The organism is Paracnuella aquatica, assembly GCF_003332885.2.
Lineage (GTDB): Bacteria > Bacteroidota > Bacteroidia > Chitinophagales > Chitinophagaceae > Flavisolibacter > Flavisolibacter aquaticus.
Genome location: NZ_QOWJ01000015.1, coordinates 1 through 115,343 on the forward strand (window position 1 = coordinate 1; position 115,343 = coordinate 115,343).

Genomic DNA, 115,343 nt, shown 5'->3' on the forward strand with positions numbered 1-115,343 from the left:
GTGGAGGGCTTTTGAGGTCTTGTTTCCATGATCATTGTTTTTGAGGTGAGTGAATGGAAACCCTCTCTTAATTTACTACTATTCTAGTCCACTTTTCGCTGAAGATTTACAGAGTTGACGGTTCCGGCTAGACAACTATCTAAAGCAGTTTCCTTGCCCTCCCTATAATTATTTGGACCTTAAAAATAGTGCGATATGAACGAGAAAAACTTCAACTATCTAAAGGATAGTCTTAAGTACCTGGGCTTTGGTGAAGCTATAGGTGGCCAACTGGCTGAAAAGATGAAGGAAGGGGCAAAAGAATTCATGTTGGACCACTCCGCTGCATTTAGCGACAAGCAGCTGGATGCTTCCCTATTTTTTCGTCGCAGTGAGAGCAGCGACCTGTATTTCCTGAACAAGTGGATTGGTACAGTCGGTCAGTATGAAGCGGCACGAAGCCAAAGCTTTTACATTAATAAAGGACATGGCGTTACGCTAAAAGAAGGCTTTAACTTGCTGGAGGGACGAGCAGTACACAAAGAGCTTACGGACAAGGAAGGGCAAAGTTATAAAGCCTGGCTGCAGCTGGATGGTAAAGAAAAAGATGCAGTAGGCAACTATAAGGTAAACCAGTACCATGAAAAGTATGGCTTCGATTTAGAGCAAAAGCTCGGCGCCCTACCTATCAAGGGAATCGACGATCCCGAGCAAAAGGCAGCATTGATCCGTTCGCTGCAAAAGGGCAACCTGCAATCGGTAACGTTAGAAAAGAATGGTCAGTCGGATGCCCTCCTGATCTCTGCCAATCCAAAATACAAGTCCATCGCAGTCATGGATCAAAGCGGAAAGTTTATTCCACAGCAAAGTCTTGAGAAAAGGTATGGGTTAGTGCAAAAAGAACCGGAAGTTAAGTTGATGGGCAAAGTCGCACCCACGGGGGAAAAAAGCCAGAGCAAAAGTTCTGAACGCTTAGCAAAGAATAACAAAGATCAAAGTAGACCAAAAGAAAACAGTCAGGCCTTACCAAAAATGCGTGTTGGAAGGGGCAGTAAGGGCATGAAACCTTGAAATAAAACTATTATGGAGCAGCAGATACAATCAATAATGCAGGCTTTAGTGGCGGTAGGTTTTCCCGGCAGTTTGGAATGGGCCGCACAAGTTCATCTTTGTTTTGAACCACAGCGGTTTTCGCTATCGCACAACGAAGTCCGCGGAGCCGATCAGTTGCGTTACCAAATCTGGATTTCAAGGGATGACACTTCAGGCCAGTATACTCCGTTATTTTATGATGCGTGGCTAACCAGGCCAATTGAAGTTAACACAAATGAGGCGTGTGCAGACTTGATCATTGCGCTTAATCAAAGTATGCAGGTAGTCAACTGGGAAGCGCTGTTGTGTAAGGGTGAAGAGGCAACGGTTGCGGACCTTTCAGAACTGACGATGGTGCAGGAGGTAATTGCACGCTTAAATGATTTGAAGGAAAGTGAAAGCGGCGCTCACTATGCAGATCTGCTAAAAGTGCGCTACTGGAGCCGGACACCTTTTGAGGTTTATGCTGCGATCAGTGTCCAGCATCGTTCATTTTATGAGGTGTCTCAGCGGTTCCACTTTTTTGATGATGGCGGCGGGATTACGCTGAACGAAGCATATCGCTTTTTACTGCATCGTTGGCGGGAAAAGCAGATACAAACATGTTGCCGGGTCGATAAAGGGTCGGTAAGCTTTAGGAAGAATGGCCGAACAAAAAAATGACCTGACATTGATAATGGTAATGGCTGCAAAAGATATGTTGTGCGACTTTTTTGATGCTGTCAAAGATGATCCGCGTATTGGAACGGGGCATGTAAGTCTATACGCCGCTTTGCTTGTACACTGCATAAAAAATAGCGGTCAAAACCCGGTTGCAGTGTCTCGGCAAAAAATAATGCGATCAGCCAAATTGTATTCCCGTCATACATACAATCAGCTCATTAATGACCTTAGGGCTTTTGGCTATATCAGGTATGTTCCTGCCCAAAATCTTCATGTGCACAGCCTGGTATGTTTTAAGATTTGTACAATAGGGTCTTGTGACAATACTATTGGGAGTAAGGAAGCTGGTGATCCTCAGTGGCTCTGCTGAACAAATTGTGCACGGTCAAATTTAATCTTTATGGAAAGGAATGACACACAGATCCTGTTTCCTTATGACCCCCAAAAGTTCTGGATGGAAATGAGGAAACTGATTCAGGAAGAACTGGAGGGTAAAATAGCTGCTTCAGAAAAAAATGAAGCTGACGAAAGCATTTTGCAAAGAGTGGAGGTGGCGAAGATGCTACGTATTTCTTTGGTGACCCTGAATGATTGGGTAAAAAGAGGACTGCCGTCTCATAAGCAACGTGGAAAAGTGTACTTTCTTTACTCTGAAGTAATGGAGTATTTAAAAAACAGGAAAAGACCGTTGTCTTAAATCGGCATTACTGAACTAATAAAAAGGCCTGCAGCACTGCAGGCCTTTTTTATGGGGGTTCGTAACTGCTGGTAGATCGTTCGAAACGCAGTGGTTCTATTGAAATCAGTAAGGGTGTTACGGCGCTAAGATTGTTAGCAAAGTTCATCGATATAATGGGACACCATTTAGATATTTGATGAATCGTCAATGAAGTACCTTTATAATATTAATCGCTCTTTCTCACTCAAAACAAACAGGCATTTTGAATGATTGTTTGCAAATTGTTTGCAAATAAAAAACGCCCACCAAAGTGGGCGTTTGAAACAGATTGAAAATCAATCACTTACCTGTGGACGTTGTAGGGATCGAACCTACGACCCGCAGATTATGAGTCTGCTGCTCTAACCGACTGAGCTAAACGTCCGGTGCCGGTCACCGTTAGGTGCGGTGGCGGCGGTTTGCAAAAGTAGGCAAATCGGGTGTACAACCAACCAAGCCCACCAAAGAACTTTTTTAAACCGTGCAACGAAACGGCAGCAACTTTTGCCTTTAACTTTGTGTTGTTATTTGTATGCCAACCATTTAGCAGAGCTTTTAAAAAATGGGGCATGCACAATTAAACTACAATTGCTATATGTACTTGCACTCCAAACCAACTGGCCGGCGCCAGCCCCTGCGGGCTGCCCGTGCCGGAACTTTATTTCTTTTTTCCCTATTTGCATTTTTGTTCATGTGGCTGCCCGCAGCGGCGCAAAACCGACAGCTGACCGGGCAGGTTATTTCCGGCACCGGCCAGGCCCTTTCCGGCGCCTCCGTTCGGCTGAAAAACAATCCTTCCATCGGTACCTCCACCGATTCGGCGGGTAACTTTTCGCTGTCCATTCCGCAGTCGGCTACGCTGGTGGTGAGCTATGTAGGCTATGGCAGCCAGGAGCTGGCCGTACGCCCCGATCAAACCACGGTGGTGATTACGCTGCAGCCCGAAGGCGCACAACTCAACGAAGTGGTGGTAATTGGTTATGGCACCGCCAACCGGCGCGACCTTACCGGCTCCATCACCAAGATCTCGGGTCGCGAAGTGGCCGACCGGCCCAATGCCAACCCCCTTGCTTCATTGCAGGGCAAAGTGGCCGGCCTTTCGGTGGTTAACTCCGGCACGCCGGGCCAGCAGCCCGATATCCGCATCCGCGGTACATCGAGCATTGGCGCCGTGCGGCCGCTGTATGTAGTGGATGGTATTTTCCAGGACAACATTGATTATATCAACCCCAACGACATCGAGTCCATCGAGGTGTTGAAAGATCCTTCGTCGCTGGCCATCTTTGGTGTACGCGGTGCTACCGGTGTAATTGCCGTTACCACCAAGCGGGCACGTGCCGGCCAGGTGGTGGTTAATTTTAATACCAGTTATGGGTTTAAAAAATTAGTAGATAAAATCAAGCTGGCCGATGCTTCGCAGTTTGCAACGCTGTTCAACGAAGAGCGGGCCAACAACGGCGAAACCGACCCTTATGATTTTGGCCCACTTAATGCCAACACTGATTGGATAGATGCTGTAACCCGCACCGGTAAATTCAGCAACAACAACCTGAGTGTGTCGGGTGCATCAGAACGCAACCGGTTTAACTTCAGCCTTGGCTACCTGTATGACGAAGGCATTATCCGCCGCGAAAAACTGGACCGCATTAACCTGTCGTTCAGCGATGAATTTAAGGTAAGCAATGCCATCCGCATTGGGGTAAACTATAACGTAAGCCGCCAGAACAACCCATACAACGCAACCTGGGTGCTGGATGCGGCCCGCAAGGTAATGCCGCAGATCAATGCAGGCACGCAGCGGTTTTTTGTACGCAACCCATACGGCGCCGACAGTATGTTTATGGACCTGTACTCCACGCTGGATGTAGGCCTGCAAAACTCCGGCGTCATCAACCCGTTGCTGCAACTGGAGAATGAGTGGGATAAAACCAAAAGCATTGAGTACCGCCACGTAGGTAGCGTGTTTGCCGAACTGACCTTTTTGAAAAATTTCAACTTCCGCTCTACGCTGTATGGCGATATGAGCCAGCTGAACCGCCGCCAGTACACGCCGCTGTATTATGGCTACAACCCCCGCACCAACCTGCCCGAGTTGTACAGCCAAAATACCCGCGTATCGGAGAACGATGAGAACTGGCGCAAATGGCAGCAGGACCATGTACTGACGTACCGCAAGAATTTTGGCGGTCATAACCTCACGGCTACCGGTGGTTTCACTACCTATTATTTTGGGTATGCCGGCCGCTTTGGTAATGTAAGCGGCACCCGCCTGCGCCCCATCCCCAACGATCCCCGTTTCTGGTACATGAGCACCGGCTTCCAGGATCCGGCCAACACGTCGGTTACTTCGGGTCAAAGCGAGTACACCACCGTTTCATACCTGGCGCGGGTGCTGTACAATTATAAGAACACATACTTCCTCAACGCTTCGTTCCGCGACGATGCTTCTTCCCGCATTCCGCCCCGCAACCGCAACCAGCAGTTCTGGTCGGTGGGTGCAGCATGGGATATTTCGAAAGAAGCATTCATGGAAGGTGTTGAATTCATCAATTACCTGAAGCTGAAAGGCTCCATTGGTGTATTGGGTAACCAAACGGCTTCCAACATCGAAGGCACTTCGCTGGACTATCCGTTTTATCCCAACCTGCTGGGCGGTACCCAGGCGGTGTTTGGCTCCAACGTGTTCCAAGCGGCACGCCAGCAATACCAGGCTAACCCCGACCTGAAATGGGAAACCGTTCATGCACAGGAAATCGGTATCGAGGCCAATGCGCTGGGCAACCGCCTGCACATTGAGGCCAACTATTTTAACCGCACTACCAAAGACCTGATGACCTATGTGGACCGTAGGGCGCTGGCGGGCCAGGAAGATAAATTGATCAACGGCGGTAACCTGCGCAACTGGGGTACCGAGTTGATGGCGAGCTGGGTGCAAAACTTTAGTCGCGACCTTACGCTGAACGTTAGCGGTAACATCACCTTCCTCAACAACAGGGTAGAAGAGCTGAGCGCCGAACTGCCCACCGGTGTGTTAATCCGCGGTTTCCAAAACAACGGATCGGCCGAAGCCCGCACCTTGCCGGGTTACCCCATTGGTTCATTCTTTGGCTATGTGGTAGAAGGCATTTATCAAAGCTATGCCGACATCCTGCGGTCGCCCAACGCTGCCGCGGTAGGTGCTTACCGCCCCGGCGATTTTAAATTTAAAGACGTAAATGGCGATGGCGTTGTTACCCCCGACGACCGCACCGTGATTGGTAACCCCACCCCCGACTTTTCGTATGGCGGCACTGTTAGCCTGGCCTTCAAAGGCCTGAGCCTGGCGGTAGATGTACAGGGTGTTTATGGCAATGAGATCTTCCGCACCTGGGGTTCGCTGGAGTCGCCTTTTCAGCGGGTAAACTATGCAGCTGATAAAATTGAACGCTGGAATGGTCCGGGCACATCCAACTGGGTGCCGCTGGTAAGTCAGGCCGATCGCATCAACTACAATGGCTCCACGTTCAACATCGAAGACGGTTCTTATTTCCGCATCCGCAACCTGCAGCTGGGCTACAATTTTGCCCGTGCACTTACCGACCGGCTCAATATGAACAACCTGCGGGTATATGTAAACGTGCAGAACCTGAAGACCTGGAAAAACAACCAGGGTTATACGCCGGAGTATGGCGGCAATGCTACTGCTTTTGGATTTGACAATGCAGGCGGTGCCATCCCCATGGTTACCACCTTTGGCCTGAACGTAACATTCTAAATTGAACAATTGAAGCGCATGAAAAAGCAAAAGATATTTTACTGGACGATGTTACTGCTGTTGCCGGCCTCGGTGCTGGTTGCAGGCTGCAGCAAGTTCCTGGATCGAAAACCACTCACGGCAACACTGGAGGATCTGAACCAGGGCCAGCTGGAAGGACAGGTGCTGGGCCTTTATTCAAACCTCCGCACCCTGCCCGGGTTTTCCACCCTGCCCTGGGTCGATTTTCACTCCATTCGGGATGACGATGCGCAAAAAGGCAGCGACATCAACGACGGTGCAGAGATCGTGGCGGAGTTCGATAATTTTCAATACTCAAAAGACGACTGGGCACCCAACACATATTGGAACGATCACTACACCATGATCAACCTGGCAAACGAAGCCGTGTACACCGCCGACTCGCTGGATGTGCAGGATGCAGCCTCGGTACGCAACCTGGGTGAAGCCTGTTTCTTTAGGGCATATGCTTATTTTGAACTGGTAAAAACCTATGGCGATGTGCCCCTGTTCAAACAGCCCATCCGCAATCCCAACGACGGCATCCGCGATAAATCGCCGGCCGCACAGGTGTATGCTTTCATTGATTCTAACCTGCAGGTAGCCGCTCAATTATTGCCGGTTACATCTGCTGCTTACGGCGAAGGATATACCGGCCGCCTTACCCGCGGTGCGGCCAACACGCTTTGGGCACAGACGCAATTGTTCCGGGGCAACTGGGCACAGGTAGTGGCCCTCACCACCGATGTGATCAATTCGGGGCAGTACAGCCTGGAGGCTGAGTTCTCCGATATTTGGCGCGACCGCGGCGAAAACGGCAAGGAGTCGATCTGGGAAATGCAGGCTTACTCGGGGCCCGGTGCCGCCACCAATAGCGCGGTAAACTATGGCTCCGATTGGGGCACCATGCAGCAGGTGCGGCGCAATGGCGCACCGGTGGAATGGAACCTGGGCTGGGGCTGGAATACGCCTACCGATAAACTGGAACGCGACTGGCCCGCCGATGACCCGCGCAAACGCAAAACCATTTTATACTCGGGCCAGAACGATGGTGGAGCAGAGTTTGGCGGCTATGGCGCCACGCTGCCGCCTTATACCAACCCAAGTGGCAACGGCGGTTTGGCACAACGCTACTGGAACAAAAAAGTGTACACCGGCAACGACCCCGCCATCCGTCAGGCAACCGGCTTTATCAACAACAATGGCGCTTCGCCGTGGATCAACCACCGCATCCTGCGTTATGCCGATGTGATCCTGATGCTGGCCGAAGCTGCCAACGAACTGGGCCAGGGCGATGTGGCCGCTGCCAACCTGGAGCTGATCCGCAACCGGGCCAGTGGCAACCGGGGCCAAACCCGCACCGTTGTGCCATACATTCCATTCCAAAACCAGGCACAAATGCGGGCAGCCATCAAGGCCGAACGGCGGTGGGAGTTTGCCATGGAAGGCTACCGTTTTTACGACCTGGTGCGCTGGGGCGATGCACAGCAGGAACTGGGGCCGCTGGGCTACACCAACCGGGCTCGTTTTTATCCCATTCCGCAAAAAGCCATCGACCTTACCGGTGGGGTGTTGACACAGAATCCGGAGTGGTAGTGGATGCGTATTTAATAACAAAGAAAAAACTACTTATATGACATTTGTAAACAAGGCAGGCCGCTATACTTTGGCCCTGTTGGCTGCAGGAATTGCAGTGGCCGGTTGCCAGAAAATGGACCGCCCCGGATTGCCCGATTTTCCGCAGGACGCCAACCCGCCCGGCGGACCACTCAATTTTTATGCGGCATTTGATGGCACTACTTCCGACTCGCGGATGAATGCGGTTGATAGTGTGCGGGTAAATTTCCCGGCCGATAACCCGCTTGCTGCTATCGATGGCGTAAGTGGCAAAGCGGTGCAGGGCGAAAACAAAAAGTTTATCAAGTACGCCAAGCCAAACGACTGGGCGGCCAAAGCCAAAAGTTTCTCGGTTGCTTTTTGGTATAAAAAAGACGGGCAGACAAAAAACAATACGCTGGGCAACGGCCCCGAGTACATCATGAGCTTTCCTTCGAGCAACGGCCATTGGTCGGGTGCCAGCATGTTCATTATGATGGAAGGAAACAATGCACAGGGCGAGGTAAAAGTGATGACGGTAGACAAAACCAATGCCGACAACTGGTTTACCTGGGAGCGGAGCAACAACCTCACCATTCCCAACCTGTTCGACAACCAGTGGCACCACATGGCGTTGGTGTATGATGCCACTACCAGCGGTATGACGCTGTACCTTGATGGCGTGGCTAACCCCAATGTTCGCACCTGGGCCAACCACGGCGACATCAACATCGATGACAGCAAAATATCGGAGATGCGCATTGGTGCCGGCCCCGGCAAAGGCCTGGATACCGACGACTGGCTGTCGTCTACATTCAAAGGCGCCATCGACCAGTACCGGATGTATAGTTCGGCGCTGACGGCGGCTGAGGTAAACGCACTGTTTACCCAAAAGAAATAAGCCGACTGGCCATAGATAAAAAGGGTTGCGAACACATTTCGCAACCCTTTTTTAATGAAAAATAATGACCGCTAAATGCAAGCCCACCGCCATCAAGTAGCATTATTAATCTTTAGTGTCGTCATGCCGAACTCGTTTCGGCATCTCCTTATGTTTTTATGAACCCTGCAAAAAGAAAGGGAGATGCCGAAACGAGTTCGGCATGACATACGCTGCGTGATAAAAAATTACTTAGATAGTTGAGCGCAACTTATTTTGAATTCCACTTACGCCAACCAACAACAAATCATTCTTTTTCTTCGTGCCCCTTTGTCCCATTCGTGTCTTCGTGGTTTAAAAAATCACCGCTCCAAACTACCCAATCCCCGAAGTCCATTACCGGCATTTACACTAATGTAATGCGACCGGATCATAGCCGCAGTTGGCGATGCCTTGCCGGGTAAAAAAACAGCGATGGCGCGGGATGGTTGCTCGGGCATATGGCAATCGATACAGTTGGTGGCGAGCTTTGCCGCAGGCAATGTTTTGTTGGTGCAAAAATGATCGCCGTCTTGCTGATGGCAAGCCATGCAACGTTGTGAAAAAAGCACTTTATTACCCCGCTCATTTGCATGTGTGTTGTGGCAACTGTTGCAGGTAAGCGTGGTACTCGCCGTAAAACATTTACTGACCCGCAGCAGGCCATATTGGTTGCCGTGTACATCGATGTTGGCAGGATTAGGTGCGGTACTATCCGGCACAAAAAAATCAGACAGGTTACTACCTGCAGTAAACGAAAAAGAAGGTGCCGTTTTTTGCAGCGCACCACCATGACACAAGGCACACAAATCGAGTTGTTGCTGCCGCGAAAGCCGGGCCGGGTTAACAATATATTTTGCGGTGGCAGCATCAGGGTTTGCCTGCTGAAAGGCCACATGCTGCGCAGCAGGTCCGTGGCATTTTTCGCAGTCCACGCCAAAAATAATTTTGCCCCTATCAAAACTTTCCACCGCACCGCTGGATGAATTGAATGTTTGCGCAAATGTGGTATGGCACTCCATGCACCGCGAGGTAATGACCCGGTTGAACACCACTTTGGGCGGAAAGCCCGGGCTGTTGGACCATGCATTGGCTGCAGCAAAAAAAGTAATGGGCAGTTGAAACAGGTTGTGTCCACGCCAGTGCAAAAAGCTCTGCCCCATAGTGCCCGACCCAATGACCAGGTCTATGCGGCGGGCCAGCTTTTCTTCACCATATTGATAGGCCGCCTGGTACATACCGCTGTCGCGCCGCTCCATCACCACGCTCAAGTGATCGTTGAAATGAAAGGTATTACGGCCCTTGTTAAAGGAACCCAGAACAGTACTGTCGCTGGCCGGTGCCGATGTACGGAAATGCGCCGTTTGCACATGGCTTTTATACACGTCTGCATGGCAGGAAGCGCAGGCCTGCGAGCCGGCAAATTGCGCGAACGAAACCGCGGGTTGTGTTACCGATTTTTCTTTGTCTGCCGCGTTGCTTTTTTCACCATCCATGCACTGCGACAGTAGCAGCACAACCACTACCAAAAGCAGCGGCAGAAGCAGGGACCGGCGGGCAAATAAAAGCTTTGTGTGCATGCAAAATGGATGGAAGTTGCAAACTACGTTTTTAATGCATTGCATCGCCCAAACAGCCGATGATGCGGGGCCGGGGCTACCATGGGAACGGTGTATCTTTGGTGCCCGATAAGCTTACCCGCTATGATTGTGAAAAAGTTAGGCGCCTTCAATTTGTTGGTTGTGTTATTATTGCTTGCCCTGTGCTCCTGTGAAAAAAAGGAAACCCTGTTTACCTCGCTTTCGCCAAAAGAAACCGGGATCACATTTGAAAACAAACTCCCGGAAAAGCGCCTGTTTGGCATCCTTTATTTTCTATACTACTACAATGGCGGCGGCGTGGCTACCGGCGACGTAAACGGCGATGGTCTGCCCGATATTTATTTTACCGCCAACAGCAAGGGTGCCAATAAACTGTATTTAAACAAGGGCAATTTCCAGTTTGAAGACATCACTGCAAAAGCAGGCGTGGCGGGCACTTCCGACTGGTGCAGCGGCGTAACCATGGCCGACGTAAACGGCGATGGCCTGCTCGATATTTATGTTTCTTCGGTTAGTGGTATGCGTGGGCTGAAGGGCCGCAACGAACTTTTTATCAATAGGGGCAACAACACCTTTTCCGAAAGCGCAGCGCAATATGGATTGGACTTTTCGGGCTTTACATCACAGGCTGCTTTTTTCGATTACGACCGTGATGGCGACCTGGATTGTTACCTCGTAAACCAGTCGCATCACCCGCATGCCAACATTGTAGATACGGCCAACCGCCGCCGCTACGATTCGCTGAGCGGCGACCGCCTGTACCGCAACGAACTGAGTGCGGGCAAAGCGGCTTTCACCGATGTGTCGGCGGCAGCTGGCATTTATCAAAGCAACCTCGGTTACGGCCTGGGGCTGGCCATTGCCGATCTGAACAATGATGGCTGGGATGATATTTATGTGGGCAACGATTTTCATGAAAATGATTATTACTACGTCAACAACGGCGATGGCACATTTAAAGAAAGTGGTGCAAAACATTTCCGTCATTACAGCCGCTTCAGCATGGGCAACGATGCGGCCGATTACAACAACGACGGCCAGCTCGATCTTATTACCGTGGATATGCTGCCCAACGATGAAAAGGTTTTGAAAACATATGGCAGCGATGAAAACCCCGACATCTATAATGTAAAGCTGCTCATGAACGGCTACCAGTACCAGTTTTCACGCAATTGCTTGCAACGCAACAATGGCAACGGCGAAAGCTTTTCCGATGTGGCTTTGCTGGCAGGCGTATCGGCTACTGATTGGAGTTGGGCGCCATTATTTGCTGATTTTGACAATGATGGCAACAAAGATCTGTTTATCAGCAGCGGTATTGTAAAGCGGCCGGTTGACCTGGATTATGTACGTTATGTATCGGACCTGCAGGTAAGAAAAGGCATGAACCAAACCGACAAGTACGACGATGATGCGCTGAATAAAATGCCCGATGGCAGTGCACACCCGTTCCTGTTCCGCGGCAGCGCCAGCAACGAGTTTGAACCCGTTAGCGAAGCCTGGGGTACATCGGGCATGAAAGGATATTACACCGGTGCAGCCTATGCCGATCTTGATGGCGATGGTGCGCTGGATATGGTGATCAACGCCATTGATGCACCGGCCGTGGTGTTGAAAAATGAGGCACCGAAAAAGAACAGGATCGCGATTTCATTTAAAGGCGCTGATGGCAACACCATGGGCGTTGGCGCCAAAGCCTATGTATTTGCTGGTGGCAAAATGCAGTACCAGCAATTGATGCTGACGCGGGGATTTCAATCGTCGGTGGCGCCGGTGCTGCACTTTGGCCTGGGCGATGCTGCAACAGCGGATAGCGTACTAATAGTATGGCCAAACCAGCAATACCAGATGTTGAAAAATGTGCCGGCAAACAAGCCATTGATTGTTGCGCAGGATGCTGCTTCCGGCCAGTTTGTGCATGCTAATTTTTTCAAAACACCCGAACCATTACTACAACCAATTGCTGATTCGCTGGCCCGCTGGCGGCACATGGAAAACCCGTTCATTGATGTCAACATTCAATACCTCATTCCACATGCACAAAGCAGCCGCGGTCCCAAACTGGCAGTAGCCGATGTGAACGGCGATGGGCTCGATGATTTTTATGCCTGCGGCGCCAAAGACCAGCCCGGTGCGCTGATGCTGGGCCAGCCCAATGGTGGTTTTTTACCCGGCAACAATGCACCGTTTGAATACGACAAACACAGCGAAGATGTAGATGCATTGTTTACCGATGTAAACGGTGATGCTTTTCCTGATTTGATTGTAGTGAGTGGTGGCAACGAATTTCTGGAAGGCGATGCGCGGCTTTGGGACCGGCTTTATGTCAATGATGGAAAGGGCAACTTTACCAAAACAAAAGGACTTCCGTTTATCCCCAACAACAAATCTTGCGTGGCCGCAGCCGATGTGGATGGCGATGGCGATACAGACCTGTTCATTGGCTTGTTGACCAACAGCCGGTCCTATGGTGTGCCCATGTCCTCTGCGTTGTTGATCAACGATGGCAAAGGGTCTTTCGTACAGGATGATACCCGCATTTCGTTGACCAATATTGGCACAGTTACAGCAGCGCAGTTTGCCGATTGGGATGGCAACGGAACACCCGATTTGCTGGTGGCCGGCGAATGGATGCCGTTGACTGTTTTTGCCAACAACGGCGGCACATTTACCAAAAAAGAATTGCCCGCTTCAACAGGCTGGTGGCAAACGCTGTTGGTGCAGGACGTAAACGGCGATGGCAACCTGGATGTGCTGGCCGGCAACTGGGGCCGCAACAATAAATTCTGGAGTGAAAAGGACGGCAAGTTGAGCCTCTATGTCTCCGACTTTGATCGCAATGGTAGTACGGATCAATTGCTGGCTTATTCCATTGGGGGAAAAGAGTATCCTTTTTTGGCGAAAGACGAAACCGAAAGGGCTTTGCCGGTGCTGAAAAAGCACTACCTGAAATACGCCGAATATGCCGGTGAAGAAATGAAAGATGTGTTTTATGGTTTTGTGGACGACATGCAACCCTTGCATGCCGAGCAACTGGCATCGGTGGTGCTGTATGGCGATGGCAAGGGTGGCTTTGACATGCAGCCCTTACCTAATGAATTGCAGCTGGCGCCGATCTTTTCTTTTGCAAAAGGCGGCGCAGCCAACACGTTTGTAGCCGGCGGCAACTTTTTTGATGTCATTCCTTACGAAGGCCGGTACGATGCGCAGCCGATGGCGATGGTGAGGTTTGAAGGAAAGACGGCTCGCTATGTTCATCAGCCGCTGTTGTCGGCACTTACGGGGCAGGTACGGGATCTGCGCTGGCTGCGCCGACAAAACGACTCAGTGCTGGTGGCTGCCCGCAACCATATGCCATTGGTATTTTATAAAACGCCATAGGGTGACCAATATGGGTGTTAAAAATTTTGTAGTAGACCGGCTAACTAAAGCGCCATTAAAATTTATGGCACTCCTGGCAGTCCTGTTAGGAACGACCATAGCTGTTTTTACGGTAGGTTATCTGCTGATACCGGGTTTGTTTTTTGTTGTGCTCGGCCTTTTTATTTATTTCATTGATTTTTTAACGCGAAAGATGTTTGCGAAAAGGAGTTTGTATCTCGCAGCACAGTATATCTTATCTATTTTATTTACGCTGTTTTTCATCATTGTCTGTTTGCAATGGCAGGAGCATAATGAGATTGTCTTTCCAAGCGAATTTCAAGGACAGGCCGGGATCATTTTTGGTGTAGCAGGATATCCCAAACTGCCGGAAACAAAGTTTTGGAAGAAAAAAATTGTAGTGCCTGCGAATGGCATAATCATTACGTCGACAAAAGCAGAAGAGCTATCAAAAAAAGTGCGTTTTTATTTAGGGTCAAAATCTGCAAGCTTCGACGCGGTAGACTGGGATTCAAATTTCGATGTCGATTGTTTATCATCAGATAATAAAATCAAAGGCTGGCTCTTTGAAGTGGGCCGTAATGATGATGATGCTCCCAAAAAGGTAATGACCGATCTGTGCAACCAGATTGCTTTAGGAAAAACAAGTAGCTTTTACAAAAGCACAAATCCTGTAGTATGGTCTGATAATACCGGGAAATATTTATGGCTTCAAAATAAAGGCCTCACTTCTTTGCCCGGTGGATTGGACAAGCTTGGTATTTATAAAGCAATATTGACCGGTAATAATTTTAAGGAAGTACCACAAGAATTATATAAAGTCACCTCACTTCAGGATTTGACCTTTGCAGTAAATCCCATCAGCATTTTTCCATGCGATTTAAACAGGTTCCCAAACCTGAAAAGCGTGTCGTTCGCAGCAACCAGTATCAGGGAAATCAACTGCGACTTGTCACAACTCGAAAGCTTGACGGAAATCGATTTGGCGCGAAATGAATTGAGCAAGGTACCTGAGCAGATCAAAACAATCCCAAATTTGAAAGAGCTTTTCTTGAATGATAACCGGATTCGCGGTTTGTCGTTTGTGGACAGCCGGCTTGGTAAACTAGAGGTGCTTTATCTGTATACAAATAAGGTGAAAAGTATTACAAAAGAAACAGTGCATTTAAAGCATCTAAAAGAGTTGTCGATATTTGACAATGAAATCGAAAGCATTCCCGATAATATTTCCGACTTAATAAGCCTTGAGCGCCTTGAAATATGGAACAATCCAATCAGGTATATTTCTCCCAACATCAGCAGGCTAAAAAAGCTGAAATCAATCAGAGTAGATGATAATTATTTAGCGCAGGCAGATAAGGATAGCCTTAAAAAATGGTTGCCAAACTGTGAGGTTCATTACCAAAACAGGCAAGCAATGCCAACGCAGTGAGCAATATTTTTCAGTTCATAAATATATGCCCATACGATGGCTGAATTTTATGAATAATTGTGCGGGAGTCATATGATTGGTTTGCTTGCTTTTCCGCATAAAAAAAGTACATGGTTTTTGCTGCAGCATCTGCAATGATCAACTAAGCCTATTTATTAATGCCTTCAAACCCAACCATGCGAACACTTCTATTTTACTTACTGCCTATTTGCCTGGTGCTTTTTATTGCCTGCAGCAAAAGCGATGGCGGCAATACTGAACCGCCGCCTGTTGCCAAGCCATTTGTGCTGCGCGGCATTTGGGTCGAAGGTGTTATTCAGGCGCCGGGTAGCACTGTTATTTTAAGCAGTTCGCAACCCGAAATACAACTGCGTTTTTCCACGGCTGTTATGCGCAGCAGCACGGGCGGCCTGCAGTGGACCAACGCTGCGGGCACTGCCGTGCCATACACCATTCAATACGGCGCCGGCGATAGTGTGCTAACTTTAAAGCCCAATGCCGCATTGCCGCCTTTTGCGCAATTTCGGTTAACCATTACCGAAAGTCTTCGTTCATCGACGGGGCTGCAGCCAACTGCTCCGGCATTTATCATACTGCGCACCGGTTTGGACAGCCGCGACAAGTTTACCCGCATCCCCACCGACGAACTGATGACGCTGGTGCAGCGCCAAACCTTTAAGTATTTCTGGGATTTTGCCCACCCGGCTTCGGGCATGGCGCGGGAACGCAATACATCGGGCAACGTGGTTACTTCAGGCGGCTCGGGCATGGGCGCCATGGCCATTGTTGTCGGTGTGCACCGCGGCTTTATTACCCGCGCCGAAGGGCTGGAACGAGTGCAAAAAATGGTGACTTTTTTAGGAACAAAAGCCGACCGCTTCAAAGGCGCTTTCCCCCATTGGCTCAATGGCGCTTCGGGCAAAGTGCAGCCGTTTAGCGCCAACGACAACGGCGCCGACCTGGTGGAAACCGCGCTGCTGATGCAGGGACTCATCACCGCCCGCCAGTATTTTAATGGTACCAACGCGGCAGAAACAGCCTTGCGTGCCGACATCAATAAAATTTGGGAAGCGGTGGAATGGGACTGGTTTCGCAAGGGCGGTGAAAACAAATTGTACTGGCACTGGAGCCCAGATAAAGAATGGACCATGAACCTGCCCATCAGCGGCTGGAACGAGGCTTTGATTACTTATGTGCTGGCAGCAGCGTCGCCAACGCACAGCATTCCGAAAGCGGTGTACGACGAAGGTTGGGCCCGCAACGGCGCCATGCGCAACGGCAATACTTATTACAACGAAGTGCTGCCGCTGGGTCCGCCGCAGGGTGGCCCGCTGTTCCTGAGCCATTATTCTTTTTTGGGATTAAAACCTTTTGGCCTTAAAGACCAGTATGCCGATTATGAGCAGCAGGTAAAAGCGCATACGCTGATCAACTACCGCTATTGCGTGGCCAATCCAAAAGGCTTTTTGGGCTACAGCGATTCGTGCTGGGGCCTCACTGCCTCCGACGATAATAAAGTGGGCTACCTGGCGCATGAGCCGCAAAACGACAATGGCGTCATCTCGCCAACCGCTGCACTTTCTTCTATGCCTTACACGCCGGAGCAAAGCAAGGCGGCGCTGGAGTTTTTTTACTATAAACTGGGCGATAAACTTTGGAAAGAATATGGTTTTGTAGATGCCTTTAACCTTACCGATGGCTGGTTTGCCGATTCTTTCCTGGCAATTGACCAGGGACCGATCATAATCATGTTGGAGAATTACCGGAGTGGTTTACTTTGGAACTTGTTTATGGGTGCACCTGAGGTTAAGGCTGGTTTAAATAGGCTGCAGTTTCAATATTGAAACCGGTCGGCAGTACAGGTGCTCACATTACAGTTCATTGTCATGCCGACGCATGTCGGCATCTCCTTGCCATAACAGCATTTATTATAGGAGAATCCGAATGGAGTTCGGAATGACAGTGTTTGTATAAATATGGATGCCAACCTGCGGCTGTATCACACGCAGGTGCACCTACCATATTTCCATGATGTAAAAATTCAATCTATCGTTTATGAATATGCGTAAACTTCTGTTCCCCCTCATTTTCGCTGCGGCACTGCCTGCCGCTGCGCAGCAAGGTGGCGACGCCAAAATGAACGCTTTTGTGTCGGGCCTTATGGGCAAGATGACCCTTGATGAAAAGATCGGGCAATTAAACCTCGTTACGCCGGGCGGCGCCGTTACCGGCTCGGTGGTGAGTTCGGATGTGGATGGTAAAATTAGACGCGGTGCGGTGGGTGGCTTGTTTGGTATTTACGGTCCCGAGAAAACAAAGCAGGCACAAAAGATTGCCGTTGAAAATACTAGGCTTAAGATACCGCTCATCTTCGGGCTCGATGTGATCCACGGGCACCGCACCATTTTTCCCATTCCGTTGGGACTTTCCTGCAGTTGGGATACGGCACTTATCCGCCGCAGCGCCCAAATTGCTGCAGTGGAAGCCACGGCCGATGGCCTGCAATGGGCCTTTTCGCCCATGGTGGATATTGCCCGAGATCCGCGCTGGGGCCGCATTGCAGAAGGCAGCGGCGAAGACCATGTGCTGGGTTCGGCTATCAGCCGCGCCATGGTGTTGGGCTACCAGGGCAGCTCCCTTGCCGATCCAAAAACGGTAATGGCCTGCGTGAAACATTTTGCGCTGTATGGCGCTGCCGAAGCGGGCCGCGACTACAACACGGTGGACATGAGCCGCCGCGTAATGTACCAGTATTTTATGCCGCCTTACAAAGCGGCCATCGATGCCGGCGTGGGTTCGGTCATGAGTTCGTTCAACGTGGTGGATGGCATACCGGCAACGGGCAACCGCTGGCTGCTCACCGACCTGCTGCGCCAGCAGTGGGGTTTTAAAGGCATGGTGGTTTCCGATTATACTTCGGTAAATGAAATGATCGACCACGGCATGGGCGATCTGCAAACCGTTTCGGCTATGTCACTGCGGGCCGGCCTGGATATGGACATGGTGGGCGAAGGTTTTTTAACCACGCTTAAAAAATCGCTACAGGAGGGTAAGGTTACACAAGCACAGATCGATGCTGCCTGCCGCCGCATTCTGGAAGCCAAATACAAGCTGGGCCTGTTTGATGATCCTTATCGCTACATGGATGAAAGCCGCCCGGCAAAAGAAATTTTATCCGATGCGCACCGCACAGCAGCCCGCGAGGCCGCAGCCAAATCTTTTGTGTTGTTGAAAAACAGCAACGGCGTTTTGCCCTTGAAAAAATCGGGCTCCATTGCATTGGTAGGCCCACTGGCCGATAGCCGCAGAAATATGCTGGGTACCTGGGCGGTGTCGGGCGATTTTGAAAAAGCCGTAACCGTGGTTGAAGGAATGCGCAATGTAGGGGGCAGTGGCGTTACCATCAATTATGCCCGTGGCGCGAATGTTACCGATGATACTGCTTTGGCCAAGCGCCTCAATGCATTCAGCGAACAAGTGACGATTGATCCACGCGGAGCGCAGGCCTTGATCGATGAAGCAGTAGCTGCTGCGCAAAAGTCGGATGTAATTGTAGCAGTAGTGGGCGAATCGGCAGAGGCAACCGGAGAATCATCGAGCCGTGCCGATATTGCGCTGCCGCAAAACCAGTTGCGCCTGCTGCAGGCCTTGAAGGCAACCGGCAAACCGCTGGTGGTGGTGCTGTTCAACGGCCGCCCCATGACGCTGAACTGGGAAGCCGAAAACGTAGATGCCATGCTGGATGTGTGGTTTGGCGGCACCGAAGGCGGCAACGCCATTGCTGATGTGTTGTTTGGCGCATACAACCCTTCCGGCAAACTCACCACTACGTTTCCGCGCAGCGTGGGGCAGATCCCCATTTACTACAACCACCTGAGCACCGGCCGGCCATATAATGGCGGAGCGCCCAAGTTCCGGTCCAATTACCTCGATGTGTCCAACGATCCCTTGTTCCCGTTTGGCTTTGGCCTCAGCTACACCACTTTCAGCTATGGCGAGGTGCAGTTGGCTAAAAAAACGGTGCCCCCCGGCGAAAGCGTGCAGGCATCTGTAATGGTAACCAATACCGGCAATTGGGATGGCGAGGAAACCGTGCAGCTATACCTGCAGGATATTTACGCCACCATTGCGCAGCCCGTAAAACAACTAAAGCATTTTCAAAAGGTGCAGCTTAAAAAGGGCGAAAGCAAAACCGTAACCTTCACCATCGGCTACAACGACCTGAAGTTTTACACCAACGAACTCAAACAAATAGCTGAGCCCGGCGATTTCAATGTGTTCATTGGCGGCAACTCCAGGGATGTAAAAGCGGCGAAGTTTACGCTACTGGCTAGGTAGATGATGGATGATTGATGGTGGATGATAGTGGGTAGTTGGTAATTGATAGATGGAGCGCAAGAAAGAAATGAAATTTTGAATCGATACTTCATTGCCGAACAATGATTTGCTGCACTTCATCACAGTAGCATCACAGTTTCATCAAGGCACTATCCCGAAATGGGGCTGTCATTTGATTTCGGGCCTGCTTTTTTGTTACTTTTTTGCAGGAGCAAAAAAGTAAAAGCATCTACAGGGTTTATGGAAAAGCAGATGGTTCTTAAAAAAACAATAGAAGGGGCGCAAACACTTGCGCCCCTTTTCATTAATCTGCATGTCGTATTTTGCTCCTTCACAAAGCATTGCCATGAAAAAATATGTATCACTGCTCCTCCTCATAGCAGCTGCCATAAACCTTGCTGCACAAGACCTTTCTTTATTTGAAAAACGCTGCCTGGTGCAAGGCACCGACACGTTGCCGTACCGCCTGCTCTTGCCCAAAAATTTTGATGCAACGAAAGAATATCCATTGCTGCTAGTGCTACACGGCGCCGGCGAACGGGGGAACGACAACGAAGCCCATCTGGTGCATGGCGCTAAATTATTTGTGCAGGATTCGGTTCGCGACCGCTACCCGGCCATCGTGGTGTTTCCGCAGTGTCCTAAAATGGGCTACTGGGCGCCGGTACAGTTTGGGCAGGATGCTGCCGGCAAACGCACCTTTAGTTACCCGCCCGATGCGCCAGCCACCCGGCCCATGCAATTGGTGATGCAGTTGCTCGATTCGTTAGACCAACAGTTTAAACTGGATGACGACCGTATGTATGTAGGCGGCCTTTCTATGGGCGGCATGGGCACCTTCGACCTGGTGGCCCGCAAGCCCAAAACCTTTGCCGCGGCTTTTCCCATTTGCGGCGGCGGTGCGCCGGAACATGCCAAGGCATTGCGTCGCACCAAATGGTGGGTGTTTCATGGCGATGCAGATGATGTAGTACCCTGGCAACTTTCCGAAACCATGGTAGCTGCCATCAAAAAGCAGCGGCGTGCCTCGGTGAAGTTTACCGTGTATCCCGGCGTAAACCACAATAGCTGGGACAAGGCGTTTGCAGAGCCGCAACTGCTGCCCTGGCTTTTTGCGCAGGAAAATTAGCGGCGCCGTATGCTTGCAATTCTGTCCAACAGGCCATAGGCCCGCTGGTCATTCTGTTCGGGGTAAATGAGCGGGCCCGCCTATTTTTGTGGTGCAATCAAACCTGCTTATGATGTACCTCAAAAAACTAGCGGCCCTGTTGCTGGCCTTTTCCACTACCCAGGCTTTTGCGCAGGAAGGCGGCGCACAAGTTGAAAACGTTACCCGTTTTACATTTATTTCGCCCGGCTTTGGCCACGAGCAGCGGGTGGGCAAAAACACAACGCTGGTAGCCCACGCTTATTTAAGCCCGTACGCTTCTATTTTTTATTCCAATGCTTTTGGCGAAGAATCTTTCAATGCGGAGTTTAGGCTGGAAACGGCCGTCTCCTTGCAGTACCGATATTATTACAACTTTGCACGCCGCCAGGAAAAAGGGCAGCGCACTGCCAAAAACAGCATGAACTATATTGCTCCGAAGTACACCGCACTGTTTACCAACAGGCGCATGTCGAGTGCTTATTTACCGGAGGAAAATTCGCGGGCCGTAAATACCCTTGGCGTGGTGTGGGGCCTGCAGCGCAACCTGCCGGGCAGGCTCAGTCTCGATTTCAATGCAGGCCTGGGCTACCAGTTTGCCAAAGGACATACCTACAATGATATGGGCATGAAGGTGGAAAAAAGCTACGGCGATGTAGCCATCATGAGCGGTATTACGCTAGGCATTTGGCTGGGCAAAAAAGAGGCGGAGCAGTAAACGCCTATTTTACTTCTTCAAATTCGATGTAGTCTTCATCATCGCCACGGGCGGTGGAATGAACCGAAGCTTTTTGCTGGTTGTATTGACGGCCGGGATCGGCAGCACCCTGGTGTGCGGCCATTTGCTCCTGCATGTGGCGGAAGCTTTTTTTTACCTGCCGGGTGGTGCGTACAATGGGAACAATCAATCCAAACACCAACCGGTACAGCATGTACGCCAGAAAAATGTAAAGAAGTAGTGAAAGTATCATTGCCGCAAAGGTAAACAACAGGCGCCAAGCAGATATAATTTGGAAAGTATTTAAGGTTTACCTTAACTTTGCCGCAGGAAAAGAAACAAAGAAGGGAACGAAGACCGTTCCCTTCTTCATTTTTACTATGCAAACAGAATCAGCAATAGAGGCAATTGTTCAAAAGCTGGAACCGTTGCTGGCAGCGCATCCCACGCATTTTTTAGTAGATATCCGCATCAAGCCCACCAACAACATCAAAGTGTTTGTTGATGCCGACGAAGGCATGCCCCTGTCTAACCTGGTGCAGTACAACCGTGCCCTGTACAAAGTGTTGGAAGAAAGCGGCATGTATCCCGATGGCAATTTTTCGCTGGAGGTATCATCGCCGGGGCTGGATGAACCGCTGAAGCTGCAGCGTCAGTATAAAAAGAATGTGGGCCGCTATCTTGAGGTACAACTGCTCGATGGCAGCGTGAAAGAAGGAAAACTGTTGGAAACAACTGAAGATGGCATACTGCTGGAGATAGAAACCGGCAAGGGCCGCAAAAAAGAAGTGACCCAGGTAACCATTTTATTTACCGATATAAAAATCACAAAAGTTCAAGTAAAATTCTAAGGAGCCGTTAGCTGTTAGCTTTTAGCCATTAGGGAAAAGCCAACAGCCGGCAGCTAACCGCTAAAATTCTCATCATATGGCAAGTATCAACATGATCGAGGCGTTCCAGGATTTTAAGGATGCCGAAAACATAGACCGCCCCACGCTGATGCGTGTAGTGGAAGACGTGTTTAAAACCCTGCTGCGCAAAAAATACGGCGACGACGCAAATTTCGACGTTATCGTAAACGCCGAAAAGGGTGACCTGGAGATCGTTCGCCGCCGTATGATTGTACCCGATGGCGAGGTGCTGGATGCCAATGCCGAAGTGGGCTACAGCGACGCCGTTAAAATTGAACCTGACTTTGAAGTGGGCGAAGAGCTGTACGAGGGCATCGACCTGTACGACTTTGGCCGCCGCGCTATCCTGGCTGCCCGCCAAACGCTGGCCAGCCGCATTTCGGACCTGAAGAAAAACGTACTGGCTAAAAAATACAACGACCGCATTGGCGAGATCACTTCGGCCGAAGTATACCAGGTTTGGAAAAAGGAAATTTTGTTGCTCGATGAAGAAGGCAACGAACTGATCCTGCCCAAGAGCGAACAAATTCCGCAGGACTACTTTAAAAAAGGCGAATCGATCCGTGCCGTGGTGAAAAAAGTAGACCTGAAAAATAATAACCCCGTGATTATTCTTTCCCGCACTGCGCCTGAGTTTCTGGCAAAATTGTTGGAAATAGAAGTTCCGGAAATTTTCGACGGACTCATTACCATCAAAAAGATCGTTCGCGATCCGGGCGAAAGGGCAAAAGTGGCCGTAGAAAGCTACGACGACCGCATCGATCCGGTAGGTGCCTGCGTGGGTATGAAAGGCAGCCGTATTCACGGCATTGTTCGGGAGTTGAAAAACGAGAACATCGACGTGATCAACTACACCAGCAACACGCAACTGCTGATCCAGCGTTCGCTTACACCGGCCAAGATCACCAGCATGGAACTGGACAACGAAGGCAAGCATGCTTCGGTTTACCTGAAACCCGACCAGGTGTCGCTGGCCATTGGACGCCGCGGGGTAAACATCAAGCTGGCCTGCGAGCTCACCGGTTACGACATCGACGTGTACCGCGACAATGAAGGTGAAGTGGAAGACTTCGACATCGATCTGCAGGAGTTCAGCGATGAGCTGGAAGGCTGGGTGATTGATGAACTAAAGCGTGTGGGTTGCGATACTGCCCGCAGCGTGCTGGACCTGAGTGTGGAAGAACTGGAGCGCCGCACCGACCTCGAAAAAGAAACCATCGAGGAAGTGCGCCGGGTGCTAGAATCGGAATTTGAGAAGGAGTAGCAAGAAAGTTAACCGGATGTTTGCAACCGCAGCAGCGAAACAAAACGTTCAGTTGACTATACATCTATACATTTGCACAACGTTAACATTATAACCCCGCCTTCCAGTAGGGAAGGAAAGGGGGAGGCAATTATGGCAGAAACAACAACACCAAGGTTAATGGCCGCGGCCAAAGAGTTCAACATCGGTAAAGACACCCTTGTGGACTTTTTGGTAGACAAAGGATTTAACAAAGACGATCTGAAGCCGACTTCAAAGCTTACGGAAGATATGTACCGTGCTTTGCAGAATGCGTTTCAGGGCGACAAGGTTGCTAAATTAAAAAGCGAACAGATTGACCTGCCTAAAGGCGCTACAGGCGAAGCAAAGCGCAAAAAAGAAGAAGAGGAACTGCATTTCCGCAAGGAAAAAGAAGCGCCTAAAGTAGTAGCTAAAAAAGAAGAAGCGCCTGCAGCACCTGCACCGGCCCCTGCCGCCGAACCCCCGGCGCCGGCGCCTCAGCCTGCACCTGCGCCCCAGCCCGAGCCGGAGCGTATTGAAGTGCCCGAAGTGGCCCCCGAGCCGCCGGCACCGCAGCCCGAGCCTCCGGTGGAAGAACCCCCGGTTCAGCCCGTGGCCGAACCCGAAGTAGCCAAAACGCCCACATTCGGGCCTAAGATTCTCGATAAGATTGACCTGTCGGCAATTGATTCCTCTACCCGTCCGAAAAAGACGATTGAGAAAAAACAAGCCGCCCCGGCTCCTGTCGAAGCACCACAGGTACAGGCACCTGCACCAGAAGTGGAGGCCGAGCCTGTAGTGGCCGCAGCACCCCAACAACCCGAGCCGCAGCCCGAGGTGCCCGCAGCGCCAGCCGAAACGCCGGTTGTGGAAACCATTGAGGCACCGGTAGTGGAAGCACAAGCCGAAACACCTACCCCTGTTGACGAAAACGAAGCACCCCCGGTGATTGAAAACATACAGGCCGAAAGGCTGACCGGACCCAAAATTTTGGGTAAGATCCAACTGCCGGTGGAAAACGATACCCGTCCTCGCCCAGCTGATGAAAAGCGCAAACGCAAACGCATTCCTATCGAAAAGCGGGATACAACTGCCCCCCAGCGCGGCGGTGCCCAGCAAGGTGGCGCACAGCAGGGACAAGGCGGTGGCTCACGCCCAACGCCACAACCCGGACAGGGCGGCGGCGGACGCTTTACGCCCAATCTGGCTAAAAACCGCCAGCAAGGCGGTGGTGGCCGTTTTCAGCCCCGCGAGGACAAGCAGATCGACGAAAAAGAAATTCAACGGAAAATACAGGAAACGCAGGCCAAGCTTTCGGGCGGGTCGGGTCGTGGTGGCCGCAACGTAAAAGCCAAACTGCGCCGCGAACGCCGCCAGGAAATGGCCGATGCCCAACACGAAGGCGACAACAAACTGCAGGTTACCGAATTTATCTCGGTAAGCGAGCTGGCCAACCTGATGGATGTTTCCTTTGCCGAAGTAATCTCGAAGTGTATGGGACTGGGCATCATGGTGTCCATCAACCAGCGCCTCGACGCCGAAGTAATCGAACTCGTTTCTTCCGAATTTGGCTACGATGTTGAATTCATCGACATGGAAAAGCAATTGGAAATGGACGAGGAAGAAGAAGCCGACAGTGAAGAAGATAAGCAGCCCCGTTCGCCCATTGTTACCATCATGGGTCACGTCGATCACGGTAAAACATCGCTCCTTGACTATATCCGCAGCGCCACGGTAGTAGCTGGTGAGGCGGGTGGCATTACCCAGCACATTGGTGCCTACCAGGTAAACCTGCCCAACGGTAAGGACATTACTTTCCTAGATACTCCTGGTCACGAAGCCTTTACGGCCATGCGTGCCCGTGGTGCCAAGCTTACCGATATTGCGGTAATTGTAGTAGCGGCCGACGATGCGGTGATGCCTCAGACACGGGAAGCCATCAGCCACGCACAGGCGGCAGGCGTACCGATGATTTTTGCTGTAAACAAAATAGATAAGGACGGCGCCAACCCGCAAAAAATCTACGAACAACTGGCCGGTATGAACCTGCTGGTGGAAGAGTGGGGTGGTAAATTCCAAAGCCAGGAGTTGTCGGCCAAAAAGGGCCTGAACATCGACCTGCTGCTGGAAAAGATCCTGCTGGAAGCCGAACTACTGGACCTGAAAGCAAACGCCGACCGCGAAGCAAGCGGTGTAATTGTAGAAGCAACGCTGGACAAAGGCCGTGGTTATGTTGCCACCATCCTGGTGCAGAACGGAACGCTCAAAAACGGCGACATCGTGGTGTCGGGTCAGCATTTTGGCCGCGTAAAAGCAATGTTCAACGAACGCAACAAGCGTGTGGACAAAGCCGGTCCGTCTACGCCGGTACTGATCCTGGGCCTGAACGGTGCGCCGCAGGCTGGTGAAAAGTTCCGCGTGTACCAGGACGAAAGTGAAGCAAAAGAAGTGGCCAACAAACGTGCCCAGATCCTGCGCGAACAGGGCATGCGTGCCAAGAAGCATATTACGCTGGATGAGATCGGACGTCGTTTGGCACTGGGCAACTTTAAAGAACTGAAAGTGATCATCAAAGGTGACGTGGACGGTTCGGTAGAAGCCCTGTCGGATTCGCTGCAAAAGCTTTCTACAGAAGAAATTGTTGTAAGCGTGATCCACAAAGGCGTGGGCCAGATCAACGAAAGCGACGTGGTGCTTGCTGAAGCATCCGACGCGGTGATCATCGGCTTTAACGTACGCCCTTCGATGCAGGCCAACCGCCTGGCCGAAGGTGCCGGTATCCAGATCAAAACCTACTCCATCATCTACCAGGTGATCGACGAGATCAAGAGCGCCATGGAAGGTATGTTGGAGCCGAAGGTTCAGGAAAAGATCGTGGCCAACGTGGAGGTACGCGAAGTGTACCGCTTCGACAAGGTTACGGTTGCCGGTTGCTACGTGCTGGATGGCAAAATTGCCCGCAACAACAAGATCCGCGTGATCCGCGACGGTATTGTGGAGTTCCCGAAAGGCGAAAACTCGCAGGCCGAACTGGGTTCGCTGAAACGCTACAAGGACGACGTAAAAGATGTTCCTTCGGGCATGGAATGCGGTTTGACCGTGAAAAACTTTGCCGATCTGAAAGTGGGCGACATTGTAGAAGCCTACGAGATCGAAGAAGTAAAACGAACGCTGTAACCAATGGCATTTTGACAAAAATGCCGCACCGAAATACAAAGCCTGCAACAGTACTGTTGCAGGCTTTTTTGTTGAGTAACAATTGAAAGGATGATTGTCGTTGTAACTTGATTTGAATGTTAAGCAAAGGGTTGATGAAAAGGATACGGTCGTATTTTTAAAACAATTCAATTACATGCGTTTAAGGTTTATTTATCTCATAATGGCGATAACGTTTATATCAAGTTGCCAAGTGAATACAAAAAGATTTACATCGAATGATGGATGGTATAGTTTGGCCCTTCCTGTCGGTTGGAGCGAGTACGATGATGGAAACGATGGTACCTACGCATTTTATAACGCAACAACGTGGACAGGCAACTTGCGGATCACAACACTGCATTGGGAAAACAAGGCAAACGAGGACGCAACTAGCGAATTTATCTCGCAAGAAATGCAGGAAAATAAGGGTGCATCTAAGATAAAAGTGGGTGCATTTGATGGCACATTTTATAAAACAGAAGTAGAGGAAGATGGTGTAATGATGCCAATATATTATTGGATTTTTGGCAAAAACAACAACATGTTTATCTGCTCATTTACCACCAACAAGAAACATGAGCAGGATAAAAATACCTTGGCTGAAGTGGAAGGAATTATTCAAAGCATCACCATAAACTGATGGTGCAGCACTATAACAAACCTCTTTTGCGGTTTTAAACAGTTTCCGCTGCCAGCTTTTTACCCAAATACTAATGCACTGGTCCGTCATTAAAAACCACACCTATAAAAGCAAAGCACCCCACTATAATTTTCCATTTTGCTTTTGTACATTAACCCTGCACTATTAACAAGCTACCCAAATTACTGGTGTAGCCAACCCAAGCTTTTGTAACAACCGGCTACACAACAGCCATCCGGTTTTTCTTCTTCCTATTTAATGCTTTTGTAATATGCTACAACATCGTTGTTTCCTTACTGCTGTATTGTTCCTCATTTTATCTGTAGGTGCATCGGCACAAAACACAACCGATACCCGCCTGCTGTGGCAACCGGCCATCAGTAAAGACCAGATCGCTTTTATTTATGCCGAAGACCTATGGGTGGCTAATAGAGATGGCTCTTATCCCCGGAGGCTAACGGTGAGCGAAGGCTCCGAATCAAACCCCGTGTTTTCACCCGATGGCAGCACCATTGCTTTTACGGCCCACTACGATGGCAACATGGATGTTTTTGTGGTGCCGGCAGCCGGCGGCGTGCCCCAGCGCCTCACCTGGCATCCTGGTGCCGACCTGGTCCGCGACTTTTCACCCGATGGAAAAAAGGTGCTGTTTGCATCGCAGCGCAATAGTTTTACCAGCCGGTTTTACCAGTTGTTTACCGTAGATATCGCTTCGGGTGCCGAGCGGCAACTGCCGATACCCAATGCGTTCTGGGCTTCGTACAGCCCTGATGGGGCCAGTATTGCCTACACCACCATTCCCGATGCATTCAACCAATGGAAAGGTTACCGCGGCGGCACTATGAGCCGCATTTGGCTATACGATACAAAAACATATGGCGTCACCGAAATTCCCAAACCCAAAGGTGGCAGCAACGATTCCAAACCAGTATGGAAGGGGGCTAAGGTATATTTCCGCAGCGACCGCAATGGCGAGTTCAATGTGTACAGCTATGATGTGGCGGGCAAAACAGTAACGCAACTGACAAAAGGCACCGACTTCCCTGTTTCCAGCCTCGAAGGAACGAAGGATGCCATCATTTTTGCGCAGGGCGGATACCTGCATGTTTTGAATACCGCAACAAACAATACTGCTAAAATTAAAGTGGGTATTGCCGCCGACCTGCTCGATCACCGGCCCCGCTATGTTCGCGGCGACCAGTACATCCGTGGTGGCGACATCTCGCCGTCGGGTGCCCGGGTGGTGATGGATTATCGTGGCGATATCATTACACTGCCGGCGCAAAAAGGCGATGTGTTCAACCTGACCAACACACCGGGGGTGCATGAAAAAGAACCGGCCTGGTCGCCCAACGGAAAATCAATTGCTTACTTTAGCGATGCCTCGGGCGAATATGCATTGCACATAAAAAATGGTGACGGCACTGGTGAACCAAAAGTTATTCAATTGGCTGGCTCGGGATTTTATGCCCGTATTCACTGGTCGCCCGATAGCAAAAAACTAACGTTTGTGGATAATGCCCGCGGCTTGTATGTGGCCGATGTGGCAAGCGGAAAAACCACGAAGATCGCAGAAGATATAAACTATGTACCCGGTCCGTACCGCGATTTGTTTGGCAGTTGGTCGTCGGATGGCAACCTCATTGCCTACACTACCATTTCCGAAACCAATTTTCAGCGGGCATGGATCTATTCTATCCCGGAAGCCAAATCCTATGCGCTTACCGATGCCCTTTCGGATGTAACCGAGCCTACTTTTGATCCTTCGGGTAAATACATTTACCTCTTGGCCAGTACCGATGCGGGCCCCGTGGTTAACTGGTTTGACCAGTCGAGCCAGGACATGGAAGCTACCAATTCCATTTACCTGGTAACCTTGCAAAAATCAGTGCCTTCGCCTTTTGCCAAAGAAAACGAGGTGGAACTCACCAGCGATAGTGCCGGCAGCAAAGCACCATACAAGGCCGACTCCAGCCGCACCCGGGTAAGAATCGATTGGGAGGGCATTCAGTCGCGTATTGTGCCGCTGCCACTTGCACGGGGCCGTTACCGGTCGCTTTCGGTGGTAAAAGAAGGTGAGCTGTTTTACTTGAGTGCGACGCCCCACGATGCAACGCCAACCATGCTCCACATGTACAGTTTGAAAAAGCGGAAAGAAGAACCCATCATGCCGGCCGACGGCTACAGCATTGCGGCCAAAGGCGAAAAAACAGTGTTTATTACAAAAGGAAAATGGGGCATTGCAGCGACCGGCCAAAAGCCCACGCCGGAGTCGATGATCAATACGGCTGCCATACAGGTAAAGATGGTCCCCAAGGAAGAGTGGCGCAACATCTTCAACGAAGCCTGGCGGGTCAACCGCGATTATTTTTACGACCCCAATATGCATGGTGTAAACTGGGCGGCCATGAAAAAGAAATACGAAGCCCTTTTGCCCGATGTGGCCAGCACCGACGACCTGTACCGAGTGATGCAATGGATGTTCAGCGAACTGGGGGTAGGGCACCACCGCTTTGCGTCCCTCGGCGACAGGCGTTCCAGCCCGCAGGTAGTGCCCGGTGGGTTGCTGGGCGCCGATTATGAAACGGTCAACAACCGATACCGCATCAAAAAGATTTATGGCGGGCTCAACTGGACGCCCGACCTACGATCGCCGCTTACCGAACCCGGTGTGGATGTGCGGGTAGGCGATTTTATTTTAAAAGTAAATGGCGCCGATGTTACGGCCGATAAAAATTTCTACAGCTATTTTGAAAACACGGCCGAAAAAATCGTGACCATGACCGTAGCTACTGATGCCAGCGGCGCCAACACACGCACCGTAAAAGTGGTGCCGGTGGCCAGCGAAGTGGCCCTGCGCAACCGCGACTGGGTGGAAGGAAACATGCGCAAGGTATCGGAGGCTACCAATGGGCAGGTAGCTTATGTGTATGTGCCCAATACCACCACGCAGGGGCATGAGTATTTTAAACGGTACTTTTTCCCGCAGGCCAACAGGGCTGCTATCATTGTTGACGAACGGTTTAACGGCGGCGGGCAGTTAGCCGATTATTATATCGACCTGCTCAAGCGGCCGGTGCAGTCGTACTGGCGCTACCGGCATGGTAAAGATCAAAAGGCGCCCAATGCATCCATACAAGGGCCCAAGGTGATGCTGATTGATGAATCGGCCGGCTCGGGCGGCGACTACCTGCCGTTCCTCTTTCGGCAGGCCAAACTGGGCACGCTGGTAGGCAAAACCACCTGGGGCGGATTGGTGGGTATTTTGGGTTTCCCCGAGTTTATTGATGGTGGCGAGGTAACGGCACCCAACCTGGCATTTTTTGATGAAAATGGCTTTGGCATCGAAAACGTAGGCACCCCTCCCGACATCGAAGTAGAGCAGTGGCCTGCCGATGTGATTGCGGGCCGTGATCCTCAACTGGAAAAGGCCATACAGGTTGTAATGGACGAACTCAAAAAGAATCCACCGAAAAAAGCACCGGCACCAAAAGCGCCTGTGAAGGCAAGGTTGTAACAACTGCAGCAAAGCTGCTTTTTATGTGATACACTATCTCTTGCAGGCAAATCGTTTTGTCGCCGGTGCTACTGTCAGTTTTTCGCAAAACGATTTGCTGCTTTTGCTCCCTATTGCGGCTGCTTGGTTGTATGTTTTGATGGGTTCCAAGACTAAGCAAATGCGGCAGCCTAATCAACGAACCAACGCATGCTAACATCCCTTTTATTTAATAAAAAACAATCAGCAGGTTAGCTGTAAACAGTGCGCTTAATTGAATGCTGGAATATACATTTGCCCATGGCCAAAAAAGAAAGTAAAAGCAGTTTACCCGCTGCGCAGGAACAAGCATTGCTGCAAATATTGCAAAAACGTTTTGAACAAAACATGCATCGCCATGCAGGCCTCAAATGGGCGGATGTACTGCAACGCCTTCAAGGAGCTGCCGCAAAACTTTGGTCGCTCAACGAGATGGAAGAAACCGGCGGTGAGCCCGACGTAATTGGCCAGGATGCAGCAACCGGCGCCTATATTTTTTGCGACTGCGCCGCCGAAAGTCCCAAAGGTCGCCGCAGCCTGTGCTACGACCATGAAGCCTGGGAGGCCAGGAAAGAAGCCCGCCCTGCAGGCAATGTGGTGGACACGGCCGCAGCCATGGGCATTGAACTGCTAAATGAAGCGGCCTACCGGGCGCTGCAGCAATTTGGTCCCTTCGATACCAAAACTTCCAGCTGGATTAGCACACCCGATGTTATCCGCGATCTAGGCGGCGCCCTGTTTTGCGATTACCGCTACGGCACCGTATTTACCTACCACAATGGCGCTTCGTCTTATTATGCGGCCAGGGCTTTTCGCGGCAAATTGTTGGTGTAATAACAGTACTAAGCAAACACCTTACTGCTGCGCTATTCGTATATGCAGCCGGTGTGCAATGGCGCTGTGCGTATCATGATTTTTTAAACTGGTCTGAACTTTTAACACCGGCATCACGCCGCCTTTAAGAGGCGTTAAAACCACCATTCAGGTATGATGTCTTCCACCAATGTTCGGTAAATTAGCACCTCCTTAAACAGAGGTTCAACCATGAGAAAACTTACAACAACCCTTGCCGCCGGCATTGCCGTGGCCGGCCTGGTGGCTTTTACCCCACCCGGCGATAAGAAACCCAAGTACATCGACAAAGCCAATATGGACCTGTCGGTAAAACCGGGTGAAAATTTTTACCTATATGCCAATGGCTCGTGGCTAAAAAGCAACCCGGTGCCCGGTTCCAAAACCCGCTGGGGCTCGTTTGATGTGCTGCGTGAAGAAAGCTCCAAGCGCCTGCAGGCGCTGCTTACCGAGGCTTCCAAAAAAGGGGCTACCGATCCGAAGATGCAGCAGATCGGCGATTTTTACCTCAGTGGTATGGACACCGCCGCCATCGATGCCAAGGGTTTTACCCCCATTGCCGCCGACCTCCAGCGCATTGATGCCATCAAAGACGTAGCAGGTTTGCTCAACGAAATTGCCTTTGCCCGCACACAAGGCAGCAGCAGTGCGCTGTTCGGCTTTTTTGTAACGCAGGACCGTAAGGCCGTTATCCAATACATTCCGCAATTGTCGCAAGGCGGTACCACGCTGCCCGACCGCGATTATTACCTGAAGGGGGACAGCCGTAGCACCGCCATCCGCAATGCGTATGCACAGCATTTGAACAAAATGTTTGCCCTCATTGGCGAAGATGCTGCCACTGCGCAGGCCCATGCCGAAGCAGTATTGCGTATTGAAACGGCCCTGGCAAAAGCCCAGATGAGCCGCACCGAAATGCGCGACCCCTACAAAACCTACAACAAGTTTGCGGTAAAAGACTTCAGCGCAACAACGCCTTCCATCGATTGGAGCACCATGCTGAATAACCTCAAACTTACCGGCGCCGATAGCGTGATCGTGAACAACCCAGCGTTTTTTAAAACCGTGGATGTACTGCTTACCGCAGTGCCGCTTGCCGATTGGAAAACTTACCTGAAATGGCGCCTGCTCGATAACAGCGCGGCGTACCTGAGCAAACCTTTTGTGCAGCAGAACTTTGCCATGACGCAGGTGCTGACCGGCCAGAAAGAACTGACGCCCCGCTGGCAGTTCACCTCGTCGCTGATCGATAACCAACTGGGCGACCTGCTGGGTCAATTGTATGTAAGCAAATACTTTAAACCCGAGGCAAAAGCCCGCATGCAGGAGCTGGTGAAAAACCTGGAAACCACTTTTGCCGGCCGCATTCAGCGCCTCGACTGGATGAGCGACGAGACCAAGGTAAAAGCGCTGGAAAAGCTCAATGCATTTACCAAAAAGATCGGCTACCCAGATGTGTGGAAAGACTATTCGTCCATTAAAATTGACCGCGCCGATTTTGTGGGCAACATGCGCCGGGCAAGCCAGTGGGCCTACAACGATATGGTGACCCGTTACGGCAAACCCGTGGACAAAACCCGCTGGGGCATGACGCCGCCCACCATCAACGCCTACTACAGCCCATCGAACAACGAGATCGCGTTTCCTGCGGGTATTTTGCAGTTTCCGTTCTTTGATTTTGGCGCCGACGATGCCATCAACTATGGCGGTATTGGTGCAGTGATTGGTCATGAAATTACGCATGGCTTTGATGATAACGGCGCCCAGTACGCCGCCGACGGCAACCTGAAAAACTGGTGGACCAAAGATGACGAAGCGAAGTTTAAAGGCCTGGCCAACCGCGTGGTGGAACAGTACAATGCGCTGACCGTGCTCGATACCATTCATGTAAACGGACGCCTCACCCTCGGCGAAAACATTGCCGACCTCGGCGGCCTCAACATGGCCTACGAAGCGTTTACCAAAACCAAGCAATTCAAAGAAGGCAAAATGATCGACGGCTTTACGCCGGCACAACGCTTTTTCCTCAACTGGGCGCAGGTTTGGCGCAACAACGCCCTGCCCGAAACACAGGCGCAACTGATCCTCACCGATTCGCATGCACCCGGCATGCACCGTGCCAACGGCCCTGTTGTAAACATCGACGCCTGGTACGAAGCATTTGGCATTCAGCCCGGCGACAAGATGTACGTAGCGCCGGAAAAGCGGATTAGGATCTGGTAGTAGAACTAGGATTTTTTGGATTGTAAAAGATTAGTTTGGAAAAGGGAGTGGCAGGTGATTCTGCCACTCCCTTTTTTTATTTGTTTATTGGTGTAACCGGCTGCTGTAATGCTATTGAACTGCTGTGCAGCCTGTCCTGAACTTGTTTCAGGATCGCACACTTGTACGTTCTGTATTTCTATTGAGCTTTACCCATGCACCTGTAGTAAAACATTTCCTTTCATTAGCTGTCATGCCGAACTTGTTTCGGCATCCCCTGCACCTCGCAGGGTTTATAAAAACGAAAAGGAGATGCCGAAACAAGTTCGGCATGACAGACACTAACGATAAAAAGCAACCTACACCCCTGTAGTTATTGTGCGCTTTCCTTTCAATATTCTTACCCACCCATCACGCTTTTTGCTTTGTCATCCTGAGCACAGCGAAGGATCTAAGCCTGCACCATTACAATCATAGCAATACAAATGATGCTGCCTCTTTTGCAACAAAGCGTTCAGCTACCACACTCAGATGCTTCGCTGCGCTCAGCATGACAAGCAAAGACCCAGCACAAAAAGCAAGAACTTACCATCAAAGAAAAACCTTCTTAAAATCCAAAGCAGATCACCAACAAAAAAAGCCACAAGGAACCCAAATTCCTTGTGGCTATAATCATATCAAACCTCCTCAAAAATCCTCTCCAATCCCAGTTCTTAACTCCGTTCCTGGAACCTCAGCCACCGCTCCGGGTATTCATTGGCCGCGGCCACCTGGTAATCGCGGAAAGAGCAGGCGATGAACTTGCCATCGGGCAGTTGCATCCACCAGCGGCCGGTGCGTTTGCTTTGCAAAAACAAGGTGTCGTTATCGGAAAAGGTAACGTGATATTCATTGAACGACTCACGTTCATCAATATGCGCTTCGCGGAGGCCGCGGCTGCGGCCGTCGATGAGGTACCAGATCATTTGCGCCAGTTGTTTGGCGGTAAGGCTTTCCTTATCGTGCTCGGGGCGGTAGCCATAGAGGCCAATGCTGCGCATATGGGTGCTCATGCCGGCGTACTGCATCAGTATACAGGCGTCCTCGCCGGTAAGGCCGTTGGGCGTAACGGTGTTGGCAGGTGCATAAGCATGTGCAATGGCGCTGATGTCGAAGGTAAACAGGTGGGCATTGCGCACCACCGGTTCCATTTCTTCTATCTGTTCCCGCACCTTGCCCACGCGGAAACAATCGAAGCGCAACTTGTCCATTGTTTCCAGCAGGCGGGGGTGTACAAAATAACTTTGAAACCCGATGTGGCTGTAATGGTTCATGTAGTTTGGGTCGGCGGTGAGCAGGTCCATAAGAAACGACTCCGACTTGAGCGGCGACCCGATATGAATATCCACCACGGCATCCACACCAACGGCATCGATCAGTTCCTTGTTATCGGCAAAGGCGTTGTATTGTGCCAGCGTCAGGTCGTGGGAGCCGCCCAGGATCACCACCAGCTTGCCCATCTCGGTCAGTTCGTGCTGCACCATTTTCAGGGCGGCATAGGTATCGGTTTTCGATTTGCCGGTACGAACGTTGCCCAGGTCGGCCAGTACAATATCGTGGTGCCAGTAATAAAGGTTATATAGTGCGCTGCGGATAGCATCGGCGGCGCTGCTTTCGTGCAGCAGGCCGGCGCCGCGCTGCTCGGTGCAGCCGATGATCACAATATCGGCCGCTTCAATATCAGGGATGCCTTCCTCCTCGTGGGCCAGTATGGCGTGGCCGATCTGGCCTTCGCGGTAGCCCATATCTTCCGAAATGCGGTGCTTGTCGATGGGTAATAGCAGGGTGTTGAGCGTGTCGTACATAGGGCGGCAAAAATAACCGCGGATTACCGGATTGAGGGGATTGGGGGGATTTTTTTGTAGTCGTCGCGGATTTAAAGGGTGGTTGGAAAGAAGCCTTTTGCTCCACTAGCGTTTGTCATGCAGAGCGCAGCGAAGCAGCTATTTGTTATTTGAAGTAGTTTGGTGCGCTGGTTGTTGGTGGCCCAGTGCACAAAAATTACGCATCACACCAACAACGGCTTGTATATGATAAATGTTCAGACAAAAAAATAAGCAATCAAATCATATCAATAATTTTCAAATCACTCTCTTCTTCCTCCTCTAGATATCTAGTTAATTCCTCAAGAACGCGGGGGAATAGAGGTACAATATCCTTTCTTAACTCAGCAAATTGCTTTTTCTCTAATTTATTTTCTTCTTGTGTGAATTTAATCTCCTTCTGATTTCTAGCATGAGCAGCCATTACAATTTTGTGACGCTCATCGTAAAAAAGAGAAATTTTTTCAAAAATTAATTCTAGGTTTCTCGATTGCGAGGAGAAAATGACACTAAAAAAGTATACACTGTAAATGTGTTCATAATGTGACTTCTTCCATCTTCCCTGTAATTCTGAATAAGTTTGTTTAATAAAGGGGATCGAAATATACCTTATTACATTGATTGGGTCTTGTTCTAATAATAGAGTATAAAAATTTTCTTTAGGTGGCAAAAAGCGATTTCCACTTTCCCATATCTCATTGCATATTTTTTGGTAAATTTCTCTTTTGTGACCTTCCTCAAGGCTTACTACATACAAAGAAGCAAAATATTCTTGTAGTGATCTATGAGGAAAAACATAATCCAATCCCTCTTTATTTAAAATGCAAATTGCGACCTGTAAATCATTTACTAATTTTTGACTATCAAACTGGAGCGTTTTCTTTTTTTCCTTTATCTGAGATAACATGTCATAGAGAAAACCCTCATTAAAAACGAAAATCTCTTTGAAATACGTAATGAAAGAAAAAAGCTTTAAAATATGTTCAAACTGCTCTTTGTTAAGTCCACACGTTTTTTCGCGAGACCAAGATAACTTTGAGATGCTATCATGCAAGTAAAATAAAGAATCGAAAACTTGTTTGTAGAAAGTGCTTTTCTTAATTGGAATGTCTGAATAAGTTTGAAAGGTCAAAATGAACATCGAAAGTAACAATGGGTTGGTTAGATACGACATGTAAGACTTGTTGCTTTCTGATGCTATAGCTTCAATGATTTTTGTTGCAATCTCCTTTTCTTGAGGTGGAATTTGCTTCCTTACAAACTGCTCTATCTCACCACCGGTTAGTTCGCACACTTGTAAATTCTTAAATTTAGATAGGAGTTCGATGTTGGTATAAGGCCTCGAAGTTATAATGAAGCAGTTTTTATTATAAACTTTTGTGAAGTCATTTATATCTTTTGTTATTCGATCTTTCACACTTGAATTTAACTCATCATAACCGTCAAAAAAGAAAAGAAAATTTCCACTAAGTAATAATCGGTGAATTATTTTTTGATCAAATGCGAGTTGTTCAAGCTTAAAAATCTCATCTTCAATAAACTTGTGTAAGCTACCATTATAGTTATTTAGGTATCTGAGTTCGATTTTAATGGGAATTTTATATGCAGACTCGATTGCTTGTACAACCAAATGTTTAACAATTGTGCTTTTGCCACTTCCTGCTGTGCCTATAATTGTGATAAACCTTCCGTTAGCAAATAAATCTTGACAAGTCGCAGTAGAGATTTTTTCAGCCGAATTAGGATGGTGATTTTTTCGCAGAAACAAAGGTTGATAAAAGTCATTTAATTTTACTGGCTCTATCCTATGTATAATAGTTTTTGTGTAATAGTTTCTTTCAAATTCTTCCACCTGATATTCAAGAAGCCGATTTGATACCGTTTGCTTTACATGTTGTTCAAGAGTGTTCCAAATCTTGGCTAAGGGTAAGTTTATTAATTCAACAATACCATCCATTTAATTATTGCTTTAAAACTTTACTAATGTAAGCTTCTAATGATCTTATGAAAACTTTTTTTACAAAAAGATTTATAGCAAATTGCAATCAACTAGATGAAATCCACTTACTACCGTTGTTGGTGTTTGCCTGGCATCTATGTAGTGGCGGCACCTACAACCGTGTAGGCAATAATTTTTGGTGAGCCAGCGCACAAAAGCTGCGCATCACACCAACAACGGCTAATACCAGCCCAATAGACTTCCCAACCGTACAAGTGTGCGACGCAACAACAGCCCAATAGCAATCCCACAGCCGGCTACATAAAAATTCTTCACCACCCGTTTGCAAGTTCGGACGCTTTGTCCGATATCGGACAGTTTTTGAAAATGAAAATGCTGCAAGTGGTTCAATTTCATGCATTTAAGTTTGGCACCCGCCTTGGAATGAATGAGTCCGAAATCAACCAACATGGACAAGGTCATTACCAAAGAAGTAACTGCACAAAAGAGAAAAAAAACACTGCTTTACGTCCTGCTTTCCCTGGCCATACTGGTGGCTGCGGTTTTTTCCCTGCGTTTTGCCTTTCATTCGAGCTTAAAAAAATCGGAGATCACCACCGCGGTGGTAGAAGTGGGCGATATTGAAAATACCATCTCCGCCTCTGGTGAAATGCGTCCCGAATTTGAGCAGGTGCTGTCCAGCGCCATCAACGCCTCCATCCAGGAAGTGCTCATCGATGCAGGCAGCAACGTGGCCGCCGGGCAGCCGGTGCTGATGCTCGATAAATCGGCTGCGCAAACCGAATACGAAAAATTGAAATACACACTGGAGTCGAAGCGCAACGCCATTCAAAAGCTGCGGCTGGAACTGGAGAAAAGCTTTTACGACATCCGCTCCAACAACGACATCAAACAACTGCGCATCAACAGCCTGCAGGCCGCACTGGAAGATGCCAAACGACTGTACAAGGCAGGCGGCGGCACCCGCGAGGACATTGAGCAGGCCGAGCTCAATTTGAAAGTAGCACTGCTGGAAAAAAAGCAGCTCGAGAACGAAGTAAAATCCAAGCAAAGGACCATGCAGGTAGAGATCCGCGAATCGGAGCTGGCCGCAGCGGTGCAACAGCAGGATATGATGGAGCTGCAACGCAAACTGCAACTGGCGCAGGTTACGGCCAGCCGCCCAGGTGTGATTACCTGGGTAAATAAAAACATCGGCGCCAGCGTGGTGGAAGGCGAGCCCCTGGTACGCATTGCCAACCTCGAAAGCTTTAAGGTAACCGGTTCGATTTCGGACAACTATATGGGCCAGCTTACCAACGGCATGGAAGCCATCGTGGTGATCAACGACACGCAGTTCCGCGGTACGGTGGTCAACATCAATCCTTCGGTGCAGAACGGCATTCTTTCTTTTGATGTGCAGCTTGCGGAAAAAAAACACAGCCTGTACCGTCCCAACATGAAAGTGGATGTGTACCTGGTTACGGACAAACACAGCAACGTGCTGAAAGTGGCCAACGGGCCTGCATTTAAAGGCAGCAATGTGCAGGACCTGTTTGTGGTGCAAAAAGACAAAGCGGTACGCCGCACCGTGCATATTGGCCTCATCAACTTTGATCATGTAGAATTGAAAGACAATGTGCAAAAGGGCGACGTGATCATTACCTCCGATATGAGCGACTATAAGAATGCTAAAGAAATAGCCCTCAAAAACTAGTTTTTTATGAAACAACCAATACTAACCATGCTGCTCCTCGGTGCTATGTGCTGCCACGCCCAGCAGGCCGATACCATCAGGGTATCGCTTACGGAAGTGGTGGCCATGGCAAAGGAGCGATCCATTGCATCGCGGCAGGCGCAAACGGTAAAGGAAACGCGTTACTGGCAGTACCGCACCTTTCGCTCCAACTATGCGCCGCAGCTATCCCTGCAGGGCAATGCACCGGGCTACAACAAGCAATTCATACCAGTGGTGCAGCCCAATGGCACCATCGATTTCCAGCCGGTGCACAACAATAATTCGTCGCTCAATTTATCGTTCAGCCAAAGCCTGGCGGCTACCGGCGGTACCGTGTTTGGCACCACGCAAATTCAGCGCTTTGATGATTTTGATCGCAAGAATACTTTGTACAACGGTGTGCCGTACGGGCTGGGTTATAGCCAGCCGCTTTTTAAGTTCAATGCACTGAAATGGGACCAGCGCATTGAGCCGTTGAAGTACAACGAAAGCAAGCAGCAGTTCATTGAGTCGATGGAAGAAATTGCACTGTCGGCAAGCACCTTGTTTTTCGATCAACTGCTGGCGCAGGTAAACCTGCAGATTGCCGAAACCAATTTTACCAACACCAAAAACATCATGCGCATTGCAGCCGAGAAATATGAGATGGGTAAAATTTCGCGCAACGAAATTTTGCAGCTGCAACTGGAAGAACTGAAAGCACAAAAAGCCGTAGGCACGGCACGCCGCGATATTGAAATTGCGAACCTGAATCTAAAAGCATTTGCCGGCATGCAGGGCGATGCAAAGATTGAACTGTTGGTGCCCGAAGCTATTTCGATGATCCGCATTGCGCATGAAAAAGTGTTGTCGGAAGCTTATGCCAACCGCTCCGATGCCATTGCATTTATGCGCCGCGAACTGGAAGCCAGCCGCGATGTGGCGAAGGCAAAAGGCGACAACGGCATCAACGCTACGCTGACTGCACGATTGGGTTATTCAAAAAGCGCTACCTCGTTTACCAAAATGTACCAGTCGCCCAAAGACCAGCAACTGCTGCAACTGGAGTTTGACATTCCAATCCTGGATTGGGGCCGCTCTAAATCACGCACCAAAACAGCGGAAGCAAACCGTAAGTTTACCGAGTATGCCGTGGAGCAGGACAAGCAAAATTTTGCACAGGAAATTGTTACGGAAGTGACCTTGTTTGACATGATGAAAGACCAGGTGGCGCTGGCCCGCCGTGCCGACAGCATTGCCTCGGAAAAGTATACCATTGCCAAAGACCGGTATGTGCTGGGCAATTTAAGCATCACGGATTTGAGTATCGCGTTCCAGGAAAAGGACCAGGCCAAGCGTGATTATGTTTTTGCGCTGCGCGATTACTGGAAAGCCTTTTACCGCCTGCGTTACCTGTCGCTGTACGATTTTGAAAACGAGCAAAAGATCGCGTATAAGTAAAACCACGAAGACACCAAGAAACTAAGAAACACTAAGAAAAACCTTCGTGTTCCTTCGTGGCCTTTGTGTCTCCGTGGTTCAAATAAAATATTCACCAAACTAAAACCAACCAAATGATCCAGTTAAAACAAATTGAAAAAACATACCGCACTGATACCATTGAAACCCTTGCGCTGAACGGCATTAATTTGAATATTGCCAAAGGCGAATTTCTTTCCATCATGGGCCCGTCGGGCTGCGGTAAAAGTACGCTGCTCAACATCATGGGTTTGCTCGATGCACCCAGCAGCGGCGAAGTGCTGATTGATGGACAGCAAACCACGCATCTATCCGACAAAGCACTGGCCCGCTTCCGCAACCAAAAGATCGGGTTCATTTTTCAAAGCTTTCACCTCATTAACGACCTGAAGGTTTTGGACAATGTGGAACTCCCCCTTTTGTACCGCAACATATCTGCAAAAGAACGTACCGAGCTGGCTAAAGAAGCGCTGGTAAAAGTGGGCCTGAGCAACCGCATGAAACATTTTCCCGCACAACTTTCGGGTGGGCAAAAACAACGTGTGGCCATTGCCCGTGCCATTGTGGGTAAACCGGAATTGATCCTTGCTGATGAACCTACCGGCAACCTGGATAGTGCCATGGGCAACGAGATCATGGAGTTGTTGCTGCACCTCAACGAAGTGGACGGCGCCACCATTGTAATGGTTACCCACGATGAAACGATGGCCAAAAAAACGCATCGCCTGGTGCGCCTGTTTGATGGCTCGCAGGTAAACGATCACGCTTTAAAACCAATGTATGCTTAAGAACTATTTTAAAATAGCGATTGCGGTATTGAAGCGCCGCAAGTTCTTTACGTTCATCTCCCTGTTTGGTATTGCGTTTACGCTTACCATTCTGATTGTGGCTACCGCATTTGTTGACAATGCCGTTAGCGCCAATTATCCCGAGGCCAATCGCGACCGCTCGCTGTACATCAACATGCTGGAACAGAGAAATCCGGAGAAAGGTTATTCGATGAACGGGCCCATGAGTTATCATTATGCCAGCACTTATATCAGTACACTTAAAACGCCGGAGAAAGTGGCGTTGGGCACCATGTTTACACCCACCAATACTTATGTGGCCAACAAAAAACTGGTGATTGACCTGAAGCTGACCAACGCCGAGTTTTGGGATGTTATGCAGTTCCATTTTTTGGAAGGAAAACCTTACGGCCAGCAACAAATTGCCAACAGCGAACTGGTGGCCGTTATATCGGAAGAAACCAAGCAGGAATACTTTGGTGATGTTGCATCGGTGGTGGGTAAAACCATCGAAACCGACAACGTAAAATACAAAGTGATGGGTGTGGTAAAAAGCGTGCCGGTAACCATGCTCGTTTCTTACGCCGATATGTATGTGCCATACACGGCTTCAAAAACCAACCTCAAAACGAAATCGTACAATGGTATGTTCATGGCGGTGTTGATGGGCCGTACCAAAGCCGACCTGCCGAAGATGAAAGCCGAATATGCCAGCGTGGTAGCCAAAGTACCGCCCGGCGATGCGGAGATGAAGCAGGTGATCAGCCATGCCGACAAATACCTGGAAAGCTTTGTACGTTCCTCGCCGCTGCGTGGAAAGGACGGCCCGAATATGAGCATGCTGTACCTGGTGCTGGTGGTGTTTGTGTTGTTGTTCATGTTGCTGCCTACGCTCAACCTGGTCAACATCAACATCAGCCGCATCATGGAACGGTCGTCTGAAATTGGCGTCCGCAAAGCGTTTGGCGCATCATCGGGTACATTGATCGGGCAGTTTGTAGTGGAAAATTTAATCCTCACGGCCATCGGTACCGTCATTGGTGTAGCACTTTCATTTTTCGTGTTGCAGTACATCAACAGCTCGGGTATGATCGCCAATATCCACCTCACCATCAACTTCACGGTGTTGCTCTATAGCGTTATTGCCTGTATTGTCTTTGGCTTGTTGTCCGGCGTCTATCCTGCCTGGCGCATGTCAAGGCTGCAGGTGGTAGCAGCACTAAAGGCGTGACGGACGTGAAACGTGAATGGTGAATAGTGAATGGTGAATTTGATGTTCGATGATGTGAAGATGGCTGATTTGAATACATGAAAACCTACACATTACATATCAGCGATCACCACATCAGCCATCAGCCATCCGCCATCTTTCACGTTTCACTTTTCACGTCTGACGATTCACAATTCACCATTCACGACTCACCATTCACCATCTCCCTCATTCCTCAAAACTCTTTATATGTTCAAGCATTTATTCAAATTGATCTGGAACAAAAAGAAGCAGAACTTCCTGCTCATTACGGAAATGTTTGTTTCCTTCCTGGTGCTGTTTGCCGTTTTTTCGATGGTGGTTTATTTTTACCAGAACTACAAAAAGCCGGCAGGCTTCGATTACAACGATGTGTGGGTAGCCACTTTTTCCATGCCCGAGCACCTGCAAAGCAATGACTCCGTAAACCTCTTTGCCGAGGCCATGCGCAACAGCCTCAAATCAATGCCCGAGATAAAAGAACTGAGCTTCACCAGCATGAACGTGCCCTTTTCCATGAGCACCAATGGCACCAGTGTAAGTTCGCAACAAAAGCCACGGGTGCACACCAATATTTTTGAAGTGGAGCCCACGTACAAAGATGTTTTAAGCATACATATGGTTGAAGGCCGCTGGTTTCAAAAAGGCGATCATGTAGCTAAGTTGCGACCCGTAGTGCTCAATCAAAAATTAAAGGAAGAATTGTTTGGCAGCGAACCGGCTTTAGGCAAAACACTGGGTGAAGAAAATTACAAAACCGGCCAGTTTGAGGACCGCTTTAAAGTAATAGGCGTGGTGCAAAACCTGAAAGAAACCGGCGACTACCAGGCCATTGAAAGCGGCGTGTACCGCGGTATGGATAGCGGTGGCCTGCGCTGGAACAATACCATTTTGCTAAAAGTGCAACCCGGCGCCGATGCGGCATTTGAAAGCAGGCTGTTTAAAACCCTTTCCAACATGACCGGCACCAGCATCGAGATTGAACACCTCGAAAAAAAGCGCATTACCAAAAACAAACTGGCGCTGGTGCCCATGATCATTATGCTGATTGTGGGTGGGTTTCTCATCATCAACGTGGCCATGGGATTGTTTGGGGTGCTTTGGTACAACATCAATAAACGCCGCGGCGAAATAGGCCTACGCAGGGCCATCGGTGCATCGGGCAGTGCGGTATCGAAACAGCTCATTGGCGAGGCCATGGTGCTGTCCACAATGGCCTTGATTGTGGGTAGTTTTTTTGCGGTGCAATTCCCGCTGCTGCATGTGTTTGACTTGCCTGCTTCGGTGTATGTGGCGGCTATACTGTTGGCGATTGTATTTATTTATTTGCTGGTGTTTGTGTGTGCCCTGTATCCGGGCAAACAGGCTGCGGCTATTTACCCGGCGGTGGCGCTGCACGAAGAGTAAACCAGTGATTTGTATGATTGGGAAGGATTTGTATGATTATTAAAAGCTTCGTCATTGCGAGGCGCCGTAGTTGCATTGTAGTAAAATGAAACTGTTGCGCCGAAGCAACCTCCTGCAATACACTAAACCGGTTTGCAGGAGATTGCTTCGGCGCACAGCATTTATTACTTTACAGCAACACTGCAGCGCCTCGCAATGACAAGTGTATCACAGAGTTCGTAAGGCCGCACAACCATCATACCCATCAGAGACGAACTTATTACCACACATCCCCTCAATCATTTCTATTCATACAAATCACCGGTTCCATCTCCGGTTTCTTTAATTTTATCCCTGCATGATCCTGATTATTGATGATGATATTGCGGTGCGTACTTCCTTGCAATTGTTGCTGCACAGCGAGGGCTATGCCACGGCGGAAGCTGCAAACGAAGGGGAGGCGTTGCAACAGCTCCAGCAGCATGATGTGGCCCTGGCTATTCTCGACCTGAATTTTTCCATGGAAACATCGGGCAAGGAAGGCATGCAGTTGCTGCAGCAAATTAAAAGTGGGCACCCTGCGCTGCCCGTTATCCTCATCACCGGCTGGGGCACCATCGACCTGGCCGTGCAGGGCATGAAACTGGGTGCCAACGATTTTATCAACAAGCCCTGGGAAAACAGCCACCTGCTGCAGTCGGTACAAACCCTGCTCGATCTTAAAGAAAAGAAAACAGAACAACTGGGCCGCCGCCAGCTCGATAGCCAATACAATTTTCAACACATCATTGGCGAAGATCCAAAGATGCTGGCATTGCTCGAAACCATCGGTCGTGTAGCCGATACCGATGCGTCGGTATTGATCATGGGCGAAAGCGGAACGGGCAAGGAACTGATTGCCGAAGCCATCCACCAAAACAGCAAACGCAGGGGCAAACCTTTTGTAAAAGTAAACCTGGGCGGCATCTCCACATCGCTTTTTGAAAGCGAAATGTTTGGTCATGTACGTGGTTCGTTTACTGATGCCCGTTATGACCGTACCGGCCGTTTTGAAATGGCCAATAAGGGCACCATTTTTTTGGATGAAATAGGCGACCTCGATGCGAGCAGCCAGGTAAAACTGTTGCGTGTGCTGCAGGACCGCACCTACGAAGTGCTGGGCAGCAGCCGCACTAAAACCCTTGATGTACGTGTAGTGTGCGCCACCAACCGCAACCTCGAAGAAATGGTGGCCCGCGGCACATTTCGCGAAGACCTCCTGTACCGCATCAACCTCATTACCATCAAGCTGCCACCGCTGCGCGAACGGCCAAAGGACATTCCGCTGCTCGTTAATTTTTTCCTGGCCAACCTGCGTGATATTTACAACCGGCCCGACCTGGCCATTACCCGCGAAGCGGCCAAATGGTTGCAGCAACTGCCGCTGCCCGGCAACATCCGCCAGCTAAAAAACCTGGTGGAGCGAACCGTGCTGGTAAGCCGCGGGCCGCTGCTCGATGTGGCCGATTTTCAAAACCAGTACGACCCATCTCCGGCAAAAAAGGAAACGGTGCAATTGCCCGGTGTAGGGCTGTTAACGCTGGAAGAAGTGGAGGTGGAAATGATCAAGCGGGCCATGGCATTTCATAAAAACAAAATAGCAAAAGCTGCAGTGGCACTGGGCCTTACCCGCAGCGCATTGTACCGGCGCCTCGAAAAATACAACCTGCCTTACGATGAAACTGCGGACTAAGTACCTGCTGTTTATTTTCTTTTTGCACGCAGTAACGCTGGTGCTCAGCTTTGTTATTTTCCGGGAAAATAAGCTGCTGTTTCTTTTTTCCGAAGTACTGATCCTCGTCTCCATCTGGCTTGCCTGGGGCCTGTATAAAGAGTTGATTCAACCACTCAAAACTTTAATGACCGGCGTGGAAGCCATCAGGGACCGCGATTTTAATGTAAAGTTCAGGCCAACAGGCAAATGGGAAATGGACCAACTGATTGATGTGTATAACAACATGATCGACCAGTTGCGTGTGGAGCGTACCAGGCAGGAGCAGCAACATTTTTTCCTGGAAAAACTAATTGCCACCGCACCAACAGGCATCATCATTTTAGATTACGACAACCATATTGAAGGCTTCAATCCAAAGGTAGCAGCCATTTTGCAAATGGATGAAAAAACACTGAAAGGAAAGCCCGTTGCCGATTTTCAGCACCCGCTGCTGCAGCAGGTGGCCACGCTTACCACTGGCGAATCAAGAACCATCAGCGTGGCCGGTACCAATACTTATAAACTGCAGTTGGCGCATTTTGTGGATCGCGGTTTTCCGCGTCATTTTATTACCATCGAAGAACTGACTGCGGAGATTTTAGCGGCAGAAAAAAAGGTGTATGGCAAAGTGATCCGCATGATGGCGCATGAAGTAAACAACACGGTAGGCCCGGTCAATTCCATTGTGCAATCCACGTTAAAGGCGGCCACATTTGCACCGGAACAAACAGTAATGATGCAGCATGCGTTGCAGGTAGCCATCAACCGCAACAACAACCTCAATGGCTTTATGCGCAACTTTGCCGACCTGGTAAAACTGCCCCATCCCAACCGTAAAAAGGTGGATCTGCACCAACTGGTGCGCAATGTTTGCGACCTGTTTGCCGTGCGGGCAGCAGAATGCAACATTCAATTTAATTATGAGCTGGATGAAACACCACTATTGATCCATGCCGATGACCAGCAGTTGGAACAGGCCCTGATCAATATTGTAAAAAACGCAATGGAATCCATTGGCAGCAATGGCACCATTACTGTGCAAACCATCACCGCACAATGCATCCTGCGCATCATCGATTCGGGCAAGGGCATTTCGGAAGTGGATGCCGACCATCTTTTTTCGCCGTTCTTCAGCACCAAACGCGATGGCCAGGGCATTGGCCTGATGCTGATCAAAGAAATTTTGCGCAACCACGATTTTCCTTTTTCACTGCGTACGATTGAGCCTGGTAAAACGGTGTTTACCATAAGGTGCAGCAGCTAGTAAAATCTTTATCAGTGCAGTTTATGAACTGCTTTTTAGAAAATGAAACCCGGTGGATTTGATCAGCGCGGCTTGTTCTTCACGCAGGGCCTTGCTGTGTTTGGCCTGCGGCAGCGAGCAATATGCCCTGATGGCCTGCAGCCGGTAAAAACGGTAGAAGAGATAATGCAAGCTATCCCAATCAAAGTGCTCAAACCAATGTGCAAATACGGTTGGCTGGCTTTTGTGCAGTGCTATTTGCCAGATAGCTTCCCAGGCTTCGCCATAGCCCTGTTCAATAAAAATAGTGTTGCCATTCAGCCGTCTAAAAGGCGTCACCACTTTTTCTGATTCTTCATAAAGGCCGGCCAAGTTCAGGTAATCGGCAATCATAAACTGAAAATAAGGAAACGCCCAAAAAGCCACCTGCAGCGGCTTTGGATGTTTTGCTGCCAACTGGTGCACCTGCTCCAGCTCGGTTTCTACCGGCTCTTTGGCCATACATTTTTTATACAAAATGCGGCTGCCCAGGTTTCGGGCCTGCACAAAATCATGCACCGATGCATTGGGTTTGATGCGCAGCAACTGTTCATAAACGGCTGTTGCTTCCCCTTTTTTGTTTTGCAAAAAATGGGATAGAAAAAGCAGCGCATGACCGAAGATCTGCGCTTCGGTGGTTTTTTTATGGTGCAGGTACAAGCGCAGCCCGCGGAGGTAATAATCAAGGCCGAGCCCGTCGATGTACGGAAAACGTTCGTAAAAAAATACCTGCGCTGTTTTGTTTTGGGCCAATGGTTCGGCCAGGCGGTTGAACAGCGTGGCGTTGCCCAAAATGCGTTTGGCAACGCTGCGGCAGGCGTTGTGGTAATTGATGTCGCCTTCGCTTTTTACCTCGATGCGGAAAAAGTCGAGAAAGAACATCGATTCATCCGAAATGTTGCTGGCCGTGGTTTCCACTTCGGTCTGCTGCAGGTGATCCCACGAAGCATAACCGCAGTATTGCGCCAGCAGGTTTTTGGTTTGTAATGATGGAATGCCGCCGCCATTGAGAAAGCCAAAAATGCGGCGCAGCGTATTGGCCGATATGCCGGCGCCAATGGTTTGCTGCATGTGCTGTTGCAGCTTTTCGCAGTCGGCCGATATTTTGATGGTTCTGCCCCAGGTATGTTCTACCTTACTCTTTAAATGCGCCAGTTCGTCGGGAGTAATCGAGGGATGTGTTTTCCGCACTAGCGGAAATTACAAACTTGGAAGAACTTGGAAGATTTTTTCTGCAGCAAATGGGGCAAATTGCAATGCAATCGAAACTAACTGCTATTTCTGATTGCAAGACAATACTATTTCAACTTTTCATAGGCGCAAAAAAATAGACCGGCATTCCTGCCGATCCATTCATTAATTTTCAATCTTAACACACGTTCAAAAGCTGTTTCTAAATGAAGCAGCTTTTGTTTTTTGGGCCATTACAGCCCCACGCCTGTTACACAATGTTCCATGTTTCCCTACCGCGCAGCAACGCATCCAGGTCGGCCACTTTGCGGTCTTTGGCAATGGTAATCTGCTCGTTCAGCACTTCTTCGTAGCAGGGGCGGTCGGCGGCATAAAACACGCCAAAGGGGCGGGGCAGGTGGCCTTCTTTACGCGGGTCATCAAAAATGCGGGTCAGCATTTGTGCTTTGATCAGGTCCTGCTCGTCGTGTATCCACAGGTCGTCGGCCGAAAAGCCTTCGTTGAGCTGCACTACCTCGGGACGGAAGCCGTTGAGGCGAATGCCTTTGTCCTTATTGGCGCCAAAGATCAAGGGTTGGCCATGTTCCAGGAACAGTGTTTCCTCTGCCTTTGAACCTTTCTCGGTAAATATTTCAAATGCACCATCGTTGAAGATGTTGCAGTTCTGGTAGATTTCTAAAAACGAAGCGCCCTTGTGCCCGTGCGACCGCAGCAACATGGCCTGCAGGTGCTTTGGATCGCGGTCCATGCTGCGGGCAATAAAGGTGGCATCGGCACCCAAGGCCAGCGCCAGCGGGTTGAACGGGTGGTCGATGGACCCCATCGGGGTGGACTTGGTTACCTTCTGCTCCTCCGATGTAGGCGAATATTGTCCCTTGGTGAGGCCGTAGATCTGGTTGTTGAACAAGAGTATGTTCACATCAAAATTGCGGCGCAGCAGGTGAATAGTATGGTTGCCGCCAATGCTCAGGCTGTCGCCATCGCCGGTAACGATCCACACACTCAGTTCGGGGCGGGTAGCTTTCAATCCGCTGGCAATGGCCGTGGCCCGGCCGTGGATCGAGTGCATGCCGTAAGTGTTCATGTAATACGGAAAGCGGCTGCTGCAGCCAATGCCCGAAATAATGGCAATATTTTCCCGCGCAATGCCCAGCGTAGGCATCACCTTTTGTACCTGCGCTAGGATGGAGTAGTCGCCGCAACCGGGGCACCAGCGTACTTCCTGGTCGGTTGCAAAATCTTTCGCCGTAAGGGCAGGAGTAGGGGTATTTAAAGTGGGTGTTTCCATTGTTTAAAGAATAACGAACAAGGAACAAGGAATGACGAATTTCGAATAGGGTTCACTGTTCCTGGATTTCTTACGATTTATGATTACTTTTTGAGCTGTTTCTATGCTTTTTACAAAAATGGATATGAGTTGATGGTTTTCATTGATGCACTTGTTTAACCTATCCTCATCAAACCAACTTTTCCTTTTAATTAGCTTCAGGCAGTTGATTGTTTCCCGCAACTCCTTGGCCGACACTTTCATCTTATGAACAAAATCGTTTCTTGATTCGGCACTTTGGGCCTCGCCATATTGCAGGCAGGGCGCTGTGCCGCTTCTGATCAACTGGCCCGACAAATGATTTCCTGCGATTGTTTTCGGAAGTCCTTCAGCAACGTCGATTATTGCTGCAGCAAAGTTGATCAGGCGATCATCCAAGTCAAATTTCCGGTCTGTCATGCCCCTTAGTTTTGGTTTTCCAAAAGCATTTCAAAGGTCCGGATTATTCATTCCAAAGGGCCTGACCTGCCTCAACTTCGTTATTCGGCGTTCCTTGTTTCTTGTTCTGCGGTTCTCAACTTATCCTTGTGCCACCAGCTCTTCCCAATATTCCGCCGCCCTTCTGGTATGCGGAATAACGATCGTTCCGCCCACAATGTTGGCCACGGCAAAAATTTCGTACACCTGCTCGGTGGTTACGCCCTGCTCAAAGGCTTTGCCCAAGTGGTATTTAATACAGTCGTCGCAGCGCAGCACCATAGAGGCTACCAGGCCCAGCATTTCTTTGGTCTTCGTGTCCAGTGCACCGGCTTCGTAGGTGTTTGTGTCCAGGTTCCAGAGGCGCTTCATCACCAAGTTGTTCTTGCTCAGGATCACCTCGTTCATCTTTGCCCGGTACTCATTAAATTCCTGTATCTGATTGGCCATTATCGGTTCTTTTTTGCGGTGCAAAAATAGCGAATGACGGGCACTCCGTTTTGTTAAGAAGGAAAGCAAATTTTTTGTAATAAATTCAAAGCTCAAACACCGTTTATGAAGAAATCTTTTCTGCTCGTCACCACCTTTGCCGTGCTGATCGCTTCTTCTCTGGCATTTACCAATGCCGAAGAAGTGCGGTACAAAAACCTGAAGGTCCTGCCCAAAAAAATCAACAAAGAAGAAATGGATGTGGTGATGAAACATTTTACCGCATCGCTGGGGGTAAAATGCAACCACTGCCATGTGTACAACCAGGAAGCCAAAGCCATGGACTTTGCCTCCGATGCCAATGAGCACAAGCTCACGGCCCGCGAAATGATGAAAATGACCCAGAAGCTCAACAAGAAATACTTTGAGTGGAAAGGCGACTGGACGGCGGTGAAAGACAAGCTGGAAGTAACCTGCTACACCTGCCATGGTGGTAAAAAAGAGCCTTCTTCCTGGCCTCCTGCACCGCAGCGCCCCGGCGGCCCTGCTGCACCGGCCACCACACCGCCCGCCACCCAGCAATGATAAAAGTTGAAGGTTTAAAGTTTAAGGTTCGCTGTTTGCTGGTATAGCAACGCAAACTTTTGGCCCATGCCCAACTTTAAACCTTCAACTTTAAACCCCTTAACCTTTATATGACGCCACAATTTGATTTTGGAATGATCGGCCTTGGCGTAATGGGAAGCAACCTGTTGCTGAACCTGGCCGACAATGGCTTTGCTACCACCGGCTACGACCTCAACCCCGAACGCATGCAGGCGCTGGAAACAGCGGCACGGCACGGCACTACGGTAAAAGGTGCAGCCAGTATGGAGGAAATGGTGCTGTCGCTAAAAAAGCCGCGCAAGCTGATGATGCTGGTGCCCGCCGGCAACCCGGTGGACAGTGCCATCAACTCGCTGCTGCCGCACCTCGAAAGCGGCGACATCCTGATCGATGGCGGCAATTCGTTTTACCGCGATACCCTGCGCCGTGTGGCCCAACTGCACGATCAGGGTATACATTTTTTTGGCATGGGCATTTCGGGCGGCGAGCTGGGTGCCCGCCTCGGGCCGAGCATGATGCCAGGCGGCGACCGCGAAGCCTACCAATTCCTCAAGCCCCTGCTGGAAGCCGTAGCCGCCGAAGCCGACGGCAAACCTTGTGTTGCTTTTATGGGCAAGGGCGCAGCGGGCCATTATGTAAAAATGGTGCACAACGGCATTGAGTACGCCATGATGCAAATGATCAGCGAGGTGTACGATATACTGCACCGCGGTGCTGGCTATACGGCAGAGCAACTGCAGGCCCTTTTTCAAAAATGGAACGACGGCCCGCTGCAATCTTTTTTAATAGAAATAACCGCCGATGTGTTCCGGTTTCGCGATACCGAAACCAAAGCATGGCTGGTAGACATGATATTGGATGAAGCCGGCTCCAAGGGCACTGGCCGCTGGACCACCCAGGAAGCCCTTAACCTTCCGGTAGCCATTCCGGCCATTGATGCTGCCGTGGCGGCCCGCACCCTTTCGGGGGTTAGGGGCCAGCGCCAGGAGGCAGCAAAATTGTTTGGGCAAAAAACGGCTGCTGTAAACAAAGCTGCCGCGTTGGAAGCCGAGCTGGAGAGTGCCCTGTTTACCGGGTTTATTTGCGCTTATGCCCAAGGCCTCAGCATGCTGGCCGCTGCATCGCATGAGGAGGACATGGACATTCCGCTGCCTTCCGTGGTACAGGTGTGGAAAGGCGGCTGCATTATTCGCTCCGCACTACTCAAGCAACTGGAGCAGGCATTTGCACAAAACGAAACCCTGCCCAATATTTTACTGGACAAAACGGTAGCAGGCCTGGTGCAGGAACACGAAAGCGGCCTGCGAAAAGTGCTTACCCAGGCCATTGCCGCTGCGGTACCGGTGCCGGCACTTTCTGCATCGCTGGCTTACCTCGATAGCTACCGCAGTGAGCGGCTGCCCACCAACCTGGTGCAGGCGCAACGCGATTATTTTGGTGCCCATACCTATAAGCGCACCGATCGCGAAGGCGTATTTCATACCGAGTGGCACGAAGGCCCCGATGAACAGCCTGAACCCTGATGCGACTCGTTTGTTGACGTTCGTGGCCGCATTTTTTGCCCAACCCATAACCCCTTACCATGCAACCTACAATAGTGTTTATTTTCGGCGGTGCCGGCGACCTGGCACAGCGCAAGCTGCTGCCTGCCTTGTTTAATTTATACCTCGACGGCAACCTGCCGGAGCAGTTTTTTATTGCAGGCATCGGCCGCTCGGCGCTGGCTAATGGGGCATATAAAAAGTTGATCAAAGAAGGCATCGACGAGCATGCCCGCCGCAAGGAGCAATTAAAAGAACACTGGGATGCATTTTCCAAAAACATAGAGTACCTGCAAGTCGATGCATCGAAAGATGCGGAGTATAAAGTGCTGGGTAAAAAAATAACAGCGCTGCAAAAAGAGTGGGGTGCCGAGGCCACGATCATGTATTACCTGTCGGTGGCGCCCCAGTTGGCACCGGCCATTGCAGCCTCGCTGCACGGCCACAAGCTGGCCAACAACCCGGCTTTGCACCGGCTGGTGTTTGAAAAACCTTTTGGCCACGACCTGCAAAGTGCCCGCGAGCTGAACGGGCAACTGACCAAGCTGTACGCCGAGGAACAGATTTTCCGCATCGACCATTTTTTGGGAAAAGAAACGGTGCAAAACATTCTTGCGTTTCGTTTTGCCAACACCATGTTTGAGCCCATTTGGAACCACCGGTATATTGATCATGTGCAGATCACCGCTACCGAAACGGTAGGCGTGCTGGACCGCGGCGCTTATTTTGAAGGCGCCGGCGCCCTGCGCGATATGGTGCAGAATCACATGCTGCAACTGCTGTGCATGGTGGCTATGGAGCCGCCCGTATCATTTAATGCCAACGAGGTGCGCAATAAAAAACACGATGTGCTCAAAGCTATTCGCTGTTTGCGCCGCGAGGAAGTGCATACCCATGCGGTGCGTGGCCAGTATGCATCGGGGTGGGTGGAAGGAAAAAAACGCGTGGCGTACCGTGAGGAGGCATCGGTGGCGCCGCAAAGTGGGGTGGAAACATATGCCGCCATCAAATTATTCATCGACAACTGGCGCTGGAACGGCGTACCATTTTATGTGCGCACAGGCAAAAGCCTGGCGGAAAAAACCACGCATATTTCAGTGCAGTTCAAGTCGGCGCCCAGCTATTCTTTTCCAGCCGAATCGGTGGATACCTGGCGGCCCAACCGCCTGCTCATCAACATCAGTCCAAAGCTGGACATACGCCTGCGTTTCCAGGCCAAGCAGCCCGGTCAGCAAATGACGCTGCAGCCCGTGGAAATGGTATTTAATTATTTCAACGAAACCTCCGAAACACAGCCCGAAGCTTACGAAACGCTGCTGCAGGATGTGATTGAAGGCGATGCCACGCTGTTTATGCGGGCCGACCAGGTGGAGCGTGCCTGGGCCATACTGGCGCCCATTATGGAAGTGTGGGGCACCAAGCAGCCGGTTGATTTTCCCAACTATGCATCGGGCTCATGGGGACCTGAAGATGCCGAAGCACTGATTGCACGGGACGGCAATCATTGGACTACGCTGCCGTTGAATGGGGGATAGTGAAGGGGTAATAAGATCAAGCAATGTAAGATTCGAACAAGTGGATCGATCACTTGTGCCATAAATCGTTTGTGCCATAAGTCCTATTCATTTTTTTCCTTTGAACCTGCTGGATTTCCGGAAGACGATTTCCTTAATGCGAGACATTGGTAGGACCCGTGTAGAATTTGTTTCTTCCGAATAGATGAAAAGATAATTTTTTGTGTTGCCTATGAAATAGGTAGAGCTATCAGAAACAAATTTTTCATCATTGTCTAAGTTGATTTGAGTGCCATAGTAATATTTAGACCGCTTTACTGTTCTAACTTCTATTAAAGTCAAATAGACGATCAGTAAACCTATCAAAAAGAAGGTAAAAAGATTATCTCCTATTTTCCAATCAAAGTCTGAAATCCGCCCATTACTTGCATACCAATTAAATTCATACATCATAATTAAGAGCGTAATTGGCGCCACCGTAATTAATATGGAACCTAAGATCAATTCGATTCCTATAGGTCCGATTAAGGCATTAATTGTTATAAGAACTAATAAAGTGGCTACGCCTGCTGTTAGTAACGGCCACAGTCTTTTACAATATTTTTTTAGTCTAGTTCCGAAAGAATCATTAGGAGAAATAATCGATCGGTTTTCAGCGGTTGAACCGTTTCTAAATCGGATCAAAAAAAAGCCGAGAGTGCCTGCGCCAACGAGTAAGATAATTGAGTTAAAGAACGAAGTAATTATTTCTCCTAACTCTAAAAAGTTTAGGATGTTGATATCGAAGAAGAAGTAATAAAGTACAAGTCTTATACCACCAAGAAGAATAAGTAACGGTCCGATCACAGTAATGATGGTAGAAAACAGCCACTGCTTTTTGTTATCCATTTAAGTTAGATTGGTTCGCTTTGGGTATATGGCTAAGGTAGCAACCTGTGTTCAATATTCCATTCTTTACAGAAGACATTCACTGAGTGATATTCTTCCATACCTAAGCATTTGGATGTCATCAATACCTGTTTCCATCTTTCTATGATTTTTTTTAAAAAAATGTTATCGCCCACAATCCAAACCGTTTACCCTTTACGTAACTCTATGCAAATGCTTACGATCGGGGCAGCTTTAACTATTACCAAACCTTAATCCCATAACATATGGACATCATCAGCGGACAGAAGCCCGGGGCTTCTGAACAACACCCTATTGCCCGTAATGTATCGCGCCGCAACTTTTTGCGCTTTGCAGGCATCACCGGCGCATCGGCAGCAATCATCATTACCGGCTGTGGCAAAGACGAAACCGACGAAATGGACGGCGGCGTAAACCTGGGCAGCGGCGATATTGGCGTGCTCAACTATGCATACGCGTTAGAACAGCTGGAAGCGGCGTTTTATACCCGCGTGGCTGAAATGCCGTACAATAATATTTCGCCACTGGAGCGCCAGTATTTTGAAGAGATCCGAGACCATGAAATTGCACACCGCGAGTTGTTTAAAAAGGCCCTCGCCAACAATGCCATCCGCAACCTGGAAGTGGATTTTAGTGCCGTAAACTTCAGTAACCGCGAGTCGGTGCTAGCTACTGCAAAGGCATTTGAAGACCTCGGTGTATCGGCATATAACGGTGCCGGCAAACTGCTTACCAATCCCGATTACTTGTTGCTGGCAGGAAAGATCGTTTCGGTGGAAGCACGCCACGCAGCTCTTGTTCGCGACCTCATCGCCAATGGCTCATTTGCCGACAATACGATTGTGGATGCCAATGGTCTTGACCGAAGCCTTAACCCAATGGAAGTGTTGGCAGCCGCTGCGCCTTTTGTAAAAACGCGGATCAATGCATCGAATCTGCCCACAAATTAAAGGGGGTGAATGAGCAATGGTAATATGCTATTGCAGTTTCAAACAATCGTCAATCCATAATCGTAAATCGTCAATCAAATGAATCTCTATAATGTAGTCGACCAGATTGAAAAGCTGGATCCTGATATGAGCGGTCGTCTTGATGGCCGCCGCGCAGCACTGAAGCAGTTTACTTCTTTTGCCGGAAAAGTGGCGCTTGCTGCTGTACCGCTTTCCCTCGGTGGCATGTTAAAAAAAGCCTATGGCCAAAGTGTAACCACCGTACTTGATGTATTGAATTATGCACTAACACTGGAGTACCTGGAAGCCGAGTTTTACACACAGGCTGTAGCGTCAGCCGGACTGATTCCTGCAGGTGCACCAACCGGCGCCATCACCACCATCCGCGATCATGAGAATGCGCATGTGGCGTTCTTGCGTACAGCCATCCAGGGTGCAGGCGGCACACCGGTAAACAAACCCAATTTTGATTTTACCGCAGGCGGCGCATTTGCCAATGTTTTTTCCAACTACGATACTTTTTTGGCGGTGGCGCAGGCGTTTGAAGATACCGGCGTGCGGGCCTACAAAGGGCAGGCTGCCAAGCTTATTTCAAACAATGATGTGCTCACTGCGGCCCTCAATATTCATTCGGTGGAAGCACGCCATGCATCGCACATACGCCAAATGCGCAGGGCCCGCGGTGCTGCCGTTAAGCCATGGATCACTGGTAAAGATTTGGGCGGTTTGCCTGCTGCAACAGCTGCTATTTATGCAGGCGAAGAAAATGCAACGCAGGCCGGCGTTGAGATCACCAACATTAACGGTATGTCCATCAGTATGGACGATGCAACCGAAGCTTTTGATGAGCCGTTGACCGAGCAACAGGTACTTGCTATTGTACGACCATTTATTCGTTGATCCGTACCCGTTAGTTTAGGCGTTAGGGGTGAAAAGGGCTGTACTTGTGGTGCAGCCTTTTGCCCCTTTTTTTATTGGGCACTCAGCCGGCCAAAAAAGCGGCGGCTTAATTGGAAGCAGGATAAAATATTTTGTGGAAACAGCACCAGGTGCAATAAGAGCAGCCACCAGGTGCCGGGTTGCTGCAGCGCCACCACCAGCAGCACCGCCACTGGCCAAAACAGTTGGTAAAATGTATTGAGGAAAATATAGTTGCGGCCGGGCACCGGCAAAATAGCAATCACCTTGATGTTGAAAAATGTGCGGGCAATGGCCACGCCAATGATGTACAACCCAAATACCAGCCACAACAGCGGCATGTTTAAATAAGCCAGCAACACGCACAACGCAAGCACTTCCACGGCCAATATACCTTTTGCAATGATCCAGAAATTATAGATCTCTCGTTTCACTGCATAAGTGCTGGTGCCTGACTCGGTATCGTTCATGCGGTCGGAAAACTGGTGCCACATAATGCCGCGCAGCCCATAGGCAAAAGCCCATACGGCGGCACTGATCATCCAAACGGCATCGGCATTTTTGCCTGCAAAATGAAAGATGGCGGCAGCAATGGTGAGTGTAGGGAAAAGATGGGCGCCACTGGCATCGGCCACCACGCCCCACACGCCTTTATTTTTTAACCGCATGGGCGGCATGGAATAAGCAGTGAACGATACGCCGGCCAAAAAGTAAAACAGCGTGGGCAACGAATCTTTATAAAAAAAGAAAAGAAACAAAAAACCGGGAATGGCGCTGGCGGCCAGCAGCAGCCTGCGTTGGACAGGAGTGAGTTTGCTTTGCCGGTTGTATTTGCCTGCAGCCAGGTCTTCTTCTATATCGGTAAAATCGTTGAGTACACTTACGTAAGCGGCGCCAAACATAGCCGAAACCACCACCATCAGCAAGCCGGGTAACAGTGCCAGCACATCGGCGCCACAGTACAAGGCAGTGGCGTAGCCCATTGCGGCCAGGGGCGCCATTTTATATTGCCACCACTCACTCAGCCGGATCAGTTTCGTCAGTTTCATTGCTGCAGGATACTCATTTTGGTTGCGCCGCAACGCTGTTTATTCAGCCATTTCATGCCACTTGCGCATCACGGTTTGCATCATCAGTTTCGAAAAAATGCGGGCATAATTCAGCGGGTGAAAAAACACCGCCTGCTGCATCATGCGTACGCCTTCTATTACTTTGCCATTGGTGCGCATGTTGTTTTTGGCGCTGCGCACCAGATACTCGAGGTAGCGTTTTTTTAAAAACTTTTGTTCGGGCACCGTCAGCAGGTGCATGTGGCGTTCGAGGATCACTTTAGCATCAGCTACATACAGCAGGCTATATACTTCCTCGCGGCTGCGGCCGTCGAAAATATTGTCGCCCACCACGGTTTTTCGCCACAGTGGTTCTTTTATAAATCCGGCAGTGCAGGCTTTGTTCAGTAGCATATCGAGCAGCATGCACCAGTCGTCGGCAATATTCATCTGGTTGCTCCACCCCGATACCATTGAGGAAGCCCGCACCAAAAGCGATGAAGATGGTGAAAGGCAGGCGCGGATATACATGTAGCGCAGCTCCGATGAATTGAACAAAACGGTGTTGCCCGGCTGCTGTTCAAAATAATGTTCGAGGTAAGGGTTGAAGCGGCAAAAATCGATCTGTCCGCCGTCCTTTGTTTCCTGTATCCAGTTGGCAAAAACAAAATCGAGGTTGTTGTCTTCTAGCAGGGTTACGGTTTGCTCCAAAAACTGCGGCTCCCAGTAATCGTCCGAATCCAGCGAAGCAATTAGGGTGCCTTTGGCCAACTGCAATCCGCGGCTGCGGGCAGCGCCCTGGCCGGCATGTTCCTGTATCACATATTGCACCGATGGAAATGTTTCCATCAGTTGCGCCGTGTTATCTTGTGAGCCATCATCCACCACAATGATCTCTACGTTGGGGTACGTTTGCGCCAGTGCGCTCCGGATGGCCGTCGCCAACACCGAAGCCCGGTTGTAGGTAGGTATTATAACCGATACCAGCGGATTAGTTTTCATAAATTAGCTCAGTTATTTCATTTGCAAAAACTTCTTCAGGGCTGCCAGTAATCTGGTCTTGTATCATGGCTACCGCGGTGGTGCCCATTTCGGCCCAGCGATGGCGCTGCTGCCAGGCCCGCTCCATTGCGGCTTCAAAATCTTCCACATTTGCTTCGGCTAAAAAGCCATTCACGCCTTCCGTTATATACTCCGGGGTGCCACCTGCTTTTGACGCAATCACCGGCCGGCCGGCAGCCAAGGCTTCAAGCACCACCAGCGGCATGCCCTCGCAACGCGACGGCAGCACCAGCGCATGGTGTTGTTGCCAAACGGCTTCCATGCCTTCTACCTGTCCTTCAAACACCACGTTGGTCAGTTGCAGCAGTGCGGCCAGTTCTTTAATGCCTGCCTCGTCGTGGCCGGTGCCAATAAAGCTCACCACCACCGGGCGGGACCGCCATTTGGGCTGCGCCAAAATGCGCAACAAAATGTCCTGCCCTTTATCAATAATAAACAGCCGCCCGATACAAGCCAGGCGAATGGTTTCTGATGCAATAGGAAAAGGAAGTGCTTTCGGAACCAACCGCACCGGGTTGTGTATTACACAGGCATTGGAAAACCGGAACCCAAACTGCTCCTCGGTGAGTTGCAGGTTGTGCTGCGATACGAAATAGCATTTTTTAGCCCGTTGAAAAGCCTGCCGCATGGACTGCCGCAGGTGGGCCGGGGGCCAGAAAAATTCCACTGCCTTCTGGCAAACAACAACGTAGGGTATATTGTGTGCGCTGCAAACGGCCGCATAGTCCAATCCATCAAAATTTATACCCTGTGCAATGATAACCAATTGAGGCCGAAAAAGCTGGAGGTGTTTGCCAAAGTTGATGTGCTCCCAGTAACCTGGCGGCCGCCGGAACAATCTTTCGCGCAGCTTTTTTTGCAGGCGCCGGCTCAGCGGTGCATTGGCCGGAGTATCGCCCAGGGGCTGCAACTGCACACCCGCCTGCGCCAGCGCTGCAATGCGCGGGTGATGCGGGTTGATGCCCACTTTAGAAAGGGAAGCGCCGATGCCCGACTGCCGCAGGAAAGGCAGGCTGCGTGCCCACAACTCTTCACTGCCGCCCCAGTCGTCGCTGCACATCGACACAATAGCCACCCTTGCCTGCTGGGGCTTTGGCGCTATCGTTGTTTTATTTTGTTCGGGTGCAGTCATCGGGCGGATGTTGAGGGTGTCAAAAGCAGTTTAGGTGTAAAATTTAAAGATAAATGGTCTTTATTTTAAAACAGGTTTTTTTAGAAACAGTTTGGCGTACTCACCTGGGGTATTTACCAGCTCTTCATGCGTGCCTTCCTGCTTTACCTGCCCATCGCCCATTACATAGATATAATCGGCATGTTTTACCGCCGACAGGCGGTGGCTGATGATCAGTGCCGCACGATTGCCAATGCGTTCGCGGAAACTCTGAAACAACCGCTGCTCCGAAACCGCATCCAGCGCACTGGTGGCCTCATCCAAAATCACGATCCGCGAGGTGCTGTAAAATGCCCGGGCGATGGCCAGTTTTTGCCACTGCCCAATACTTACTTCGCGGCCTTCTTCAAACACACGGCCCATGGTGGTGTTGTAGCCTTGCGGAAATTTATTGATAAAAGCCGCTGCACCCGAGTGTTCGGCCGCAGTTACCAGGTCTTCGTCGGAATGCTGGCGGTGGATATCGCCAAAGCGGATGTTGTCGGCGGCGCTCACATTATAGCGGCCAAAATCCTGGAATACGACCGACAGCTGCCTGCGGTATTCGGCACTGCTAAACTGGCGCACATCCACACCACCCAATGTAACGGCTCCTTCGGTGGGATCGTACAAGCGGCAAAGCAGTTTGATTAGCGTTGTTTTACCGGCGCCGTTCAGGCCTACCACCGCTACAATTTTGCCGGCAGGCAGGTGCAAATCCACACCGGTAAGTGCCGGGTCTTTGGCATGCGGGTAGGTAAAGCTTACGTCCTTTAACTCCAGGTCCAGCTTTTCATCGGTAGGTACGGGCACCGGGGTTTGGGGCTCGGCCAGGCTGGGCTTCAGGTCAAACAATTCAAAAATGTTGTTGACATAAATGCTGTTGGCATACAACACCGAAATGCCGCCCGAAAGGGAGTATAAAATATTATTGAGCTGCGGAAAAGCAATCAGGAACAGGGCCGCATCGCCAAGGCTGGTGGTGCCGTTCATGGCCGAAATGGAAATAAAACCAATGCAGGCAAAAATGCCCAGGGTCACCGATCCGCCGGCAATCATCTCGTTGGTAGTGGCCAGGCGGTTGAGCCGCAGGCGCTGGGTAATGAGGTCGGTAAAAATAGACTTGTGCCAGGAGCGCAGGTAAGAGCCAAGGCCAAAGGCCCGGATCTCTTTGGCAACCGTATCGCCGGTAAGCAGCGAGCTGAGGTACGCCGATTTACGTTCGAGGTGCGTTTGATTGCGCCGCCATTCATACATCCGGTCGGCTGATTTAATGCGCACCCACAGCAGCGGAATAATAAATACGGCCATCAGGGGCAGCAGCAGCCAGTGAATGGAAATCAGCAGGGAGCCCACCATCAGGAGCATCATGGCGTTTTTGGCAATGTCCACCAGGTTGGTGAGAATGGCATTGGGGCGGTCTGGACCCGCATCCATGGCACGTTTCATCGTATCGAAATAAGCGGGGCTTTCAAAAAACGAAAGGTCCAGCGATACGGCGCAGCCGTGAATTTTATCATCGATAAAGGTGCTTACTTTGGCGGCCTGCACTTCGGCCACATGGCCGGTAAGTGCCCGCACCATCATATACACCACGCCAATCACCGCAGCAATGATCAGGTAAGTAATCACCTCCTGCTGTCTTGCTGCTGCTGGCACATCGGGTTGTTGCGCCACGGCATTTACCAGTAATTTAAAAATGTACAGCGAGCCAAAAAATAGGGCACTTTCCAGCACAATCATTCCCACGGTAAAGATCACCCGGCCTCGCGTAACGGTCCAGATCAGCCGAAGCGTACGCAGCAGTTTCAGGTTTGCTCTTAGCTGCTGCACCTTATCTTTTATACTTAATCGCTTACTCATTGCAGTAGGGTTTGCCTGGCAGTGTGTTCTTAAAAAGTTTTAGCCGGCACGGAAAAGCCGGGGTGTTTTGGTTTCTACAAGATGCTGGAGGGAGCTTGGCGCTGTGTTGCCGGCCTGTGCCGTATGAAATTTGTTTGGGGCAAAGTACAGGTGCATGGGTACCCAAATTGTTTGGGGCGGCCTGGTGGTGCTGGCCCTGGGCTTGCACTTTGCGATAGCAGCATTTTTGGAAAAGGGTTTAGGATTAATGCTAAAATACGCGCTGAAATTAGATAATATTATGCAAACAAACCCATTAAAAACCTGCGGCAGCCACACTTGAACCGGCCGTTGCGTTGCTTTCCGCTTTTTTTATCCGCAATTGGGCATGCTGGCTCAGTGCCTGCAGGCAAATGGCCGTGGTCAGTTCTTCCGACCCAAAGGTGCTGCGTTTGGCCGGGCCGCCATAATACAGGCACCAGCGCGGCCAGCACCCATTGGATTGCTGACGCAGGAGCAAGTAACTGCAAGCTGCAGCCAACTCGGCGCCGTCATATCCCCAATTAACTAGGGCGCAAACGGCCAAGGCCGTTTCCAGCGCCGAGGCGCCAAAGCTGCCATCGGGTTGGGCATGGGCAAGCACCCGGCTCATGGCTTTTTGGCGCACCAGCTCCAGGCCTTGTACACCGGCTGCGTAACTCCTTGCAAAAAAGTAGTGCACCGAAAGCGGGTTGCAGTAATATTTATCACAGCGGGCTTCTTCGCCGTTTTCTATAATAGTCTTGATCCAGGCCACAACTGGTTCTGTTTCGGGCCCTTCGCCCAAATAAGTCAGCACATTGGCATTGACCACGGCATCCACATCGTTGCGGGAGCATTCCATTTTTTTCCAGAAGATCAGCCCTTTTACCGGTGCCAGGAACTCGCGGAGCGCCAGCCGCCAGTAGGTTTTGTTGGTGTTCCAGCGCCACCGGAAAGCAAACCAGGTATAAAATAGTCCCTTGCTGTTTCTATTGCCCAGCAGCAACCGGCGCAACGACTGGTGCGGATGATCGATGCCGAGGCGCTGTAGCACGCTGCTCACACAGCTCGAATCATCCACATCATAAGGCAGCACCTCGTGGTGGGCCGCCATCCAGGTGTAGTGGTGCCAAGTGCCGCCGGGACCCATATGTGCCCGCAAAAACCAGCCTGCCTGTTGCAGCATTTTTGCCACCTGCGGCGTTTGGGGCAGCTGCAGCAATGCATCGCAAATCAACGTAGTGGGAAACAGCATATTTACATGCAGCGTCCAACCCTGCAAGGCCTCATCGCCGCCCATATAACAAACAAATTCACCGTGTGGAAACTGGTGTTGCTCCAGGTAATCGAGGCCCCTTTGTATGGCCGTTTCAATGCGAGGAATTGCTTCGTTGGCTGGCAGGGTTGTTTTCAACAGCAGGCTATTAGGTGCAGGGCAAAGCTAAACAATGCTGCAGGTTTTGGCAAAAGGCCCAAAGCCAGGTTCACGGCATGTATCTGCGTGCAAAATGTTGTTCCTGATTAGCCAGCGGCCGCGCCAATCCGGCGCTTGGCGGTTATCTTTGCAACATGATTCAAATCGACCAGGTGCTGCTTTCCGATGAAGTGGTGGAAGCGAAATTTGTGTGCGACCTTGCCAAATGCAAGGGCGGCTGTTGCGAAGATGGCGATGCCGGCGCGCCGGTAGCCGACGAGGAAATGGAAATCATCCGTAAAAACCTGGAAGTGATCCTTCCGTACCTCACTGCTGAAGGCCGTGCCGAGTTGCTGCGCCAAGGCCTGTTTGTGCAGGATGGCGAATTTGGCTGGGTAACGCCGGTGATCAATGGTGGCATTTGCGCCTATGGTTTTCGCGATGAGCGGGGCATCATTAAATGCGGCATCGAAGCGGCTTATAACGATGGCAAGCTGGATTGGAAAAAACCCATTTCCTGCCACCTGTTTCCCATCCGCCTCAACGAAACCGATACCTACACGATGGTGAACTACGAGCCACGCGAAGTGCTGTGCAAACCGGCCTGTGCGTTTGGCAAAAAACTAAAAGTTCCCGTGTATCAATTCCTGAAAGAAGCGCTGGTGCGTAAATTTGGAGCAGAGTTTTACGACACCCTGCACCAACTGGCCGTTGAGCATTTCGATGCCGCGCCGGAGAAGAGAAAATAAGTTCAAAGTTCAAGGTCTAAAGTCTAAAGTTGCATTGCAACAACGGCCCCAAACCTTAAACTTTAAACCTTCAACTTTTAAACCCACAACCTCCCATGTCCGAACAGGCCGCCACCTTCATAGCCAAGAGCACCATCAAAGCCGCCGACCGCGAACACCGCCGCAAGATCAATTTTAATATTGCCAAATACAACGCAGTTGTGCCCGTAGGCAAGCAGCAGTTTGAGGACGTGCACCATGCCCGTGAACGGGCTAAAAACCGCAAGTGGCAGGCCATCGAAAACCTGGACCAGCACCTCTTGGCTTTTGAGCAAAAAATAACTGCCCGTGGCGCCAAAGTGCTGTGGGCCGAAACCGCCGAAGAGGCGCTGGAAGAAGTGCGTAAAATTTGCGCAGCTAAAAATTGCCGCACCTTGGTAAAAAGCAAAAGCATGGTTACGGAGGAAATTCACCTCAACCGGTTTTTGGAGGAGCAAGGCATTGAAAGCGTGGAAACCGACCTCGGCGAATACATACAGCAACTCGATGGCGAGCCGCCTTACCATATTGTTACGCCGGCCATGCACAAAAGCAAGGAAGATGTGGCCCGCCTGTTTGCCCAAAAACTGGGCACTTCACCCAATCTTTCGCCCAGCGAGCTAACGCTGGTGGCCCGCGACAAGCTGCGCGAAAAATACGCCAGCGCCGAAGTGGGCCTTACCGGCGCCAACTTTATTGTGGCCGATGTGGGCGGCATTGCCGTTACGGAAAACGAAGGCAATGCAAGGCTGAGCTGCGCCCTGCCCAAAACACACATTGTGGTGGTGGGCATCGAAAAAGTAATTCCTTCCATCAACGACCTGCCGCTGTTTTGGCCGTTGCTGTCCACGTTTGGAACGGGGCAAAAAGTAACGGTGTATAATTCATTGGTAACCGGCCCACGCCAGCCCGGCGAAGTGGACGGCCCCGAGGAATTGTACGTGATCCTCCTCGACAACGGCCGCACCAACCTGCTGGCCGACCCGGTAAGCCGCGAGGCGTTGTACTGCATTCGTTGCGGTGCCTGCCTCAATGCCTGCCCGGTGTATAAAAATATTGGCGGACACACCTATCAAACCACGTACAGCGGGCCTATTGGGGCTGTAATAACGCCGCACCTCAAGGGCATGGACGAGTGGAAGCACCTGAGCTATGCATCGTCGTTGTGCGGCAACTGCACCGAAGTATGTGCGGTAAAAATTAACCTGCACGAACTGCTGCTGCACAACCGCTCCGAAGCGGTGCAGGAAGGCGCCGCAACAATGGCAGAACGCACCGCATGGAAGTTGTGGAAAAGGGCCATGCTGCACCGCAGCCTGATGAACCTGGCGCCGGGCACCATGAAAGGCTGGGTGGTGAACCGTTTTGTAAAAGAATGGAAAGCACACCGCGCCGACCTGGTGTTTCCTAAGAAAACCTTCAACCAGATGTGGCGGGAAGAGGAGCGTAGTTAATTATAAATGATGAATGATGCGTTATGAATGATTGGGGTTTTCCTCAATTCATCATCTATAATTCATAATTCATCATTTTTTATATCTGTTGGCGGCTTAAATTGCTAACTAAACCATACGCCTGTGCTCCTGTACGCCCATTCCATAACGCCCCGTTTAAAGTATGTGGCCGATTTTCTGTCGCGGTACTATGAGCATCCGTTTAAGGTGATGGCCAACGAGGGGGCTTATGCCGAAGCCGAAGAGCCTAAGATCAACTATTCGCACCAGCGCATCAGCAACGGCGAGTTGTACATCAAGCCTTGTCCTATTTTATCCGAAACAGAAAAGCGCCGCTTTACGCTGCACATCGTGGAGCACAACGGCTACAAGGTTTTTTTTGAAACCACCGGCGACCTCGGCTTCGATCTTTTTGCCGGCATATTTTACCTGCTAACCCGTTTTGAAGAATACCTGCCGCATGCAAAAGATGCGTACGGCCGCTTTTCGCATGAAGCATCGCTGGCGCACCGGGAGGAGTTTTTGCACCTGCCGCTGATCAACATTTGGCTTGAAGATTTTCGCACTGTGTTGCAGGAACGCTTTCCCGGCATTCAATTGCAAAAGCTGCAGTTCCAGTTTGAACCTACTTACGATATTGACATTGCCTGGTGCCACCGCTACAAACCAGCCAAGGTAAGGTGGGGGCGCATTTTGCAAGCCATTGCCCGCTTTAAGTTTGGGCAGGCCAGCCGCCATATAAAAGTGCTGAAAGGAAAATTGCCCGATCCATACGATTCGTTTGAATGGCTGGATAGCCTGCACCAGCAGTATGGACTGAAGCCGGTGTATTTTATTTTGGCTGCTATTGAAAAAGGGCGGTTCGATAAAAATACTGATGTGCATGTGCCGCAGTTTGGCCAGTTGATTCATGCGCTGGGAACGAGGTATACCATTGGCATGCACCCGTCGTGGTTCAGCGGCGATCATAAAGCGGCCATGGGCCGCGAAAAAGCATTTGTGGAAAAAGCGGCGCACCAGCACATCATGCATTCCAGGCAGCACTACATCCGCATGTCGATGCCGCACACTTACCACCGCCTGCAGGAGCTGGGCATCAAACACGAATATTCAATGGGATACGGCACCATCAATGGTTTCCGCGCATCGGTGGCCACGCCATTTTATTGGTACGACCTGGAGCAGGAAGCGCAAACCGACCTCCTGATTCACCCGTTTTGTTTTATGGATGCCAATGCCTACCACGAGCAAAAACTATCACCCGACGAAGCCCTTTCCGAGCTGCGCGAACTGCTTCGGGTAACCCGCTCCGTTGGCGGCACCATGGGCACGCTGTGGCACAACCATTTTTTAGGAACCGCACCGGAATTTGAAGGCTGGCGGGAAGTGTATGAGCAGTTTGTGCAGGAAGCAGTGGCAAGTCAAAAGTAAAAATTTAAAAGTCAAAATGGGGAAGACTTGCGGTCAATGCAAAGCTCCTTTTTGCCTTTTCACTTTTCACCTTTGCCCTTCTATTTCACCGCCTTATTTACCAGCCACACGCCATACAGCGTAATGAGTGTGCCCACAATAATAAACACGGTTAGGGGCTCGCTGAAAAACAGCGCACTGAGCACAATGGCAATTACCGGGTTGATATAAGCATACAGCGACACCTGCGCTGTGGGCAGGCGCTGCAGCGCATAGAGGTACGCCACAAATGCAGCCACTGAACTAAACACCGTAAGATAGGCTATGGCTGCCCACGACTGCCACGGAATGGCTTTGATAGATACATCATTGCCGGTGGCTGTCACCGTTCCGTACAGCACCACACCCGAAATGGTCATTTGCAGGCCCAGCGAAAAATACGGGTTAAACGAGGCCGCATGTTTTTTGGTGTACAACGTGCCCACTGCCCAGGTCCAGGTGGCAAAAAGGGAAATCAGAATGCCGAAAAGGAAATCGGGATTGAACAACTCGGAGAGGTGTTCGTAAAAAATAACGCAGATGCCTCCAAAGCCAATGGCTAGGCCGGTAAGTGCCGCCGGCTTGGGTCGCGTTTTATCTACCACCAATGCAATTACCACCAGCCAGAGCGGAAAGATGGCGCCAATGATGGCGGCCAGTCCTGCCGGGATAAATTTTACACCCCAGGTGGATAATCCATTACTGAGCACAAAGTTGAACAGGGAAAGAATCAGGATGGTGCGCCACTCGCGGCCGCGGGGCCATGGCGCTCCTTTGATGACGTAAAAAACAATATAGCACAAGCCGCCCAACACCTGCCTGATGGCGGCCAGTTGCAACGCCGGCATATATTTTACGCCCTGCCGCGAAGCGATCCAGGTGGTGCCCCAAAGAAAACACACCAGGCCAAGCGCCACCAGGGCCGGTCCTTTGCCTTTCGATTTGCTTTCGGGTTGCAACAAATGTGCTGCGCTGGCGGTTGCCGTTGTTTTACTGTCCTGTTCCACTATTGCTGCGGGTTGGTACCCGTTTTTATAAAAAAAATCGGCGCCCTTACTGCGCTGAACCTACAGGGCCAAACGGGCCGGGTAAACTGGGGCAAGGGCGCCGATGGTATGAAAAGTTAGTGCCGGAAATGGCGCATGCCGGTCATTACCAGCGCCAAGCCTTTCTCCTGGCAGTAGGCAATGCTGTCCTTATCGCGGATGGAGCCGCCGGGCTGGATAAATGCTGTGATGCCCGCTTCGTGGCCCAGTTGCACACAGTCGTTGAATGGGAAAAATGCATCGGAAGCCATCACGGCGCCAGCCAGATCAAAGTTGAATTGCTTAGCCTTTTCCACCGCGTGGCGCAGGGCATCGATGCGGCTCGTTTGCCCGCAACCTTTACCCACCAATTGCCCGCCTTTTACCAACGCAATGGCGTTCGATTTTAAGTGCTTGCACACAATGTTGGCAAACTCCAGGTCTTTGCGTTCGGCATCAGAGCTTTGGCGACCGCCCACTTCTTCCCATTTTTCAAAATTGCCCAGATCCTTGCCTTGCTGCAGGGTTCCGTTTACGGCGTTTTTGTAAATGTTCGGCGTGGTGTTGGTGGCTTTCAACTGCAGCAAAATGCGGTTCTTTTTGGCCTGCAGTACCTGCATCGCTTCTTCAGAGAAAGAAGGTGCAATTAACACTTCAAAAAAGATTTCCGAAATGGCGTTGGCAGTAGCAGCATCCACTTCTTTGTTGGTTACCAGCACGCCACCAAAAGCGCTTTCGGGGTCGCCGGCCAGCGCATCTTTCCATGCTTCGGCTACCGATGCCCGTGAGGAGATGCCGCAAACATTGGTGTGTTTGATGATGGCAAAAACAGCATCGTTGGTACCATCAAATTCTTTGATCAATTCAATGGCTGCATCCACATCCACCAGGTTGTTGTAGGAAAGTTCCTTGCCGTGGAGTTGTGCAAAACACTGGCCCAGGTCGCCGTGGAAAATGGCGGTCTGGTGCGGGTTTTCGCCGTAGCGCAACACGGTTTGCTGGCCGGCACCCAGCACGGTCAGTGCGGTATCGGGGTTAAAATAATTGTTGATGGCAATATCGTAATCGGCCACGATCTGGAAGGCTTTGGCCGCAAATGCACGGCGCTGTTCCAAGGTGGTTTCACCGCCCTGCTGCGCTAAAATTTCTACCAGCTTGCTGTAATCATCTTTCGATGCAATAACGGCTACATCCGAAAAGTTTTTGGCCGCACCGCGGATCATCGAAGGGCCGCCGATGTCGATCTTTTCAATGATGGCTTTTTCCTCCGTGGTGTTGGCAACTGTTTCCTGAAAAGGATACAGGTCCACAATCACCAGGTCTATCTCGGGGATCTTGTACTGCGCCATTTCCTGCAGGTCAGTATCCACGGCACGGCGGCCGAGGATGCCACCAAACACCGCGGGGTGCAGGGTTTTTACACGGCCACCCAAAATAGACGGGTAGGTGGTGAGGCTTTCTACCGGCACCACTTCAATGCCCAGTGCTTCAATGAATTGCTGGGTACCACCGGTGGAATAAATGGTAGTGCCTTGTGCCTGTAGCTGGCGTACCACGGGCTCCAGACCATCTTTGTAAAAAACGGAAATAAGTGCAGCGTTGATCTTTTTGTTCATAAAAATGGGGTTGAGGGGCGCAATCGAAAGTGGGGCCAAGGTGGCCGGAAAGGCGCAAAGGTAGGCGTCTACCATTGCATCACAAAAGCGCCGCTGGTGCGTACATCGTGCAGGGGCCAGCGCAGCGAGTCGGCCAGGCGGCGCCACTGCTGCACCCGGTAGGGCGGCACCGTGGCATCGAGCACCAGTTGCGCCGGTTGCAGGCCATTTATTTGTCTGGGCAGTTTTGCTTTACCCGAAACTACCAGCACTGCCGGGGCTGCGTTGGGAAAATGAGCAGCACTGTCGTAAAAGTGAATGGTCTTTTGGGCAAAACGAAACGCAGTCCCCTGCACTGGCTGCACGGCACTGGCACGAAACAGGATGCGGGCCGGCCGCAGGTGAAATGCTCGCTCAAAACCATCCTGCAGCAAGGCTGTATCGCCATTGAAAAACACCTGCCGCCCGCTGATAAAATCGGCTGCGCGGTGGCGGGGCACATGGTATACGATCAACCGGTTGAGCCGTGATGCTTCCCACAGGTTGTAGCTGCGCAGTCCGGCAAAAAGCACCAGGAAGCCCAGTGCAAACCGCAATGCAATTTTATTTTTTGCCAGCCACCAATACCCAGCACTGCCGATGGCCGCGTACAGGAGCAACACCTGCAATACCGAAAAAGAAAAGCCATCCCAAAGCGCAAAAGGCAGCGCACTGAGCCGCACAATGTAATCGTTCAAAAAGCGTATGAGCCCCTCCGTGAGCCAGCCAATTGCCGATGCCAATGGTGTGATCCAATAAAAGGCACACAACGCCATTTCGAGCAGCAGTACGCCGCTGGATAGCGGCACCGCCAACAGGTTGGTAATAAGGAACAGCACCGGGAACTGGTGGAAATGAAACAGGGAAATCGGCAGTGTCAGGATTTGCGCGGTGAGTGTAACCGCCACCAGTTGCCATACCCAATCCACTGCCTTGTTCGGGAAATACAGCAGGTGGTAAAATGGTTTGTAAAAAATAAGAATGCCGCCCACAGCGGTGTACGAAAGCTGAAAGCCCAAATCCCACAACCAGAAGGGATTGTAACAAAGCAAACCGGCCGCGGAAAAAGCCAGCGTATTGAGCTGCGATGTTTGCCTGCCAATCAGTTTCCCCAGCGTCATGCAGGTAAACATCACTGCCGACCGCACCACTGAAGGCTGTGCGCCGGCCAGCAACGTAAAGGCCCATAGCCCGCCTGCAATAAACAAGAACCGAACAACACGTCCACGCCGGCGTAGCAGGCCAGCAATGCGCACCAGCAGCCAGTAAATAAGCCCCAGATGCAGCCCCGAAATAGCAATAACATGCACCACGCCGGTATTGGAGTAAGCCTGCACCAGGCCTTTGTCCAGGTCGTCTTTATAGCCAATGAGCAAGGCTTCGGCAAGGCCCTGTTCGCGGGGATGGTGGATGTGTTTTTGTAAAATAGAAATAATGGTTTCCCTGCTCCGGATCAATGCCCGTTGCAGCCCCTTGCCATCGTGGCCCGGCAGGGTTCTGTACTCTGTTTTCTTTAAAAATACCTGGTGTGTAATGCCCTGGAACAGGCAATACCTGCGGTAATCGAATGCTCCGGGATTGCCACTGTTTTGAATGGCCTGTAGTGGCTTTTGCAGCAATATGCGGTTGCCGTAAACAAGGTTTTCTGCATTGCCTTCTTTGTCGAAATAAAGAATCATGCGGCCCGTGGCCTGAACCATGCTGCCGTCCTGAATAATGTGTGTAATGCGGGCAATGGCTTTTACCGATCGTGGTTTTGAAACAGGCATTTCATCCAGCGCAGCAATAAGTCCATCGCCTTCTTTGTATGATTTGCCAAACCACCGCGAGTGATTTTGAATGTTTTCTTTTTGCACCAGCCAAGCGCCCATCGCCCAGATCAGCAGGAGCAAACTGCCGCCGGCCCCAAAACGCATCCGGTATTTTAATCCTTTTGATAGAAAGGGATAACTAAACGTACACAACAAAGCACCGGCACCAACAACGGCAATAACGGTAATGGATAGCTGCAGGTACCACCCGCACAGGATGCCCAGCATCAGTAAGGGCAACAGGCGCAGAAAAGGCGCATGGGTCCACCAGTAAGTTTTGGTTGCAGGCATCCTATTAAGATAAACAAGATGCGGGAAAATAAAAATGGCACTGCCCGCCGGCCTGTGTTATTTCAGCGGGTTTTTTGGATAATCGAAGAAGAGGAATTTTTTGGGCGCAGTTACAAATTCGCGCCAGTTGCCCACATCGGCCGAAACGGCAAACACGCTGCAGGTGGGCATGTCATCAATACGCACATTGGAAAGCATGTTGGCAAAATCGGTGATGCCGGGGTTGTGGCCAAACAGCGCAACGCAATCATTGCCATCGGCCAGGCCAGCCACGGTTTGGTAAATGGACGATGCCGGTGCGAGGTACAGGGTTTCTACCAATTGGATGTCGTCGTCTTTGATGTTGTATGCTGCTGCAAATGCTTTAGCGGTTTTGTGTGCCCGCTTGGCCGGGCTGGAAACAACCAGGTCGATGCGCGGCACTTTTTCCTGTACCCGCTCCGCCATTTGGGGCGCATCTTTTTTACCGCGGTCGTTCAGCGGCCGGTCAAAGTCGGCTTCGTTTTCGTTGGCCCAGGAGCTTTTTGCATGGCGTACCAGCAGCAATATCTTCATGGACGAAAGATAGGCGCAAAGGCGCAAAATTTTATGTTATTAATGCCCACAGAAGCAGCCGGTATATATTCAATATTCGGCTTTTTGTTACCACCAAAAACAAGGACCTTAGTAACCAAACCACCAATACCCATCTTATGAACCAACTGCCCGGCCACGCTGCTTCATCACTGGATCCGCAGCCGCCTGATAACAGCGCTATTGCGGCCGTGCCGGTGCACAATCATGGCGATGGCAATGGCGGGCAGCCGGCACAATCATTTGCCCTGCTCAATGCCCTGCCGCACCTGGCCTGGGTAGCGGCGCCGGATGGCAGCATTCAATTCCACAACCAGAAAGCCCAAAACTTTGCACCTGCAGCGATAGGTAAACAACAATGGCATTGGCTGCACCTGTTGCACCCGCTGGATGCTGCAGCAACTGAAGCCGCATGGAATGGGGCTTTGTCGAAATGTCTTTCATTTAAGCAGGAACACCGGTTGCAAATGGCCGATGGTAACTATCGCTGGCACCGCACCGAAGCCCAGTTGCACACCGACGAATACAACGGTGTTAAATTTTGGCTGGGCACAGCCACAGACATTCATGCTGAAAAAGAAGCCGCGCAGCAACTGCAGCAGCAGGAGCAACTAGTGTACACCGTGCTGGAGGCCAGCCCCAATTGCATTTCGGTGCTCGACAGCGAAGGGCGGCTGGTTTATATCAATAAAAACGGGCAGCAACTAATGGAAATGCCCGGTTTCGATGCCGTGCGGGGCAGCTTATGGTGGGATCTGTGGCAGGCGCCCAACCGCGAAGAAATCAAAGGGGCACTGGAGCAGGCACTGGCCGGCACAACCGCCTATTTCCAGGCCTTTTGCCCCACGGTAAGAGGCACGCCCAAATGGTGGGATGTGGTGGTATCGGCAGTGCCAGGCACGGCTGAAGCGCCCAGCCGGCTGCTAGTTATTTCCCGTGATATTACCGGCGAAAAGGAAGCCTCGGAGCGGATGCACCGCCTGAGCAGGCACCTGCAACTCTCCACCCGTGCGGCACAGGCCGGCACTTGGGAAGTGGACACCGCTACGCAAAAACTGGAATGGTCGGCACTGCACAAACAACTCTGGGGCTACCCCGAAGATTTTGAAGGCATCACGCCGGCACACTGGCAGGTGGCCATCCTGCCCGAAGACGAACCCTACGTGGTGGCCCATTTCAACCACACCGAACGCCAGCACCTGCCGGTGGATGTGTCGTACCGCATCAGGCGGGTAAACGACGGCAGCGTACGCTGGGTGCGGTCGCTGGGCAGCTATACTTATAACGAAGCCGGCGAGGCCACCGCCATCAGTGGCATTTGCCTGGATATTACGGAGCAAAAGGCGGCTGAAGAACGGCTGCAGCAAAGCGAAGCCCGCTTCCGCCGCATTTTTTACAACAATCCCATCGCCATTTGGGAGGAAGATTTTTCGGTGGTAAAAGCCAGCATCGATGCCTTGCTGGCAAAAGGTATTACCGACATAGGCGCTTATTTTTCGGTGCGGGAGGCCGAAATGCTGCAGCTGGTAAACAGCCTGGTGGTGCGGGATGTAAACGAAGCGGCACAAGCCCTATATGGCGGCACCCGCCAGGAAACGCTGGCCTGCCTGCCCAAACTTTTTGTAAAAAATACCCTTAACGCCTTTTTGGAGGAACTTAAAATAATGGCTACCGGCGGCGGCCGGCTGGAAACCGAAACCCTGATACAAAACAAATGGGGCGAAGTGCTGCATGTGCTGATGCGGATTGATTTTCCTACGGACGACGACTACAGCAGCATCCAGGTGATTTTGATCGACATCACGCAGCGCAAACAGGCCGAGGAAAAGGTGCGGGAAAGCGAAAGCCGCTTCCGCATACTGGCCGATACGCTGCCGCAAATGGTGTGGATCATGAATGCGCAGGAGCAGTTTGAATATGCCTCCGATGCCTGGGCGCATTATTCGGGGTTTGGCGAAATAAGGGCCGCGTGGCGGGCCATGATCCACCCCGACGATGCACGGCAAATGATGCCGCTGTGGCGGGCCAGCATGGCAGCCGGCACGCCTTTCCGCTACGAGCTGCGCCTGAAAGGAAAGGACGATGGTTACCGCTGGCATTACTCCGTGGCCGAGCCGGTAAAAGACGAAGCCGGTAACGTGGTCCGCTGGATTGGCGCCATGACCGACGTTCATGCACAAAAAACGTTTGCGCAGCAACTGGAGCAGGAAGTATCGGAGCGGACCGCCGAACTGCATAAGGTGACGCAGCAGCTTAAAAGCCTGAATGGCTACCTGCTGCTGCAAAACCAAACTTTTACCCATGCCGAAGAAGCCTCGAGGCAGGGCTCTTTTTTCTGGGACCCGGGCACCAACGCCGTTACTTACTCCGAAAACCTGTACCGCCTGCTGGGCTGCGAGCCGGGCAATTTTGAACCGGGCTTTGAACAGTTTCTCCGTTTTATTCACCCCGACGACCGGGAAGGTGTGATTGAAACAGCGGTGCATACGGTGCAGGAAAAAAAGGTGCCCGACCGGCCCATCCGCATCATCCGAACCGATGGGGCCATCCGCTACCTGCAGGCCACCGGCCGCACGGTGCAAACCGATGGCGCAGAAGTGATCATTGGCACGCTGCGCGATGTGACCGAAGACGTGCTATTGCGGCAGCAACTGCAGGAAAACAATATGGAACTGGAGCGCAGCAATGCCGACCTGCAGCAGTTTGCACATGTGGCCAGCCACGACCTGAAAGAGCCGGTGCGGAAGATCCGGTTTTTTGGCAGCTGCCTGCACACCGAATTTGGGCACCTGCTCCCCGACAAAGGCATCCAGTATTTGCAAAAAATAGAAGCCGCCGCCAGCCGCATGTACACCATGGTGGAAGGCGTGCTCCAATACTCCGCGCTGAGCAATAACGCCGCCGCACCGGAGCCGGTAGAACTGGCCACCGTGCTGCGCAGCATTGAAGCCGACCTGGAACTGATGATCCGCGAAAAAGGTGCCCGCATTGAATATGCGGCGTTGCCGGTGGTGCAGGGCCACGCAGTGCTCATTTACCAGCTTTTCTATAACCTGCTCAACAATGCCCTCAAGTTTTCGCGGCCCGGTGTGCCGCCGCTAATCCGTATCAGCGGCCGCAGGGAAAACGGCCAGGTGCTGCTGGAGGTAACCGACAACGGGATTGGTTTTGCGCAGCAGCACGCCCAGCAGATTTTTAAAACATTTTCGCGGCTCAATACAAAGGAAGCTTACGAAGGCACGGGGCTGGGGCTGGCGTTGTGTAAAAAAATTGTGGAGCGGCATGGCGGTGCCATCACCGCGCAGGGCGTGGTAGGCAGCGGGGCCACATTTAACGTAGTGCTGCCCGATGCGGTTGAGGGTAAATAAAAATGTTGCTCTTGCTTAGACACTGTCCTTGGGTTTGTGCCGCTTTTTTGACGAAAAATTAGACGCAATTGGTAAAAATGGTGATTGATTTTCAGCTGGCTACAGCGCATGATGAAGCACCGGTTTTGGCGATGATGGCCGATTTTTATGCCATTGATGGCTACCCGTTTAACCGCGAAAAGGCCGGCCACATTTTTCAAACACTGGTAGCTAATGAGGGCCTTGGCAGGCTGTGGCTTATTGCTGAAGACACAAATGCCATCGGCTACGTGTTCCTCGCATTCAGCTTTAGCTTTGAATACGGCGGCCGCAATGCATTCATTGATGAATTGTACCTGCAACCCCCACACCGCCATAAAGGCATTGGTAAAACAATACTGGCATTTGTAGAAAAACAAGCCATCGCATTGGGCGTGCAAACCCTGCACCTGGAAGTGGAACGCCACAACGATGCCGGGCTAAAACTTTACGGCGGCCGCGGCTTTAAAGACTCTGGACGCTATTTGTTTGTAAAGCGGCTGGGGGGAGAAAAGTCGGAAGACGGAAGTCCGCAGTCGGAAGACGGAAGGAAAACAGTCTGAAAAGACAGGAAAGACGGAAAAGTCAGTAAAGGCAGATCCGTTGAAATAAAAAGTCCTACAGGTATTGGAAAATCCGATTTCAATACCTGTAGGACTTTATTAAAATGACATAACTTCTTTCCCGTCTTTACTGTCTTTTCCTTCTCTCCTGTCTCTTCTTCCGACTGCGGACTTCCGTCTCCCGTCCTCCCCTAATATCCCCGCTCGTTACGGCCTTCCATAAAGTTGATGAAGGCTTTGTTCACCACGCGGTTGCCACCGGGAGTGGGGTAGTTGCCGGTAAAATACCAGTCGCCCAGGTTGCCGGGGCAGGCCTCGTGCAGCGATTCGATGCTTTGGTAAATAACATCCACCGGGATGTTGATATCGGCAGGCGTGATCAGTTCGGCAATCTTGCGGTTTAGCTCCTCGATGGTAAACGGCTTGTACACCTGCTTCACCAGGTTCTCGGTATGGAGCAGTCCTTTATCCAGCAGTTCCATGCATTGGTTGTACAGGTCGGTCAGCAGGCTTTCCTGGCCGCTTTCTTTCAGCAATTCCACGGCCGCATTAAAGGCAATAAAATCGCCCATTTTGCTCATGTCAATGCCGTAACAATCGGGGTAGCGAATTTGCGGTGCAGAAGAAACCACGATGATGCGGGCAGGCTTCAGGCGGCTGAGCATGCGGATGATGCTTTCGCGCAGCGTGGTGCCGCGTACAATCGAGTCGTCGATCACCACCAGCGTGTCCAGCTCTTTTTGCACCGTGCCGTACGTAATGTCGTACACGTGCTGCACCATTTCGGAGCGATTCACATCTTCGGTAATAAAGGTGCGCATCTTCACATCCTTGATGGCTATTTTTTCCATCCTGATTTTACGGTTGATCATCTCCGATAGTTTCTCCGGATCGTAAGTGCCGTTCCAGGATAGAATGCGTTCGGTTTTGATCTGGTTGAGGTAGGCTTCGCAGCCTTTTACCAGGCCATAAAAAGCCACTTCGGCCGTGTTGGGTATAAACGAGAAAATGGTATGCTTCAGGTCGTAGTTCACGGCTTCCAGCACGGGTTTGCTCAGGTGGTAGCCCAGCGACTGGCGCTCTTTATAGATCTTTTCATCGGAGCCGCGTGAAAAATAGATCCGCTCAAAAGAGCAGGCCCGGCGCTCTTTTGGTGCTATGATTTGTTCGATGCTAACGGTGCCGTCTTCGGCTACAATCAGGGCGTGGCCCGGCATCAGTTCTTTTACTTCATTTTCACCCACATTAAATGCGGTGCGGATGGCTGCCCGCTCCGATGCGGCCACCACCACTTCGTCGTCGATATAGTAGTACGAAGGCCGTATACCGTGTGCATCCCTAAACACAAAGCCAATGCCGTTGCCGGTCAATCCGCCCACATTAAAGCCGCCGTCAAACAAGGGCACTGCTTTTTTCAGCATCGATACAATATCGAGCTGCGCAGGTGAGGCTTCGTCGGCTTCCACCAGGTAGTGATAAATCACTTCCATCATGGCGGCCAGGTCGCTTTGTTTTTGAAAATTGCCGGGCTCCATGCCTATTTTTTCAAACAACTCCTCGGTGTTAATGAGGTTGAAGTTGCCGGCCAGCGCCAGGTTGCGGGCGGTAATGGTGTGGCGCTTGATAAAGGGGTGGCAAAAATTGACGTCGTTTTTTCCCTGTGTGCCGTAGCGCAGGTGGCCTAGCAGCAGCTCGCCCAAAAAAGGCAGGTGCCCTTTCATGAGGCCGGGGTAATTGGCAATGTCTACATTGAACTTTTGCAGCTCGTTAAAGTCCTGGCCAATCTGGCGAAACAGGTCGGCAATGGGCTGGTTGGTGTTGCTGCGCAGGCGTGCCAGGAAAGGATAACCGGGCTCCACGTTCAGTTTTACGGCAGCCACACCGGCGCCGTCCTGGCCGCGGTTGTGCTGCTTTTCCATCAGCAGGTACAGCTTGTTCAATCCCCACAGTACCGATTTGTATTGTTGCAGATAATAGGAAAAAGGTTTGCGCAGCCGCATAAAAGCCAGCCCGCATTCGTGTTTTATAGCATCGCTCATGAGTGGTAAAAATGGAAGGCGCTAAGGTAAGGCAATGGATTTACGATTTTGGATTTACGATTGATGATTAAGGCTTCTATAAGCAATGCCCACCCTATGCAACCACCGGCTGTTAAAATCGTCAATCCTAAATCGTAAATAGTCAATCCCTAAACCGGCACCCGCACTTTAAGCCGGCAGCCTTGGCCCGGCGCCGATGTCAGTTGGATCGAGCCGCCAAACAACTCGGCACGGTTGCGGATATTGGAAAGTCCCAGGCCGCGGCGCACCGTTTTGGGGTCAAATCCTACGCCGTCGTCCACAATTTCCAAATGCACCTCATCGTGCCGGCGGGTTAATGATACGTGTACTGCGTTGGCTGCGGCGTGGCGGATGGTATTGGTAAGCTGCTCCTGTATAATGCGGTAAACCGCCAGTTTTTTCTGTTCGTCCAGGTCGTTTTTCGCATATCCTTCGTGCCTGAACGAAACACTGAGGTTGCCGGTGCGCTGGATGGTGGAGCACAGTTCGGCCACCGATTCGGTCAGGCCCAGGTCCTGCAGCGAGTGGGGCACCAGCATGCGGGAAATCTGCCGCACTTCATTGATGGAGCCCGACACATAATGCAGCGCATGCGCCACCATGTCTTGCGCCGCCGCCATATCCGGTGCGGTGCTGGCCATCTCGAGGTACAGTTTGATGGTGGTAAGTTGCTGGCCAATATTATCATGCAGCTCTTTGCCAATTTCGCGGCGTTCCCGCTCCTGGCCATGCAGGGTGGCCCGGGCCACGCGGCGTTGCTGCGCCATTTTTTCGTCCAGCAGCTTTTGGTTCAGCTTTTTTTGTTCGGTTATGTCGGTAAATGAGCACAGCAGGCATTGCAGGTTGCCTTCGTCGTCCAGCACCGGGTCGGTATTGATGTGCAGCCATCGGTAGGCATCCTGCTCTTCGATCCAGTAGCCATTTACCTGGTGGTGGATGGGTGCTTTCAGCACCATGCTCTGGTGCACCGGCCGCCGCTCTTTGGGCAGCTCGTTTCCTTCTTCGTCAATTACGCGGGGCACCACATCCCAGGCGCATTTGTTGGTCAGGCTTTCGTAGGGCTGGCCCAAAATGCGGCCCATAGCGGCATTGGCTACCATAATGGAGCCGGTTGCATTGAGCAGCAGCACGCCTACCTGCAGATCGCGAACGAGGGTGCGAAACCGCTCTTCGCTGGCTTTGAGTGCATCGGTAGCAAATTTGCGCTGGCTATCGTCGTGGAAATAAATAACGAAGCGCTGTACGCCGGGGTGCTGCAGCAGGTTGTGGCCCCGAACGGTACACCAGGTGTAGCCGCCGGCGCCGTTTTTCAGGCGTATTAAAATAGAACGCAGTTCCGGCATGCCTTTCAGCTCCAGGTCGAAGGCGCCATGCGCCACCTCGTGGTCGTGCGGGTGTACAAAAGCAAAAATGTTGTGGCCAATAATGGTGTGGGGCTTAAAATGCAGGATGGTTTCCACAGCAGGCGTTACAAATTGCACCACGCCCTCCGCATCGCACAGCACCGAGCCGTAGGATGCTTCGAAAATAAGGCTGCGGAAAAAGTTCTGGTTGCAGCAACCTTCTTCGGGTTGTGGCACCGCGCAGTGGGTAATGCGCTCCGCCGCCGGCACGGCCGTTACCTGCCAGCCATTGGTGCCAGCCACTTTAAACGGGCTGGCATACAGCACGGTACTTTGTTGCTGGCCATTTTGCAGGCGCATTAAAAAAACGCCCAGCGAGTTGTTTTCCCCAGGCTGGGCCAATGCATCCGTTAGCCGTTGCTGGTCTTTGGGGTGGCAAAAATGGGCCAGCACAGGCGGCTCATCAAACCGGGGCAGGGTGTGGGGCACAAAAGCGGCCGCGGCATCATTGGACGCAAGCAGTTCGGCACCATCGGCACCAACAATCCAGCCGGGCAGCGGCGACTGCTGAAAAAGAGGAAGCTCGGCACCCAGTTCGGGCTTGTTAATGGTCAACATGGAAAAAAAGCTGCCGGTGTGGCAACGGGGCGCCAAAAGTAAAAGCTATCCCGCAAGAAAACTGCAAAACAAGCCCGGCAATAAAAAAATACCCTGCCGGTTGGGGCAGGGTATTTTTTAACCAGGTGTAGCGTACGTATTATTTGTTGGCCGTCGATTTAGAGATCCATTTTTGCAACTGCGGGCAGCTTTGTGCATCGGCATCATCCACCATAATATAGTAATTGGGAATCCGTGCATTCAGCCATTTGTCCATAGCGCCAAATTTTTTCTCTTCCAAAGCCATAGCGGCTATTTTATCGTAATCGTCTTTGATGTTCATGCGGTGCGGTTCGGTGCGGGCACGCAGGTAAATGATGCGTACGCCTTTTTTGCCCCGCTCATCGGTAAACACCTGCGGCTCCGAGTATTCGCCCACTTTGATTTTGTCCAGCAGGGTCACGATGTCTTTGTCCAACTCGTCGATGGTGACAAATGAAGAACCGGTGCGGCCGCCGGTAATGAACGGGCCTTGGTATTTGGCAGCCTCATCTTCGGTGTATTTACCTGCGGCAATGGGGAAGGTGATGGTGCCGGCTTCCAGTTGTGCCTTTACGGAATCGAGCAAAATGGTAGAAGCTGCAGTTTCCACATCAGTCACCGGCGGAATGCGGAGGATGTGGGCCACGATGGCTTCGTCGCCGTTGCGCTGGATCATTTGAATAATGTGGTAGCCAAACTTGGATTTGATCACCGGCGAAATCTGGCCATCTTTCAGGCGGAATGCACCGGCCAAAAACGCGGGATCCCAGGTTTTTTCGTTGCGGTTGATCTGGTATTGTCCGCCACGCTCCTTGGAGCCCGGGTCTTCCGAAAAACGGCGGGCCAACTGGTCGAAGGTGGTGAGGCGGCTATCAATCTGGCGTTTGTAGTTGTTCAGTTCGTCAATTACATACAACTCCATATCGCGGCTGGCCTTGGGGTACAGCACAATCTGGCCAATTTCGTATTCCGACTCGTAAAAAGGAAGGCTGTCTTTTGGAATGCGGTCGAAAAATGCCCGCACCTCGGTAGGCGTAATTTTTACCCCTTCCATGATCTTGCGCTGCATGGCTTCGGCCAGCTTGCGTTCCTTCACGCTTTCCCGCGCATCGTCTTTGATCTGGTAAATGGTTTTGCCGGCAATTTCTTCCAGCGCCTGCTGGGTGCCGTATGCACGGATAAACTCCCGAACCCTCAGGTCGAGGTCGGCTTCCACCTCGTCTTCGGTTACTTCCAGCGAATCTTTTTCGGCCTGCAGCATCATTACTTTCGATACCAGCGCCTGTTCCAGAATCTGGCAGGCGGCACCTTCCGGCACCTGCTGGCCCTGGCGGGCAGCATCGGCAATGGCGTTGGTTACGTCACTTTGCAAAATGATGCGGTCGCCCACAATGCCCAATATTTTATCGGCCACCATTTTTTTGCCCTGTGCAAATGCACCTGTGGCCAGTAAAAGCGTGGTGCCGAAGGCTACAACTAATTTTTTCATAATAAAAAACGAAGGCTGTAAAAGTACCCCTTTCGGCGTAATCCGCCGGGGCAGGGCCTTGGATTAACAAAAGATTGAAGCCGCAGCAGGCCAAAGGCCGGACTATGCTGGCGTTTGCGGCCCGGTGGCGCGGTATGGGGTGGTTACTTCAATCCTGTTTTGATCGGGGTCGAGGGTTTCAAACTCGTAGTATCCATCGCCGGTTTTTCGGGGGCCGCTCAGTATTTCAAAACCTGCCTGCCGCAGTTCGGCGGCTTTTGCATCTACCGCTGCCATGGTATCCACACCAAAAGCGAGGTGAATGATGCCGCGGTGTTGCGCCGTTACTGTATCATTCAGGTTGGCCGGTATGCCCTCTTTCTGCATCAGCTCGAGCCGGGCGCCGGAGCTAAAGCTGAGGAAGTAGCTTTGAAAACCTTTCGCCTTATTTACATACAGCGCATTGGCCACGCCGCCGAAATATTGTTCGTAAAATGCTTTAAGTGCTTCGAGGTCGTCGGTCCAGATGGCAACATGTTCTAAAATCATTTCAATGGCATTTGGGTAAATAAAATGCAACGGCGCAAGACTGTACTTTTTTTACAACGGGACAATTCAGGCGGCTGGCTGGCTCCGTTTTTTCGATAACAACATTACCGTTACTACCACCAGCCACAGTGCCGAAAAAGCAACGAGTCCATAGAGATTTGCCTGCAGGTCTTCGGGGTCGAAACGGCCATGGATGCGGGAACGGAAAAACCTGTTGGAGTAAGCTTGCGCCCATTCGATGGCCATGCCAAACAGGTATAGCGCAACAAATATAAACGCATGCCGGAGCAGGTTTTTGCCGGCAAAGGCCAGGTTGAGGAATGCGGCAGCGCCAAAGTAAAATGCGGTGTGCAGTTCCTTATCAATATGCCGGAAGGTAGCAGGTAGTTTGAGCATAAAGCCCACTACCGCCACTGCAAAAAGCAACAGCAACACAAAGACCCGTGTTTGCAATGAAAGACCAAATCTCATACAGTGGTTTTAGCAGCAAATGGCGCCGCTAGCTACAACGCAAAGGCCACCAAAAATATTGGGTGATGGGAAGGGTTGGTGTTGCTTTGTTTGCTGTAGTGTTGTACAACATTTGATTGCGCTATAAAGTTGTTAAGCATATCTACTTCAACCGGTACAACAGCGAGATGTTTGCAAACCTATTGTTGATGCGCACTTCTTGTAAAATCCCAAAGTTAGACCGGTCTTTGAGTGTATTGATAAGTCCATAACTGTAGCGCACATTAACATCCATCTTTTTTGAAAGCTTGTAACCGGCAATGGCATTGGCCGATACATCGATGGTTTTGTATGAAGGCGGAAATTCCTGTTCGTCTGGCGTACTATATAGTTTGAGTGCAGCAGCCGGACCTGCGCCAAAGTAAAAGTTGGTGCAGTTGTATTGCATCATCAGCGGTAACTCGAGGTAAGCAACCTGCTTGGTGCACCGAATGATCCTAAACAAATTGCTGGACTGGTCATTGGGTTTTACCAACTCGAGAAAGCGATAGCTGGCGCCTATAATGGAGAAGTTTGCCTCGGCGGCCAGGGTCCATTTTTGGGTGAGTGCATTTTTAAAAAACACACCTGCCTGCACGCCCACAATTGGTTTATTATCGAAGGTGTTGGCTGGCTTTGCAACAGCAAGTTGATTGGCATAGTTGATTCCTGCTTTCAGACCGGAATAGCTTTGACCAAAAACAAAGTTTACAATCAGTAATAGAGCGGTAAGCAGTGAGGCATTTTTGTACATAGTGAAAAGCATGTCAGTTGGTATTGTGAATGCGTATTCCAGCGGGTGTTGCAAAAAGTATAGGGCTGCCACCGGCGGAAACAATGTTTGATCGTTACAATATAATGCAACCTTATACTTATTTGCAAGCGCTGGCCCGCAATCAATTTGTGTCGGAGTACACTATGCCCGTTGTAATTTCTTTTTCGGTGTCAAATATCAGGATGCCTTCATTTTGGTCATCGAGCTGGCCGGCAACGGCACCGCTTTTTGTAAAAACAGCACTTTGCCCCGCGCTGATGAAATCATCGCAAGGGCCAACACCATTAGCCATGAACACGGGCATGGAAAAACGCCTGGCCACCGCCGGAAAATGCAGCATCGCTTTGTCGATGCCCTTTTGCGGTTTTGCCACCGAAGCAATATAGATGGCTGCACCCAATTGATGCGCATTTTCCGAATGGTTCCACTGCAGGCTTTCGTAGCAAATTGCCGGCGCTATTTTTTGCTGTTGCACCTGCAGCATGAGTTGCTCCTTTCCACTAACAAAATATGGCGTTTCATCTTCGTGCAGTTGTTGTTTTGAATAAACCTGAATGGGCGTATTGGGTTGCAAAACGATCATGCTGATGTGTATACCGTCGGCGGATTTAATTGGCATGCCCAAACCAATAGTAATGCGGTGCATATTGCTTATTTCTTGAAAGGTATTGAACAACGGATCATCAGTATTGGTAGCCAGTGCCGCAGCCAGCGTAGGCTCGTATCCGGTGAGGGAAAGTTCGGGGAAAAAGATAGCAGCCGCATCGTTGGCAACAGCCAGTTCAATCAGCACTTTGTGCTTTGCTGTATTGGCTGTTATGTTGCCTTTTATGGACCGGATTTGCGCTATTGCAATGTTCATGGTGGTAGCGTTGAGCCATGTAAAAGTTACTGCTTATCACAAAACCATTCAGCACTTGCATGGTGGATGGCTTAGCTGACATCAGTGAGTTTAACGATCCGATCGCCAGCGAACTCAAAGACAGAGGTTCCTGTGAGGTTGAGTTGCTGGTCCTTTTTAAGCCCGTTTGGAAAATCCATTGCCAGCACCGCGGTATAATCAACTGCTATTCTGGTTTCAGCTTCACTATGTTTAAACGATGTAATAGTTTGACGCCTGTTTGTAAAAAAGTTTTTTGCCCTTTCAGCCTGCTCTTTAAAAGCATCTATCCCAGTTAGCGACAGCGTGATTTTCCCGTCCTGAATATTTTCAAATTGGATGCCTTCGGCAAAGTGGGCAACCATTTGGTCAACCGAAAAAATGTTGTACCCGTCGATGTAGTTTTGAATGATCGTTTCGCGGTGGGTCATGCTGTGGGAAAGTTTTTGAGTGGTAAATCCATTTTATTTTTTTGGTTCAATATTGTAATTGAAGCGAAGTACTTCTTTCTGCCATAGCGTTAATACCTGCTCCGCTGCGAGTTTCCCATTTGTTGCATTGATTGTTAACTGGTCGCGAAATGACTTGACGTAATGCGCCCAATGAACTCCTTTGGAATCTTTCAATAAAAAGTAAAACCCGGCATCACCAAATTCTTTCCCAGAAGATTCAAGTATCAATTCACCATTAGGTCCAACGGCTGGCGTCATCAGTACGGTGGCATTTCCGTTTGGCAGCGGGAACACTGCTTTGATACAAGCGATTCCGGACGACAATGTGCCCACACCATAAACACCGGAATAAATAGGATCGCCACTTGATTTAATCGAACGGAGCCAGAATGTGTACTTTGTTTTTCCGCTGTCTGGTTCTGCAAGTGCGATGATCTTACTATCCAACTCACTATAGGTTGTTGTGTTTGCAATAGGTATATTCAACTGCCGCAACCGGTTGCTGAATAGTTTACTGATTAGAATGCCAAAGCTTTTAAATAAAAGGTTCCACCGTACAGAAAATTGCAAGTTGTACCGAGCTGTGTTTTCGTAAAAATCAACTACTTCCGGCAATACCTTTAGCCGATGCGCTTCCGGCAAATTCAGGCTGGCTATATCCGGGATCAAACCTCCTAATGTTGTTTCCCTGTTGATTGTTAGCTTTTCATTTGCTGCCAATTCATTGATAAAACTTTCACCAACAATTTCTGAACTTCCAAATGGTCCCATCAGCCAGGAACATTCATTTGGATCAATCTTTCGACCGCGAACAATTACCCATTGTTGGGTTAACCAATCCTGTACCTTTTGCATCGGACGTGGAAAACTCATGCTATTTTCCGCTATTAAGTTTTGGTATATGATTCGAACGTCCGTTCCATTCGCCGGCTTCTGAAATAGGCTTAAAGCGTAAGGTTGTAAATTCAAAATGAAAGTCTTTTCTGTTCCGCTCTCCCATTGCATCCACATGCCTTTTTGGATGAGGCACCTGGCTATGTCCACGAACCATATCTGTCATTTCTTTTTGCGATTTCCATACTGAAAAAGTGGAAACCGTTCTCGGAAGCCTGATGGAAGCAAATGATAAAGTGGTGCCGGGATGGTCGCGAACCAATTTTTCAACAGGCCGTCCCCAGCGAATAAATCTCGGCACTTCAGGTAGTTTCATGCGGGCTAGTGTTACCGCCACAACCGGTGCGTGGTTCTCTTCCAATTCATGTGATTCGTTTGGCACTTTAAATGCACTCAGCGTACCCCACTGCCGCATAAATAAAAGGCGGCAGTGCCATCCCTTCTGCAACACCGCACCTAACGAACTGCCTGATAGAAACTGGTCGATGGCTTCTTCGCTTTCCCATTGTGCAAAAACAACAAGCTGCCTCAAAAGCATGCGTGACGGCGAAAAAAATCCTGAGCCGAGTGTCATTGCCGTCATACATTCTGCATGAATTAAGCCCGGATAGTTTTTTGGTTTGGGAGGAAATAGCAGTGCCTTTAGCGCTATAAAATGTGATGTGGTCACAATGTGGTAGCTGAATACACTCATGCCCAGCAAAAGTGCACATTTTATTTAAGTGATCAACCTGGTAATTTGTACGCTTTTGTGAACGGCTGTGATCTTTTACAGCAAGGATTAACCCCAGGTAAATTTTTATTGCTGATCAACTAGACTCTCCATTGTCGCCTGGCGCTTTAACTCGAAATTGTTGCAGGCGGTGCGGCCTAATACTATTGATTTTGCGTAAATATTGATAACTTAGGTTGGTATGAAAATCATCACGCTATTGTTAGCGGTTCTGACGTTGTCCAGCGTTGTTGCCCAGGACAGCGCAACGATTTTTGTGGAAGCTGGCCGCTCTATTGCAGAAGTGGCCACGCCTGCCCGGATGTACCGGTTTCCAAAATTCAGTCCCGGTAAAATTGTGTTTAAAGACAAGAGCACATCATCGGGCATTATGAATTATAACCTGTTTAACGAGGAGATCGAATTCATTTCGCCACAAGGCGATACGTTGGCAATTGCCAAGCAGCAGATGCTGAACATTGGCCATGTGGCTGTTGGCAACAAGCTGTTTTATTTCAACAATTTTTTTAAAGAAGGTTACCTCGAAGAAGTGTTTGATGCGCAGGAGCATAAGCTGTTGAAACGCGAACGGTATGCGTTGCAAAAGCGGGAAAAAATTGGCGGTTATAATCAACCCAATCCTACATCCGCAATTGATTCGTACAGCAATTTTATCAACAACCAGGGCGTGATGGAAACCAACCTGCTGGTGCGGGAAAATGTGACGTTTTATAAGCGGACCGATTATTTCTTTGGTGATCGGTTCAACTACTTTGTGCCCGCCAATAAGAAGAATTTGTACAAGGTGTTTTCCAAGAAGAAAAAGGAACTTGATGCCTATTTAAGCAGTAATGAATTGGATTTTAAAAAGGAAGCAGATTTGATAGCGTTGTTGCGCTATTTGGAGGGTTTGTGATTTATTTAATATTTGCAGGTATAGATATCGCCAGAGAGCGTGTTGACGAAATCTTCAATTCATTATGCTCTGTTGCATTAGCTATGCAAGTATAATAGTGATTCCAGACAGAAATTTTACCCTCAAGCTGTAATCTTATATACATACTTTCTGCTGTTGTGTTTTTGGGCTATCGCAATATTGGTTAGATGCACAATAAATGCTTACTAAACCAAGAATCCCTTATGGTTTACTTTACGGCAGTTGAGGATATGAATATGAACGAAATTTTATGTGACATGGGGTGCAACTTTACCTAGTGTATCGCTTTTTCATCCAAATTGGTTTGACTGGTATGCATTTTATTTTAATATATTAATCTCATGCAAACCGCATATTTTTATTAACTAATTGAATCTTTTTTAAACCATCTAACTGTGTTAAGGTCATTACTGTTTGCTTCCATTGTTATCTCTTCTGCACTTCTATTTTCCTGTTCGAAGGGTAAGGATTCTTCTTCATCGCCCCAGGGGCCTTCATCTTCTACTATAGATGTCTATATAGCGGGCGCTCGGGGTAATGCTGCCTGTTACTGGAAGAACGGCGTCCAGACCGTGCTTGTTGCCCCTAATACAGATCGCTCTTTGGCATATGACATTGCTGTATCCGGATCGGATGTTTATGTTGTTGGGCATATCTTGTCCGACGCAATAATTTGGAAGAATGGCATTGTAACGAAGTTGAACCGAAATGCTCTTCCAGCCAAAGCCCGTGGAGTTGCATTAAATGGAAGTGATGTTTACATATCAGGCGAGGACTACAATAGTAGTAGAGTTGTGTATTGGAAAAATGGTTTAACTACCGCACTTGGCTCGCTTGTGGGTAAAGACCCAACCCGTGGAAATTACATAGGGGTATACGGATATGACATGGCGGTGACGGGAAACGATGTGTATGTTGTTGGAGACACTGCTCAAAAAGCAATATACTGGAAAAATGGGATAGGGACCATGCTTTCTGCTAATAACGCTTATGGCACTGCAACGGCAATCGTACTTTCCAACAAAGATGTTTACATTTCAGGAGTAGAAGATGGAAACGCGGTATATTGGAAAAACGGGGTGAAAACAGTATTGTCAACACAAAACTCTGGAGCATATGGCATTGCTGTTTCAGGCAATGATGTATATGTTGCAGGCAACGATTCGAGTGACCCCGTGTATTGGAAAAACGGCGTAAAAACAATCTTGCCCGGTGGTAGTCCATTGGGCTCTGCGCATGCAAATGCGATTGCGATAGATGGTGCAGATGTTCATGTTGTCGGTTCTACCGGAGTGCCAGTTTACTGGAAGAATGGGATTTTAACCGTACTGCCTGGAGCCAATGGAGCTTCTGCGGCAAGTGCAATAAAGATCGTTAGGTACTAACAGGTTAGATACGCTGGAAAATTGTAAGAGGTTCTGGCAAATTTCATGCGGTGCATTAACTACTATTGCTGTTGGTTAATGGCATTGTAGTTACTCAAACTTATATCCATGCTTGGGATATGTGCTTCTTACCCAGTTAATCGAATATTGATCGAATAACTGTAGGTATGTTCTTTTTCTTTATTTCTGTTTCAGGGTCTAATACAAATAATACAGCTTGCCATTCCATAATACCCGAAATAGGGAGCGGAACCAGCAATATTCATTTATCCCCTAAACCCCAAACGCCCTTCCACCTCTTTCGGCAATTGCGGCAGGCGGCTGCGTTCCATTAAAAACGATGTGAGTTGTGCAAACTCTTTAAAAATATAATGCTTGTCAGCGGCCGATTTCAGGTAATCGCGGCCGGTGCTGCCACCCGTGCCCACACGGGTGCCAATCATGCGGTGCACCATGTTCATGTGGCGGTGGCGCCAGATGCTGAGGCCTTCGTCCAGCTCCAGTAGTAAATTGATCAATTGAAAGGGCAGGTGCAGCAGCGGGTACCCGCGGTACAACATAATAAACAGCGCCGCCCGGTTGGCCGCTGCAGAAAGCGAACCTTCGTTAACCCCCTCAAAAAAGTAGGCTTCAAAATATTTAAGGTTGTCTTTTTCCAATTCGGAAAGACTTCCCGAATAAGCCTGCCTATACTCGTCCCAAAAGCCGGCATACCACACCGGCATGCGCTCCAGCCACCCATTCACCAATTGCAGCAGCGACTGCTCCCGTTCACCTTCTTTTATCAGTTGCACATGTTCGGGCTTTAGTTGCGCGGTATAATATTCCTGCCCGTGGCGGTGCTCAAACTTCAGGCCCAGCTTGGCTTCCAGCAGCTTAAACTGCCAGCTTTGAAAGCCTGATGCAGGCCGCAGGTCGTCGCGGAAATCCAGGAAATCCATAGGCGTCATGGTTTCCAGTACATCAATCTGCTGGATCAACACTTTCAGAATGGTGCCCATGCGGGCCAGGCGGTGCGTTACGGTTTGCAACTCCGGCGAGTTGTCGTTCAGTGCCGGCTTGCGCATGATGTAGAGCACCGAATCCAGTTCAAAATGCAGTTGCTTGAACCAAAGCTCGTATGCCTGGTGAATAACAATGAACAGCATTTCATCATGCGCCGGGCGGCCATGCTTTTCACTTTCCAGGTGTTGTGCATTCAGGATGGCATCAAGTTGTAGGTACTCGTGGTAATGCACGGCGGGCTTGCCTGCTGGTTTGTCGTTGTACATAGGAAGAAGATGTTCGGGAAATGAATTGAACCACAAAGACACGAAGGACACAAAGTTGCACAAAGAAATCCCTTCGTGAACCTTATTTCCTTTGTGCCTTTGTGGTGCAATAAAAGGTGCTCAAAAGCTATTCAAATTCGTAGCCGATGTCCTTGCGGAAATACATGCCTTCGAAGCTTACCCCTACCAGCCGGTCTTTGCTTTTGGCTACTGCTTCGGCAACGGTATTGCCAAAAGATGTAACGCACAATACACGGCCACCGCTGGTTACAATACTGCCATCTTTTTCAGCGGTGCCTGCATGAAACAGCAGCGTGTCGGCTGCATCATTTTGCAAACCATCTATTGCAAAACCTTTTGCATAATCGCCGGGATAGCCGCCGCTCACCGCCATTACAGTGGTAGCAAAACGCGGGTCTTTTTGTATCGAAATGCCTTCCAATTTTTGCTGGGCAGCAGCAGTAAGCAAATGGACCAAATCGTTTTGCAGCCGCGGCATCACCACTTCGGTTTCGGGGTCGCCCATGCGGCAGTTGTATTCAATCACCATTGGCTCGTCGCCCACTTTTATCAGGCCAAAAAATACAAAGCCTTTATAATCGAACGCTTCTTTTCCCAAGCCATTAATGGTAGGCTCCACCACTTTGGTAATCACCTTTTGCATAAACGCATCATCGGCAAAAGGCACGGGGCTTACGGCGCCCATACCACCGGTGTTGAGGCCACTGTCGCCTTCCCCAATACGCTTGTAATCTTTTGCTTCGGGTAGCAGCACATAGTGCCGGCCGTCGGTTAGCGCAAACACCGACAACTCGATGCCGCTCAGGAATTCTTCCACCACCACCTTGCTACTGGCGGCACCAAATTTTGCCTGCTGAATCATTTGCGTAAACTCCGAAAGCGCTTCTTCATGCGTGGTGCAAATAAGCACGCCCTTGCCTGCGGCCAGTCCGTCGGCCTTGAGCACCACGGGTAGCTTTTGCGCTTTAATGTATTCAAGACCTGCTTCAAAATTATCGCCCGTAAACTCGCCATAAGCTGCGGTAGGTATGCCGTGGCGCTGCATGAACGCTTTGGCAAATGCCTTGCTGCCTTCGAGTTGCGCGGCGTATTGGTCGGGGCCAATGATCAGCAGGTGCTGCAGCGATGCGTCGGCTTTCAACTCGTTTACCAAACCCTTTACCAGCGGCTCTTCGGGCCCGATTACTACCATGTTGATGGCATTGTCAGCGCAGCATTTTTTAATGGCTTCAAAATCGGTTGCTGCAAAAGGCAGGTTGGTGCCGCATTGCGCGGTGCCGGGGTTGCCGGGGGCAATAAACAGGCTGCTGCAGTTGGGACTTTGTGCCATTTTCCAGGCCAGCGCATGTTCGCGGCCACCCGAGCCGAGGAGGAGGATGTTCATGTGGTGATAGTTGTAAAAGTTCACGCGTTCACGGGTTCACAAGTTGTTGGGGCCACAGTTAACTCGTGAACCCGTGAACCAGCAAACCCGTGAACTTTTTTCCGCTGGCGAATATCGCCCAATCTGATTAAAGAAGCCCGTGCTGATCGCGGAACCTTCATTTTTCTGTACTTTGGAAACTTTATTTACCGCCGAGTTTACGGCTTGCTTATTAAATTATGAATACCACTACTGAGAACATGGGGGGCGGCAAGGGCCATCCCAAGGGACTGTACGTACTCTTTGCCACCGAAATGTGGGAGCGCTTCAACTACTATGGCATGCGTGCCATCCTCATCCTGTTTATGACCAAGGCGCTCCTCTATGAAGACGGTTTTGCCTCCAACCTGTACGGATCATATACGGGCCTGGTTTACCTAACTCCGCTCATCGGCGGCTATATTGCCGACCGCTACTGGGGCAACAAGCGCTCCATCATTGTGGGCGGTTTGCTCATGGCCATCGGCGAATTCATCCTATTCTTTTGCGGCTCGCTGGTGGATGGCACCGGCGAAGTAAGCGGCCTGGCCACGTTGTTGTTCTTTTCCGGGTTGGGTTTTATGATCACCGGAAACGGTTTTTTTAAACCCAACATCTCTTCGCTGGTAGGCCAGCTATACCCCAAGGGTGATCGTCGTATTGATGCTGCGTACACCATTTTTTACATGGGTATCAACGTGGGTGGCATGCTGGGGCCATTTGTGTGCGGCCTTGTGGGCGACACCGGAAACCCTGCCGATTTTAAATGGGCATTCCTCGCTGGTGGCATCGGTATGCTCATTTCGGTTATCATTCAAAAAATTTACCAGGATAAATACATGGTGGCTCCAGACGGTACGCCTCTGGGTGATGTACCCGGGCAGGCACTCGCCATTGATGCTGCGGGTAAAAACATTGCAGTGCCCCAAACTAAAACTGTTTGGAACAACCCCATTGCCATTGTGATCGGGTTGCTGCTAATGGCTGGCCTGTTCATCGGCATGTTGTATGTGGATGCCAATGTATTTGGCTACCTGCTGTACCTGATGATTGCAGCGGTGCTGTTTATTGCCTTTGTGATTTTTACCGACAAAAGCCTGGACGCCGGAGAAAAAAGCCGCGTGGCCGTCATCTTCATCGTTTCGTTCTTCGTGGTGTTTTTCTGGAGTGCATTTGAGCAGGCGGGTGCTTCGCTCAACCTGTTTGCCGACCGCCAAACCAACCGTGATCTTGGGTTCTTTACCGTGCCGGCTTCGTGGTTCCAGTCGCTTAACTCCGCATTTGTAGTGTTGTTTGCACCGGTGTTTGCATGGCTATGGATCAAGTTGGGCCGCCGCGAACCATCGGCGCCTACCAAAATGGCCATTGGCCTTGCACTGCTGGCAATAGGTTACCTCTGGATTGGTTATGGCGTAAAAGATGTAAGCCCCGATATGAAGGTGAGCATGATCTGGCTGGTGGGTATGTATATGCTGCATACCTGGGGTGAACTTTGCCTGTCGCCCATTGGTCTTTCGCTGGTAAACAAACTGGCGCCGCTCAAGTTTGCGTCCCTGCTGATGGCGGTGTGGTTCCTGGCCAATGCATTTGCCAACAAACTGGCTGGTGTGCTCAGTGCACTGTCGCCCACCGATGGCCGCACCACTTCGGTGCTGGGCTACGAAATGAACAACATGTACGATTTCTTTATGCTGTTTGTAGTAATGGCTGGTGTTGCATCGGTTATCTTGATGCTGCTCACCAAAAAGCTGCAGCAAATGAGCAAATAAGTAATTGCAATAAATAAATAAGAAACGGCGACTGTAATGCAGTCGCCGTTTCTTATTTATGATGATTGGCGATTCCGTACGAGCATAATTCGAATTTTTGTTTGTCCAATAATGATCTGCTGCACTTCACCACAGTACCACCACAGTGTAATCAAGGCGCTATCCCGAAATCAGGCTGTCATTTGATTTCGGGCCTGCTTTTTTGTTACTTTTTTGCAGGAGCAAAAAAGTAAATGCAGATACTTCGAACAACGTAAGTTTTAAAGCATTTAAAATATGCCTCAAGGCTTACTCAAAAAAGTAAGCGGCTCACTGGTGCCCTGCAATGTCAGGTAAACAGCCTCCGTGCCATTCGGTTCCCTGCCCCTGGTGTATGTATAAGTGCCGCCTTTCAATTCCGAAGGCCTCATATCCCGCTCTTCCAACACAGTTGTACCGCGTGTTCTTTTATAGTGCGACTGGTAGGGATGCGTTTTAATAGTGCCGGTTGCTTCATTTACTTCCACGGTTCCCTTCGTTACCGATTGTTGAAACGTGTTGCCGCCACCACCGGTAACAGAGGCCGTAAAATACTGCTCATACGTCCCGTTTTCAAAAAAGCGAAACGCCATGGCAATAGAAAACGCGTTGCCCAGATAAGACGATGGGTTTTGGCTCCAGTATTCCGTCATCGAAAACTGGCCAAACATCCAGGTGCCGCGCAATTCGGCAGGTACACTGGTGCGGGGCAGGTCGTCGGGGATGGAGCCATCGCCCTCTTTTTCGCAGGATACTAAGGCCACGGTCAGTAGCAGCATCGTAAATAAAAAGGTCTTTTTCATTGTTGGTTAAGTTTTGGTTTGTACAGCAAAGAAAAGATGCGGGTAACGCGGTGTCAATTGCAGCCTTGATGAATTGCGCAAAAATGGACCGCAAGCCTCCTTTTGACCGGATGCAGTGCATGCCGCAACACTACAGCGTATTGATTACTTTAGCCAAAATCAACCCGCTGCTCATGACGCCCAACAACTTTCAGCCCTTTGTGCCGGCCGAAAAAAAGATGAAGGAATTTACCCTCAAAGCCATCCTGCTTGGGTGCCTGTTTGGGGTGCTTTTTGGTGCTGCCACCGTGTACCTGGCCCTGCGTGCCGGGCTTACCGTTTCCGCTTCCATACCCATTGCGGTGATTGCCATTACGGTGGGGCGCTGGTTGTTTAAAACCACCATTTTAGAAAACAACATTATTCAAACCACGGGTTCTGCCGGCGAAAGTATTGCGGCCGGTGTGGCCTTTACGTTGCCCGGGTTTTTGTTCCTCTCCATTGGCATAGATGGCCGTAGTGTGGGCGCCAATTATTTCGACTACGTTACCATTTTTGTGCTGGCCATTGTGGGCGGCGTGTTGGGCACGTTGATGATGATTCCACTGCGGCGCACCCTTATTGTGCAGGAGCATGGCGTGCTGCCTTACCCCGAAGGAACGGCCTGTGCGGCTGTATTAAAAGCTGGTGAAAGGGGCGGCAATTTTGCTAAAACTGCTTTTTACGGGCTGGGTGTTGCGGTGGCTTATGCATTTTTGCAACGCATCTTGCGGGTGGTGGCTGAGGCGCCGGTGTACATGACCGATTTCCGCAACCGCTATTTTCCATCGGCAAATGTGTCGGCTGAAATAACACCCGAATACCTGGGTGTGGGTTATATCATCGGGCCGAAGATCAGCGGCATTTTGGTGGCCGGTGGCGTGTTGAGCTGGCTGGTGTTGAATCCACTTTTGGCTTCCATCATTGATCCTTCACTCATTGCGGCGCAGTTGGTAAAACTGGGTTACTTAAAAGATGTAGCCACTGCAGGTGGCCCCGGCGGGTGGGATCCCACCACGCGGTTGTTTGCCGATACCGGCTCGGCGCTGTACCGTGCTTATATCCGGCAGATTGGTGCCGGTGCCGTAGCAGCAGGTGGTTTTATTACGTTGCTCAAAACCATTCCAACAATCATCTCTTCATTTAAAAGCAGCTTGGGTGGCGTTAAAAAAACCGACACATCTGAGGCAGTGGCCCGCACCGACCGCGACCTCGATATCCGCGTGGTGTTGTTTGGATCCATCGCCCTTATTGTGCTCATTGCAGTGCTGCCCATGATTCCGGGAAATACGGTTTGGAACAAACTGCTCATCGGCATTTTAGTGGTCATCTTCGGGGCGTTTTTTGTAACGGTGGCTTCACGTATTGTAGGCCTCATTGGTTCATCCAACAGCCCGGTTTCGGGCATGACCATCGCTACCATTTTAGCAACGGCGCTGCTTTTTATTTCCATTGGCTGGAGCGGCAAAGTGTACGAGCCGATGGTGCTGGTAGTGGGCGGTATTATTTGTATTGCTGCAGCCAACGCCGGTGCAACTTCGCAGGATTTAAAGACTGGTTACATCGTTGGTGCCACGCCACGTTACCAACAGCTAGCCCTTTTTATCGGTGCTATTGTTTCTTCTATTGCCATTGGTGTTACCGTAAAAGTGCTCGACAATCCTACGCAGGAAATGCTGGCGCAGGGCATTACCCACGCCATTGGTTCGGATAAATATCCCGCACCGCAGGCTACATTGATGGCCACTTTGATTCGTGGTGTGCTTTCGTTTAACCTCGATTGGCAGTTTGTATTTGTGGGCGTGTTCTTAGCCATTGTGATGGAGTTGTGCGGCATCAAGTCGCTTTCGTTTGCCGTAGGCGCTTACCTGCCGCTGGCTACCACGCTGCCGATTTTTGCAGGCGGCCTCATCAAAGGCATTGTGGAGCGTAAAAATAAAGTGGCAAACCCCGAAAAAGAAGACCTGGGCCGCGGTAACCTGTTTGCCACCGGGCTGGTGGCAGGCGGTGCCTTGTTTGGCGTGGTGGTGGCTTTCCTGCAGGCCTTTCCCACATCGGAGCGGGGCTTGCAGGCCATTAGTATGGAAGAAGGATTGATCCATGGCTTGGGGCAGGGTGGATATTATATTTTAGGCGTTGCATTTTTCCTGGCCATGTGTGTGTTGCTGTACCGTACGGCAAAACGAACGGACTGATGCAGCGGTAAAAAAATAAACTCACTATCTATCGCAAACGCATAACCGAAAATAGAAAAGGTGCAGCATAGTTGTTGCACCTTTTTCAATACAGTATGATAAGCGCTATTGGTTGGGCACGCTGTGCAAGCCAATGCGGTTGCCTTCCGTATCAATGAGCACACCCATAAAACCATGCTCTGGCGATATCTCTGTTTTGGGTACCAATGCTGCCACCAGCCGCTTCCACCTTGTCTAAAACCTGCTGCACATCGGGGTTTCCATTGAGGTAAATGAGTACACCATCTTTAGCAGATGGCGCATAAAAATCGCCTGCTTTTACCAGTGCGCCGCCAACGCCTGTTTGCATGTCTTCAATAGGGAAAGCCCGCATTTGAAAGCCGGGCATATCCATCGGGATCAGTTCCACACCGAAGATTGTTTCGTAAAACTTTTGTGCCCGTTCGAGGTCGGTAACCGGTATTTCAAACCAGCTGATTGCATGGGTAAAACTCATAGAACTGTTTTGATTTTTGTTTTAAGATAGCGATGATTTTTTTGAACCACGACTGCACAAAGAAAAGAAGGTGCACAAAGCGCCAATGTGTTATCCTGTGTATGAAGCGAGTTTTTTTAAATAAAAAACCACCGGCGTAAACCGGTGGTAAGCATATAAATGGGTACGGGAATACTATAACGATGCAGTTGCGGGCTCTTGCAATTCTGGGGCATGCATGCCGAAATATTGCGCCTGCTCTACACGCAGCCGGTCAATCAATCGGCCTTCGGGCAGAATCACATCATCATAGGTTAGCACATCATCTTTGGCAATGTCGCGCTTTAAGATGCAACCCTCTGCAATGCCGATGGGGAGCAGGTTTTCGGCTACTTGTGTGTCTGCATTTTCACAAAGGCCGTAAGTCATATAATGCCCAATGCCGTCGATCACTTCACCTGCTTTCAGGTCGCGTTTTGCAGCAGTGATCACTTCCACGCAGGGCTTGCCCAGTGGCGTCAGTGCAGCATCCCCAAACAATACAGCGCGGGCTATGGTTAGCGGCACTTCCAGGTGACACAGGTGGTACGGTGTGTAAAAACAATACAACGGGCCTTCGCCCATTTTGTAATAATTGAGGTAGTGCTTTTGCTTGGGATCTTCCTGTGTGCCCAACACAAACACACCACCGGCAGGCTCGCTGATGCCCACCACATAATCCACAATACCGGGACCATTCAGCAGGTCTTCATGCGGGTATAAATTCACCACTTCCTTGATGGGTGCACCTGCAGGCCCATGGGGCCCGTGCATGCCGCGTTTGGCCACCCGCATGCCCGTGCCATTGGCTACAATGGCCTGTTCAAAAGAAATCTTGCTGCCGTCTGCAAACGAGGTAACCATAGAGGGCGTTTGTCCCCAGCGCTTGGCAAAGCCTTCCTGCGTGGTGGGGTTGCGGTACGGATCGTGCAGGCCTTTGATGTTGCCGCACAGCACCGGTTTTAACCCGATGGATTGTACATATCGATATAGGTTCATGATCACACCGGGCTGATCGCCATCTACGTTGGTGTATACCACGCCGGCTTTATCGGCATAAACTTTTAAGATGCAACCTACGGTGCCATCCACTTCGGCATCCATCATGATGATGTGTTTGCCGCCCTGTATGGCTGCCAGTGCTACGGTAGCACCAAACTCCAGCGCACCGGTTACTTCCACCACGGCATCAATGCCCTGTGCTTTGCAGACCAAGTTGTAATCGGTGGTGATGCTGTATTTACCTTCCTTTATATTTTGCTCCAGTTCGCTTACGGTGTGCACTTCGGCTACATCGGGCTGGCCCGCTTCGGCATAGAGTGTACGTGCATTATCTACCGTGCGGTTGGCTACGGCCACCAGCTCCATACCCGGCACCGACTGAAAGATTTGCAACGCAATGCCTTTGGCCATAAAACCCGCACCCACCATCGCTACCCGCACCGGGTTGTTGTCGGCGTGCCGTTTGGCCAGCGCCGTATCTATGATGATCATGTTTTTTATTTTTTAAAAAGCAAACGGCTTTTACGCCCCAGCCACTGTTGCAGCCGCAGCATCAAACAGTGGGTAAGCTTTATCTTTTTCCGAAATAATAAGCGGCTCGATAGGCCATTCAATACCAAAGGCAGGATCATCCCAACGGTACCCTTTTTCCGCACCGGGTGTGTACACTTCTGTTACGTTGTACAGCACTTCGGAGTCGTCTTCCAAAGTGATGTAGCTGTGTGCAAATCCTTCGGGTACATACAGCATGCGGTAGTTGTCGGCAGTAAGCTCCACACCAATCCACTGCTTGTAGGTTTCCGATTCGGGCCGCACATCCACAATCACATCGTAAATAGCGCCACGTGTGCAGCGCACCAGTTTTGTTTCGGCATGTGGCGCCAGTTGCATGTGCAGACCGCGCAGCGTGCCTTTGTGTTTGTTGCGGCTGATGTTTGCCTGCAAAATATCTGCTTTCAGTCCGTGTGCTTCCCAGCTTTGTTTGTCGAAAGCACGGCTAAAAAAACCGCGGTCGTCTTCCAGCTTTTTTAGTTCTATTATAAAAGCGCCTTTCAGCTTTGTTTCGGTAAAGGTCATTTGTTCGCTTATTGTTTTGTTACCGGCAGCACATATAAAAATGTGTGTTTGTTTTATGCCTCCGAGAGGTAAGCATCAATCTGGCTTTTGGTAAATGCCGCCATATCCTGGGCTCCTTCGGTAAATGTTTTATACCACTGGATGGTTTGCTCAATGGCTGCCTGTGCGCTGTATTTGGGCGTCCATCCCAGTTGCGCCAGTGCCTTGCTGATGTCCAGTTTCAACAAGCCTGCTTCGTGCGGCTGGTTGGCCAGTTGCGGCTTTTCATAGCTACCGTTGCCCCAAACCTGCAGCGCGGTTCGCACCACGTCTTCCACTTGTTTGTTGTCGTCGGCCAGTGGGCCAAAGTTCCAGGCGCCCATATAGCGCAGCGGCTCTTTGGCCAACCGGGCACCCAACAGTAGGTAGCCACCCAAAGGCTCCAGCACATGCTGCCAGGGCCGCACTGCTGCGGGGTTGCGTACCACTACGGGTTTGCCTGCTTGCAGTGCCCGTACGATGTCGGGTACAATGCGGTCGGCCGACCAGTCGCCGCCGCCAATAACATTACCGGCACGGGTGCTGGCAATTGCTTTTTGGTGCTGCGCATAATCTTTGGGGTTAAAAAACGATTGTGTGTAGGAGTGGATCACCACTTCCGCACAGGCCTTGCTGGCGCTGTACGGATCGTAGCCACCCAGTCGATCGGTTTCGCGGTAGGGATAGATCCATTCTTTATTTTCATACACCTTATCGGTGGTAATGAGCACCACCACGCAGGGCTGATCCAACTGACGCACTGCATCCAGCACGTAGGCCGTGCCCATGGCGTTTACGGCAAATGTTTCGGAAGGTATTTCGTACGAAAGTTTCACAAGCGGTTGCGCCGCCAGGTGAAAAATAAAATCAGGACGGAACTCGAGGATGCCCGCTTTTATTTTTGCTGCATCGGTAATGTCAGCTATTTCCGAATGGCAAAGCGCATCGCCATTAATGAGGTGGTAAAGGTCTTTGTCGGTTTTTGGCGGCAATGCATAGCCGCGAACTTCGGCGCCCAGGGAGTGCAGCCACTGTAGCATCCACGAGCCTTTGAATCCGGTATGGCCGGTGAGGAATACCTTTTTGCCGGCATAAGTTTCTTTTAACTGAGCAACATCCATTGGTACAAATTATAGCAAAATGGGCCGCCGTGGGGCAGCGGGGTGTTCGGGTTTGGGAGTGATTCGGTGGAGCGTGTTCAATCGCTTTTGATACAGTGGTTGCAAGTAGAATATTTACCAGCAGCCATTGCATTAAAAAGCGGGGGTACAGTTCCGTTAGGCACTGTACCCCATTTTTTTACCGCTGTATGGCGTGTTGTGTATTGTTGATGATGTCGTACCAGGGCGCTGTGCCTTTTTGCCACATTTCTTCCAGCACCTGTTTATCGCGCAGGGTGTCCATGGGTTGCCAGAAACCGGTGTGGCGGTAAGCTGATAGCTCGCCTTCTTTTGCCAGTGCTTCCAGGGGCTCTTTTTCCCAGGTAGTGTCGTCGTCGGCAATGTAGTCGATCACTTCGGGCTCCAGTACAAAAAAGCCGCCGTTGATCCAGGGCATTTCGTGGCCGTTGGGCTTTTCTTTAAAGCTGTCGATCTTGGTATCTTCTGTCGACAGGTTGAAGGCGCCAAAGCGGCCAGGCTGCTGCACTGCGGCCAGTGTAGCCAGGGTGCCCTGCTGGCGGTGATACGCAATAGATTCGGAGATGTTGATATCGCTAACCCCGTCGCCGTAGGTCATGCAAAAAGTTTCGTTGCCGATATAATCTTTTACGCGGCGCAGGCGGCCCCCGGTCATGGAGTTGTGGCCGGTATGTACCAGTGTCACGGTCCAGGGTTCGGTAGTGCTTTTGTGCACGTCCATGCTGTTGTTGCGCATGTCGAAGGTTACATCGGAGTTATGCAGGTAATAGTTGGCAAAATACTCTTTGATCATGTGGCCCTTATATCCCAGGCAAATGATAAAATCGTTGATGCCGTGGGCCGAGTACAATTTCATAATGTGCCACAAAATGGGCTTGCCGCCAATTTCCACCATGGGTTTGGGCCGAACACCACTCTCTTCGCTGATTCGGGTGCCAAAGCCACCTGCTAGGATTACTGCTTTCATAGTTCGCTATTTACGGTTGTTGTTTAGTCTGGTATTGCTGTTTTAGCCGGGTACGGTCGTTGCCTTGCGCCGGGTTTTCAAAACAATGTTGTTGCTGATCAAAGCGGTTGATGCGGCAATAGGCACAGGCGTTATCGAAAAGATAAAGACTATGTTATTGGGCACTAGGCCGGCTTTATCTTTCACAGGAAGTGGGTATGGCTTTTGGCATTGGAGAATACAGTTGTATGTTTTGGCTTCACGGGTTAATGGGTGGCCACATACCATTGTGTTTGGTATCACATGAATATTGGTATATGGTAAAATGAAACGTGCTAATCGTAGGAGCTGGATTGTACGGCTTACGTCGTTTGGGTAGTATCAAATGCAAACGGCGCATAACGGTTTATAATAACCGGGCCAACCTTGGTCTATCACCTCAATTGACGCGACTAATATAAATACTATTTTAATTGTGGTGGAGAAAACTTGTTTTATATCTGTAAAATATTGGAAATGAGCTTTAAATAAGCTTCGCTAAAGCGTAGGTGCTCCTGTTGGGCCGGTTACTTTTTTACTTAAAAATGGGTGTGCTGTATAACAAAAGCCTGTAAATATTTGTAGCATGAACTAACGGAGCTAACTATCCGCTTTGGCTGCCGCAGCCACGTTTTTGTGTAACCGCCACAAAAAAATGCGGAACAATTGCACCGGTGCGCCGTTCATGGTTGTTTGTCTGCCGGGTCGCCATCCAGCTTTTTCTGCAGGCGTTTTACCCGCTCCATCAGCTCGCTGCGCTTGGCGCTGGTTTGTTCGGCCTGTGCGGCTAATTTTATTACCAGGTATAATACAATCACACCAAGCGTCAGTAAAATGACGGTACCGGAATGGTCCATAATAAAGTGCAGCATAAGAGCGGTTGGTTGGTAGGCAGCAGGCAAATGGCTTTTCTTCAATACAAACCGCTCCGGATCACGCTTCCAAATACCTGCAAGGGGTTAAAGATGATTGCAAACGTTTGCGCACTTTGCCATATTATAGCTTTACTATGTTTTAACATATGCCGTTGAAAACCGGTAGCCGCAGTTTTATGGGCTGTATCCCTTTTGTATAGTTACATTGCAGCGCTGAAATGAAGCGGAAAGGGCATAAAAAAAGCCTCACAAGCTTTTTGCTTGCAAGGCCTTTCAACTGCTGTAGGGGGAGGGCTCGAACCTCCACGGGGCAATTAGGAACGGGACAGCGCTTGGTGGTCAACCCCTGTCGGAACAAACCGGCTATATCCTGACTTTATCTTGTGATCCCCACCCCCGAGACAAGAGGGCATGTCTGCCGAAAATTTCATCACCCCACAGTATGGTGTGTTGCTCGATCAATGAACTAACAGGCACAAAACTAATGGAATGGCCCATTGTTTCAAAATTTTTCAACAAAAAATAAATAAATTTAGATGAAATTTAAAAAATATTACTTTTGTTGCAATACATTCAAAACAACTATTTGTAATGGCTGCTAATTTGAATATCGACAAATTGGACCTGCAGATTATTCAGCACCTGATGCAGGACGCCAATATTTCTTACGCCGACCTGGGCAAAAAGCTGTTTGTGTCGCCCGGCACCGTGCATGTACGCATTAAGAAGCTGCAGGACAACGGTATTGTGAACGGCACCCGCCTGCATGTAGATCTGAAAAAACTGGGCTACGATGTAATCGCATTTATCGGCATTTACCTCGAAAAAAGCTCGCTGTACGATGTAGTAGCGAAAGAGCTGCGCAAGATCCCGGAGATCGTTCGGATGAATTACACTACGGGCAACTACAGCATTTTTGCCGAGATCGTTTGCAAAGATATAGCCCAGCTTCGCGCCGTACTTCACGACCAGATGCAAAAAGTAAAAGGCATCGAACGCACCGAAACCTTTATTTCACTGGAAGAAAGCCTGAACCGCAGCGTGCAGGTAACGGTGGAAGAGTAAGGGATGGTAGATGATAGATGATGGATGACAAGGAGTGATTTCGAAAAAATATTGCTTTCCTTTTGGTAAACACTATCATCTACCATCCATCATCTATCATCTGCTTTTCACATCCACCGCATCCCGCAAGCCATTGCCCAGCAGGTTAAACGCCAGTACCACCAACATGATAGCAAAGCCCGGTGCCAATGCCAGCGCCGGGTTTTGTGTGATGATGAAGTTGTAGTTCTCGCGGATCATCAATCCCCAGCTGGGTTGCGGCGGCTGCACCCCCACACCCAAAAAGCTCAGTCCTGCCTCAATAACAATAGCCGATGCAAAATTGGAGGCCGCAATCACCAGCACCGGCCCCATGATGTTGGGCAAAATATGCCGGACAATGATGCGGGCATTGCCAAAACCCAGCACCCGGGCGGCTTCCACGTATTGCAGTTCGCGGGTGGCCAGCACCTGGCCCCGCACCAGCCGCGCCACGCCCACCCACATGGTCAGCCCCACGGCCACAAACACCTGCCAAAATCCTTTGCCGAGCAGCAACGTTACCGCAAACACCAGCAGCAGGGTAGGAATGCTCCATACCACGTTGACCAGCCATTGCACCAGCGCATCGGTGCGGCCGCCAAAATAGCCGCCCACCGCCCCCAGCGAAATGCCGAGTAGCAGTGAAATGATGACCGTAACCAGTCCCACGCCCAGGCTTACCCGGGTGCCAATGAGGAGGCGGCTCCAGATATCACGGCCAAATTTGTCGGTGCCCAGCCAAAAAGTTTGCGTTTGGGTAAGCTGGGGTGCCAGTTGGTTGCGGCTATAGCGCAGGTTTTCGGTAATGCCTTCGTCCACGTAACGGGCCGCGGTCACCGAATCGCCATCGAGGGAAAAGTTGGTGATGGGCACATATTGGTAAACATCGGGCCGGCCGTGCAGCAGCCGTGTAAGAAAGTTGGGTTGTTGGGGTAAGCCTTCTTTTTTTACCAGCAAAAACTGCTGGCGGTAACCGGGTTTTTGCCCGCCGATTTCCAGCGTCATGCGGTTGGCGTAAGGGCTGCCGTCGGGGGCCAGGAGGTAGGCAAAAAGGGCCAGGAAAATAATGACGGAAATAAAGATCAGCCCAATCATGGCGCCCCGGTTGGCCCGAAACCGTTTCCATGTTTTGTTGCGAAGAAATGAACCGCCGTCATTCATGTTGGAAAGATAAGGGCTTTGCCCGCCACTGAAAGCTGGATTGGCCGGGCGGCTGAGTAATGACCTTTTTTATTAAAATGAAATGGTCGCTATTGTGTGCTCCGGCCTTTCCATTGGTATCTGCGGCCGCGGCTGGCTATGCCAACGACAATGGTATAAATAATATGCAGCGGTTGCAGCAGCGGGAAAAATATTAGGTAACGGCTGCCGCCAAAAAACTGCGTGGCGGGCAGCAACAGCATTAATTCGGCAGCGGTTTTTACACCCAAAAACACCCAAAGCAGCAGCCATTCGGCTTTTCCGGCAAGGGCGCAAATAAGCAGCATTATCGCCCACAAATTAAAACCGTAAACTAAAAATAGGGCAGCCGTTACCCGCCAGTCCTGGTAATGGGTGGCCTTACTGCTCCAGCGGATGCGTTGCTGCCAAAAGGCTTTCCAGGTAGGCATGGCAGGCGTGGGCATGAGGGCTTCCCTGCTTTTGAGGTAATGCACCCGCTGCGGATCCTGTTGCCATATTTTATACATCAGCAGCATATCATCGCCGGAGGCTACGGTATCAATGCCCTTGAAGCCGCCCACTGCCGCAAACACCTGTTGCTCGTAAGCCAAGTTGGCGCCGTTGCACATGCTGTGGGCGCCGGCCTGCACGCTGGCCGCGGTAATGGCCTGCAGCATCGTAAAATCCAGCATTTGGAAAATGCCTGTAAGTGTAGGCGCTGTTTGCAGCACCACTGGTGCAGCTATAAAGGCAGCGCTTTTTTGGTTGTAAAATGCCAGCATCTGCTCCAGCCAGCGCGGCGGCGGCACACAATCGGCATCGGTAATGGCCAGCAGCGGTCCGCGGGCTGCGGCTACCCCGGCCTCAATGGCTTTTTTCTTTGAAGAAAGCTGCTGCGGCACTGTGGGCTGAATCACGCGAAACCGGTTATTGCAATAGGGTTGGAGCAAGGCCGAAGTCGCATCGGTGGAGTAGTCGTCCACTATAATTACTTCAAACTGCTGCTGCGGAAGGCTTTGGTTGGCTAATGCCGCAACGAGTTGGGGGATGTTGGCTTCTTCGTTTCGGGCAGCAACAATTACCGACAGAAACCCTTGTGGCTTTGTACCGGTGTTGGTTTTAAAAAGCGGTACCTGCAGCCAGTAATAAAAATAATAGCCAAACAGGGACGAATAAATGACCAGGAAAATAATGGTAAGCCAAAGCAACATGAAGCGGCAAAACTAAGCAAGCGGCGGGAGTGTTCTGCGATTACAAAAGCGTTCTGTTTATAAAGCTTGCTTCTGTAAGTTGTCACTAGTGTTAACTCATTAAGGCCATTCCAAAACGGCTATCATCCGCTTTTTACCCGCATTGCCAAATATTTGTTGGCGTGCTTGTTCATTTTAAAAAAATACCTAACTTGGAATGGTTGTTTAAACAACCGTATGCAAAACAACCAATTTAAAAAAGGCGAATTATACAGTTTTATCACCGGCAAGGCATCGATTGCCATTGCCCGCAGCCTGCAAAAGAAATTTAATGCCGCAGGCCTGCAACTGACCATTGAGCAGTGGAGTGTTTTGTATCATTTATGGAAAGATGATGGCAAAAGCCAGCAGGACCTGTGCAACGCCACTTTTCGCGATAAACCCAGCATTACCCGCCTGGTAGATAACCTGGAAAAACTGGGCCTGGTGCAGCGGGTGCCTTCCGACTCGGACCGGCGCATCAATAAAATATATGTAACCAAGGCGGCACAAAAGCTACAGGAGCAAACCATGCAACTGGCCGAAGAAACCCTGAACGAAGCCCTTTCCGGTGTCCCCCCAGAACATGTGGACCTATGTAAGGAGGTGCTGCAGAAAGTGTATGATAATTTGAAGTAGTCTGAAGTCCGATGTCCAAAGTCGGAAGACTGAGGTAACAATCAGACACCATCTTCGGACTTCGGACCTCCGACTTAGGACTTTTCCAACTAACGATTTCTTAAACCTAAAAATAACCACCATGAACACCATACAAGCAACAACAGCGCTGAAAGGCGGCGAGTGGCTGATCAGGCCCAGCGAACCGGCCAATACCTTCATCCCCGAAGATTTTTCGGAAGAGCAGCGCATGATCCGCGACATGTGCAAACAGTTCCTGGAAACCGAAGTGTGGCCGCAACTCGACCGGCTGGATGAATTGGAGCCGGGCCTGATGCGGTCGATGGTTGAAAAAGCCGGCGAACAGGGCTTGTTGGCGGCTTCCTTCCCCGAAGAATATGGTGGCCTGGGCAAAGACTTTGTTACCTCCACCATCATCAACGATTACCTCGGTGCCGGCCACTCGTTTTCCGTGGCGCTGGCGGCGCATACCGGCATCGGCACTTTACCCATTTTATATTTTGGAAACGAAGCGCAAAAAAGCAAATACATTCCCAAGCTCATCACCGGCGAGTGGGTGGGCGCTTACGGCCTGACCGAACCCAACAGCGGTTCCGATGCCCTCAGTGCCAAAACTTCGGCTCGCCTCAGCGACGATGGCACGCATTATATTTTAACTGGCCAAAAATGCTGGATCACCAACGGCGGCTTTGCCGATGTGTTCACGGTTTTTGCCAAAATTGACGGCGATAAATTCACCGCATTCATTGTGGAGCGGGGCATGGAAGGGTTTAGCAACGGACCCGAAGAACACAAGATGGGCATCAAAGGTTCGTCTACCGTGCAACTGTATTTTCAGGATTGCAAAGTGCCCGCCGAAAACGTACTGGGCGAAATTGGCAAAGGTCATAAAATAGCGTTCAACATCCTCAACATCGGCCGCCTCAAGCTGTGTGCAGCAGCATTGGGCGGGGCCAAAATGGCGGCTTCTATTTCAACACAGTACGCCAACACCCGCGAACAGTTCAAACAGCCCATTGCGGCCTTCGGCGCCATCAAGCACAAAATCGCCGAAATGGCCATCCGCATATTTGCCTCCGAGAGTGCCCTGTACCGCACTGCACAGTGGATTGATGATAAAGAGAAAGAAGCACTGGAAAGCGGCAAGCCTTTTAACGAGGCCCTGCTGGGCGCTGCCGAAGAATATGCCATTGAATGCGCCATCCTGAAAGTTGTGGGCTCCGAGGCGCTGGATTATGTGGTGGATGAAGGTGTGCAAATTCATGGCGGCAACGGCTTTAGTGCGGAGTACAATATTTCACGTGCTTACCGCGACAGCCGCATCAACCGCATTTTTGAAGGTACCAACGAAATCAACCGCCTGCTAACGGTGGACATGACCCTGAAACGGGCTATGCAGGGCCGCCTCAACCTAATGGGCGCTGCCATGGGCGTGCAAAAAGAGCTGATGTCGATCCCCGAATTTGGCGAAGGCGACGAAGCACCGTTTGCCGCCGAAACAAAGCTGGTAGAAGGCTTTAAAAAATCGGTGTTGCTGGCGGCCGGTGCTGCTGCGCAAAAGCTGATGATGGGCCTCGAAAGCGAGCAGGAAATTTTAATGCACATAGCCGATATGGCGCTGGAAACATTTGTGAGCGAAAGCCTGTTGCTGCGGGTGGAAAAACTGGCAGCCGCTGGCGGTGATACACAGGCGTACCAAGATATTTTGGGTTGCTACCTGTACGATGCAGCCGACCGGGTGCTGAAGCACGGCAAAGACGCCATCAATGCATTTGCCGACGGCGATGAACAGCGCATGATGCTGCTGGGCCTGCGCCGCTTTACCAAGGCGCAACCTTATAACAGCAAAGAGGCACGCCGCCGTATTGCTGCCCGCCTCATTGGCGCCAACGGATACGATTTGTAGTGTTGTAGATAGATAGGGACGGCACACTTTAGGCAGATGAAAACAACCCGTGCCGTTCCATTGTAAGCTGAAGTCACATGAGCCCATCCTAACCCCGGTCCTTGTACCGGGGTTTTTTACTTACAATAAACCTGTTGCGATATGGTGATGATTGCTGGGAGTGAAAGCATTGTGCTCCATTGTTTTTATTCAGCAAAAAAAGCCTGCAGTTCGCGGCGCACCTGCTGCACCTGCTGGATTTGCCGGTGGCGTAGGTAAAGGTGCAACAAGCCGGTGCTAACCAGCACGCAAAAAATAATGGAAGCGGTGTAATACAGCGCCATAGTATCGGCCACTTCGGGTGCCCGGTGTATGCAATGCACATAATACACAATGCCGTAAAGGCCATAGGAAAAGAAAATGGCCGCTGCAATAAACGACCGGCCCAGGCCTTTGCCAAACCTTACGGTTTGTTTTAGTTGTGCAGTAAAAAAATAAATGCCCAATCCAAACACCAGCATTAGGCCCACACCGCTGGTATACAGCACACTTTTTTCCTGCCAGCCAAACAGAACGGCAATAAAGGCTTCGTAAATAATATACAGGGTGGCGGCGCTGTACAGGGCTTTTTTCTTTACCGGCGTGTGGCAATACAGCGTAAGCAGGCCCAGCATCAGCGGGCTGTTGAGGTAGCCAAACAAAATGCCGCTGTTGTGCAGCACTTGCGGGTGGGCCGCCAGCAGGCCGGTGTTGAGTGCATTGTGCACCACGGCAATGGCGCAATAAAGGGCCAGCGACAGCAGGCTTTTGTTGATAAACAATCCAAGGAACAGGATGAGCACCAGCGGCGCCAGATAACACACGGTGGCCAGCACACCCAGCAGGTCATGGAGCTTCATAGCGGATTAATTCTTTGTCTAAGCAGTTAGGTATTGGGGCGGAAAATACAACCATCGCTGTATTTTCCTATATGATTTTTGTTAGTTTCGGGTAAATCCTATGGTGCCGGTCGTGCATTTACTGCAGCGCCGGCGCAACTTTACGAATGCCCGCGTTTGATACAGTGCAGTGCTCTTCTTCGGGCACACTTTTTTTACCAGTTTTTAAAAACCTGTTTTATGCGTTGGATCGGCCGCAGAGAAAGTACGAACGTTGACGACCGCCGCGGCATTGGCGGCCCCGTTGCCATTGGCGGCGGCATTATTGGCGTCATTGCGCTGCTGGTAAATTTTTTATTGGGTGGCAATATCGACACCTCGCAACTGCCGCTGCCAGGCAACAGCGGCGGTGCGCCCATGAGCCAGCAGGAGCAGGCAGCGCAGGATAAGCAGGCCAAGTTTGTAAAAGTGGTGCTGGCCGAAACCGAAAACGTCTGGAACGAATTGTTTTCGCGCAGCGGGCAAAGCTATGTCGAGCCTACGCTGGTGCTGTTTACTGGCCAGGTGCAGTCGGCTTGCGGCGGCGCTACCGCGGCCAGCGGCCCGTTTTACTGTCCCGGCGATCAGAAACTATACATCGATCTTTCTTTTTACAACGACTTGTCGCAGCGCTTTGGTGCGCCTGGCGATTTTGCCATGGCTTATGTAGTGGCGCATGAAGTGGGCCACCATATTCAAACCCTAATGGGGCGGTCGCAAAAAATGGCCCGCCTGCGTGGTGCCGTTAGCCAGGAGCAATACAACCGCCATTCGGTAGCCATGGAGTTGCAGGCCGATTTCCTGGCTGGTGTGTGGGCGCATTATGTGCAGGGGCAAAACCTGCTGGAGGAAGGCGATGTGGAGGAAGCACTACGGGCCGCAAACGCCATTGGCGACGACCGGCTGCAGGAGCAGGCACAGGGCCGTGTATCGCCCGAAACCTTTACCCACGGCACATCGGAGCAACGCATGTACTGGTTTAAACGCGGCTACCAAACCGGCGATTTAAGTCAGGGGAATACGTTTAGGGAGTTGGGATTGGAGTAGGAGTGGAGGGTTGACAGTTGGTAGTTGATAGTTGGTAGATGGCAGTTCCGAGTTTAGAGTTTGTGGTTTGGAGTTTTCATCTGGCTGCTATTGCCGTCATTGCGAGGCGCAGCAGTGTTTGTAAAATTGGAACAGCCAATGCGCCGAAGCAATCCCCGGCAAATTAAAAGGTAGAAGTCATTTTCGCTCCACTGTGCGATCTTATTTTTAAAACAAGGAGATTGCTTCGGCGCCCAAGTGTTTCCTGTAACAACGCTGCTGCTGCGCCTCGCAATGACGGTTGCGGTGCCTGGCGCAATCCTACTTCAGGCTGCCAATCCGAAATTTCATCTTAAACAATGAAACTCCAAACACTCAACTATCAACTCTATACTCCCGACTCCGAACTACCAATTCCCAACTGTCAACTACCAACTATCTTTGCCCCCGGAGATTAACACATGAAACTTTCGCATCTGTCCGAAACACTGATCGGTTCTGAAATTGTAAAACTGGGCGGCGAAATCCGCGAACGCATCCGCAAGGGCGAAACCATTTACAACTTTACTGTGGGCGATTTTGATCCTGCTATTTTTCCCATACCGGCCGAAATGGAAGCCGCCATCATCGAAGCGTACCGCCAGCACCTCACCAATTACCCCGCTGCCGAAGGCAACCTCGACCTGCGCCAAAGCATCGCCGAGTTTGTGCAACGCTACCAGGGCCTGAGCTACGGCGTGGATGAAATACTGGTGGCCTGCGGTGGGCGTCCGCTCATTTATGCCATTTACCGCGCCATTTGCGATGAAGGCGACAAGGTGATTTACGCCGTTCCTTCGTGGAACAACAACCACTATACGCATTTTGTATCGGGCGAACACGTTGTGATTGAAGCCACCGCCGAAAACAACTTCATGCCCAAAGCGGCCGACATTGCGCCGCATATTCAGTCGGCTACGCTGCTGTCGCTGTGCTCGCCGCAAAACCCCACCGGCACCACTTTTAGCAAGGAGGGCCTGGAAGCCATCTGCGACCTGGTGCTGGCAGAAAATGCCCGCCGCGGCGATGGCGATAAAAAGCTGTACCTGCTTTACGACCAGATGTACTGGCACCTCACTTACGACGGCATCGAGCATTACGACCCCGTATCGCTTCGCCCCGACATACGGCCTTACACCATTTTTGTGGATGCGGTGAGCAAAGTATTTGCCGCCACAGGTGTGCGGGTAGGTTGGAGCCTTGGCCCTGCACCGGTGCTGGCAAAAATGAAAGCCATCCTGTCGCATGTGGGTGCCTGGGCGCCCATGGCCGAGCAAAAAGGTATTGCCCGGTTTTTACAACAGCACGAAGCCATTGATGCCTACTTGAAAGAATTTAAAGAAAAAATTTCGCTGCGCCTCCGCGGCATTTACGACGGGCTGATGCAGTTGAAAAGTGAAGGTTTGCCTGTAGATGCAGTGGCGCCGGAAGCAGCCATTTACCTCACCATAAAAATGGACCTGGCCGGAAAAACCGGCGCCGATGGCACAGTGCTGCACGACCAGGCCGCAGTTACGGGCTACCTGCTCGAAGAAGCCAAGCTGGCCATTGTGCCGTTTTATGCTTTTGGTGCACCGAACGATTCGCCGTGGTACCGCCTGAGCGTAGGCACCTGCAAAGAAGAAGAAATAGGCAAAATGCTCCAGCAGTTGCAGGAGGCGTTGGAGAAGTTGAGTTAGTCTGAAGTCCGAGGTCCGAAGTCAGAAGATTATTTAAATTCCATCTTCCGACTTCGGACTTCCGTCTTCGGTCTTTCCTAATTCCTATTGATCAAAAAATGAAACGGCTTCAGCTCGGCATCTTCAATGGCGCGGAGCAAAGCGGATCGTTTGTGGGTAATGCGGGTTCTTCTGGCCAGTTCATGCGCCTGGCAAAAAATGTTCAGACATTCTACCTGGCGCAATATGCGGTGCAGGCATTCAACCGTGTTTTCCAGCGATTCCTGACCCATTCCCGACTTATACAAAACCAAAAGATCGCGGTTGTGGTTTTTCATACTGCAATCATTTTTTAAAAAAGCCTACCATCCTTTCTGCGAGGGGCAGCCACAATTGCTCTTTTTGCTGGAGCCGGTGTAATAGTTTTTCTGGCATCCCTCGAACACAAAAAGCATGGTCAATAACAGTGCCACGGCAGCAAGACGGTTTTTCATTCCTGTTTTTTTAAGATAACTGAATATTGAACAAATTAGTATTTAAAATGGCTGAAGGGAGGTGAAAAATATGCCTGATACAGGTAGTGGCAAAAAAAAAGTGCTGGTAGCACCCCTCGACTGGGGTTTGGGCCATACAACCCGCGCCATTCCCATCATTCACAGCCTGCTGCAGCGCGGCCACCGGGTGTACCTGGTGGGCAACAGCCAGCAGAAAAGTCTTTTACAGGCTGAATTTCCCCAACTCACTTACCTGCCGCTGGCGGGCTATGGTATAAAATATGGGGTTTCGGCTGTACAAACGGCAGCGCTGCTGCTGCGCCAGATTCCACAAATTTGGGCCGCGATACAGGCGGAAAAGCAATGGCTGGCGCAAATGATGTCAGTGCACAGCTTCGATGCGGTGATTTCCGATAACCGTTACGGCCTTTATCACCCAAAAGCACATTGCACCGTCATCACCCATCAGTTGCGCATCCAGGCACCGGTGGCGGCCGGACTGGTGCAGCGCATGCATTTTTCCCTGCTCCAAAAATTCAACGCCTGCTGGGTGCCCGATGTGGCCGGGGCGCCTGGATTGGCTGGCGCATTATCGCATCCTCATCGCCTGCCTGCCATGCCTTTGCGGTACGTGGGCCCGCTAAGCCGGTTTGCAACGGGGCAACCGCAGCCGGAGCAAAGCGGTTTGCTGGTGCTGCTCTCCGGCCCCGAGCCGCAACGCACCCTTTTTGAAAACATCCTGTTGCCGCAACTGGTAAACGCTAAAATGCCGGTAACCCTGGTTCGTGGCCTGCCCGGCAGCCAGCAGGTGCTTCCCCCCGTTCCCGGTGTGCAGGTGTTCAATCATTTGCCTACAAAAGATTTGCAGGAAGCCATGCAGCGGGCATCCCTGGTGGTTTGCCGCAGCGGCTACAGTTCGGTGATGGACCTGGCCGCACTGGGCAAGCGCTCCATCGTGGTGCCTACACCCGGCCAAACCGAACAGGCTTATCTTGCACGGCATTTGCACCAGTCGGGCTTTGCGCTGGCGCAGCAACAGCAGGGTTTTGATTTAAAAAAAGCATTGAAAAAGGCGGCACATTTTACCTATCACTTTCCCGAACCAGGCACAACCGACCTGCTGGCCGCAGCCCTCGACGAGTGGGAAGCAAATGCATCATCCATCTGAATAACTTGAACGCTACAACACCATCGAATAAATTGTCGGCGCATGCCGCCGTACTGGCTACCAACCTGGCTTTTGCAGCCAATTTTAGTTTTGTAAAAATGATCTCGCCGCGGCCGGTGGCACCGCTGGCCATCAACATGCTGCGGGTGGGTTTTAGCCTGCTGCTGTTTTGGCTCTTGTGGCTGGCGGCAAAAGAAAAGCAAGGCATCCGCAGGGAGCACATCGGTCGCTTTGTGCTGTGCGGCCTTACCGGTGTAGCCATCAACCAAATGGCTTTTATCAAAGGGCTGACGCTTACTTCCACCGTGCATGCAGCCTTGCTCGGGCTGGCCACACCGCTGATCATTACCCTGTTTGCCGTGTGGATTTTAAAGGAAAAACTAACCCTTGCCAAAGGAAGTGGCCTGTTGCTGGGCATTGGTGGCGCCGTGCTGCTCATCGCCTCCAAAACCGGCACCGGTGCCGGCTCCAACCCGCTCCTGGGCGATGCACTGGTGCTGCTCAATGCCGTTTCGTACGCAGCGTATTTTATTTTGGTAAAACCGCTGATGCAAACGTATTCGGCGCTGCATGTAATGCGGTGGATGTTCACTTTTGGATTGCTCTTTATTTTGCCTTTTGCCTGGGCCGATACGGCGGCCATCGGTTGGGATGAATTGAACCCCGGCGGATTTGGTGCGCTGGCATTTATTGTAGTGGCCGGCACTTTTATGGCATATGTGTTCAATGCATATGGCATTCGCCAACTGGGCGCTGCCACTACGGGCTCTTACATTTACACACAGCCGGTTTTTGCCGTGCTGCTGGCTTCTTTTTTTCTTGCCGAAACCATAAGCTTCGACAAAGTGCTGGCTGCGGTGCTGATTTTCGCCGGGGTGTACCTGGTAGGAAGGAAGTAAGTCTAAATTTAAAGTTCAAAAATCCGAAATCCGAAATCGTCGTTTTGCCCTTTTTCCGGGCTTTACCAAAATATTAGCCATTCCCGCCGAAATAGTTTTGCGGGTATGCATCCGAATGGCAAATTTTGCAACTGAAACACCTATTCATTCCGGCAGCCAACGGCACATATCTTTTAACCCACTATGTCTGTGTTCAACCAATCCAGGACGTATATCATCCGGATTATTTTTTTCGCAACCTTTCTTGTTATCCTGGCGCAGCTGTTCAACCTGCAGGTGCTTTCGAGCAAGTACCAGCAGCTGGCGCAGGAAAATGCCGTTTTCCGTAAGGTGGTGTACCCGCCCCGCGGAATTGTGTACGACCGCGAAGGCCGCGCCATTGTAAACAATACGCTGATTTACGACCTGATGGTAACCCCATCGGAAATGCGCAACGTGGACACGGCCTATATGTGCCAGTTGCTGGAAATAGACACGGCGGAGTTCCGCAAAAGGGTGATCACAGCCATCATCAAAAACGGCCGCTACCGCCCCACGGCATTTGAAAGCCTGCTGGCGCCGGAAAAATATGCCCGCCTCGAGGAAAATATGTGGCGCTTTGGATCGGGGTTTTTCCTGCAGGAGCGCCCGGTACGAACCTATCCGTTTAATGCCGGTGCCCACTTTATGGGCTACATCGGTGAAGCCGATTCGGGCATCATCAACCGCTCGGGTGGTTTTTACAAACCCGGCGACTATGTAGGCCGCTCCGGCATTGAAGCTTA

At 50.6% G+C, this 115,343-nt stretch carries 90 protein-coding genes and 1 tRNA gene (1 of these 91 running past the window's edge); 49 read left to right on the forward strand and 42 right to left on the reverse strand.

Annotation, left to right across the window (positions count from 1 at the left end; translation table 11 throughout):
• Positions 1-195 precede the first annotated feature (195 nt).
• The 3 genes from DRJ53_RS17335 to DRJ53_RS17350 all read left to right on the forward strand — a co-directional run bounded on the left by DRJ53_RS17335 (position 196) and on the right by DRJ53_RS17350 (position 2,431).
• Complete coding sequence (locus tag DRJ53_RS17335) at positions 196-1,050, forward strand: hypothetical protein (protein WP_114236932.1); 855 nt, start codon at positions 196-198, stop codon at positions 1,048-1,050.
• A gap of 12 nt (positions 1,051-1,062) precedes the next feature.
• Complete coding sequence (locus tag DRJ53_RS17340) at positions 1,063-1,734, forward strand: hypothetical protein (protein WP_114236933.1); 672 nt, start codon at positions 1,063-1,065, stop codon at positions 1,732-1,734.
• A 400-nt stretch (positions 1,735-2,134) separates the two neighbouring features.
• On the forward strand, positions 2,135-2,431 hold the full coding sequence (locus tag DRJ53_RS17350) for a helix-turn-helix domain-containing protein (RefSeq protein WP_114236935.1): 297 nt from the start codon (positions 2,135-2,137) through the stop codon (positions 2,429-2,431).
• Positions 2,432-2,763: 332 nt separating this feature from the next.
• Here DRJ53_RS17350 and DRJ53_RS17355 read toward each other — a convergent pair.
• A tRNA-Ile gene (locus DRJ53_RS17355) sits at positions 2,764-2,837 on the reverse strand.
• 210 nt (positions 2,838-3,047) lie between these two features.
• On the opposite strand from DRJ53_RS17355, the gene DRJ53_RS17360 reads away from it, so the two are divergent.
• The 3 genes from DRJ53_RS17360 to DRJ53_RS17370 are packed head-to-tail and all read left to right on the forward strand — an operon-like array spanning position 3,048 to position 8,703.
• Positions 3,048-6,206: a SusC/RagA family TonB-linked outer membrane protein gene (locus DRJ53_RS17360; RefSeq protein WP_162303912.1), complete on the forward strand. Its 3,159-nt coding sequence runs from the start codon at positions 3,048-3,050 to the stop codon at positions 6,204-6,206.
• 18 nt (positions 6,207-6,224) lie between these two features.
• Positions 6,225-7,802 carry a RagB/SusD family nutrient uptake outer membrane protein gene (locus tag DRJ53_RS17365; RefSeq protein ID WP_114236937.1) on the forward strand — a complete coding sequence of 526 codons (1,578 nt, stop codon included), beginning with the start codon at positions 6,225-6,227 and terminating at the stop codon, positions 7,800-7,802.
• A 37-nt stretch (positions 7,803-7,839) separates the two neighbouring features.
• Positions 7,840-8,703 carry a LamG domain-containing protein gene (locus DRJ53_RS17370; RefSeq protein WP_114236938.1) on the forward strand — a complete coding sequence of 288 codons (864 nt, stop codon included), beginning with the start codon at positions 7,840-7,842 and terminating at the stop codon, positions 8,701-8,703.
• Positions 8,704-9,044: 341 nt separating this feature from the next.
• Here DRJ53_RS17370 and DRJ53_RS17375 read toward each other — a convergent pair whose 3' ends face one another.
• Positions 9,045-10,301 carry a multiheme c-type cytochrome gene (locus tag DRJ53_RS17375; RefSeq protein ID WP_162303913.1) on the reverse strand — a complete coding sequence of 419 codons (1,257 nt, stop codon included), beginning with the start codon at positions 10,299-10,301 and terminating at the stop codon, positions 9,045-9,047.
• 162 nt (positions 10,302-10,463) lie between these two features.
• On the opposite strand from DRJ53_RS17375, the gene DRJ53_RS17380 reads away from it, so the two are divergent.
• The 6 genes from DRJ53_RS17380 to DRJ53_RS17405 all read left to right on the forward strand — a co-directional run bounded on the left by DRJ53_RS17380 (position 10,464) and on the right by DRJ53_RS17405 (position 21,338).
• Positions 10,464-13,703 (forward strand): VCBS repeat-containing protein, encoded by a 3,240-nt coding sequence (locus tag DRJ53_RS17380; protein ID WP_162303914.1) that lies wholly within the window; start codon positions 10,464-10,466, stop codon positions 13,701-13,703.
• A gap of 10 nt (positions 13,704-13,713) precedes the next feature.
• The gene (locus tag DRJ53_RS17385; RefSeq protein ID WP_114236941.1) at positions 13,714-15,135 is read left to right on the forward strand and encodes a leucine-rich repeat domain-containing protein; all 1,422 of its coding nucleotides are present in this window, start codon (positions 13,714-13,716) and stop codon (positions 15,133-15,135) included.
• Positions 15,136-15,311: 176 nt separating this feature from the next.
• Positions 15,312-16,979, forward strand: a complete 1,668-nt coding sequence (locus DRJ53_RS17390; RefSeq protein WP_114236942.1) for a glucoamylase family protein — start codon at positions 15,312-15,314, stop codon at positions 16,977-16,979.
• Between the two features lie 217 nt (positions 16,980-17,196).
• Positions 17,197-19,473 (forward strand): beta-glucosidase BglX, encoded by a 2,277-nt coding sequence (gene bglX / locus DRJ53_RS17395; protein ID WP_114236943.1) that lies wholly within the window; start codon positions 17,197-17,199, stop codon positions 19,471-19,473.
• A gap of 346 nt (positions 19,474-19,819) precedes the next feature.
• Positions 19,820-20,602, forward strand: coding sequence for a carboxylesterase family protein (locus tag DRJ53_RS17400; RefSeq protein WP_114237033.1), 783 nt, complete (start codon positions 19,820-19,822; stop codon positions 20,600-20,602).
• A gap of 109 nt (positions 20,603-20,711) precedes the next feature.
• Entirely contained in the window at positions 20,712-21,338 is a 627-nt protein-coding gene (locus DRJ53_RS17405; RefSeq protein ID WP_114236944.1) for a DUF3575 domain-containing protein, read from the forward strand.
• A gap of 4 nt (positions 21,339-21,342) precedes the next feature.
• Here DRJ53_RS17405 and DRJ53_RS17410 read toward each other — a convergent pair whose 3' ends face one another.
• Entirely contained in the window at positions 21,343-21,591 is a 249-nt protein-coding gene (locus tag DRJ53_RS17410) for a hypothetical protein (RefSeq protein ID WP_123893676.1), read from the reverse strand.
• A gap of 127 nt (positions 21,592-21,718) precedes the next feature.
• Between DRJ53_RS17410 and DRJ53_RS17415 the strand changes: the two genes are divergently transcribed.
• From DRJ53_RS17415 to DRJ53_RS17445, 7 genes are all read left to right on the forward strand, one after another.
• A complete protein-coding gene (locus DRJ53_RS17415) occupies positions 21,719-22,189 on the forward strand; it encodes a ribosome maturation factor RimP (RefSeq protein WP_114236946.1) in 471 nt (156 codons plus the stop codon).
• Between the two features lie 76 nt (positions 22,190-22,265).
• Positions 22,266-23,513, forward strand: a complete 1,248-nt coding sequence (gene nusA / locus DRJ53_RS17420; protein WP_114236947.1) for a transcription termination factor NusA — start codon at positions 22,266-22,268, stop codon at positions 23,511-23,513.
• Between the two features lie 159 nt (positions 23,514-23,672).
• Positions 23,673-26,690: a translation initiation factor IF-2 gene (infB, locus tag DRJ53_RS17425; RefSeq protein ID WP_241558598.1), complete on the forward strand. Its 3,018-nt coding sequence runs from the start codon at positions 23,673-23,675 to the stop codon at positions 26,688-26,690.
• A gap of 175 nt (positions 26,691-26,865) precedes the next feature.
• The gene (locus DRJ53_RS17430; RefSeq protein WP_114236949.1) at positions 26,866-27,351 is read left to right on the forward strand and encodes a DUF3805 domain-containing protein; all 486 of its coding nucleotides are present in this window, start codon (positions 26,866-26,868) and stop codon (positions 27,349-27,351) included.
• A 271-nt stretch (positions 27,352-27,622) separates the two neighbouring features.
• Positions 27,623-30,868, forward strand: a complete 3,246-nt coding sequence (locus tag DRJ53_RS17435; RefSeq protein ID WP_114236950.1) for a S41 family peptidase — start codon at positions 27,623-27,625, stop codon at positions 30,866-30,868.
• Between the two features lie 279 nt (positions 30,869-31,147).
• Complete coding sequence (locus tag DRJ53_RS17440) at positions 31,148-31,720, forward strand: DUF4256 domain-containing protein (RefSeq protein WP_114236951.1); 573 nt, start codon at positions 31,148-31,150, stop codon at positions 31,718-31,720.
• A 210-nt stretch (positions 31,721-31,930) separates the two neighbouring features.
• Positions 31,931-33,961: a M13 family metallopeptidase gene (locus DRJ53_RS17445; RefSeq protein WP_114236952.1), complete on the forward strand. Its 2,031-nt coding sequence runs from the start codon at positions 31,931-31,933 to the stop codon at positions 33,959-33,961.
• A gap of 692 nt (positions 33,962-34,653) precedes the next feature.
• Here the strand turns inward: DRJ53_RS17445 and DRJ53_RS17450 are convergent.
• On the reverse strand, positions 34,654-35,784 hold the full coding sequence (locus DRJ53_RS17450; RefSeq protein WP_114236953.1) for a formimidoylglutamase: 1,131 nt from the start codon (positions 35,782-35,784) through the stop codon (positions 34,654-34,656).
• A gap of 256 nt (positions 35,785-36,040) precedes the next feature.
• On the reverse strand, positions 36,041-37,759 hold the full coding sequence (locus tag DRJ53_RS17455) for an NACHT domain-containing protein (protein WP_114236954.1): 1,719 nt from the start codon (positions 37,757-37,759) through the stop codon (positions 36,041-36,043).
• A 451-nt stretch (positions 37,760-38,210) separates the two neighbouring features.
• Between DRJ53_RS17455 and DRJ53_RS17465 the strand changes: the two genes are divergently transcribed.
• The 7 genes from DRJ53_RS17465 (at position 38,211) to DRJ53_RS17495 (ending at position 47,377) form a co-directional block, all read left to right on the forward strand.
• Complete coding sequence (locus DRJ53_RS17465) at positions 38,211-39,458, forward strand: efflux RND transporter periplasmic adaptor subunit (RefSeq protein ID WP_114236956.1); 1,248 nt, start codon at positions 38,211-38,213, stop codon at positions 39,456-39,458.
• Between the two features lie 6 nt (positions 39,459-39,464).
• Entirely contained in the window at positions 39,465-40,919 is a 1,455-nt protein-coding gene (locus DRJ53_RS17470) for a TolC family protein (protein ID WP_114236957.1), read from the forward strand.
• A 113-nt stretch (positions 40,920-41,032) separates the two neighbouring features.
• On the forward strand, positions 41,033-41,725 hold the full coding sequence (locus DRJ53_RS17475; protein WP_114236958.1) for an ABC transporter ATP-binding protein: 693 nt from the start codon (positions 41,033-41,035) through the stop codon (positions 41,723-41,725).
• Positions 41,718-42,956 (forward strand): ABC transporter permease, encoded by a 1,239-nt coding sequence (locus DRJ53_RS17480; RefSeq protein WP_114236959.1) that lies wholly within the window; start codon positions 41,718-41,720, stop codon positions 42,954-42,956. Before DRJ53_RS17475 ends, DRJ53_RS17480 begins: the two co-directional genes overlap by 8 nt.
• A gap of 228 nt (positions 42,957-43,184) precedes the next feature.
• Positions 43,185-44,381, forward strand: a complete 1,197-nt coding sequence (locus DRJ53_RS17485; RefSeq protein ID WP_114236960.1) for an ABC transporter permease — start codon at positions 43,185-43,187, stop codon at positions 44,379-44,381.
• 337 nt (positions 44,382-44,718) lie between these two features.
• A complete protein-coding gene (locus DRJ53_RS17490) occupies positions 44,719-46,092 on the forward strand; it encodes a sigma-54-dependent transcriptional regulator (protein WP_114236961.1) in 1,374 nt (457 codons plus the stop codon).
• Positions 46,076-47,377, forward strand: coding sequence for a sensor histidine kinase (locus tag DRJ53_RS17495; protein WP_114236962.1), 1,302 nt, complete (start codon positions 46,076-46,078; stop codon positions 47,375-47,377). Before DRJ53_RS17490 ends, DRJ53_RS17495 begins: the two co-directional genes overlap by 17 nt.
• Before the next feature lie 21 nt (positions 47,378-47,398).
• Here the strand turns inward: DRJ53_RS17495 and DRJ53_RS17500 are convergent, their stop codons facing one another.
• The 4 genes from DRJ53_RS17500 to DRJ53_RS17515 all read right to left on the reverse strand — a co-directional run bounded on the left by DRJ53_RS17500 (position 47,399) and on the right by DRJ53_RS17515 (position 50,780).
• Positions 47,399-48,586, reverse strand: a complete 1,188-nt coding sequence (locus tag DRJ53_RS17500) for a hypothetical protein (RefSeq protein WP_114236963.1) — start codon at positions 48,584-48,586, stop codon at positions 47,399-47,401.
• A 250-nt stretch (positions 48,587-48,836) separates the two neighbouring features.
• The gene (locus DRJ53_RS17505) at positions 48,837-49,874 is read right to left on the reverse strand and encodes a 2-oxoacid:ferredoxin oxidoreductase subunit beta (protein WP_114236964.1); all 1,038 of its coding nucleotides are present in this window, start codon (positions 49,872-49,874) and stop codon (positions 48,837-48,839) included.
• A 3-nt stretch (positions 49,875-49,877) separates the two neighbouring features.
• Complete coding sequence (locus tag DRJ53_RS17510) at positions 49,878-50,312, reverse strand: four helix bundle protein (protein ID WP_114236965.1); 435 nt, start codon at positions 50,310-50,312, stop codon at positions 49,878-49,880.
• 120 nt (positions 50,313-50,432) lie between these two features.
• Positions 50,433-50,780, reverse strand: coding sequence for a carboxymuconolactone decarboxylase family protein (locus tag DRJ53_RS17515; protein WP_114236966.1), 348 nt, complete (start codon positions 50,778-50,780; stop codon positions 50,433-50,435).
• Positions 50,781-50,885: 105 nt separating this feature from the next.
• Here DRJ53_RS17515 and DRJ53_RS17520 point away from each other — a divergent pair, with 105 nt between their 5' ends.
• From DRJ53_RS17520 to zwf, 3 genes are all read left to right on the forward strand, one after another.
• The gene (locus DRJ53_RS17520) at positions 50,886-51,344 is read left to right on the forward strand and encodes a c-type cytochrome (protein ID WP_114236967.1); all 459 of its coding nucleotides are present in this window, start codon (positions 50,886-50,888) and stop codon (positions 51,342-51,344) included.
• 110 nt (positions 51,345-51,454) lie between these two features.
• Complete coding sequence (gene gndA / locus DRJ53_RS17525) at positions 51,455-52,888, forward strand: NADP-dependent phosphogluconate dehydrogenase (protein WP_206609816.1); 1,434 nt, start codon at positions 51,455-51,457, stop codon at positions 52,886-52,888.
• A 59-nt stretch (positions 52,889-52,947) separates the two neighbouring features.
• Positions 52,948-54,441 carry a glucose-6-phosphate dehydrogenase gene (zwf, locus tag DRJ53_RS17530; protein ID WP_114236968.1) on the forward strand — a complete coding sequence of 498 codons (1,494 nt, stop codon included), beginning with the start codon at positions 52,948-52,950 and terminating at the stop codon, positions 54,439-54,441.
• 87 nt (positions 54,442-54,528) lie between these two features.
• Here zwf and DRJ53_RS17535 read toward each other — a convergent pair whose 3' ends face one another.
• Positions 54,529-55,308 (reverse strand): hypothetical protein, encoded by a 780-nt coding sequence (locus DRJ53_RS17535; protein ID WP_114236969.1) that lies wholly within the window; start codon positions 55,306-55,308, stop codon positions 54,529-54,531.
• Positions 55,309-55,574: 266 nt separating this feature from the next.
• On the opposite strand from DRJ53_RS17535, the gene DRJ53_RS17540 reads away from it, so the two are divergent.
• Both DRJ53_RS17540 and DRJ53_RS17545 read left to right on the forward strand, forming a co-directional pair.
• Positions 55,575-56,279: a ferritin-like domain-containing protein gene (locus DRJ53_RS17540; protein WP_114236970.1), complete on the forward strand. Its 705-nt coding sequence runs from the start codon at positions 55,575-55,577 to the stop codon at positions 56,277-56,279.
• A gap of 78 nt (positions 56,280-56,357) precedes the next feature.
• Positions 56,358-57,179 (forward strand): ferritin-like domain-containing protein, encoded by an 822-nt coding sequence (locus DRJ53_RS17545; protein ID WP_114236971.1) that lies wholly within the window; start codon positions 56,358-56,360, stop codon positions 57,177-57,179.
• Between the two features lie 71 nt (positions 57,180-57,250).
• On the opposite strand, the gene DRJ53_RS17550 is transcribed toward DRJ53_RS17545, so the two are convergent.
• From DRJ53_RS17550 to DRJ53_RS17565, 4 genes are read right to left on the reverse strand one after another with little or no spacing between them, the layout of a single operon-like run.
• A complete protein-coding gene (locus tag DRJ53_RS17550; protein WP_114236972.1) occupies positions 57,251-58,246 on the reverse strand; it encodes a UbiA family prenyltransferase in 996 nt (331 codons plus the stop codon).
• A 39-nt stretch (positions 58,247-58,285) separates the two neighbouring features.
• Entirely contained in the window at positions 58,286-59,248 is a 963-nt protein-coding gene (locus DRJ53_RS17555) for a glycosyltransferase family 2 protein (protein WP_114236973.1), read from the reverse strand.
• A complete protein-coding gene (locus tag DRJ53_RS17560) occupies positions 59,238-60,440 on the reverse strand; it encodes a glycosyltransferase family 4 protein (RefSeq protein WP_114236974.1) in 1,203 nt (400 codons plus the stop codon). Before DRJ53_RS17560 ends, DRJ53_RS17555 begins: the two co-directional genes overlap by 11 nt.
• Before the next feature lie 60 nt (positions 60,441-60,500).
• Complete coding sequence (locus DRJ53_RS17565) at positions 60,501-62,321, reverse strand: ABC transporter ATP-binding protein (protein WP_114236975.1); 1,821 nt, start codon at positions 62,319-62,321, stop codon at positions 60,501-60,503.
• Between the two features lie 154 nt (positions 62,322-62,475).
• Here DRJ53_RS17565 and DRJ53_RS21345 point away from each other — a divergent pair, with 154 nt between their 5' ends.
• A complete protein-coding gene (locus DRJ53_RS21345) occupies positions 62,476-62,643 on the forward strand; it encodes a hypothetical protein (protein ID WP_155523224.1) in 168 nt (55 codons plus the stop codon).
• Here the strand turns inward: DRJ53_RS21345 and DRJ53_RS17570 are convergent.
• Positions 62,617-63,735 (reverse strand): prenyltransferase/squalene oxidase repeat-containing protein, encoded by a 1,119-nt coding sequence (locus DRJ53_RS17570; protein WP_114236976.1) that lies wholly within the window; start codon positions 63,733-63,735, stop codon positions 62,617-62,619. The two genes, DRJ53_RS21345 and DRJ53_RS17570, sit on opposite strands and share 27 nt — an antisense overlap.
• A gap of 155 nt (positions 63,736-63,890) precedes the next feature.
• Between DRJ53_RS17570 and DRJ53_RS17575 the strand changes: the two genes are divergently transcribed.
• The 3 genes from DRJ53_RS17575 (at position 63,891) to DRJ53_RS17585 (ending at position 67,387) form a co-directional block, all read left to right on the forward strand.
• Positions 63,891-64,484, forward strand: coding sequence for a DUF3109 family protein (locus DRJ53_RS17575; RefSeq protein WP_114236977.1), 594 nt, complete (start codon positions 63,891-63,893; stop codon positions 64,482-64,484).
• 95 nt (positions 64,485-64,579) lie between these two features.
• Positions 64,580-65,956, forward strand: a complete 1,377-nt coding sequence (locus tag DRJ53_RS17580) for a LutB/LldF family L-lactate oxidation iron-sulfur protein (RefSeq protein WP_114236978.1) — start codon at positions 64,580-64,582, stop codon at positions 65,954-65,956.
• A 123-nt stretch (positions 65,957-66,079) separates the two neighbouring features.
• On the forward strand, positions 66,080-67,387 hold the full coding sequence (locus tag DRJ53_RS17585) for a polysaccharide deacetylase family protein (RefSeq protein ID WP_114236979.1): 1,308 nt from the start codon (positions 66,080-66,082) through the stop codon (positions 67,385-67,387).
• Between the two features lie 80 nt (positions 67,388-67,467).
• Here the strand turns inward: DRJ53_RS17585 and DRJ53_RS17590 are convergent, their stop codons facing one another.
• The 4 genes from DRJ53_RS17590 to DRJ53_RS17605 all read right to left on the reverse strand — a co-directional run bounded on the left by DRJ53_RS17590 (position 67,468) and on the right by DRJ53_RS17605 (position 72,721).
• On the reverse strand, positions 67,468-68,412 hold the full coding sequence (locus DRJ53_RS17590) for a DMT family transporter (RefSeq protein ID WP_206609817.1): 945 nt from the start codon (positions 68,410-68,412) through the stop codon (positions 67,468-67,470).
• A 116-nt stretch (positions 68,413-68,528) separates the two neighbouring features.
• Positions 68,529-70,046 (reverse strand): bifunctional phosphoribosylaminoimidazolecarboxamide formyltransferase/IMP cyclohydrolase, encoded by a 1,518-nt coding sequence (gene purH / locus DRJ53_RS17595; RefSeq protein WP_114237036.1) that lies wholly within the window; start codon positions 70,044-70,046, stop codon positions 68,529-68,531.
• A gap of 68 nt (positions 70,047-70,114) precedes the next feature.
• A complete protein-coding gene (locus DRJ53_RS17600; protein WP_114236980.1) occupies positions 70,115-72,166 on the reverse strand; it encodes a ComEC/Rec2 family competence protein in 2,052 nt (683 codons plus the stop codon).
• A 57-nt stretch (positions 72,167-72,223) separates the two neighbouring features.
• Entirely contained in the window at positions 72,224-72,721 is a 498-nt protein-coding gene (locus tag DRJ53_RS17605) for a SixA phosphatase family protein (RefSeq protein WP_114236981.1), read from the reverse strand.
• A 137-nt stretch (positions 72,722-72,858) separates the two neighbouring features.
• On the opposite strand from DRJ53_RS17605, the gene DRJ53_RS17610 reads away from it, so the two are divergent.
• Together DRJ53_RS17610 and DRJ53_RS17615 are read left to right on the forward strand one after the other, a co-directional pair.
• Entirely contained in the window at positions 72,859-76,107 is a 3,249-nt protein-coding gene (locus tag DRJ53_RS17610; RefSeq protein ID WP_114236982.1) for a PAS domain-containing sensor histidine kinase, read from the forward strand.
• A gap of 77 nt (positions 76,108-76,184) precedes the next feature.
• The gene (locus DRJ53_RS17615; RefSeq protein ID WP_123893679.1) at positions 76,185-76,688 is read left to right on the forward strand and encodes a GNAT family N-acetyltransferase; all 504 of its coding nucleotides are present in this window, start codon (positions 76,185-76,187) and stop codon (positions 76,686-76,688) included.
• A 191-nt stretch (positions 76,689-76,879) separates the two neighbouring features.
• Here the strand turns inward: DRJ53_RS17615 and DRJ53_RS17620 are convergent, their stop codons facing one another.
• The 10 genes from DRJ53_RS17620 to DRJ53_RS17665 all read right to left on the reverse strand — a co-directional run bounded on the left by DRJ53_RS17620 (position 76,880) and on the right by DRJ53_RS17665 (position 86,931).
• Positions 76,880-78,727 carry an amidophosphoribosyltransferase gene (locus DRJ53_RS17620; RefSeq protein WP_114236984.1) on the reverse strand — a complete coding sequence of 616 codons (1,848 nt, stop codon included), beginning with the start codon at positions 78,725-78,727 and terminating at the stop codon, positions 76,880-76,882.
• A 149-nt stretch (positions 78,728-78,876) separates the two neighbouring features.
• Positions 78,877-80,709: a PAS domain-containing sensor histidine kinase gene (locus DRJ53_RS17625; RefSeq protein WP_114236985.1), complete on the reverse strand. Its 1,833-nt coding sequence runs from the start codon at positions 80,707-80,709 to the stop codon at positions 78,877-78,879.
• Positions 80,710-80,848: 139 nt separating this feature from the next.
• Positions 80,849-82,219, reverse strand: coding sequence for a peptidylprolyl isomerase (locus DRJ53_RS17630; protein WP_114236986.1), 1,371 nt, complete (start codon positions 82,217-82,219; stop codon positions 80,849-80,851).
• A 102-nt stretch (positions 82,220-82,321) separates the two neighbouring features.
• The gene (locus DRJ53_RS17635; protein ID WP_114237037.1) at positions 82,322-82,747 is read right to left on the reverse strand and encodes a VOC family protein; all 426 of its coding nucleotides are present in this window, start codon (positions 82,745-82,747) and stop codon (positions 82,322-82,324) included.
• 66 nt (positions 82,748-82,813) lie between these two features.
• Positions 82,814-83,218, reverse strand: a complete 405-nt coding sequence (locus DRJ53_RS17640; RefSeq protein WP_123893680.1) for a hypothetical protein — start codon at positions 83,216-83,218, stop codon at positions 82,814-82,816.
• A 142-nt stretch (positions 83,219-83,360) separates the two neighbouring features.
• Complete coding sequence (locus DRJ53_RS17645) at positions 83,361-83,990, reverse strand: porin family protein (RefSeq protein ID WP_162303915.1); 630 nt, start codon at positions 83,988-83,990, stop codon at positions 83,361-83,363.
• 142 nt (positions 83,991-84,132) lie between these two features.
• Positions 84,133-84,873, reverse strand: a complete 741-nt coding sequence (locus DRJ53_RS17650; RefSeq protein ID WP_114236989.1) for a carbon-nitrogen hydrolase family protein — start codon at positions 84,871-84,873, stop codon at positions 84,133-84,135.
• Between the two features lie 71 nt (positions 84,874-84,944).
• A complete protein-coding gene (locus DRJ53_RS17655) occupies positions 84,945-85,322 on the reverse strand; it encodes a nuclear transport factor 2 family protein (protein ID WP_114236990.1) in 378 nt (125 codons plus the stop codon).
• A 33-nt stretch (positions 85,323-85,355) separates the two neighbouring features.
• Entirely contained in the window at positions 85,356-86,216 is an 861-nt protein-coding gene (locus tag DRJ53_RS17660; protein WP_114236991.1) for a hypothetical protein, read from the reverse strand.
• 1 nt (position 86,217) lies between these two features.
• The gene (locus tag DRJ53_RS17665) at positions 86,218-86,931 is read right to left on the reverse strand and encodes a hypothetical protein (RefSeq protein ID WP_114236992.1); all 714 of its coding nucleotides are present in this window, start codon (positions 86,929-86,931) and stop codon (positions 86,218-86,220) included.
• A gap of 220 nt (positions 86,932-87,151) precedes the next feature.
• Between DRJ53_RS17665 and DRJ53_RS17670 the strand changes: the two genes are divergently transcribed.
• Together DRJ53_RS17670 and DRJ53_RS17675 are read left to right on the forward strand one after the other, a co-directional pair.
• Positions 87,152-87,865 (forward strand): hypothetical protein, encoded by a 714-nt coding sequence (locus tag DRJ53_RS17670; protein WP_114236993.1) that lies wholly within the window; start codon positions 87,152-87,154, stop codon positions 87,863-87,865.
• A gap of 623 nt (positions 87,866-88,488) precedes the next feature.
• On the forward strand, positions 88,489-89,271 hold the full coding sequence (locus DRJ53_RS17675; RefSeq protein ID WP_114236994.1) for a hypothetical protein: 783 nt from the start codon (positions 88,489-88,491) through the stop codon (positions 89,269-89,271).
• A gap of 266 nt (positions 89,272-89,537) precedes the next feature.
• Here the strand turns inward: DRJ53_RS17675 and DRJ53_RS17680 are convergent, their stop codons facing one another.
• Together DRJ53_RS17680 and purD are read right to left on the reverse strand one after the other, a co-directional pair.
• On the reverse strand, positions 89,538-90,542 hold the full coding sequence (locus DRJ53_RS17680) for a tryptophan 2,3-dioxygenase (RefSeq protein WP_114236995.1): 1,005 nt from the start codon (positions 90,540-90,542) through the stop codon (positions 89,538-89,540).
• Positions 90,543-90,669: 127 nt separating this feature from the next.
• Entirely contained in the window at positions 90,670-91,947 is a 1,278-nt protein-coding gene (purD, locus tag DRJ53_RS17685; RefSeq protein ID WP_114236996.1) for a phosphoribosylamine--glycine ligase, read from the reverse strand.
• A 218-nt stretch (positions 91,948-92,165) separates the two neighbouring features.
• Here purD and DRJ53_RS17690 point away from each other — a divergent pair, with 218 nt between their 5' ends.
• Positions 92,166-93,734: a peptide MFS transporter gene (locus tag DRJ53_RS17690; protein WP_204743292.1), complete on the forward strand. Its 1,569-nt coding sequence runs from the start codon at positions 92,166-92,168 to the stop codon at positions 93,732-93,734.
• Positions 93,735-94,015: 281 nt separating this feature from the next.
• Here DRJ53_RS17690 and DRJ53_RS17695 read toward each other — a convergent pair whose 3' ends face one another.
• Positions 94,016-94,555, reverse strand: coding sequence for a hypothetical protein (locus DRJ53_RS17695; RefSeq protein WP_114236997.1), 540 nt, complete (start codon positions 94,553-94,555; stop codon positions 94,016-94,018).
• 68 nt (positions 94,556-94,623) lie between these two features.
• On the opposite strand from DRJ53_RS17695, the gene DRJ53_RS17700 reads away from it, so the two are divergent.
• Positions 94,624-96,768 carry an OPT family oligopeptide transporter gene (locus DRJ53_RS17700; RefSeq protein ID WP_241558599.1) on the forward strand — a complete coding sequence of 715 codons (2,145 nt, stop codon included), beginning with the start codon at positions 94,624-94,626 and terminating at the stop codon, positions 96,766-96,768.
• Between the two features lie 151 nt (positions 96,769-96,919).
• Here the strand turns inward: DRJ53_RS17700 and DRJ53_RS17705 are convergent, their stop codons facing one another.
• The 6 genes from DRJ53_RS17705 to DRJ53_RS17735 form a co-directional block, all read right to left on the reverse strand.
• Positions 96,920-97,264, reverse strand: coding sequence for a VOC family protein (locus DRJ53_RS17705; RefSeq protein ID WP_206609818.1), 345 nt, complete (start codon positions 97,262-97,264; stop codon positions 96,920-96,922).
• Positions 97,265-97,438: 174 nt separating this feature from the next.
• Positions 97,439-98,776, reverse strand: coding sequence for an NAD(P)H-dependent oxidoreductase (locus tag DRJ53_RS17710; protein ID WP_114236998.1), 1,338 nt, complete (start codon positions 98,774-98,776; stop codon positions 97,439-97,441).
• A 30-nt stretch (positions 98,777-98,806) separates the two neighbouring features.
• Positions 98,807-99,361 carry a dTDP-4-dehydrorhamnose 3,5-epimerase gene (gene rfbC / locus DRJ53_RS17715; protein ID WP_114236999.1) on the reverse strand — a complete coding sequence of 185 codons (555 nt, stop codon included), beginning with the start codon at positions 99,359-99,361 and terminating at the stop codon, positions 98,807-98,809.
• A gap of 53 nt (positions 99,362-99,414) precedes the next feature.
• Positions 99,415-100,500, reverse strand: a complete 1,086-nt coding sequence (gene rfbG, locus DRJ53_RS17720) for a CDP-glucose 4,6-dehydratase (RefSeq protein WP_114237000.1) — start codon at positions 100,498-100,500, stop codon at positions 99,415-99,417.
• A gap of 178 nt (positions 100,501-100,678) precedes the next feature.
• Positions 100,679-101,485, reverse strand: coding sequence for a glucose-1-phosphate cytidylyltransferase (gene rfbF, locus DRJ53_RS17725; RefSeq protein WP_114237001.1), 807 nt, complete (start codon positions 101,483-101,485; stop codon positions 100,679-100,681).
• 701 nt (positions 101,486-102,186) lie between these two features.
• Positions 102,187-102,375 (reverse strand): hypothetical protein, encoded by a 189-nt coding sequence (locus DRJ53_RS17735; protein WP_114237003.1) that lies wholly within the window; start codon positions 102,373-102,375, stop codon positions 102,187-102,189.
• Positions 102,376-102,969: 594 nt separating this feature from the next.
• Here DRJ53_RS17735 and DRJ53_RS17740 point away from each other — a divergent pair.
• Positions 102,970-103,443: an Lrp/AsnC ligand binding domain-containing protein gene (locus tag DRJ53_RS17740; protein ID WP_114237004.1), complete on the forward strand. Its 474-nt coding sequence runs from the start codon at positions 102,970-102,972 to the stop codon at positions 103,441-103,443.
• 96 nt (positions 103,444-103,539) lie between these two features.
• Here DRJ53_RS17740 and DRJ53_RS17745 read toward each other — a convergent pair whose 3' ends face one another.
• Positions 103,540-104,625, reverse strand: a complete 1,086-nt coding sequence (locus DRJ53_RS17745; protein WP_114237005.1) for an ABC transporter permease — start codon at positions 104,623-104,625, stop codon at positions 103,540-103,542.
• Positions 104,626-104,714: 89 nt separating this feature from the next.
• Positions 104,715-105,836, reverse strand: coding sequence for a glycosyltransferase (locus DRJ53_RS17750; protein WP_114237006.1), 1,122 nt, complete (start codon positions 105,834-105,836; stop codon positions 104,715-104,717).
• A 216-nt stretch (positions 105,837-106,052) separates the two neighbouring features.
• Between DRJ53_RS17750 and DRJ53_RS17755 the strand changes: the two genes are divergently transcribed.
• Both DRJ53_RS17755 and DRJ53_RS17760 read left to right on the forward strand, forming a co-directional pair.
• Positions 106,053-106,493 (forward strand): MarR family winged helix-turn-helix transcriptional regulator, encoded by a 441-nt coding sequence (locus DRJ53_RS17755; RefSeq protein ID WP_114237040.1) that lies wholly within the window; start codon positions 106,053-106,055, stop codon positions 106,491-106,493.
• Positions 106,494-106,614: 121 nt separating this feature from the next.
• Positions 106,615-108,399, forward strand: coding sequence for an acyl-CoA dehydrogenase family protein (locus DRJ53_RS17760; RefSeq protein WP_114237007.1), 1,785 nt, complete (start codon positions 106,615-106,617; stop codon positions 108,397-108,399).
• Positions 108,400-108,584: 185 nt separating this feature from the next.
• Here the strand turns inward: DRJ53_RS17760 and DRJ53_RS17765 are convergent, their stop codons facing one another.
• Positions 108,585-109,277, reverse strand: coding sequence for a hypothetical protein (locus tag DRJ53_RS17765; RefSeq protein ID WP_114237008.1), 693 nt, complete (start codon positions 109,275-109,277; stop codon positions 108,585-108,587).
• A 219-nt stretch (positions 109,278-109,496) separates the two neighbouring features.
• On the opposite strand from DRJ53_RS17765, the gene ypfJ reads away from it, so the two are divergent.
• On the forward strand, positions 109,497-110,342 hold the full coding sequence (ypfJ, locus tag DRJ53_RS17770) for a KPN_02809 family neutral zinc metallopeptidase (protein WP_114237009.1): 846 nt from the start codon (positions 109,497-109,499) through the stop codon (positions 110,340-110,342).
• 440 nt (positions 110,343-110,782) lie between these two features.
• On the forward strand, positions 110,783-112,039 hold the full coding sequence (locus DRJ53_RS17775) for a pyridoxal phosphate-dependent aminotransferase (RefSeq protein WP_114237010.1): 1,257 nt from the start codon (positions 110,783-110,785) through the stop codon (positions 112,037-112,039).
• Positions 112,040-112,116: 77 nt separating this feature from the next.
• Here the strand turns inward: DRJ53_RS17775 and DRJ53_RS17780 are convergent, their stop codons facing one another.
• Positions 112,117-112,356, reverse strand: a complete 240-nt coding sequence (locus DRJ53_RS17780) for a hypothetical protein (protein ID WP_114237011.1) — start codon at positions 112,354-112,356, stop codon at positions 112,117-112,119.
• A gap of 226 nt (positions 112,357-112,582) precedes the next feature.
• On the opposite strand from DRJ53_RS17780, the gene DRJ53_RS17785 reads away from it, so the two are divergent.
• From DRJ53_RS17785 to mrdA, 3 genes are all read left to right on the forward strand, one after another.
• A complete protein-coding gene (locus DRJ53_RS17785; RefSeq protein ID WP_114237012.1) occupies positions 112,583-113,680 on the forward strand; it encodes a glycosyltransferase in 1,098 nt (365 codons plus the stop codon).
• Between the two features lie 5 nt (positions 113,681-113,685).
• Positions 113,686-114,579: a DMT family transporter gene (locus DRJ53_RS17790; RefSeq protein ID WP_162303916.1), complete on the forward strand. Its 894-nt coding sequence runs from the start codon at positions 113,686-113,688 to the stop codon at positions 114,577-114,579.
• Positions 114,580-114,762: 183 nt separating this feature from the next.
• On the forward strand, positions 114,763-115,343 hold the start of the coding sequence (gene mrdA, locus DRJ53_RS17795; protein WP_114237014.1) for a penicillin-binding protein 2. Its footprint extends 1,558 nt past the window's final position; 581 of the gene's 2,139 nt are visible here — the first part of the coding sequence; its start codon is at positions 114,763-114,765; its stop codon lies off the right edge, out of view.

Coding starts and splice junctions, on each gene's coding strand:
- DRJ53_RS17335 (WP_114236932.1), top strand. CDS start 196: ATGAACGAGAAAAACTTCAACTATCTAAAGGATAGTCTTAAGTACCTG.
- DRJ53_RS17340 (WP_114236933.1), top strand. CDS start 1,063: ATGGAGCAGCAGATACAATCAATAATGCAGGCTTTAGTGGCGGTAGGT.
- DRJ53_RS17350 (WP_114236935.1), top strand. CDS start 2,135: ATGGAAAGGAATGACACACAGATCCTGTTTCCTTATGACCCCCAAAAG.
- DRJ53_RS17360 (WP_162303912.1), top strand. CDS start 3,048: ATGTACTTGCACTCCAAACCAACTGGCCGGCGCCAGCCCCTGCGGGCT.
- DRJ53_RS17365 (WP_114236937.1), top strand. CDS start 6,225: ATGAAAAAGCAAAAGATATTTTACTGGACGATGTTACTGCTGTTGCCG.
- DRJ53_RS17370 (WP_114236938.1), top strand. CDS start 7,840: ATGACATTTGTAAACAAGGCAGGCCGCTATACTTTGGCCCTGTTGGCT.
- DRJ53_RS17375 (WP_162303913.1), bottom strand. CDS start 10,301: ATGCACACAAAGCTTTTATTTGCCCGCCGGTCCCTGCTTCTGCCGCTG.
- DRJ53_RS17385 (WP_114236941.1), top strand. CDS start 13,714: ATGGGTGTTAAAAATTTTGTAGTAGACCGGCTAACTAAAGCGCCATTA.
- DRJ53_RS17390 (WP_114236942.1), top strand. CDS start 15,312: ATGCGAACACTTCTATTTTACTTACTGCCTATTTGCCTGGTGCTTTTT.
- bglX (WP_114236943.1), top strand. CDS start 17,197: ATGCGTAAACTTCTGTTCCCCCTCATTTTCGCTGCGGCACTGCCTGCC.
- DRJ53_RS17400 (WP_114237033.1), top strand. CDS start 19,820: ATGAAAAAATATGTATCACTGCTCCTCCTCATAGCAGCTGCCATAAAC.
- DRJ53_RS17405 (WP_114236944.1), top strand. CDS start 20,712: ATGATGTACCTCAAAAAACTAGCGGCCCTGTTGCTGGCCTTTTCCACT.
- DRJ53_RS17410 (WP_123893676.1), bottom strand. CDS start 21,591: ATGATACTTTCACTACTTCTTTACATTTTTCTGGCGTACATGCTGTAC.
- DRJ53_RS17415 (WP_114236946.1), top strand. CDS start 21,719: ATGCAAACAGAATCAGCAATAGAGGCAATTGTTCAAAAGCTGGAACCG.
- nusA (WP_114236947.1), top strand. CDS start 22,266: ATGGCAAGTATCAACATGATCGAGGCGTTCCAGGATTTTAAGGATGCC.
- infB (WP_241558598.1), top strand. CDS start 23,673: ATGGCCGCGGCCAAAGAGTTCAACATCGGTAAAGACACCCTTGTGGAC.
- DRJ53_RS17430 (WP_114236949.1), top strand. CDS start 26,866: ATGCGTTTAAGGTTTATTTATCTCATAATGGCGATAACGTTTATATCA.
- DRJ53_RS17435 (WP_114236950.1), top strand. CDS start 27,623: ATGCTACAACATCGTTGTTTCCTTACTGCTGTATTGTTCCTCATTTTA.
- DRJ53_RS17440 (WP_114236951.1), top strand. CDS start 31,148: ATGGCCAAAAAAGAAAGTAAAAGCAGTTTACCCGCTGCGCAGGAACAA.
- DRJ53_RS17445 (WP_114236952.1), top strand. CDS start 31,931: ATGAGAAAACTTACAACAACCCTTGCCGCCGGCATTGCCGTGGCCGGC.
- DRJ53_RS17450 (WP_114236953.1), bottom strand. CDS start 35,784: ATGTACGACACGCTCAACACCCTGCTATTACCCATCGACAAGCACCGC.
- DRJ53_RS17455 (WP_114236954.1), bottom strand. CDS start 37,759: ATGGATGGTATTGTTGAATTAATAAACTTACCCTTAGCCAAGATTTGG.
- DRJ53_RS17465 (WP_114236956.1), top strand. CDS start 38,211: ATGGACAAGGTCATTACCAAAGAAGTAACTGCACAAAAGAGAAAAAAA.
- DRJ53_RS17470 (WP_114236957.1), top strand. CDS start 39,465: ATGAAACAACCAATACTAACCATGCTGCTCCTCGGTGCTATGTGCTGC.
- DRJ53_RS17475 (WP_114236958.1), top strand. CDS start 41,033: ATGATCCAGTTAAAACAAATTGAAAAAACATACCGCACTGATACCATT.
- DRJ53_RS17480 (WP_114236959.1), top strand. CDS start 41,718: ATGCTTAAGAACTATTTTAAAATAGCGATTGCGGTATTGAAGCGCCGC.
- DRJ53_RS17485 (WP_114236960.1), top strand. CDS start 43,185: ATGTTCAAGCATTTATTCAAATTGATCTGGAACAAAAAGAAGCAGAAC.
- DRJ53_RS17490 (WP_114236961.1), top strand. CDS start 44,719: ATGATCCTGATTATTGATGATGATATTGCGGTGCGTACTTCCTTGCAA.
- DRJ53_RS17495 (WP_114236962.1), top strand. CDS start 46,076: ATGAAACTGCGGACTAAGTACCTGCTGTTTATTTTCTTTTTGCACGCA.
- DRJ53_RS17505 (WP_114236964.1), bottom strand. CDS start 49,874: ATGGAAACACCCACTTTAAATACCCCTACTCCTGCCCTTACGGCGAAA.
- DRJ53_RS17510 (WP_114236965.1), bottom strand. CDS start 50,312: ATGACAGACCGGAAATTTGACTTGGATGATCGCCTGATCAACTTTGCT.
- DRJ53_RS17515 (WP_114236966.1), bottom strand. CDS start 50,780: ATGGCCAATCAGATACAGGAATTTAATGAGTACCGGGCAAAGATGAAC.
- DRJ53_RS17520 (WP_114236967.1), top strand. CDS start 50,886: ATGAAGAAATCTTTTCTGCTCGTCACCACCTTTGCCGTGCTGATCGCT.
- gndA (WP_206609816.1), top strand. CDS start 51,455: ATGACGCCACAATTTGATTTTGGAATGATCGGCCTTGGCGTAATGGGA.
- zwf (WP_114236968.1), top strand. CDS start 52,948: ATGCAACCTACAATAGTGTTTATTTTCGGCGGTGCCGGCGACCTGGCA.
- DRJ53_RS17535 (WP_114236969.1), bottom strand. CDS start 55,308: ATGGATAACAAAAAGCAGTGGCTGTTTTCTACCATCATTACTGTGATC.
- DRJ53_RS17540 (WP_114236970.1), top strand. CDS start 55,575: ATGGACATCATCAGCGGACAGAAGCCCGGGGCTTCTGAACAACACCCT.
- DRJ53_RS17545 (WP_114236971.1), top strand. CDS start 56,358: ATGAATCTCTATAATGTAGTCGACCAGATTGAAAAGCTGGATCCTGAT.
- DRJ53_RS17550 (WP_114236972.1), bottom strand. CDS start 58,246: ATGAAACTGACGAAACTGATCCGGCTGAGTGAGTGGTGGCAATATAAA.
- DRJ53_RS17555 (WP_114236973.1), bottom strand. CDS start 59,248: ATGAAAACTAATCCGCTGGTATCGGTTATAATACCTACCTACAACCGG.
- DRJ53_RS17560 (WP_114236974.1), bottom strand. CDS start 60,440: ATGACTGCACCCGAACAAAATAAAACAACGATAGCGCCAAAGCCCCAG.
- DRJ53_RS17565 (WP_114236975.1), bottom strand. CDS start 62,321: ATGAGTAAGCGATTAAGTATAAAAGATAAGGTGCAGCAGCTAAGAGCA.
- DRJ53_RS21345 (WP_155523224.1), top strand. CDS start 62,476: ATGGGTACCCAAATTGTTTGGGGCGGCCTGGTGGTGCTGGCCCTGGGC.
- DRJ53_RS17575 (WP_114236977.1), top strand. CDS start 63,891: ATGATTCAAATCGACCAGGTGCTGCTTTCCGATGAAGTGGTGGAAGCG.
- DRJ53_RS17580 (WP_114236978.1), top strand. CDS start 64,580: ATGTCCGAACAGGCCGCCACCTTCATAGCCAAGAGCACCATCAAAGCC.
- purH (WP_114237036.1), bottom strand. CDS start 70,046: ATGAACAAAAAGATCAACGCTGCACTTATTTCCGTTTTTTACAAAGAT.
- DRJ53_RS17600 (WP_114236980.1), bottom strand. CDS start 72,166: ATGCCTGCAACCAAAACTTACTGGTGGACCCATGCGCCTTTTCTGCGC.
- DRJ53_RS17605 (WP_114236981.1), bottom strand. CDS start 72,721: ATGAAGATATTGCTGCTGGTACGCCATGCAAAAAGCTCCTGGGCCAAC.
- DRJ53_RS17610 (WP_114236982.1), top strand. CDS start 72,859: ATGAACCAACTGCCCGGCCACGCTGCTTCATCACTGGATCCGCAGCCG.
- DRJ53_RS17615 (WP_123893679.1), top strand. CDS start 76,185: ATGGTGATTGATTTTCAGCTGGCTACAGCGCATGATGAAGCACCGGTT.
- DRJ53_RS17620 (WP_114236984.1), bottom strand. CDS start 78,727: ATGAGCGATGCTATAAAACACGAATGCGGGCTGGCTTTTATGCGGCTG.
- DRJ53_RS17625 (WP_114236985.1), bottom strand. CDS start 80,709: ATGTTGACCATTAACAAGCCCGAACTGGGTGCCGAGCTTCCTCTTTTT.
- DRJ53_RS17630 (WP_114236986.1), bottom strand. CDS start 82,219: ATGAAAAAATTAGTTGTAGCCTTCGGCACCACGCTTTTACTGGCCACA.
- DRJ53_RS17635 (WP_114237037.1), bottom strand. CDS start 82,747: ATGATTTTAGAACATGTTGCCATCTGGACCGACGACCTCGAAGCACTT.
- DRJ53_RS17640 (WP_123893680.1), bottom strand. CDS start 83,218: ATGAGATTTGGTCTTTCATTGCAAACACGGGTCTTTGTGTTGCTGTTG.
- DRJ53_RS17645 (WP_162303915.1), bottom strand. CDS start 83,990: ATGTACAAAAATGCCTCACTGCTTACCGCTCTATTACTGATTGTAAAC.
- DRJ53_RS17650 (WP_114236989.1), bottom strand. CDS start 84,873: ATGAACATTGCAATAGCGCAAATCCGGTCCATAAAAGGCAACATAACA.
- DRJ53_RS17655 (WP_114236990.1), bottom strand. CDS start 85,322: ATGACCCACCGCGAAACGATCATTCAAAACTACATCGACGGGTACAAC.
- DRJ53_RS17660 (WP_114236991.1), bottom strand. CDS start 86,216: ATGAGTTTTCCACGTCCGATGCAAAAGGTACAGGATTGGTTAACCCAA.
- DRJ53_RS17665 (WP_114236992.1), bottom strand. CDS start 86,931: ATGAGTGTATTCAGCTACCACATTGTGACCACATCACATTTTATAGCG.
- DRJ53_RS17670 (WP_114236993.1), top strand. CDS start 87,152: ATGAAAATCATCACGCTATTGTTAGCGGTTCTGACGTTGTCCAGCGTT.
- DRJ53_RS17680 (WP_114236995.1), bottom strand. CDS start 90,542: ATGTACAACGACAAACCAGCAGGCAAGCCCGCCGTGCATTACCACGAG.
- purD (WP_114236996.1), bottom strand. CDS start 91,947: ATGAACATCCTCCTCCTCGGCTCGGGTGGCCGCGAACATGCGCTGGCC.
- DRJ53_RS17690 (WP_204743292.1), top strand. CDS start 92,166: ATGAATACCACTACTGAGAACATGGGGGGCGGCAAGGGCCATCCCAAG.
- DRJ53_RS17695 (WP_114236997.1), bottom strand. CDS start 94,555: ATGAAAAAGACCTTTTTATTTACGATGCTGCTACTGACCGTGGCCTTA.
- DRJ53_RS17700 (WP_241558599.1), top strand. CDS start 94,624: ATGAATTGCGCAAAAATGGACCGCAAGCCTCCTTTTGACCGGATGCAG.
- DRJ53_RS17705 (WP_206609818.1), bottom strand. CDS start 97,264: ATGAGTTTTACCCATGCAATCAGCTGGTTTGAAATACCGGTTACCGAC.
- DRJ53_RS17710 (WP_114236998.1), bottom strand. CDS start 98,776: ATGATCATCATAGATACGGCGCTGGCCAAACGGCACGCCGACAACAAC.
- rfbC (WP_114236999.1), bottom strand. CDS start 99,361: ATGACCTTTACCGAAACAAAGCTGAAAGGCGCTTTTATAATAGAACTA.
- rfbG (WP_114237000.1), bottom strand. CDS start 100,500: ATGGATGTTGCTCAGTTAAAAGAAACTTATGCCGGCAAAAAGGTATTC.
- rfbF (WP_114237001.1), bottom strand. CDS start 101,485: ATGAAAGCAGTAATCCTAGCAGGTGGCTTTGGCACCCGAATCAGCGAA.
- DRJ53_RS17735 (WP_114237003.1), bottom strand. CDS start 102,375: ATGCTGCACTTTATTATGGACCATTCCGGTACCGTCATTTTACTGACG.
- DRJ53_RS17740 (WP_114237004.1), top strand. CDS start 102,970: ATGGCTGCTAATTTGAATATCGACAAATTGGACCTGCAGATTATTCAG.
- DRJ53_RS17745 (WP_114237005.1), bottom strand. CDS start 104,625: ATGAATGACGGCGGTTCATTTCTTCGCAACAAAACATGGAAACGGTTT.
- DRJ53_RS17750 (WP_114237006.1), bottom strand. CDS start 105,836: ATGTTGCTTTGGCTTACCATTATTTTCCTGGTCATTTATTCGTCCCTG.
- DRJ53_RS17755 (WP_114237040.1), top strand. CDS start 106,053: ATGCAAAACAACCAATTTAAAAAAGGCGAATTATACAGTTTTATCACC.
- DRJ53_RS17760 (WP_114237007.1), top strand. CDS start 106,615: ATGAACACCATACAAGCAACAACAGCGCTGAAAGGCGGCGAGTGGCTG.
- DRJ53_RS17765 (WP_114237008.1), bottom strand. CDS start 109,277: ATGAAGCTCCATGACCTGCTGGGTGTGCTGGCCACCGTGTGTTATCTG.
- ypfJ (WP_114237009.1), top strand. CDS start 109,497: ATGCGTTGGATCGGCCGCAGAGAAAGTACGAACGTTGACGACCGCCGC.
- DRJ53_RS17775 (WP_114237010.1), top strand. CDS start 110,783: ATGAAACTTTCGCATCTGTCCGAAACACTGATCGGTTCTGAAATTGTA.
- DRJ53_RS17780 (WP_114237011.1), bottom strand. CDS start 112,356: ATGAAAAACCACAACCGCGATCTTTTGGTTTTGTATAAGTCGGGAATG.
- DRJ53_RS17785 (WP_114237012.1), top strand. CDS start 112,583: ATGCCTGATACAGGTAGTGGCAAAAAAAAAGTGCTGGTAGCACCCCTC.